This window comes from Salinispora pacifica CNR114 (assembly GCF_000514775.1).
Lineage (GTDB): Bacteria > Actinomycetota > Actinomycetes > Mycobacteriales > Micromonosporaceae > Micromonospora > Micromonospora pacifica.
Map to the genome: position 1 here is coordinate 57,095 of NZ_AZWO01000008.1, position 115,343 is coordinate 172,437.

Sequence of the window (115,343 nt, forward strand, 5' to 3'; positions counted from 1 at the left end):
CGGCTACCCCCAGCAGTACCCGACGCAGGCCGGCTACCCGGCTGCGCCGCCGACCGTCAACACCATGACGGTTGACGACGTGGTGGTGAAGACGGTCAGCCTACTCGGCATCCTCGGCGTGGTCGCCGCTGCCTCGTGGATCATGATCCCGGAGGCGCTGCTCGGCGCCGCGTGGATTGGCGCTGCGATGGTCGGCCTGGTGCTCGGCCTGATCATTTCGTTCTCGCGGATGGCGAACCCGGCGCTGGTTGTCGCGTACGCCGTCGTCGAAGGCGTGCTTGTTGGTGCCGTCAGCAAGTATTTCGAGACGCTCTACGACGGCATCGTGCTCCAAGCGGTCGTGGCCACCTTCGGCGTCTTTTTCCTGATGGCGATGCTCTACCGGGCCAAGGCCATCCGGGCCACCCCGAAGTTCGTCAAGGGCATGGTCGCGGTGATGGCCGGCCTCTTCGCGGTCATCATGATCAACCTGGTGTTGTCGCTCTTCGGCATCAACACCGGGCTGCGCGACGGCAGCCCGCTGGCGATCGGGTTCAGCCTCGTCGTCATCGTCGTGGCGGCGCTCAGCTTCGTGCTGAGCTTCAAGGAGGTCGAGGACGGCGTCCGGATGGGGCTGCCGCAGCGTTACTCCTGGGTCGCCGCCTTCGGCATCCTGGTAAGCCTTATCTGGCTCTACATCGAGATTCTCCGACTGTTGAGCTACTTCCAGGGCGACGACTGATCGTCTCCGTGCAACCGGCGATGCCCGGCCCGCCTCACGGGGGCCGGGCATCGCCGTCTTCACATGCGGTTGGTTGCTCCGCGGCGGTTCGCAGCCCCTCGGCGACGAAGCTGGTCAGCGAGATTGACGAGCAGGCTGCGGAGACGTCCGGCGTAGACTCGGCGAGGTGGAACAGGCCGGGGACTTCAGGCGGACGGTGGAGCTGATCGTGCGGCAGGTGGGGCACTGGCAACAGCCACGGTGGGCCGCCAGCGCTGCCGGCGGAAATGTCTCCCGGGCCGATCTCGTGCACCGGCTCGTGCAGGAACTCGCGAATCTGGTGGCGGACGCCGAGGCGCGGCCGCGCCGGCTCGTGCCCCGACTTGACCACGATGTTGCCCTGCCGGACCAGCTGCGGGTGGTGGCGGCAGATCTGCTTGCCGCGGGGGCATCGGACGCCACGCTGGCGCGGGCTGCCAGCGTGGCCACGGCGACCCGCGCGGCCCTCTGAGGACCATCCGCGCGGCCCACGGCGACCCGCGCGGCCCGCTGCGGGCTACCCGCGGAGCCGGCCCGCGCCGGGCCGGCTCCCGAAACCCTCAGGTCAGACGTTCGATCACCATGGCCATGCCCTGGCCGCCGCCGACGCACATCGTCTCCAGGCCGATCGTCGCGTCGTGCCACTGCAGGGCGTTGAGCAGGGTGCCGGTGATCCGCGCGCCGGTCATACCGAACGGGTGGCCGACGGCGATGGCGCCGCCCATCACGTTCAGCTTCTCCTCCGCTATGCCCAACTGCCGGTAGGAGGGGATCACCTGTGCGGCGAAGGCCTCGTTGATCTCTACCAGGTCCACGTCGTCAATGGTCATCCCCGCCCGCTTCAGGGCCTGCTTCGACGCCTCGACCGGGCCGAGCCCCATGATCTCCGGCGAGAGCGCGGTTACGCCGGTCGAGACGATCCGTGCCAGCGGGGTGACTCCGAGTTCACTCGCCCGCTGTGCGCTCATGATCACTACGGCGGCGGCGCCGTCGTTGAGGGGGCAGCAGTTGCCGGCGGTGATCCGGCCGTCGGGCCGGAAGACCGGATCCAGTTGGGCGACGGCGGAGAGCGTGACACCGGGTCGGGGACCGTCGTCGGCGCTGACCACGGTGCCGTCCGGGGCGGTCACCGGGGTGATCTCCCGAGCCCAGAACCCAGCGGCGATCGCCTGCTCGGCGCGGTTCTGGCTGCGCACACCGAACTCGTCCATCTCGGCCCGGGTGACGCCATGGACCTGGGCCAGGTTCTCCGCGGTCTGCCCCATGGACAGGTAGATGTCGGGTAGGTCGCCGGTGTCCCGCGGATCCGTCCACACCTCGGCCCCGCCCTTGGCGCGTGCCGTCGAACGCTCCCGCGCGGCGTTGAAGCGGGGGTTCTCCCAGCCTCCACCGACCAACGCCTGCGCCTCCGGCGGCAGACTGTCTGAGGTGCCCCGGGCGTACCGGGAGACGGTCTCGACGCCGGCGGAGACGAAGATGTCACCCTCGCCTGCCCGGATCGCATGCATCGCCATCCGAGTGGTCTGCAGGGACGAGGCGCAGTAGCGGGTCAGGGTGGCTCCGGGTAGGTCGTCGTGCCCCATCAGGGTGGCGACCACGCGGGCCAGGTTGAAGCCCTGTTCACCGCCGGGCAGACCACAGCCCAGGTACAGATCGTCGATCTCGCTCCGGTCGAGCTGGGGGATCTTGTCGAGGGCGGCCTGCACGATGGTGGCGGTGAGGTCATCCGGGCGGAACTCGCGCAGGGACCCCTTGCGGGCCCGGCCGATGGGGGAGCGGGCGGTGGCGACGATGACAGCGTCGCGGGACGACTCAATCGGCATGGACCAAACCTAACCGGTCAGTAACATCGGGCGGAAGTCGTGCCAGACCCGGGAAATGTCACCGCGGCGGGCCGTGCCGAGCCGCCATCGTTGCGGCAGCGGCAACCGCCGGAAAGAGAGCGTGCGCCCACACCCGGTACCCGTCGGCAGACGGGTGGAAGCCGTCGTGGCAGAACGTGCCGGCGTCGGCCCGGAAGACCGGACCGGCCTCAGTGGCGAGATCCACCACCGTCCCACCGGCGGTGAGTACCGCGAGGGTCTGGGCACGCGCCGTCCGCCGACCGGACCAGCTGACCAGGTGCCGTAGCGGGGGCGCGATCGCGCGTACCGCCCCGAGGTCGGGGCAGGTCCCGACCACGACCTCCACCCGCGCCTCACGGAGCCGGTGCACCGTGGCCCCGAGGCAGGCCGCGGCGACGGTCGACCGACGCAGGGAGGTGGCGTCGTTTGCGCCGATCAGGATCACCGCCACGTCGGGTCGTTCGCCGAGCAGTGCCCGAGCGACCTGGGTGGCCAGGTCGGTGGAGCGGGAGCCGGAGACGCCCACGCTGGAGAGGTGGACCAGCTGCCCGGCCGGCCCCTCGGCGAGCAGGTGGGCGAGCTGCCCACCGACGGTATCCGCCAGCCGGCTCACGCCGACCCCGAGTGCGGACGAGTCCCCGAGCAGCACGAGCCGCAGCGGGGGAGCGTCGGCCTGGCCGACCGTGGCCCGCAGGGCCAGCCCCAGCTCGGGCTGGGCATAACGCCGATGGCGGGCGGCGAAGGCCTGTCCAGCCAGGAGAGCGGCACCCCCCACTGCCGCGGCGGCGAAGCAGCCGGCCGTGGTCCGCCCGAGCCGGCGGGAGAAGCCGGGGCGGAAGCGGTCAGTCACGGTGCTACCGCCCCCCGCTCAGTATTCCGCTCCTGCATGCCATCCCCTCCATCGTGGGGCGAGTCCACGGCCGGGTCGGATTGGGTCACGGCACCGAAGAAGGCCCGTCGGCGCAGCTGCGCCCACCGACCCGCCGGACCGCGATCGTGGCCCCGAACCTGGGCGCCGCTGACCTCGGTCCCCGCGTGCCGCGCCGCCTCCTGGGCGGCCTCCGGCAGCGACCGTACGCCGCGGACCCGCGATGGCGCAGCCCCCCGCTCCGGCCCTGCCCCGAGAGCGGAGAGGACGGTCGGCAGCAGCGCGGCGGCAGCCATCGCGTAGCCCTCCGCCGACGGGTGGAACCGGTCCCAGGCGAACAACCGGGCCGGCTCGGCCGTGAACCGGGGACCGAGCAGGTCGCCGAGGGAGACCGTCGCGCCGCCGGCCTCGACCACGGCCACCGTCTGGGCGGCGGCGAGCTGGCGACTCCAGCGGCGGGCCAGCCAGCGCAGTGGCGGCTGGATGGGGCGGATCGCCCCCATGTCCGGGCAGGTGCCGACGACCACCGCGCAGCCAGCGGCACGAAGCGTGGTCACCGCCTCGATCAGGTAACGCACGGCCACGGCGGGCGGGGTGCGGTTGGTGACGTCGTTACCGCCGATCAGGATGACGGCGACATCGGGTCGGGCTTCGAGCGCCGCCTCGACCTGGTGGCGCAGTACGGCGGAGTGCGCTCCCACCACGGCGAATCGGTGTAGCCGGACCGGCCGGTGTAGCCGGCGGGAAACCCCGGTGGCGAGCAGCGCCCCCGGGGTTTCGCGGCGGCGGTACACGCCGTAGCCGGCAGCGCAGGAGTCGCCCAGTACGACCATGGTGACCGGTGGTCCGGGCAGCTTCGCCCCGTAGACTCCATCGCAGCGCGGTGGCGGCGCCTCGGCCGGGGGGATGCTTCGTCGCGCCTGCCGAGCCTGGCCGATCAGGACACCACCGGCGGTCGCCGCGGCGGCGGCCGTGGCGACCGCGCCCAGCCCCACCAGCCGGGTGACGCGCCAGGCGACCTGCCAGCGTGGACCGGCCGGGACAACGGAATCAGCGACCCCCATGCACCGACATTACGCGAACCCGCCACCGGACACCGTCGCCCGAGACGGCTCCCGTTGCCGGAACCGGTCCGGCCCGGCTTGTGCCGGGGCGGCACGCTGGCGTAGGGAAGGAGTGAGCAGATGGGGAAGACACTGCACCGGCGGGCGGCGTTCCTCGCGTTGGCCCGGGCGCTCGTGGTCGGCGTACGAGGCGGGCCGGGGCTCGGGGCGCGGGTGGCGGCGCTGCCCCGGATGTTTCTGGCGACCGTCCGGGGACGGTATGACGGGGGCTTCCGGCTGGCGCTGATGACCGCCGCCGCCGCCTACATCGTCTCGCCGGTCGACCTGCTGCCGGAGCTTGGGCTGGCGCTGCTCGGGCTGGCCGACGACGCGGTCATGGTCACCTGGCTAGCCGGTAGCGTACTCGCCGAGACCGAGCGGTTCCTGGAGTGGGAGGCGCGCCAGGCTTCGGCCGTCCCGGGCGAGGTGGCGGGCGGACGGGACGTAGGCTGAGCGCGCGACATCCGTATTCGTCTGCCCGGCCGCCCACCCGGCGGCACCGGAGGAGAAGGGCACAACCAGGTGCAGTACTACGACAACGTCGTCGAGTTGATCGGCAACACCCCGCTGGTACGCCTGCGCAACGTGACTGAGGGCATCCAGGCCACCGTCCTGGTGAAGGTGGAGTACCTGAACCCCGGCGGGTCGGTCAAGGATCGGATCGCCCTGCGCATGGTGGAGGACGCCGAGCAGGCGGGGATTCTCCGACCGGGCGGCACGATCGTCGAACCGACCAGTGGCAACACCGGGGTCGGGTTGGCGCTGGTGGCCCAGCTGAAGGGCTACCGGTGCGTGTTCGTCTGCCCGGACAAGGTCAGCCAGGACAAGCAGGACGTGCTGCGCGCCTACGGCGCTGAGGTGGTCGTCTGCCCGACCGCGGTCGCGCCCGCGGATCCCCGCTCCTACTACAACGTCTCCGATCGCCTCGCCCAGGAGATCCCCGGCGCCTGGAAGCCCAACCAGTACGCCCACCCGGCGAACCCCCGCTCCCACTACGAGACCACCGGTCCGGAGCTGTGGGCGCAGACCGAGGGTCGGATCACCCACTTCGTCGCGGGGGTCGGCACCGGTGGCACGATCTCCGGTATCGGGCGCTACCTGAAGGAGGCGTCGGCGGGGCGGGTCAAGGTGATCGGCGCCGACCCGGAGGGGTCGGTCTACTCCGGTGGCACCGGGCGGCCGTACCTGGTCGAGGGGGTCGGTGAGGACTTCTGGCCGGAGACCTACGACCGGGAGATCGCCGACGAGATCGTTGAGGTCTCCGACAAGGCGTCGTTCGAGATGACCCGCCGGCTGGCCCGGACCGAGGGGCTGCTGGTCGGTGGCTCCTGCGGGATGGCGGTCGTCGCGGGGCTGGAGGTGGCCCGTGCAGCCGGTCCGGACGACGTGGTCGTGGTGCTGCTGCCGGACGGGGGGCGCGGCTACCTGTCCAAGATCTTCAACGACTCGTGGATGGCCCGGTACGGCTTCCTGGACAACTCCGGCAACGAGCCGACCATCGCCGAGACCCTCGCCGGCAAGCCGGGTGGGTTGCCGGAGCTGGTGCACGTGCACCCGACCGAGACGGTTCGGGACGCGATCGACTACCTGCGCGAGTACGGCGTCTCCCAGCTGCCGGTGCTGAAGGCTGAACCGCCGGTGGTGACCGGCGAGGTGGCTGGGTCGATCGCGGAGCGGGACCTGCTCGACGCGCTCTTCACCGGCCAGGCGCAGCTGCACGACACCATCGAGCGGCACATGGCCGCGCCCCTGCCGATGATCGGTGGCGGGCAGCCGGTCAGCGAGGCGGTGACTTTGCTGGAGAAGTCCGACGCCGCTCTGGTGCTGATCGACGGCAAACCGAAGGGGGTTCTCACCCGGCAGGACCTGCTCGCCCACCTCGGTTCCCGCTGACGGACGCTGGATCAACCCCCCGCGGGGCCCTCGCCGACCTGGGCGTGGGCCGGGGCCCTGCCGGGTACCTCGCCCATCGGAGCTACAACTCCCGCCGGTAGCGGAGCAGCACGGCGGGGGTCGAGCCGATCAGTTCTTCCTGGGTGACGCCGGTTGGCCGCCACCCGCCCCGCTCGTAGAAGCGGCGGGCCGGTCCGTTCTGCCGTAACACCCAGAGGGCTGCGACCCGCCAGCCACGGGAGCGCATCTCGGCCAGGGCGTCGGCCATCAGCATCCGGCCCAGCCCGCGGCCCCGCTCTGCCGGCTCCAGGTAGACCGCGTGGAGCAGCCCGGTGGCGGGGTCACCCTGGTCGTCCGGGCCGAGGTAGCTGAAGCCGACCAGGTGGTCACCCCGTTCCGCCACGGTCAACACGTGGTCGGCGCGCTCGTGACTCCAGCGTTCTCGCCAGTACTGTCCGAGCGCCGCCGGGGTCGGCTCGGTCAGCTGCGCGGTGGTCAGGAGGGGGGCGTAGGCGGCGACTCGGGAACGGTGGTGCAGCGCCCCAACCGCGATCAGGTCGTCCACCGTCCCGGGACGGAGCGTGACGGTCACCTGGCCGAGGGTACCCGCCGGGGTGGCACCGGCACGGTCGTCAGGTCCTCGGCGACCACCAGATCACCCGTGAAGTGCTCCCGGGCCTCGGCGGCGAAGCGGTCCAGGTCCGGGTAGCGCTGGGAGAAGTGGGTGAGCACGAGGCGGCGTACCCCGCACTCGGTGGCGACCTGCGCCGCCTGCCCTGCGGTCAGGTGCCCAACCTCGGCGGCGAGCGCGGCCTCCGAGGCCAGGAAGGTGGCCTCGATGACCAGGAGGTCGGCGTTGTCGGCGAGGGCGTACACCGCGTCGCAGAGGCCGGTGTCCATCACGAACGCGAACCGCTGGCCCGGCCGCGGCGTGCTCATCTGCTCCCGGGTGACCCGCCGTCCCGCCACGTCGAGGTGGCCGACGCGGAGCAGCTCGCCGATGGCCGGGCCGGCGATGCCGTGGGCCGCGAGCCGCTCCGGCAGCATCCGGTGCCCGTCCGGCTCGACCAGCCGATACCCGTACGTCTCGACCGGGTGCCGGAGCCGGCGGGCCTCCAGCACGCCGCCGCGGATCGCGATCTGCTGCCCGTCCGTGGCGATCGGTACGACGGCCAGCTCGGCGGTCTCGTAGAAACTCGACGCGTGCCGCAGCCGGGCAAAGTACTCGGCACCGCCGGCCGGAAAGTGCACCGTGACCGGGTGCGGCACCCGGTCCAGGGAGAGCCGCTGAATGGTGCCGGGGAGCCCGAGACAGTGGTCGCCGTGGAAGTGTGTGACACAGATCCGGGTCAGGTCGGTGGCGGTCACCGTGCTGTACAGCAGCTGCCGCTGGCTGCCTTCCCCCGGATCGAAGAGGATCACCTCGTCGTCCCAGCGCAGGACGTACCCGTTGTGGTTTCGGGTGCGGGTCGGCGTCTGGCTGGCAGTCCCGAGTACCACCAGTTCCCGCATCGACATGCCGCCCTCCTGTCGCCCTGGCGCTGCTGGGGAAAGAACGACCCCCGGGGCTTCCGCGTTGACACGCGGGCCGGCTGGACTGGGCCGGCACCCCGGGGGTCGGGTGGCTGTCATGGATTCGCCGCACCGCTGCCACACGGTCTCGACGATCTTTACTGCCCACCCAGCCGGGTGGACGACTGTCGAGGACAGCGGCTAGCGGGCAGCCACCTCACGAGTCCGATTGCTATACAAGTCTGGACCACCTCCTTTCCCGTGTACCGTCACGCTATCCACAGCGCTGTGCCCCCGGCAACGGATTTCGATCACAAGCCCGGGCGGGAGGCGAATCAGCTTCGCGACGGCCGCCCGGGCGCTGGTCGCGGCGTGGGCATCCCTCAGGTGAGGCCGTGCAGGCCGATCGGGCCCTCGCGCGGCCCGTCCTCCTGCGCGGGCTGCACGGCCAGCGACGGGAACTTCGCGAGCTCACCCGCGGGCTCCGCATCCCACTCCGGGAAGACCAGGTCGCTCTGGAGGTAGAGGCAGAGCAGCTGGGTCAGGTGGCGCAGCCCGTCCAGATGGGTGCGCTCGTGGCCGTGAGTGGCGTCCACCCCGAATCCGAGCAGCGCCACCCGGGCGTGCGCACCGGCCTCGACCGCCGCCGCGACATCCGAACGGTAGTTGTCGAAGACGTCCCGGACCAGGTCGACGTCGTTGGCGCGGGCGATCGCCGCCAGGTTGCGGGTCAGGTGGTAGTCGAACGGGCCCACCCCGTCCCCCATCGCCAGGGTGGCCGCGTCCTCCCGGGACTGCTGTCCGGGGGCGACGACGGCCGCGTCCACCGAGACGATCTCAGCCACATCCGGATCCAGCCCGTGGGAGGCGCCGTGGCCGATCTCCTCGGTGACAGTGATCAACAGGTGTGCGCTGACCGCCGGGGTGACCCCGGCGTCAACCAACGCCTTGCACGCGGTCAGCACCGCGGCCACGCCCGCCTTGTCGTCCAGGTGACGGGACTTCACGTACCCGGCGGGGGTGACCTGTGGGTTGGGTAGGAGCGCCACGAAGTCGCCCACGTCGATCCCCAACGCGCGGAGGCCGGCGGTGTCGTACACCGGCTCGTCCACCCGGACCTCGACCAGCTCCCAGCCGATGCCCTGGGAGTCCACCGCGTCGTTGTATCGGTGCCCACTGGCCTTCAACGGCAGCACCTGGCCGGTGACCACCCGATCCAGGTGATCGGTGAAGACCCGTACGTGGGCGCCCTCGGCGAAACGTGCGCTGTGCGTCCCGATCGGCTGGAGCTCCAGCCGCCCGTTCTCCTTGAGCCGCTTCACCATCCCGCCGATGACATCGGTGTGCACCACGATCGCCCGGTCGGCCCCGGTTGTGCGGGGGCCCGGCAGCTCGGCGCTGAGCGCGCCGCGTCGGGTCAGCGTGGACGGGATCCCGAGCGCCGCCAACCGCTCGCCCACGTACTGCTGTACGTGGTCGGTACGGCCGGCCGGGCTCGGGATCTCCAGTAGCTCCACCAGGACGTGGCGTAGGTAGTCGAGGTCGAGTGGGAGGGGTACGGGCTGGCTCGGGGTCATACTCCAGAGCTTGCCGCACCCGCCGGGGACCAGAGGCGTTGCGGTGCCCGGGTCCCGGGGAAGAGTAGATCGACGAAGCGTTCGGCGGTCGGCTGCGGCTCGTGGTTGGCCAGGCCGGGTCGCTCGTTCGCCTCGATGAAGACGTGCTCGGGATGCTCCGCGGCGGGCACCAACAGGTCCAGCCCGGTCACCGGGATGTCAAGTGCCCTACTCGCGGCCACACACGCCTCGGCGATCTCTGGATGCAGCTCCGCGGTGACATCGTGGATCGTGCCACCGGTGTGCAGGTTGGCGGTCCGGCGGACGACCAGCAGTTCGCCCTCCGGCAGGATGTCGGCCAGGGCGTATCCGGCTTCGGCGACCACCTCGCGGGTCATCTCGTCCAGTGGGATGCGGGACTCGCCGCCGGTCGCGGCGGCCCGACGCCGGCTCTGCCGCTTGATCAGCTCCGTGATGTCGTGCGCCCCGTCGCCGATGATCGATGCTGGTCGACGCAGCGCGGCCGCCACCACCTCATGATCGATCATGATGACGCGCAGATCCTCACCGGCGCGCAACTCCTCGAGCAGCACCTCCGGGCAGTATCGGGTGGCCAGCTCGATGGCCGTCTGCAGGGCCTCGGCGGTGCGTACGCCGACGGTGATCCCCTTGCCCTGCTCGCCCCGGGCCGGCTTGACGACCAACTCGCCGACCTCGGCCAGGAACGCGGTGTCGGCCCCGTCACCGGTGGCCGTCCGGCCCCGCGGCACGGAGAGCCCGGCCTGGGCGAGGATCCGCCGGGTGACCCGCTTGTCGTCACAGCGGCTCATCGCCACCGCCGAGGTCAGCTCGGAGAGCGACTCGCGGGTGAGGATCGTCCGGCCGCCGCTGGTCAGCCGCAGCTCACCCCAGGTCGGGTCGGTCACCTCCACCCGGATGCCCCGGCGCATCGCCTCGTCCGCGACGATCTGCGCGTACGGGTTGAGCTCGTCGTACCCCTCCGGCATGGCGGGGAGGAAGAGCCGCTCGTTGATCGGGTTCTTCCGCTTCACGCAGAGTGCGGTGACGCGGTAGAAACCGAGCCGCTCATAGAGCCGGATCGCGCCCTCGTTCTCGGCGAGCACCGAGAGGTCCACGTACGCCCGTCCCCGGTTGACCAACCGGGCCGCCAGCTCGGTGATGAGCGCCTGGCCGGTGCCGGGCGGTGCGGCGTTGAAGTCCACGGTCAGGCACCAGAGGCTGGAACCGCCGTCCGGGTCGTCGAAGACGGCGACGTGGTCCACCCCGGTTATGGTGCCGACGATCTCGCCGGTCGCGTTCTCGGCGACCAGGTGCAGGAAACTGTCGGTGGCGGCGTTGGCGACGAGTACCTCCACCGGCGCGGTCACCATGCTGTTGGCCGCGTAGATCCGATTGACGTCCTCGGCGTCCTGCGCGTCCCGCAGCGGCCGGATCCGCAGGCCGGGGATTTCCGGGGCAGCGAGCCCCTCGCCGTGCAACGGCAGCCGGAAGGTCAGCGACGGGTCGATGAACAGCTCGTCCGGCAGCCGGGAGACGAGTACGTGCGGATCGTCGAGGTAGATGCAGATGTCCCGGGCGCCGGCCGCCTCCGAGCGCAGCACGTCGGCGACGTCGGCCTGGTCGGCGTAGGTCTGGCCGAACACCAACCGGCCCCAGCCGCAGTCGAGCACGACGCCCGCGGCGGGCGCGTCGGCGACGTGTTCCGCCGTGGGTACGACGGCCGGGCTGGCGGAGGTGGCCGCGGCGGCCACCGGGTCGCCGCCGGGGCCGACCCGCTCGAACCGACGGCTCCGGCCCCGTACCTGATCTGCCAGTGCTACCCCGGTCGCGAGGCTCCCCGACATGGTCAACCGATTCCGTGGTTCTGGAGCCACATTTCCAGGAGTCCGAGTTGCCACAGCTTGTTTCCGTTCAACGGGGTCAGTTCGGCGTTCGGGTCGTCGAGCAGCGCGTTGACGTAGTCGGTGCGGTACAGCCCTCGACGACGAGCCTCCGGCGCCGAGAGTGCGTCGCGGACCCGGTCGAGGAGCTTGCCCTCCAGGTGGGTGAGGCCCGGAACCGGGAAGTAGCCCTTCGGCCGGTCGATGACCTCGTGCGGCAGGACCCGTCGGCCGATCTCCTTGAGCACGCCCTTGCCGCCCTGGGCCAGCTTCAGCTCCGGCGGGCAGGTCGCGGCGAGCTCCACGAACTCGTGGTCGAGGAACGGGACCCGGGCCTCCAGCCCGTGTGCCATGGTCATGTTGTCGACCCGCTTCACCGGGTCGTCGGTCAGCATGATCTGCGTGTCGATCCGCAGGCCGGCGTCGACCGCGGTCTGCGCCCCGGCCTGGGCCAGGTGGGCGGCGACGAACTCGCGTGCCGGGTCCCCGTCGGCCAGCCAGGCCGGGTTGAGGACGCGGGCCAGCCCGGCCGCGTCCCGGTCGAAGAACGCACGGGCGTACGTCCCGAGCGCCTCCTCCCGCGCGACCTGCGCCAGCGGCGGGTACCAGTGGTAGCCGCCCAGGATCTCGTCCGCGCCCTGACCGGACTGGACGACCTTGACGTGTCGGGCCACCTCCTGGCTGAGCAGGTAGAACGCGACGCAGTCATGGCTGACCATCGGCTCGCTCATCGCGGCGACGGCCGCCTCCAGCGGCGGCACCAGGTCCTGCGACGGGACGCGGATCTGGTGGTGGTCACTGTCGAAGGTCTTCGCCACCAGGTCCGAGTAGCGGAATTCGTCGCCCTCCCGGCCCCCGACCGAGTCGAAGCCGATGGAGAAGGTGGAGAGGCCGCGCTGGCCCTCCCCGGCGAGCAGGGCCACCACCAGGCTTGAGTCCAGGCCGCCGGAGAGCAGCACGCCGACCGGTACGTCGGCGACCATTCGTCGCCGCACGGCGGTGGTGAGGGAGCCCAGCAGGGCGTCCTGCCAGTCCTCCGCCGACCAGCCGGCGCGTTCGGGGTGCCGGGTGAAGGACGGATTCCAGTAGACCCGCTCGTGGCTGCGGCCGTCCGGCTCGTAGACCCGGATGGTGGCCGGGGGAAGCTTGGCCACTCCGCGCAGGATGGTGCGCGGGGGCGGCACGATGCTGTGGAAGCTCAGGTAGTGCGCGAGCGCGACCGGGTCGATCTCGGTGTTGACGCCGCCACCGGCCAGCAGCGCCGGCAGGGTGCTGGCGAAGCGGACCACGCCCGGCGACTCGGCCAGGTAGAGCGGCTTGATGCCGAGCCGGTCCCGGGCCAGCACGAGTCGGCCGGTGTCCCGCTCGGTGATCGCCACGGCGAACATGCCGACGAGGTGGTCAACGAAGTCGAGGCCCCATTCGGCGTACGCCTTGACCACCACCTCGCTGTCTCCGGAGGAGAAGAAGTGGTGCCCCTTGGCCTGCAGTTCCGTCCGCAATTCCCGGTAGTTGTAGACGCAGCCGTTGAAGACGCCGGTCAGGCCGGCGGCGGCGTCCACGACGGGCTGGCCGCTGGCGGCCGAGAGGTCGATGATCTTTAGGCGGCGGTGCCCCAGGGCGATCGCTCCCTGTGCCCACACCCCGCTGTCGTCCGGCCCTCGGTCACTCATCGTGGCCGCCATGCGCTCCACCGTGGCCACGTCGGCCCGGGAACCATCACGGCGAAACTCTCCCGCAAGTCCGCACATGTCAGCCCATGCTGCCAGAGGATATTGCGATTAGCCTGTTGAGACTATGACGGTCGTGTAAAAGGGTTGCTAGAATTCCTGTCCTCCATTGCGCAGAGTGACGGTTCATGGGGTTGAGGGTGGCGGTTCGTGTCACGCGTGGTCACTCTGCGAGGATCTATCGCCGTCACGCGATGTGATGATTGACCCATTTATGGAATCCGATGTGGCGGGCGGGTCGCCGGCGCGAGTGATCCATCGGCCCCGCCCTCGGCTGGCGGCAGGAATGGGTCAAATCGAATAAATGGGTCATATCGGGGCGAGCCTTGCGCCGTGTCTGTTGGTATCCGGCCGAGGCGACAGCGAGGTTTAGGATCCGCGACGGACATCGGGCTCGGTGGACATCCTTCGCCGCTCGGCAGGGAGCCGCCGCCGTGGCCCGTCGCGATCCGACTGACGGGGCTGTCGATGGGCCATACCGCACATTCCGGGCGAAGGTTGAACATCGACGCGGGAGATTCGCTCGCTGTCCAGCACGTTCCCGGCCGGGTCGGTCTGCCGGTCCTGGAGGTCGAGGAGCTGCGGCACAACAAGGGAAACGCCGCGACCTACGGGATCTGGCGGGTGCGGGGGGCGGCCGGTCAAGCCGTGTTGAAGATCTACCGGCCGGGTGCGCCCGGCTACACCGGCTTCTGGCCAACCTCCACCGAGCCGACGCACTGGAACTACTGGCGGCGGGAGTCGTTGGCCTATGCGGAAGGCCTGACCTCGACTGTCTACGCCGAGGCCGGCGTCAGCGGGCCGGAAATGCTGGAGACCAACGTACGCGCCGACGGCATGGTCGAACTCTGGCTGGACTACGTCCCCGGCATCGGTGGTTTCGAATGGTCGCCCAGCCGTATCGCCCGGTTCGCCTACGAACTCGGCACGGGCCAGGCGCGGTGGACCGGGCGGGTGCCGGACCTGCCCTGGCTCTCGCGCGGTTGGCTGCGGCAGTACCTCGCCGATGGGCCGCCGCTGTCGGTGAACATCGAGGACTCCGATTGGGGTCATCCGGACGTCGCGTTCTGGCCCGACCCGGTGCGGCAGCGCCTGCGTCGGCTGTGGGCCGAGCGCAACCAGACGCTCGCGGTCGCACAGGGCGTCGAGCGTACGTTGTGCCACCTCGATGTCTGGCCCGCCAACCTCATCGATGTGGGCGGCAGGTCGGTGCTGCTCGACTGGGCGTTCGCCGGAGAGGGAGCGGTCGGCGAGGACATCTCCAACCTCATCCTGGACAGCTTCACCGACGGCCTGATGGATCCGGACCTGCTACCGGAGATCGCGGAGGGCTGTGTCGACGGCTACCTCAAGGGCTTACGGGACGGTGGCTGGTCCGGCTCCGAGGACGCGGTCCGCGTCGCGGTCGGCGCGTGTGGCGCCGCGAAGTTCAGCTGGTTTGGTCCCGCCGTGCTCGGCCGGGCGGTCAGCAACGACGTCGGGTCGTCGAACTACAGCCAGGACGAGTCCGCCGAACTGGTGGTCAAGCGGGTAGCGGGCCTGGTCACGCTCATCGCCGACTGGGCACGCGTCTCCGGATCACGCTAGGCCGGTACCACGGGGACCTGGTGGCCGCGGTCGCCGCGCCGGTTCCAGGCTAGGCGGGCTGCTCCGGCTCCAGGAACTCGAGCCGGTTGCCCAGTGGGTCGTGGGCGTAGAACCGACGGTGCCCGGGGAAGTTGTCGTCCCAGTCGACCTCGATCCCATGCTCGCCGAGGCGCTTGGCCAAGGCGTCGATGTCATTCACCAGGATTCCCGGGTGCGCCTTGCGGGCCGGCCGGAAATCCAACTGCACGCCGAGGTGGATCTCGAGCCCGCCGGAGCGGAACCAGCAACCACCGCGGGTGGCGAGGACTGGCGGCTTGGCTAGCTCGGCCATGCCCAGCACACCGCCGTAGAACTCTCGCACGGTCGGCTCCGACTCCGGCGGGATGGCCAACTGCGTGTGGTGTAGCCCGTTCAACCGGTAGCCCTGCTGCCGCTGGTCGCTCACCGACATACCCCCCACTCGTCGTGACAACGCGCCTTAACGTATCCGCCGGCCGCCGTTCGCGCTGCCCGGGTTCGGTCACCACGGCGCTCTCGCCAGACCGTTCATGCCGTTGCCGCGGAGTTGGGCAACCTCAGGAACGCACAGGTGGAACGCAGGCGGGGCCGGGCGTCCGCCGCGGCCCCGCCTGCGTGCTTACCTGGTCAGTCTCGGTTTGCCGGTTGCTCGGAAGGGGCGCAGAAGCTGAGCCCATTGGGGCCGTGGTTGCAGTAGCCGCCGGGATTCTTGGTCGGAGCGAGGTACTGCTGGTGGTATCCCTCGGCTAGGTAGTAGTCGCCGAGGGGGCTGATCTCGGTGGTGATCTCGCCCTTGCCGGCGCGGGCCACGACCGGTGCGAACGCGTCGCGGGACGCCAGCGCGGTGGTCAGCTGCTGGTCGGTGGTCGGGTAGATCGCCGACCGGTACTGGGTGCCCATGTCGTTGCCCTGCCGCATGCCCTGGGTCGGGTCGTGGTTCTCCCAGAAGACCTTCAACAGGTCCTCGTATGTGATCTTCGTCGGGTCGTAGTTGACCTGGACGACCTCGGCGTGCCCGGTCCGGCCGGAGCAGACCTCGTCGTACGACGGGTTCGGCGTGTGGCCGCCCGCGTAGCCCACCGAGGTGGTGAGCACGCCGGGCAGCGTCCAGAACAGCCGCTCGGCGCCCCAGAAACAACCCATCCCGAAGACGGCGACCTCGGTTCCCTCAGGGAACGGGCCGGTCAGCGGGGTGCCCAACACCTCGTGCGGGTCGGTGACCGGCGTTGCGACCGGGCGGCCGGGCAGGGCCTCCTCCGCGGTGATCAGCTGGGCTTTCGTACGGCGCAGGAACACGATGGAACTCCTCTCATACCTTCCCCGGCTGCAACGCCGGCCGGCCCGGTTTCCTTACCCGTGCCGACGGCTGCCTTACCCCGCGACGGTGGCCCTCAGGCGGAATCCGGCAGCGCCGCGCGGATCCGGTCGGCGTGGTCGGCCGCCTCGGCGTCGTCCCGGTAGCGGGTGCGGGGCCAGAAGAAGCCGCGCAGCCCGTCGCCCCTCGTCCGCGGCACCACATGGGTGTGCAGGTGCGGAACCGATTGCGACACCTTGTTGTTCATCGCCACGAACGTGCCGCCCGCGCCCAACCCGGCCTCAACCGCGACGGCGAGTCGGCGGACCAACGCGAAGTAACCCGGCAGCGCCTGAGCCGGCAGGTCCGCCAGCGTGACCAGGTGGGGACGCGGCACCACGAGCAGGTGGCCCGGGAACACCGGCCGGGTGTCCAGGAAGGCCACCCCGCCGGGCTCGTCCACAACCCGGAACGCCGGCACCTCGCCCGCCACGATTCCGCAGAACACGCATCCGCTCATCCCTCGGCAGGGTAGCCCAGACCGGGCCCGACTAACGTTCCGGTCATGAGTAACGGCTTCGAGACGCTCGCCATCCACGCCGGTCAGGCCCCGGAGGCCCGCACCGGTGCGGTGATCCCCCCGATTTACCAGACCAGCACGTACGCGCAGGACGCCGTCGGGGCGCCGCGCCAGGGCTACGAGTACAGCCGCTCCGGCAACCCGACCCGGGACGCGCTGCAGGAGTGCCTGGCCGCGCTGGAAGGCGGCGCCGTCGGTCTCGCCTTCGCCAGTGGCCTCGCCGCCGAGGACACGCTGCTGCGGGCGGTCTGCACCCCCGGCGACCACGTGGTCATCCCGGACGACGCCTACGGCGGCACCTACCGGCTCTTCGCTCGGGTCACCGAGCGCTGGGGCCTGTCCTACACCCCGGCCCGGGTCTCCGACCCCGACGCGGTGCGGGCCGCGATCCGGCCGGGCCAGACGAAGATCGTCTGGGTGGAGACCCCCACCAACCCGTTGCTCGGCATCGCCGACATCGCCGCCCTCGCGGCGATCGCCCACGAGGCGGGGGCGTTGCTCGTGGTGGACAACACCTTCGCCTCCCCGTACCTGCAGCAGCCGATCACGTTCGGTGCCGACGTCGTCGTGCACTCGACCACCAAGTACATCGGTGGACACTCCGACGTGGTCGGTGGGGCACTGGTCGTCGCCGACCCCGAGCTCGGTGCCGAGCTGGGTTATCACCAGAATGCGATGGGTGCGATCAACGGGCCGTTCGACGCCTGGCTCACCCTGCGCGGGATCAAGACCCTCGGCGTACGAATGGATCGCCACTGCGACAACGCCGAGCGGATCGCCACCTTCTTGGACGGGCACCCGTCGGTCGCCTCGGTCAGCTACCCCGGCCTGCCCACCCACCCCGGGTACGAGGTGGCCGTGAAGCAGATGCGACGCTTCGGCGGGATGGTCTCCTTCCGTGCGGTCGGCGGCGAGGAGCAGGCCGTACAGATCTGTAACCGGGCGAAGCTGTTCGTGCTCGCCGAGTCGCTCGGCGGGGTGGAGTCCCTGATCGAGCATCCGGGTCGGATGACCCACGCCGGTGCGGCCGGCTCGCCGCTTGAAGTTCCCGGCGATCTCGTGCGACTGTCTGTCGGCATTGAGACGGTAGACGACCTGCTGGCTGATCTGGAGCAGGCGCTGGGCTGATCACAGGGGCTGGGGGAGGGTGGCCGTGCAGGACATCGTGCCGACCTGGGTGGGGGCGACTGCCAAGCAGATCGCCCGCGGCGTGCGCCGCGGTGACATCTCCGCCACCCAGGTCGTCGCCGACCATCTCGACCACCTCGCCCGGGTCGACCCCGACCTGGCCGCGTTCCGGCAGGTACGGGCCGGTGCGGCGGTCACCGAGGCGGAGAAGGTCGACGAGCTGGAGGACCTGGCTGACCTTCCGCTGGCCGGGGTGCCGGTGGCGGTCAAGGAGAACACCGCCGTGGCCGGCCTGCCCACCTGGAACGGTTCGGCCGCGGCCCGGACCCCGGTGGCGGAGGCCGACCACGAGGTGGTCCGGCGGCTGCGCGGTGCGGGCGCGGTGATTCTCGGCGTCACCCGGATGCCGGAGCTGGGCCTGTGGGGGGTGACCGACGACTTGACCGCGGTGACCCGAAACCCGTGGGACCGTGGCCGAACCCCCGGCGGCTCGTCCGGGGGGTCGGCCGCGGCGGTGGCCGCGGGGCTGGTGCCGATCGCCCACGGCAACGACGGGCTCGGGTCGATCCGGATTCCGGCGGCTTGCTGCGGTCTGGTCGGCCTCAAGCCCGGGCGTGGGGTGGTGCCCTGCCAACTCGGCGCGGACGACTGGTTCGGCCTCACCGAGCACGGGATGCTGACCACCACCGTCGCCGACGCGGCGGTCGGCTTTCAGACGCTCGCCGGCCGGCGGCAGGAGAAGCTTGTCCCGCCGGCCCGGCTCCGGGTCGGCGTATCCCTGCGCTCCCCGGTGCGGGGCATTTCGCCGGATGCGTCGAACCGGGACGCGGTCGCTGCCGCCGGCCGACTGCTCGCCGCCGCCGGGCACGACACCGTGCCGGCCGACCCGAGCTACTCGACGACACTCGGCCTACAGGGCCTCGCCACCTGGTTCGCCGCGGCTGCCGCGGATGTCCAGGCCGCCGGCCTGGACCGGCGGAATCTGCAGAAGCGCAGCCGCCAGCACGTCCGGCTCGGAGAGTGGGTGCAGCGCCGGGGGTACGTACGCCCGGCCGACCGGGCGGACTGGCGGGAGCGCTCGATCGGACTCTTCACCGACCACTCGATCGACCTGCTGCTCACCCCGGCCCTGGCGGGCATCCCCCCGGCGGCGAACAGCTGGTCGGCTCGCTCCTGGCGGGCGAACGTCCTGGCCAACCTTCGTTACGCCCCGTACACCGCACCGTGGAATCTCGCCGGACTACCCGCGCTGGTGGTGCCGGTGGGTCGTCGCCCGGATGGGCTGCCGGTGGCGGTCCAACTGGTCGGTCCGCCCGGGTCCGAGCTCCTGTTGCTCAGTGTGGCCGGCCAGTTCGAGATGCAGGCCCCCTGGGCCCGACACGCCGATGGCTACCCACAAGGCGGGATGCCCTCGCCGGCTTCCGGGTGAGGCGTCCCGGCACCGGACCACGACAGCGGGAAGCGGGGGCGGTGGCCAGGCCCGGCGCTGGTCGGGGCGGGTGGCACGATCAGGGCATGACGAAATTGGTCAGCCTGGACGACGTACGGGCCGCGCGGGAGCTACTTGCCGGTGTCGTTCGTACCACCCCGTTGGAGCCGTCCCGTCCCCTCAGCGCGGCGCTCGGCGGGCCGGTGTGGCTCAAGTGCGAGCACCTCCAGCGAGCTGGTTCGTACAAGGTGCGAGGGGCTTTTGTGCGGATCTCCCGGCTGTCGGCGGCGGAGCGCGCCAACGGTGTGGTCGCGGCCAGCGCCGGCAACCACGCCCAGGGTGTGGCGCTCGCTGCCGGCCTGGTCGGCACGCACGCCACCGTGTTCATGCCGGTGAACGCACCGTTGCCGAAGGTGGAGGCCACCAAGGGGTACGGCGCGCAGGTCGAACTCGTCGGTAACACGGTTGACGAGACGCTGGTGGCCGCGCAGACCTACGCCGAGCGCACCGGGGCAACGCTGATCCACCCGTTCGACCACCGCGATGTGATCGCGGGGCAGGGCACGGTGGCGCTGGAGATCCTCGAACAGTGCCCGGAGGTCCGCACGATCGTCACCGGGGTGGGGGGCGGTGGACTGGTCTCCGGCATCGGCGTCGCGGTTAGGGCGCTGCGTCCGGACGTGCGGGTCGTCGGGGTGCAGGCGGCGAGCGCCGCCGCCTTCCCGCCCTCGCTGGCCGCGGGTGAGCCGGTGCGGCTGCCGTCGTTCGGCACGATCGCGGACGGAATCGCCGTCGGCCGCCCCGGTGAGCTGACCTTCCAGCACGTCCGCGCGTTGGTCGACGAGGTCGTGACCGTGCGCGAGGAGGACATCTCCCGGGCGCTGCTGATGTTGTTGGAGCGGGGCAAGCAGGTGGTCGAGCCGGCCGGTGCGGTGGGGGCGGCGGCGCTGCTGGCCGGCGTGGTTGACGTCGAGGCGCCGGTGGTCACGGTGCTCTCCGGTGGCAACATCGATCCGCTACTGATGCTGCGCGTGATCGAGCATGGGCTCGCGGCGGCCGGGCGCTACCTGCGGGTCACCGTCCGCTGCTCCGATCGGCCGGGCCAGCTCGCCCTGTTGCTCAGTGAGATCGCCGAGCAGCGGGCGAACGTCGTGGACGTCGAGCACCAGCGGGCCAATCCGCACCTGCGGCTCGGCGAGGTCGAGGTGGCGTTGTCGGTGGAGACCCGCGGCACCGAACACTCGGACACGCTGATTAGCGTGCTGCGGGCGAGTGGCTACCAAGTGGTTTTCGCCGGCGAGGCGTGAGGCCGCCCAGCCCGAGCTCCGACGGAGCCCGCAGTCCCGACGTGCCGGTGGCCCCGGGCCACCGGCACGTCGGGACGGGTGGGGTCAGCGCTGCCCTCAGCCGGCGAAGGGCTCGAAGGCGACCACGGTCACCTTGATATCGGCGCCGCTGGGCGCGGTGTAGGTGCAGGTCTGGCCCGGGCGGCAGCCCAGGATCGCCTGCCCGATGGCGGACTCGGGGCTGTAGACCGTCAGGTCGGTGGTCGACGAGATCTCACGGGAACCGAGCAGGAAACGCTCGGTGTCATCCTTGTCGTCATCGAAGTAGATCGTTACTACCATGCCCGGCGCGACCGTGTCGGCAGTCGGTGCCTCACCCACCTGAGCGGTGCGGAGTAGCTCCTTCAGGTAGACGATCCGTCCCTCGGCCTTGCCCTGTTCCTCGCGGGCGGCGTGGTAGCCGCCGTTCTCCCGCAGGTCACCCTCCTCACGCCGGGCGTTGATCTCGGCGGCGATGACCGGCCGATTGGCGATCAACGCGTCGAGCTCCGCCTGGAGGCGGTCGTGCGCCTCCTGGGACAGCCAGGTGGCGGGCGCCTCGTTGCCAGTGGACACAGGCGATCTCCTCAGTCGTGCTGGCGACAGGTGAAATTCCAAGTTACCAGTGCCCGCCGACGTCGTCGGCCCGACGATCAACGTCCAGCCCTTCGCACGCCGCCCCGCCACGGCCGTCGGAGCAGGTCAGGCCGGGCGACGACAGCGAAGTACCTCGCCGATGAAAGGGCGTCCCTCGGTCACCAGACGATGCTGTGCGCGTACCTCCCGCTCGTCGGGCTGGGCGGTCACCGTGACCTGCTCCCGGGCCACCTGGGCGCCGTCCCGGTCCCGGGCCCGCAACACACAGACCGCCGACCCGCCCGGGGGTACGGTGACCCGGAAGTCGATCAGCACCTGGGAGTCGGTGATCTCGGTATAGGTGATCACGGTTGCGTCGTACTCCAGCCCGCCGTACTGCTGGTAGAGCCGAACCACGATCGTGCCGAGGGCCGCCACCAGGGCGAGCCCCACCAGCGCGGTCAGCACTGGACGGCGCCGACGGCGCTCCCGCCGCCGGCCGTACCGGCCGGGTGGGAACACCGGCGCGCCGGTTAAATGTGTGGCGTGCATCTCGCTCACCGGCGGGCATCTCCTGGCATCGTTGTCGGGGCCATCAGCAAGAATGGTTTGGTAAGAGTGGCAGGTTCATTCTCCCAGCCGTCCGGGCACGTCACGCACCGTGGCCACGTCAGGCATCGTGGGAGCTCCAGCAGCGCCGTAAGCATCGTAGGTCAGCGCCGGTGGAGTGCCCAGGGGTGCGGGTGTGCCCGGTGGGCGGCACGACGGCGGGGGATGTGCCGTAGCCGGGCGGCCTGGGTAGGACCGCCGGGGCAGAGATGAGGAGCACCGACCTTGGCAGAGCGACTGCGACTCATGGCCGTCCACGCACACCCGGACGACGAGTCGAGCAAGGGCGCCGCGACCACCGCGAAGTACGTGGCCGAGGGGGTGGACGTCCTGGTCGTGACGTGCACCGGCGGCGAGCGGGGGAGCGTGCTCAATCCCAAGATGGACCGGCCCGACGTCTGGGCCAACATCGCCGACATCCGCCGTGCCGAGATGGACGCCGCGCGGGCCATCCTCGGTATCGAGCAGGCCTGGCTTGGCTTCGTCGACTCGGGGCTGCCGGAGGGGGACCCGCTGCCACCGTTGCCGGAGGGCTGCTTCGCCCTACAGGACGTGGCCGAGGCCGCCGGCCCGCTGGTGCGCCTGATGCGTGAGTTCCGTCCGCACGTCGTCACCACCTACGACGAGGACGGCGGCTACCCCCACCCCGACCACATCATGACTCACAAGATCACCGTTGCGGCCTTCGACGCCGCCGGCGCCGCCGAGCGTTACCCCGATCTCGGCGAGCCCTGGCAGCCGCTCAAGCTCTACTACGACATCGTTTTCTCCAAGGACAGGATCCTGGTGCTCCACGAGGCGCTGCTCGCCGCCGGCTTCGAGTCGCCGTACGAGGAGTGGCTCACGCGTTGGGAGGACCGGACAGACAAGGGCTCCAGAATCACCACCCGGGTGGGATGCGCCGAGTACTTCCCGGTCCGCGACGACGCGTTGCGCGCCCACGCGACCCAGATCGACCCGGACGGATTCTGGTTCCAGGTGCCGATGGAGGTGCAACAGCGCGCCTGGCCCACGGAGGACTTCCAACTCGTCCGGTCCCTGGTCGACAGCCCCCTGCCCGAGTCGGACCTGTTCGCTGGCATTGCTGAGCCCGGCGCACCCCGATGAGGGGGTCCATCGGCCCTGCCCCGGGGGCGGGCTAGGCTGGTCACCACTCGCGCAACGGAGGACGCCATGCTGACCGCCGCTGAGGTGCTCGCCCAAAACAACTTCGGGAACACCCGCACGGGCGGGCTGGCCGGCCCGATGGGCCTGTTCCTGATCCTCGTGCTGGCGACCGCCACCGTTTTGCTGATCCGCAACATGAACGCTCGACTGCGCCGACTGCCCAACCAGTTCCCGCCCGCCTCCGACTCCACCCCGTCCGGTGCTGATCCGGCAGCTGCGACAGTCAGTGCGGTGACCGACGGCGCCCCGGTGCGGGATTCATCACCGAATTCCGGCACCGGGTCCCAGCAGCCCTGAACCGGCCCTGGTCGCATGATTCACGACTATCGGCACCCTAGCCCCCTGTTGCGGTAACCGGTATTGGCCTAGCCTTCCCGCCGGGGACGGAAGTTTCGTCGGCCTGGGCAGGAGGGGGCGCCGATGATCAGCGCAGCTGAGGCTGCCCGTCGTACTGTCGGAGAGCTCGGGGCCGGAGCGGGGTGGTGACCTCCGCGCTGCCCGGCCAGTCCCGGGCAGGTCCCTCCGACCGGTCGCAGCGGGCTCGCGTGCTCACGGCGGCAGTGCTGGTGACGGCCTTGGTGGCAGCCGTGGCGGCGGTCATCGCGCCGAGCGGTCTGCCCAGCGACGACCCGCTCGGCGGCCTCGCACGCTTCGGGCTCGCGGTCACCGTGTTCGCATTCGCGCAGCTCGCCCAACTCCAGTTCCGGGCTGCGGCGGGAGCGGTCAGCCTCACCTGGGGCGAGGCCGCGCTCGTCATCTGTCTCCACCAGGTGCCCGCCGGCTGGATTCCGGCGGCCACCCTGCTCGGCGCCGGTCTGGCCTGGTCGGGGATGTCGTTACTCGGCACCCGCCGGCGGCCGTTGGAGATCGCCCGGGTCGCATCGTCGCTGACCGTGGCGACGGCGTTGGCCGGGTTCGTCACCACCCTGCTGGGGCAGCCGCTGCTGGCGACACCGACCCCACCGCTGGTGCTCGCGATGCTCGCCGGTGCGGTTACCTATCTACTCGTCAGTGTCGGGCTGGGTGCGGTCACCCTCAGCCTGCACCACGGCGTCCCAACGGGTGTCCTGCTGCGGGAGGTGCTCCGCGGCAAACTGCTGATGTTCGTCGGGAACGTGGTGGTGGGCCTGGTCGTGGTCGCCCTCATCGAGGTCGACCCACGTTGGTTGTTGATCCTCCCGCTGCCGCTCTGGCTGCTCCAGCAGGCCTACCGCCACCGGCTCCGCGTCGATCGCGATCGACGTGCCTGGCGGGCCTTCGCCGAGGCGACCGCCGCGCTCGATCACCGCGACGAGCGGGGCGTCGCAACGGCGGTGGTGAGTGACGCGCTGACCGGCCTGACCAACCGGACGGCCATGCTCAGCAGGGGAGACCAGGTGCTGCGGCAACTGGCCCGGGACCGGCCGGTGGCGTTGCTGCTGCTGGACATCAACCGGTTCAAGGAGGTCAACGACACGCTCGGGCACGCGGCCGGTGACCAGCTACTCCGGCTGACCGCCGACCGGCTGGGCGGGCTGGCCCGCGGCGGGGACCTGCTGGGCCGGCTCGGCGGCGACGAGTTCGCCCTCCTGTTGACCTCGGTGCCGGTGCTCGGTGACAGCGCCGCCCCGATGGCGTACACGCTGCGCCAGGCCCGGGAGATCACCGAACGGCTCGCCGCCCCCACCGAGGTGGCGGGGGTCCGAATGTCCGTGGAGGCCGCCGTCGGAGTGGTGGTCGCCAGCGCCGGCACCGCCGACATGGCGGAGCTGCTGCGCCGGGCGGACATCGCGATGTACCAGGCGAAGGAGGGCAGTGGCTGCGTCGCCGCGTACGACTCCGCGCGGGACGCCACCAGCACCGACCGGCTCGCGCTCCTGGCCGAGCTGCGCGAGGCGCTGGCCGCCGACGACCAACTGGTGCTGGTCCTGCAACCGGCGGTGGACCTGGCCACCGGGGCACCGACCGGGGTGGAGGCGCTGATCCGCTGGCGGCACCCCCGACGCGGTTGGCTCAACCCGCACGAGTTCATCCGTCCGGTGGAGAACAGCGAGCAGTTGGGCACCTTCACCCGGTACGTGCTGGACAAGGCGCTCGGCGTGGCGGCGCAGTGGGCCCGGGACGGGTTGGACCTGCCGATCTCGGTGAACCTCTCCGCCCGCAGCCTGCTCGACCGGCGGCTGCCGACCGAGATCGCGGACGCACTGCGCCGCCACCGGGTGCCGGCGCGGCGCCTCGTCCTGGAGATCACCGAGACGGTGGTGATGAGCGAGCTGGAGGTGATCGACGAGGTGCTTGGCGCGCTGCGCACGATGGGCGTGCAGCTGGCCGTAGACGACTTCGGCACCGGGTTCTCGTCGTTGACCTTCCTCACCCGGGTCGCCGTGGACGAGTTGAAGGTGGACCGTTCCTTCGTGCTCCGGATGGCCGACTCGCCGGAGGCGGCGGCGATCGTGCGCACCACGGTGGGGCTTGGCCAGCAGTTGGGGCTACGGGTCGTCGCCGAGGGGGTGGAGACCGCCGAGCAGCGCAGCGCGCTGGCCGAACTCGGCTGCACGGCCGCCCAGGGCTACCACTTCTTCAAGCCCATGCCGGCCGACAAGATCGGTGCGGTCCTCGGTGGTCTGGTCAACGGGGCGCGCTCCCGGGTTGTCCCCCTCCGGGCCGACGGCGCCTCCTGACCGTCCGCGCCGATAGGGTCGTCTCGTGAACCGACTCGCCGACGCCAGCAGCCCGTACCTGCTCCAGCACAAGGACAACCCGGTCGACTGGTGGCCCTGGTGCGCGGAGGCGTTCGCCGAGGCCCGCCGCCGAGACGTCCCGATCATGATTTCGGTCGGTTACGCCGCCTGCCACTGGTGTCACGTCATGGCGCACGAGTCCTTCGCCGACGAGCAGGTGGCCGCGCTGCTGAACGAGGGCTTCGTGGCGATCAAAGTAGACCGCGAGGAGCGTCCGGACGTAGACGCCGTCTACATGACCGCGACCCAGGCCATGACCGGGCAGGGCGGCTGGCCCATGACCGTCTTCGCCGCCCCGGACGGAACCCCGTTCTTCTGCGGCACCTACTTCCCGAAGCCCAACTTCCTCCGACTGCTCCAGTCGGTCACCACCGCCTGGCGGGACCAGCGCAGCGCTGTGCTCCAGCAGGGTGCCGCGGTCGTCGAGGCGATTGGCGGTGCCCAGGCGGTCGGGGGTCCGGCCGCCCCGTTCACCGCCGACCTGCTCGCCGCCGCCGCCGACCGGCTCGGCGCGGAGTACGACGAGACGAACGGTGGGTTCGGCGGGGCGCCGAAGTTTCCGCCGCACCTGAACCTGCTCTTCCTGCTGCGGCAGTACCAGCGCACCGGCGACCAGCGGAGCCTGGAGCTTGTTCGACACACCGCGGAGGCGATGGCCCGGGGCGGCCTGTACGACCAGCTAGCCGGGGGCTTCGCCCGCTACTGCGTGGATGGACAGTGGTTGGTGCCGCACTTCGAGAAGATGCTCTATGACAACGCCCTGCTGCTGCGGGTCTACACCCACCTGTGGCGGCTGACCGGTGACCCGATGGCCCGTCGCGTGGCCCGGGACACGGCCCGTTTCCTCGCCGATGAGCTGCACCGGCCGGGCGAGGGGTTCGCCTCCGCGCTGGACGCCGACGCCGCCGGGGTGGAGGGGCTGACCTACGTCTGGACCCCCGCCCAGCTCGTCGCGGCCCTCGGTGAGGCGGACGGCCGGTGGGCCGCCGACCTGTTCGCGGTCACCGAGCAGGGCTCGTTCAGCCCCCACGCCGCCGCCCCGACCGGGGCGGCAGCCGCCGAGCAGTCGGCCAGCGTGCTCCGGCTGGCCCGGGACGTCGACGATGCGGCGCCGGAGGTGCAGTCCCGCTGGCAGGAGATCGCGCACCGGCTCCTGATGGTCCGCGACACCCGCCCGCAGCCGGCCCGCGACGACAAGGTGGTAGCCGCCTGGAATGGGCTCGCGATCACCGCGATCGCCGAGTTCCAGCAGGTCGTAGCCAGCTTCGCCGAGGACGCTCCGGGGCCGGACGCCAACCTGGTGGAGGGCGTGACGATCGTCGCCGACGGCGCCATGCGGGACGCGGCCGAGCACCTGGCAAAAGTGCACATCGTGGCCGGGCGGCTGCGCCGCACCTCGCGGGACGGCCGGGTCGGCGAGGCCGCCGGAGTCCTGGAGGACTACGGCTGCGTGGCCGAGGCGTTCTGCGCGATGCACCAGCTGACCGGCGAGGGACGGTGGCTGACCCTGGCGGGGCAGCTCCTCGACGTGGCGCTGGAGCGGTTCGCCGCACCGCAGGGCAGCTTCTACGACACCGCTGATGACGCGGAGCGGCTGGTCAGCCGGCCCGCCGACCCCACCGACAACGCCACCCCGTCCGGCCGGTCGGCGATCGTCGCCGCCCTGGTCACGTACGCGGCGTTGACCGGCGAGACCCGCTACCGGGAGGCGGCGGAGGCGGCACTGGCCACCGTGGCGCCGGTCATCGCCGCGCACGCCCGCTTCACCGGGTACGCGGCCACCGCCGGTGCGGCGCTGCTCGCCGGCCCGTACGAGATCGCGGTGGTGACCCCCGATCCGGCCGGTGAGCCGTTGGTGCGTGCGGCGCACCGGTACGCCCCGCCGGGTGCTGTGGTGGTGGCGGGGCGGCCAGATCAGCCCGGGGTGCCGCTGCTCGCCGGTCGGCAGCTGGTTGACGGGCAGGCCACCGCGTACGTCTGTCGGGGCTTCGTCTGCGACCGGCCGGTAACCGGAGTTGACGACCTGGTGGCGCAGCTGACGGGCCGGTAGCCGGCCGGTCGGCCCGGCTGGTGGGCCGGTGGCGACTGGGCGGGCCGGCCGGCGGCGCCGGGCTGTGGCGTGGCGGGTGGCGGGTGGCGGGCCCGGGTGGCGGGCTGGCTCTGCTGGCCGGATACGCTGACCTGGCTATGGACTCCCACACCGGTCTGCCTGTTGTCGGCATGGTGGGTGGCGGCCAATTGGCCCGGATGACCCATCAGGCCGCGATCGCCCTTGGCCAGTCGTTGCGCCTGCTCGCGCTCGCTCCCGACGACGGCGCCGCCCTGGTGGCCGCCGACGTGCAGTACGGCGAGCACACTGATCTCGCGGCGCTGCGTACCTTCGCCAAGGGCTGCGACGTGGTCACCTTCGACCACGAGCATGTGCCCACCGAGCACATCGAGGCCCTCGCCGGCGAGGGCGTCAAGCTCTTCCCGCCGGCCGAGGCGTTGGTGCACGCCCAGGACAAACGGGTCATGCGGGAACGTCTGGCGGCGCTGGGCCTGCCGAACCCGGCCTGGCGGCCGGTCGAGACCCCGGCCGAGCTTGAATCCTTCGGCGACGCCGTGGGCTGGCCGGTGGTGCTCAAGGCGGCCCGGGGCGGCTATGACGGCCGGGGCGTGTGGCTGGTTGAGGACGCCGCCGAGGCGGCCGAACTGTCGGCCACGCTGTTGGCCACCGGGATGCGCCTGATCGCCGAGGAGCGGGTGGCGCTGCGCCGGGAGTTGGCCGTGCAGGTGGCCCGATCCCCGTTCGGGCAGGTCGCCGCGTACCCGGTGGTCGAGACCGTGCAGCGGGACGGGATCTGCGTCGAGGTCCTGGCCCCCGCACCGGATCTGCCGGCGGAGCTGGCGGTCGGTGCGCAGCAGCTCGCCATCGACCTCGCCACCGAGCTCGGCGTGGTGGGTCTGCTGGCCGTCGAGTTGTTCGAGGTGACCGACCCGGCCGAGACGACGGGCAGTCGTCTCGTGGTCAACGAGCTGGCGATGCGGCCGCACAACTCCGGGCACTGGACCATCGAGGGCGCCCGGACCTCACAGTTCGAGCAGCACCTACGGGCGGTGCTCGACTACCCGATGGGGGACACCTCGTTGGCCGCGCCGGTGGTGGTGATGGCGAACGTGTTGGGCGGTGAGCCGGGCGGCATCTCCATCGACGAGCGCCTGCACCATCTCTTCGCCGCTGAGCCGGGCGCGAAGGTGCACCTGTACGGCAAGCAGGTGCGCCCAGGTCGCAAGATCGGCCACGTTACCGTACTCGGCGAGAACCTGGACGAGGTACGCAGCCGGGCGGCGCGGGCGGCCCGTTGGCTGCGGGAGGGGCACGGATGAGCACGGTCGGGCTGATCATGGGCAGCGATTCGGACTGGCCGACGATGCGGGCCGCCGCCGAGACGCTGGAAGAGTTCGGGGTCGGGTACGAGGTCGAGGTGGTCTCCGCGCACCGGACGCCGGTTCGCATGATCGAGTACGGCCGCGACGCCGCTGACCGTGGCGTAAAGGTGATCATCGCGGGGGCGGGGGGTGCGGCACACCTGCCGGGCATGGTCGCCTCGGTCACCCCACTGCCGGTGATCGGGGTGCCGGTGCCCCTGAAGTATCTGGACGGGATGGATTCGCTGCTCTCCATCGTGCAGATGCCCGCTGGCGTGCCGGTGGCTACCGTCTCGATCGGTAACGCCCGCAACGCCGGTCTGCTCGCGGTCCGGATCCTCGGTGTCGAGGACCGGGCGCTGCTCGATCGGATGGCGGCGTACCAATCCGATCTGGAGCAGGTGGTCGCGGAGAAGAACGCGGCCCTGCACGCCTCGCTGAGCTGAGCCGTGCCCGGATCTGGGTGTTCCGGCTGAGCGGTGCCCGGATCCCGGTGTTCCGCGAGCCGCGCCGCGCCGGATCCGGTTGGTCCGCTGTCGCCGGCCCCGCCGTTGGCCCGAAGGTGGGCCCCGGCTGGCCAGTCGTCGGCTAGCGCATACCGCGCAGGGCGGCCTGGAGGCGTTCCTGGGCCCGACGGCGACGCTCGTTGCTGGCCCCGAGGACCAGCAGGAGGAGACCGACGGGGATCAGCAGCAGCCACGGCCCGAGGCTGAACAGCGCGTGGATCGCCGTGATCGCGGTGGCCGTGGCCCCGACGATCACTGGCGCCTGTTGCTGCCGCAGCGAGCCGAAGACCAGCACCGCCGCTGCCCCGAGTAGCAGCAGCACCTGGCGCAGCATGCTGCTCTCGGTGACCAGCACGATCGCCAGGGTCGGAGCGAAGGCGGTCACCAGCGCCGGTCCGTACGCCACCCAGCTGCTGATCTCGGCTCGTTGGCGCAGCTCCAGTACGCCGACGAGCAGGGCCAGCACCGCGAACGGCAGGGTGTAGGCCTCGGGCAGGGCCACGTTCGCCACCCACATCAGAATCCACCACGCGGTGATCTCGCAGCTCACCACCGCCCAGAAGAGGATCCGCCGCTCGGAGTCGCGGCGGCCCGGCCGGGCCGCCGCCACTCCGAGGATGGCGCCCCCGGCGGCGAGCAGGGCCGCGATGTGCCGGGGCGAGTCGTAGGCCAGCGCCAGGGCGATCAGCGCGGCGGCGAAACCGCTCCACTCCACCGTGGCCGCCTCCCGCCCCGCCTCCGGGCGACGCAGGCGCGGCAGGGTGGCCGCGAAGACCTGGAGGGCCGCCCCGACGGCCAGGACGCCGAACGCCGACCAGCGCGCGCTCAGACCGGCGACCAGGCCGGTGGTGAGTACGAAGAGTTGCGCCATCAGGGCGGCGAACAGCCAGCCGAGGATGCGGGCGTGCCCGGTGGCGCCGAAGAGCGCCGCCACCGTACCGACGCCCACCGCGCCGCCGAGCGTGACCAGGGTCAGGTTCTCCGTGGCCAGGCTGCCGGCCAGCCCCGCGCCGCCGGCGGTGAGACCGATGCCGAAGACGAGTATCCGGGCCAGCCGGAGCGAGCGGGCCCGCTCCACCAGGGCGGGCGGTGGCGTGAGCGCAAGCCCGAGCATGGCCAGGGTGAACACGGTGAGCCCGGCGAGCGTACTCGCCGGCCAGGCGAGATCCAGCGCCACGGGCGTGATTAGCAGGGTCACCGCCGCACCCGGCAGGATGACCGGCACCGCCCGACTGCGCCGGCCGCCACTGAAAGCGACCGCAGCCAGCGCGGCGGCGGCGGTCAGCAGCAGCGCGGTGAGCACGTGCGTCGGGTCCGCCGCCGCGGGTGCGGGCAGAAGTAGCTCCGGCGGCGGGCCCTGCCAGGTGTGACTGAGGGTTCGGTGCGGCTCGACCAGCGCCACGTGCAGCGCCGGTGCGAGCGAGACCAGGGCCAGCACCGTGGGCAGCGTCGCCGCGGCGAGCGCCCCGGTGGCCGGGTTCACTCGCCACCGTCGGGCACCGGGCCCGGTGGAGCGGCCCAGGGCACCCCCGAGCACTCGCCATCGGCGAGTCGGTGCCGCGAGCCCGGCCGGCGGCTCGGTGGTGCCACGGCTCAGCTCGGCGAGGACACCGATCAGGGCAGCCGCGGCGGCGTACACCCCGACCTGCAGGCCGGCGGGGATGGCGGCGAGGGCACTTACCGTGGCGCCGGCGACCAGCGCGGCGCTGGCCCAGGGCAGGTACTGCGGAACCCGGTGTCGGGCAGCAAACACGGTGGTCAGGCTGAGGCCGGAGGTGGCCAGGGCGGCGATCAGCACCACCCGCGACGAGTGCCCGAACTCGGCGGTCAGGGCGGCCACCGCACCGGGTAGCGCGAAGAGCATGGCCCCGGTCGCGGCACCACCGATCAGCGTCGGGTGGGGTGGCGGTCCCGCGACGTCCACATCGGTGCCCAGCGGCGGGGAAAGGGCGCGAGCGAGGGCCGCCACGGCGACACCGATCAGCGCGATGCTGCCGAGGGCCAGTGCGGTCGTCGACGGCCGGACCAGCCCAGCGCCGGCGACATGCAGCGCCAGTACGCCGGCCACGACGGCCCGGGAGAACGCGGCCCGAGCCTCCACCGACGCCACCGACGCCAGGCCGTACCCGGTTGCGACCAGCGAACCCACCAGCACCGGCGACCACCACGGCAGCGCGAACGCGGCCGGTGCGCCGATGGTGGCCAGGACCACGGCCGCGCCGGAGACGTCGTGCTGCCAGGGCGGCGGTAACAGGACCGCGGCGGCTATCGCCAGCAGCGCCAGCGCGACTGGCGCCTGCCAGGTCGAGCCGCCGATCGGGGCGGCCGGCCACGTGTTCAGGTCGCCGGCCCAGATCGGGCCGGCGGTGAGCAGGACGCCGATGCCCCCGCGGAGCGCCATCCCGGCGGCCAGCAGCCCGACCAGCCCGCCCCCCAGGGCCAAACCGAGAACTGGACCCCGCCGCCACTGCTGTGGAAGTGCGCGGGCAGCCACGGCCACGACCAGCAGCAGCCCGGCCGCGACCGCCAGCTGCGCGCCCGGCGCAAGGACAGCGGCGATCCGAACCAGGGTGGCGACCAGCGCGGCGGTTACCGCGGCGCTGGCCAGGTCGGAGCCGTCCAGGCGGAGGTCGGAGCGGCGACGGGCGTCGACGGAAGGCGCGAAGAACAGGAGCACTGCGGCGATCACCAGCAGCGCGCCGACCCAGGCGTCGGCGGCGGTGGTGGCGGGCGCCACGAACGAGGCCGCGGCGACGGCCAGGGCGCCCAGTACCGCCCCCGTCGCCAGTGGCATCGGGAGATGCCGGTGGGAAACCTGCACGAGCGCGGCGTAACCGAGCGTGACGCAGACCGCGAGGAAGCTCGCCGCCAGCAGCGCGACGGTCACCTCCCGCAGCGCGGTTGTGGACGCTGCCGGCACGGCGACGACCGCCGCCACCGTGCCGGGCAGGGCGAAGGCCGCCCCGCCCGCGGCCCAGCCGGAGAGGAGTTCCGCTCCGACGGAGGTGGCCCGGAGCCGGGGTGCCACCGCCACCAGCACGCCCGCCACACAGAGGGTGAGCAGGACGGCGGCGGTCAACGACGGCCGGGTCAGGCCGGCTCCGGCACCGAACAGCCCCACCCCGGCGGCGGTTACGGCGTGTGCTCGCGCCGCGCGTGTGCTCCGCGCCGACAACCCGGCCACCCCGATCCCGACCGCCGCCACCACCATCGGCCACGGCGCGGCAGTCCAGCCGAGTCCGAACGAGGCGGGCACGGCGAGCGCGGTCAGCGCGGCGCCCACCACCGCGAACTCCCGGCGGATCTTCGGCGGCAGGGCGACCGTGGCGGCCACGGTCAGCAGCAGTGCGCTGGCGGCGAGCTGGCTGGCGACGGGGGCGCCCACTGCGGCCAGCTGGGCTGGGTAGCGGTCGAGGTCGGCGGTCCACGCCGGGAGGGCTGCGCGGACCGGGGTCACTCCGGCGCGCAGGGCACCGGCGGCGACGACGACACCACTGATGGTCAACGCGATGGCGGAGGCGGACTGCGGGCCGCGTCGCAGGACAGTCGGTACCGCCCGGACGACCAGCCCGGTGAGCGCGATACCGGCGGTGATCAGAAGTAGTGCCTGGTCGGGTGCGGCCACCCAGGCGAGCCGGCTCGACGCGCTGATCACGGCGAGGGTGAGCAGGCCGGTGCCGATGTCGGGGAACGGGGCGCGGCGAGTCGCCAGCATCCCCGCGCCGGCCACGGTGGCGGCGAGCAGGAGCGCGGCTCCCGCTCCGACCGTCGCCGGCACGGTGGTCACCCGCAGCAGCGCGGTGCTGGCGTAGCCGAGGGCCGCCAGAGCGGCGACGCTGTAGAGGATGAAGATCAACTCGCGGAGCCCGGGCACTGGGCGGACGGCGGCGCCGTCCCCACCGAGCACCTGGTCGGCCCCGCCATCGGTTCGTCGGCCCGCCCCCGATCGTTGACGCGGGGCGACAGGGGTGTCCGGGGGCCGCTCCGGGCCGGTCTGGCCCCCAGCTGTGGTCAATGGGGTCGGGGGTGCCTCGGGTAGGTCCTGGCGGACCGGTCGGGCCCGGGTGACGGCGGAGCCGGCCAGCGAGAAGTTCAGGACGGCCACGAGGGCCAGCACCGCGGCCCAGCCCGCCGGAGCGCTGGTTCGGTCGTAGGCAAGCAGTGGCAGGATCGGCTGGAGGGCCAGCACCGTGGCGAACCGTGGTGCGCGGAGTCCGGTCCAGCCGCCGTAGGCCAGGGCAACCCCGGCGGTGACCGCGCAGACGGCCCCGGCGAACACCGCCCGGGATGCGTCGTCGACGCTGGTTACGGACCAGAGCGCGTACCCGGCCAACGGCACCAGGAGCAGGCCGACGGCGGAGATGGTCTCGGCGGTGGAGGTGAGCCCCCGTCGGGCCAGCACCGGCGGGGCGAGCAGCATCAGGACCGTCGCCAGGCAGAGCACGCCCAGCCGGGCGAGGGCGTCCAGGGAACTGGTGGCGACGGCGGCGAAGACCACCGCGGCGACGCCGAGCAGCAACGCGCCGAGCCCGAGGGGAATGTTCTGCACCTCGCGGCTGGACGCCTCCGGCGGATGCTCGGGGTTGTCGGCGTCAAGCCAACCGGCGGTCGGGGGCGGCGGCTCCGCCGTCCCGGACGAGGTGCCCTGCCGGGGTACCCGGGGCGGTGTGCCGGGGGGAGCGGTCGGTGGCCGCCGGTCTGGCCGGCGACGGAGTACGCGCCGGGGACGGGTGGCCTGTTTGACGTTCTCCTCACCGGCATGCGCGAGGATGTCCCGCTGGAAGAGCGCAGCCTGCATCTTGGCGGCGATCTTCCGCTGTTCCCCGGCGATTTCGGCGTCCCGCGCCTTCATCTCCGCGATCGACCGTTCGATCTCCGCCAGGTGTTCGAGCCGCTGCGGCTGTTGCGCGCCGCAGTGTGGGCAGCGGGCGGCGGGCTTCAACTCCCGGCCGCACGAGGAGCACTGATAGCTCACCACGACACCCTCCAGCCGCACGGCGGACCTTACTGTCGCAGCATGCCCAATGCTGGCGCGGATTTCGACAGTTGCCGGCGGCGGGTCCAGGGGCGTGGCGCCCTACTCCGCGGAGCGCGGCCGGCGACGGGTCAGGGGCGGCCCATGCCGCGGTACTCCCAGCCAGCCTGTGTCCACAACGTTGGGTCGAGGCAGTTGCGACCGTCAACCACCCGGCGCCCGGCGACCAGGGCGCCGAGCGTGACCGGGTCGGCGTTGCGGAAGTCAGCCCATTCGGTCAGGACGCAGATCAGGTCGGCACCGGTCACCGCCTCGTTGATGCCCGGCTCGTAGCTGAGCTCGGGCGCCACGGCACGGGCACGCTCCATCCCCTCTGGGTCGTAGACGTGCACGTCAGCGCCGGCCTTGTGGAGCAGCGATGCCACGGCGAGGGCCGGGGCGTCGCGGACGTCGTCGGTGTTGGGTTTGAAGGTCGCACCGAGCACGCCGATTCGGGTACCGGAGAGGTCGGGGCCGGCCGGGCCGGTGCGCCGGCCGAGTAGGTCGGCGGCGAGTTGGACCACTCGGGTCCGGCGGCGCAGGTTGATCAGGTCGACTTCGTGCAGGAAACGCAGCGCCTCGCCAGCGCCCAGTTCCTGCGCCCGGGCCTGGAAGGCGCGGATGTCCTTGGGTAGGCAGGCCCCACCGAAGCCCAGACCGGCCTGGAGGAACCGGTTGCCGATTCGGGGGTCGAAGCCGACCGCCCGGGCCAGGTGGGTCACGTCGCCGCCAGCGGCCTCGCAGACCTCCGCCATCGCGTTGATAAACGAAATCTTGGTTGCCAGGAAGGCGTTCGCGGCTACCTTCACCAGCTCCGCGGTGGCGAAGTCGGTGACCACCATCGGCACCTCGCGGTCCTCGGTGGCGGCTAGGTCGAAGACGCCCTTGTGCGCGGCGTAGAGCATGCCGTTGGCCCACTCGCTCTTGACGCCGACCACGATCCGGTTCGGGCGGAGCACGTCGTCGACGGCGAAGCCCTCCTGGAGGAACTCGGGGCTCCAGGCGACCTCAATGCCCAGGTCGGCCGGCGTGTGCTTGCTCACCAGCTGCTCGACCCACTCCGCGGTGCCGACCGGCACGGTGGACTTGCCGACGATCAGTGCCGGGCGGGTGAGCTGCTGCGCCAGGCTGGTGACGGCTGCCTCGACGTACGACAGGTCCGCACCCAGCGCATCGGCCCGCTGCGGGGTGCCGACGCAGATGAAGTGCACGTCCCCGAATTCGGCGACCTCGGCCATGTCGGTGCTGAAACGCAGCCGCCCGGCGGCGAGGTTGCGCTTGAGCAGTTCGTCCAGGCCGGGCTCGTGGATCGGCACCTCGCCCGCGTTGAGCATGGCGATCTTGTCGGCGTCCACGTCGAAGCCGAGTACCTCGTAGCCCAGTTCGGCGTAGCAGATGGCGTATGTCGCGCCGAGGTAGCCGGTGCCGAGGAAGGTCACTCGGGGGCGAGGGGCGCCGGATGGGGGGGTTACCGCCCCGATCGGAGGTACTGGCTGGGTGTTCGGGTACGGGATCGTCACGCCTGTCTTCTCCGCTCGCACTGGCGCCGCTCGTGGCGTCGCTGTCGACCGCGGCGCCTGCCAGGGGCACCGAAGGTGGGGTTGTTCGTTTGTGTGACCATGCTCCCGCGCGGGCCGGTCGGTGCGACACTTCGTGGCCTACGCGGCGGTAACATCGCCCGACTCCGGGGTCGCTATCCTTCAGTCTGCGCGGTCCGCGGTCAGGTGACGCTACAGACTGCGCATGATAGCGGTGAAGAGGAGGGGCCGACATGGCCGCAGAGCAGGCATTCGACGGCTATCGATTGACCGATGAGCTGCAGGCGATCCGGGAAGCGGTCCGGGAGGTCTGCGCGGCGAAGGTGGCACCGCACGCCGCTGAGGCGGACGAGACCGGTGAGTTCCCGAAGGCGTCCTTCGACGCGTTGCGGGCGGCTGACTTTCACGCCCCGCACATCCCCGTCGAGTACGGCGGCGCCGGCGCGGATGCCCTCGCCACCGCCATCGTGATCGAGGAGGTGGCGCGGGCCTGTGCCTCCTCGTCGCTGATTCCGGCGGTCAACAAGCTGGGTACGATGCCGCTGATTCTGGCCGGGTCCGCGGCGCTGCGGCGGAAGTACCTGACCCCGGTGGCGGCCGGCGACGCGATGTTCTCGTACTGCCTGTCCGAGCCGGAGGCGGGCAGCGACGCCGCCGCGATGACCACCCGGGCGGTCCGGGACGGCGACGACTGGGTACTCAACGGCGTCAAGCGGTGGATCACCAACGCCGGGGTGTCCGAGTTCTACACGGTATTCGCGGTTACCGACCCGACCGCCCGGAGCCGGGGTATCTCGGCCTTCGTGGTCGAGAAGTCCGACCCGGGGGTGAGTTTCGGCGCACCGGAGAAGAAGTTGGGGATCAAGGGCTCGCCGACCCGTGAGGTTTACCTGGACGGCGTCCGTGTCCCCGCCGACCGCATGATCGGCGCGGAGGGCACCGGCTTCGCCACCGCTATGCAGACCCTGGACCACACTCGGGTCACCATCGCCGCGCAGGCGGTGGGCATCGCGCAGGGCGCGCTCGACCACGCCAAGGGGTACGTGCAGGAGCGTCGGCAGTTCGGCAAGCCGATCGCCGACTTCCAGGGCATTCAGTTCATGCTCGCGGACATGGGCATGAAGCTGGAGGCGGCCCGGCAGCTGACCTACGCCGCAGCGGGCCGGTCCGAGCGAGGGGACGCCGACCTGACCTACTTCGGCGCGGCGGCCAAGTGCTTCGCCTCCGACGCCGCCATGGAGATCACCACCGATGCCGTGCAGCTGCTCGGCGGTTACGGCTACACCCGGGACTACCCGGTCGAGCGGATGATGCGCGACGCGAAGATCACCCAGATCTACGAGGGCACCAATCAGGTGCAGCGAATCGTCATGGCGCGGCAGCTTCTGAAGGGTTGATCGGAAGCTGCTTTTGGTAGCTCGGTCGGGTTCCCCGAGCACGGGTGGCGTGCCTGCTCGCCGTAACTGAACGATCACCCTTAGGGGCGAACTGCGGCACGCGACCACCCTGCCGGCGATCTTCGTCGCCACGCTCGGGCTGATCTTCCTCGGTCTACCTACCTAGCCGACCACGACGACCTCCCTCGACCTCCGACGACCTGCACTGGTTGTGCTACTCCGACGGCGTGCTGGTGTCGAGGGAACCCCTCATGGACGACCGGGGACAGGCGGAGCCGCACCGGCGGGCGCTGCCATGGCGACAACGATTTGTCGTTCCCCCGAGTGGGCGCCAGTGTCAACAACTTTGTCGGCAGTGGTCAGTCAAACGGGCAAGGCAGGGGCTCCGACGTGCTCTTCGCCTTGTGCCGTCCACTGTCCCCTTGCATAGTCGCTATACGGTTTAGCTCGGGTTCCCAAGGGGGAAGGCCGGCCCCTCGTCGGTACCTACCAGGTGACCCGTCCATGGTCCCCTCCGGGCGGTCTGTCCCGCACCCTCGAATTCGTCGAGGGCCGTAACGTCCGCTCCAATCCCTCCTGGCGGGAGATCCGCGCTACCGGTCTGGCGCCGGCGACCGTACGGGCCAGTGCCAGCCTGCCCGGGCTGGCCGTCGCCCCGATGCTGCGGTCGTTACAGCTTTAACTGGTAGGAGGTCGGAACTGATGGGGCAGGTGCCCATTCGGGAGGTGGCCGCCGGTGCCGCCCCGCCGCCGGCGGCGATACAGCGGATCACCTCCGCGACTGAGGCCAGCGAACTCGCCCACCGGTTGCTGACGCCGGGGCGGCGGTGGCCGGTCGCGGTACTCACCCTGCCCACCGGGTATGACGAGCCGTTCGGTGATCCCGATGAGCTCAAAGCGGCAGTGGGGGATCTGGCTGAGGTGGTACTCATGCCCACGAGCGATGTCTCCTGGGCCTTCTCGCGGGTGATGCCGCCGATGACCCAGGTCTACGGCGGGGCGGGGCGGGTGTACTCGGTCGATCACAGTTGGGTGGGTGACCCGACCCGCAGTAGGTTGCGGTTCGCCTACTCCCGCCAGGACCGTCGTCGCATCACCGAACAGTTGATCAGCGATGCGCTGCAGGCGGCGCTGTCGGCCGGACTGGTCGAACCCCGCGCTCGTCCCGAGGCCCAGCGTCGGTCGGGACGGGTACAGGGTCTGATCGGGTCCCGAGCGCTCGTGACGTTGGACGATCAGGCGGTGGCGACAGTGTGGGAGGAGTTGACACTCCCCGGCGTTGCCCTGGATCAACTGCTCACCAGGGGACAGGCGGTCACGGGCAGCTATGACCAGGTCTCGCGCTGTCTAGACCTGCGGGCGGCGCTGCGTTTCGTTGACGTCCCCAGCGCCCTGGTGGCTGTCAACGAGGCGTACCAGGTCGGTGATGTGGTGCTGGCCGAGGTGGTGGCGGTGGCCGACGAAGCTGTCACCGTACGACTTCTGCCCGGGCTCACCGTCGAGGTCGGCCTGGATGCGGTCACCTCCAACCGGAGAGACCGGCTGAGCGGACTGTTCAGCGTTGGGGAGATCGTCGCCGGCCGTCTCGTCACGCTCACACCACTGGCGTTGCGGTTCGACGACGTTGACGACACGGAGCAGGTGAAGCCCGCGCTGAGTCTGCTCCCCGGCGGGCCTGCCTGGCTACGTCCGCCCGACCCGCGGCCCGCGCCGACATCGACGCCTCGACCACCGGCGCCCCCGCTGCCGCCCGCCACGCCACCGCAGCCTGTCGTACGGACGGTGCCGGCGCGGCAGCCGACGCCGTTGGATGTGGCCCGACGCCTTCCCTCGGCCCTGCATCCGGTGCTGGCGCGTCCTGCCAGCACGGCGCCAGCAGGGGAGCAAGCCCAGGTCGTACAGCTGCGTAATGAGTTGGCAGCCGAGCAGGCGACTCGCAAGGCCCTCGCCGACGAGCTGGCGGATCTGCGATTCCGGGCGGCTGAGCTGGAAGCCGAGCTCGCGCGGGCCGTTGGCGCCATCGAGCAGCTACAGACCCGCTACCGCGGCGCCGATCTGGCTCGGCAGCGGCTGGTCAAGCAGCTCCGGAGCGCCCAGGACCGCGCTGGTCAGCCAGCGACCGGGGAGGCGACCCTCTTTCTCGATCCGGAGGAACAGTTCCGCTATGAGGTCACCTGCGAGTGGGCACAGCGCGTTCCCGCTGCCGAGAAGGCCGGCAGGCCGCTCGCCTCGTACGTTCTGGGTCCCGGCTTCCTGGACTCCCTGGAACAGCTGGAGGGCATCAGCCGGGCGAAGGTCGTGACGGTCGTGGTCGAGGTGCTCACCGGTCAGGTCCAGCACCTCGCCGGGCGGTACCCGCATCAGATCCGCACCGGCCGGGCCGGCAGTGGCTATCTGCGTCGTGCTGACGGTGCGACCTGTTGGCGGGTGGCCCTGCAGCGGGAGTCGGCCGCCGCTCGGCGGTTGCACTACTGGCGCACCCAAGGTGGCTATGAGTTTTCCCGCGTCGTTCTCCACGACGACTACCGGCCCTGACGAGGCACCCCCGGATGCCCCACCTCCGGCCGGCCGGGAACGGGCCGGACGTGGGGCTCGGGTCGGCAGGTCAGCGCGGCCCGGTGGTGGTCGTCTGCCGGGGGCTGCCCGGCGCGGGAGCGGGCCAGGGGTTCTCGGCGTCGGTCTGTTGGGGTAGCGCTTCGGTCGGGTCGGACTTCGGGCTGCCCGGAACCGGCTGGGTGGTGCCCCGAACCGGTGTGGGCGGCCAGTCGTCGAGCGGGGTGTCCGATGGGGTTGGGCTCTCCGCCGTCTTCGGTTCCGCCTTGGTCGTCGGCCACTGCCGCCAACGTTGACCGCTGAAGCCGGCGACCAGCAGCAGCAGGCCGATCAGGAAGAGCGTCCCGTTCTCCAGCGGCAGCAGTAGCGGCAGCGGGTCGCCGAGGACCTCCCAGTCTGTCGGGATGCGGTCGCGGACAGCGAAGGGACGGAGAGCCAACCCCAGGTACGGGGTGGCGAGCAGCAGCCCGGCGACGATCGGGCCGATCGGCGAGACGCGCAGCGTGCCGAGGAGTCCGAGCAGGACACCGCCGACGACCAGCCAGACCGCGGGCTCGATGAGGTTGGCCGAGTTGAACTGACCGATGTCTATCCAGCGGTTGACGGTACGCGCCGATCCATCTTGACCGAGAGTAACCAGGATCCACGTGACGGGTGCCACCACGAGACCCGCTAGGAAGCTCCATAGATGTCGCATCCGCGCACCGTACCGTCTCCGATATGAGCGAGTACCCCGCCACCACCGCACCGGGTCGGCCGACCGCCTACTCCCGGGTCACGCTGAGTCGAATCATGACTGCTGTCGATGTGAACCTCTACGGCACCGTGCACGGCGGGGTGTTGATGAAGTTCGTGGACGACGTCGCCGGGGCCGCCGCCGCCCGGCACAGTGGTGGAACGGCGGTGACCGCGGCGATCGACGAGATCGTCTTCTCCGAGGCGGTGCGGGTCGGAGACCTGGTGCACGCCTATGCCCAGGTCAACTGGGCCGGGCAGACCTCGATGGAGGTCGGGGTGCGAGTCACCGCCGAACGGTGGGACTCAGCCGAGGGGGAGCCGGTGCGGGTCGCCACCGCGTACCTCGTCTTCGTCGGCGTCGACGCCGACGGCAGTCCGCGTCCGGTCCCACCGTTGGCTCCGGAGACCGTCGCGGACCAGCGGCGCTTCCGGGAGGCGGAGATCCGGCGGGCGCACCGACTCGCCCGCCGGCGGGCGATCCAGGCACACCGGCGCGGCTGAGTCGTCGCCGGTCCAGATCGGTGGAAAGCCGGCGGTGCGGCGCGGCGCTGGATCGCCCGCGTCCGCGATCGTCCGGACCAGGTGCGGGCTACGGCGCCCCGAGGTAGGGCAAGATGGCGCCACGGCCGGACAGCGTCGTGCCGGGCCGAGGGAGGGTGGAGCGATGGGTGAGGTGCTGTGGACGCCGCCGGCGGACGTGCGTGAGCGAACCCGGATCGGGACCTACCTGCGTTGGCTGCGCACGCACCGGGGGCTGGACTTCGCCGACTACGACGAGCTGTGGCGCTGGTCGGTCACCGACCTGCCCGCCTTCTGGCAGTCGATCTGGGACCACTTCGAGGTCGTGTCGCACGCCCCGGCCACGACCCCGCTCGCCGAGCGGAGCATGCCCGGTGCCCGCTGGTTCCCCGGCGCCACCCTGAACTACGCGGAGAACGTGCTGCGGATGCCGGGCCGCGCCGACGCCGACCCGGTGGTGATCGCCCACGGGCAGACCCGGCCACCGGTCACCCTCTCCGCCGCCGAGCTGCGGGAGCAGGTGCGCCGGGTCGCCGCCGGGCTACGCCGGCTCGGTGTCGGCGCGGGCGATCGGGTGGCCGCGTACGCCCCGAACATTCCCGAGACGTACGTACTGTTGCTGGCCACCGCCAGCCTCGGCGCGATCTTCTCCTCCTGCGCGCCGGAGTTCGGCACCCGGAGCGTGACCGACCGCTGGCAGCAGATCGAGCCGAAGGTTCTGGTCGCCGTTGATGGCTACCGCTACGGCCAGAAGCCGATTGACCGGCGAGCCGAGGTGGCCGCCATCCGCGCCGCCCTGCCGTCGCTGTCACACACCGTCGGCATCGCCTACCTCGATCCGGCCGGTCCTCCGCCGGCGGACGCGATCGCCTGGGCCGACGTCGCCGCGGCCACCGACGAGCCACTCACCTTCGCACCGGTGCCCTTCGACCACCCGCTCTACGTGCTCTACTCCTCCGGCACGACGGGCCTGCCCAAGCCGATCGTGCACGGCCACGGCGGCATCCTGCTCGAGCACCTGAAGATGCTCGCCCTGCACCACGACCTGGGTCCGGCGGACCGGTTCTTCTGGTTCACCACGACCGGCTGGATGATGTGGAACTTCCTCGTCTCCGGGCCGGCCGTGGGGGCGGCGATCGTGCTCTTCGACGGCGACCCGGGCAACCCCGACCTGGGCACGCTGTGGCGGCTGGCGGAGCGCACCGGCACCACCTACCTCGGTACGTCGGCGCCGTTCCTGCTGGCCTGCCGCAAGGCCGGGCTGGTCCCCACCGAGTTCGCCGACCTGTCCGGCCTGCGCGGGGTCGGCTCCACCGGAGCGCCCCTGCCCCCCGAGGGCTTTCACTGGGTCTACCGGAACGTCGGCGACGCCCTCCAACTCCAGTCGCTCTCCGGTGGAACCGATGTCTGCACCGGCTTCGTCGGCGGAACTCCGCTGCTGCCCGTACACGCGGGCGAGATCACCTGCCGGGCGCTCGGGGCGAAGGTGGAGGCGCGCTCCGGCGACGGCACCCCGGTCATCGGTGCGCTGGGCGAGCTGGTGATCACTGAACCCATGCCGAGCATGCCGGTCGGGTTCTGGGGCGACGCCGACGGCAGCCGCTACCGGGATGCGTACTTCGACCGCTACCCCGGCGTCTGGCGACACGGCGACTGGATCACGATCAACCCGCGGGGCGGCTGCGTCATCACCGGCCGCTCCGACGCGACATTGAACCGGGGTGGGGTTCGCCTCGGCACCGCCGAGTTCTATTCGGTCGTGGAAGGGCTGGACGAGGTCGTCGACTCTCTCGTCGTGCACCTGGAGGACGCCGAGGGCGGCGCTGGTGAGCTGCTTCTGTTCGTGGTGCTCGCCGGGGGCGTGGAGTGGGATGATGCGCTGCGGAAGCGGATCTGCCGGGAACTGCGTACCGCCCTGTCGCCCCGGCACGTGCCCGACGAGATCCATCCGGTCGGAGCCGTACCGCGGACCCTGTCGGCGAAGAAGCTGGAGGTACCGGTCAAGAAGATCCTGACCGGTACCCCCGTCGACTCGGCGGCGGCCCGGGGTGCGCTGGCCAACCCGGAGTCGCTGACCGCCTTCGCCGGTCTGGCCCAGCGCCGAGCCGCCCACGACGACCCCGCCGACCGGGGAGCCCGGTGACGGCGGTGCCCGGACGACCAGGGCCCGGGTGACACCGACCGCGGGATCAGGGCAGGGTGAGGGTGGTCCGCTCGGCGACGGCGCGGGCGCCGAGACGACTGGGGTCGCCGTGTGCGACCAGGACCGTGGAGGCGCTCGCGGTCAGCGGGGCCAGGAGCCAGTCGACCGGGTCCGGGTAGCGGTCAACGTCGATCAGGACCCGGGTGCCGGGAGTGAGCCCGAGGTCCGCGGCGCGCGCCGTGGCCCGGGCGGCCAGGTCAGCCTGGTCCGACCCACCGGGCGGGGGCGCCCCGAAGTGGTCGCCGTGTGTCCGTACCTCGGACGCGAAGTCGGCGTACCCCGGTGGCACCTCCCGCAGTGGCCGGGCGAACGGGTCCAGCGCGAGCAGGTAGCGGTCCCCGGCGCTGGCGGCCTCCGCCTCGGCCAGCCGGCCGGTGGCGACGAAGAGAACGTCCACATCGTCCGGCGGTTCGGCCACCGTGAGGCCGGCCGACCAGCATCCGAGCAGCACGGCGGCGGTCTGCCAGTGCGGGGGCAGGAGCACCCCGGCGGTATCGCCGGGTGCGAGTCCCACCCCGTCGACCAGCAGGTTGGCGGTCTTGGCCACCCAGTTCGCGCAGGTCGCGCCGGAGAGTTCGGTGCGTTCGCCGGTGGCGTCGTCGTACCAGGTGAGCAGCGGTCTGGTCGGGTCGGGTGCGATCGCGTCGGCGAGGACCCGGGCAAGGTTGTCGGCCATCAGCGCGAACGATACGCTCCGCCGCCCGGCGCCGAGGCGACGACGACTTGGTTCGCCGTCGGGTCGCAGTCACCGCCTGAGCGCCGGCGCGGCGTAGGCTTACGGCGAAAGTGTCGTACCCCACACCCCCGAGTGCAAGGAGTCGCCCCTTGACCGCCGGCAGCCCGCCCCGTGTGCTCATTGACGCCACGAGTGTTCCCGCCGATCGTGGCGGCGTCGGTAGATATGTTGATGGCCTGCTCGGTGCGCTCGGGAAGGTCTGCGGCACCAGCGTCGACCTGGTCGTGGTCAGCCTTCGAACGGACCTTGAGCGCTACTCCCGGATGCTGCCCGGGGCGGAGGTCATCCCCGCCCCGGCCGCGGTGGCGCACCGGCCCGCCCGGCTCGCCTGGGAGCAGACCGGCCTGCCGCTGCTCGCCCAGCAGGTCGGCGCCCAGGTGCTGCATTCGCCCTTCTACACCTGCCCGCTGCGGGCGGGCTGTCCGGTCACGGTGACCGTGCACGACGCCACCTTCTTCACCGAGCCGGAGCACTACGACAAGTCACGTCGCACCTTCTTCCGGAGCGCGATCCGGACGTCGCTGCGCCGTGCCGACCGGGTGATCGTGCCCAGCAAAGCCACCCGGGACGAGCTGATTCGGCTGTTGGACGCCGACCCGACCCGGATCGACGTCGCGTACCACGGCGTTGATCACGCCGCGTTCCACGCCCCGAGCGCCGAGGAGAAGGCCCGGGTCCGGGCTCGGCTGGGGCTCGGCAGCCAGAGCTACATCGCGTTCCTCGGCGCCAAGGAGCCCCGCAAGAACGTCCCCAACCTGATTCGGGGCTGGTCGCGGGCCGTGGCGGACCGGCACCAGCCGCCGGCCCTGGTGGTCGCCGGGGGGCAGGGACACGACGACGAGATCGATCGCGCGGTCGCCGAGGTGCCGTCACACCTGCGGCTGCTCCGCCCCGGCTACCTGCGCTACGCCGACCTGCCAGGTTTCCTCGGTGGGGCGTTGGTCTCCGCCTACCCGTCGTACGGCGAGGGGTTCGGCCTGCCGATCCTGGAGGCGATGGCCTGTGCCGCCCCGGTGCTGACGACACCCCGGCTGTCCCTGCCCGAGGTGGGCGGCGAGGCGGTCGCCTACACCAGCGAGGCGCCGGATCAGATCGCCGCCGACCTCGTCGCGTTGCTGGACGACGAGCACCGCCGGCTGGCACTGGCCCAGGCCGGTTTCGACCGGGCCAAGGAGTTCACCTGGCAGTCCAGCGCCGAGGTGCACCTCGCCGCCTGGTCGCGGGCCCGTGCGTGAACGGGGTGCCGGTTCGGCTGACCCTGCGGCCTGAGTCGATCAGTTCAGGGAGAATGTGCGGGTGATTTACGCCGTCATCCCGGCGGGTGGCAGCGGCACCAGGCTGTGGCCGTTGTCCCGCGCCGGGCATCCAAAGTTCCTTCACCCGCTCACCGGGTCCGCCGCATCGCTGTTGCAGGCGACTGTGGAGCGACTCGGTTCGCTGGCGACGCCGGAACACACCTTCGTGGTCACCGGCCTGGCACACGCCACCGCGGTGGCCCGCCAGTTGGCCGGGATGCCGGAGCAGAACATCCTGGTCGAGCCGTCGCCGCGGGACTCGTGCGCGGCGATCGCACTGGCCGCCGCCGTGATCGCCCGGCAGGAGCCGACCGCGGTGATGGGCTCGTTCGCGGCGGACCATCTGATTGGTGACCCGGCCGGGTGGCGGGAGACTGTTCGCCAGGCCGCCCAGGGCGCCGAGCAGGGGCTGCTGATGACCGTCGGCATCACCCCGGCCTGGGCGGAGACCGGCTACGGCTACCTGGAAACCGGGGAGCCGACCGGGGCCGGGTCGCTGCGGCCGGTGGTCGAGTTCAAGGAGAAGCCGGACGCCGCGGTGGCGGAGGCGTACCTCCGGTCTGGCCGGCACCTCTGGAACGCCAGCATGTTCGTGTGGCGGGTGGATGTCTTCCTCGCCGAGTTGGCCCGCCAGCAGCCGGCACTGCACGCGGGCGTTCTCGAGATCGCCGCCGCCTGGGGCACCGAGAAGCAGGACGAGGTGCTTGGCACGGTCTGGCCGACGCTGCCGAAGATCTCGGTTGACTACGCGGTCATGGAGGGGGCGGCGACCGCGGGCCGGGTGGCGACCGTCCCCGGCGACTTCGGCTGGAACGACGTCGGTGACTTCCACACCCTCGGCGAGGTCCTGCCGGCGGATGCGGCCGGCAACATGGTCCTGGGCGGGGAGGCGAAGCCCAGTGTCCTGTTGCGGGACAGCACGAACCTGGTGGTTGTCCCGCACTCGGGCCGGCTCGTCGCGACAGTCGGGGTGCACGATCTGATCGTGGTTGACACCCCGGACGCGTTGCTGGTCTGCCCGCGTGACCGCGCCCAGAACGTGAAACAACTCGTTGACGAGCTCAAGGAGCGGGGTGAAGTGGGGCTCGTCTGAGCGTCGCCAGGGCCGGCGTGATCAGTTGGGCGGTTCCGCCGGCCAACGGGGTCGGAAGCTGGTGTGGTGGGAACCAGCCCAGCTCCTCGGACTCCTCGCTGACCTGGGTCTGCGCGCCCGGTGGGGCGAGGACGGCGAAGCGTACGTCGTAGTGGAATGAGCCGCCCTGGCAGGTGACCGGGTGAATGTCCACGTCGATCGGTACCGGATCGATCCGCAGGCCGGTCACGCCGGACTCCTCGGTTGCCTCCCGCAGCGCCGCGGCGGCCAGCGTCGGGTCGGCGGGCTCGCAGTGCCCGCCGAGCTGCACCCACTGGTGGAACTTGCCGTGCAGGCAGAGCAGCACCCGGGAACCGGTGGCGTCGAGCACCAGCGCGCTGGCGGTGACGTGGCCGGCCCGGTGCGTCCGACTCATCGCCTCCGGCCCGGCGGCGAGGAGGTCCAGCGTTCGGTCTCGGGCTTCGGCGGCGGCCACCGAGGTGGGCGTCCAGCCACGCAGCACGGTGAGAGCGTCGGCGTGCAGGGCGGGATTGGGCGGCGGGTCGGCGTGGAGATCCGGCGTTGACAAGGGCCCTCCTTGGTGTTCGGGTGCGCCCGCAACCCTACGGGTGCGGTGTTCGTACGCTTGGCCGGTGACTTTGCGACTCCTGGAATTCGTGGTGGGCGACAACGAGGCCAGTGATCTACTCCCGGTGCGTTCGCCGGTGCTGCTGCGCGCCCACGGTGCTCGGCGTGGCTTCTGGACAGTGCTGGACGAGGGCCCGGTGGAGCAGTGCCTCGCGCTGCTCCTGGAGCTTGCCGACGGCACCTGGACGGCCCAGCACGTGACCGCCGACGCCGGAGCCGAGAACGGCCGTACCGAGGACGGTGAGGCGTTGGCCCACCACGACGGCTGGGTGTATGTCTTCGGGTCGCACTTCGGGTCGAAGGCCGGCCCGCTGCGTCCGCGGCGGGCGTTCGTGGCCCGGTTCCGCGAGCAGGACGCAGCCCACGGCCCGCTGCCGGTGCAGGTGGTACGCAATCGCTTCCGGCTGCACCGAGCGGTGAACGACGCCCTGCTCAAGGCCCCGTTCGTGCCGCTGCCGCCAGGAGACCAGGTTCGCTCCCGGTTCATCGGCGCCACCGTGGCGCGGGGGACCGCCCGGTCCAAGGGCTGGGTCGAGCGGCTGGCCGCCGACGACCTGCCGCTGAATGTGGAGGCGGTCGCCTTCACCCCGGCCGGCACGGCGCTGCTCGGGCTTCGGTTCCCGGTCACCGCCGACGGCGACCCGATCCTGGTCGAGTTGGCCGGCGTGCCCCAGCTCTTCGCGCCCCGCCCGACCTGGCCGGAGGCGCTGGGCGGATACGTGCTGACGGGGGTGACCCCGCCCGGCGCGCTGGCCGGCTTCCGGGCGATGGCGCCCACCGCGGACGGTGGCTACGCGGCGGTGATCGGTTCGATCGACGCGCTCGGGAAGGGCTCGGTGCTGTTGGCCGACCACCCGGCGGGTGGGGAGGTGACCTCTCGGCACGTCCGCTTCCGGCTTCCGGGTCAGGGGCACCGGATCACCGGTGAGTTGGTCGCCGACCTCGCGCCGTTTCACCACGTCGAAGGGCTTGCCGAGCTCGACGGGAGCCGATATTACGTCACGGACGAGGACCATCGGGTCGCGCTCTGGGTGGGCTGATCCCGGCCGGGTCGCGGGGCGGCAGCCCCGCGACCCGGTGCCATCGACCCTAGAGCGCCAGGGCCGCGGTGGCGGAGGTGCCGGGTGGGGGCGGCAGCAGGGTCGACGGCAGGCCCTCGGCGGCCAGGGCGGCGCGCAGGCGGTGTACGTCCGCGCCGAACCGGACCAGCCCGAACGGGTCCACCGGGGTCGGCGGGGCGGCGAGTAGCAGGGTGCTCGCCGCGACCGGCCAGCCCGGGACCGTCCCGGCCAGTTGGTCGTGGGTCGCCGGGTCGGTGACGTGGGTGAAGACCGTGCCCGGGGCTGCCGTCGCGCCGACGACGGCGATCGCCCGGTCGATCGCGGCCGGGTCGGGTGATGTCGCGCCGGTGCGGTTCGGCAGGGTTGCCGCCTCGGTCAGCCCGGTGGCCCGCGCCTCGGCGGTGCCGAGCGAGAACAGGTCCAACGACGAGTCCCGGATCAGGGCTCTGGCCCCGGGGCCGTCGTCGGCCTGCGGGGTGGCGGGGTAGCCGCGTACGACCGCGACCGGCACCTGGTCGCACTTGCCCTTGACCAGTTCGCCGGCGCCAGCCAGTTCGTCAATCACCGCCATCTGGGTGAGTTCCAACTCGTTGCCGTACGGGTCGACCTCACCCCGGTGGTCGTGGACGGCGTCGAGGCCGGCGACGCCGAGCGCGACATCGGTGAGCCCGTTGCGCCACGGTCGGCCCATGGTGTCACTGATGATGACCGGCACATCGAGGCCGTACCGCTGGCGGAGCGCGGCGCGTAGTGCCCGGGCGGAGGCGTCCGGGTCAACCGGGAGTAGCACCAGCCGGGTCTTGTCGACGTTGGAGGCGTCGATACCCGCGGCGGCCATCACGAAGCCGTGATGGGTTTGGACGATCCGGGTCGCGCCGCGGGCGGCGACCACCCGCGCGGTCTCCGCCGCCAGGACCTCCGCGCGGGCCGCGAGCCGCTCCGGCCCGTCGGCTGGGACGTCCACCAGTCGTCCCTCGGCCTTCGAGACGACCTTGCTCGTCACCACCAGGATGTCGCCGTCACGCAACCACGGCGCCGCCGTGACGATCATGGCGGCCAGGTCGTCGCCTTCGGACACGTGGCCGATGCCGCGCACCGGCATGATCTCCAGGTTCACATCAACCCCACCGCGGCCTGGACCATCGTCGTGGTCGCCGCCTCGTCCGTCATTCGCAACGGCGCCGCGTGGACCGTCACCCCCGGCACCACCGTCGCCGCGTCCTCCTCGGCCACCAGCCAGCCGTCGAGCAGACCACCGCTGTTCCGTCCACCATAGAGACTGCCCACCCCGGCGGCGCTGCACTCGATGCCGAGCACGGCCAGGCATCGGTCGGCCATCCCGCGGACCGGTGCGGCGCCGATGATCGGGGAGACTCCGACCACCGGGGCCGGGCCCACCGCGATCGCGTCCCGCACCCCGGGCACGGCCAGGATCGGGGCGATGCTCACCACCGGGTTACTCGGTGCGATGAGCACCAGGTCCGCCGCGGCGATCGCCTCGGTCACTCCCGGCGCCGGCTTCGCGTCCTCCGCGCCGACGAAGACGAACCGGTGCGTGGGCAGTTCGGCCCGGTGCCGTACCCACCACTCCTGGAAGTGGATCGCCCGCTGGCCGCCGTCGAGGTCGACCACCGCGTGGGTCTCCAGGCGGTCGTCGGTCGCCGGCAGCAGGTGCACGCCGGGCTTCCAGCGGGTGGCCAGCGCGGCGGTGACCTGGTGCAGGGGGTAGCCGGCAGTGATCTTGGTGGTGCGGACCAGGTGGGTGGCGAGATCTCGGTCGCCCAACCCAAACCAGGCCGGCTCCGCCCCGTACGCGCCCAGTTCCTCCCGCACCGTCCAACTCTCCGCGACGCGTCCCCAGCCACGCTCCGGGTCGGCACTCCCACCCAACGTGTACATGACACTGTCCAGGTCCGGGCAGACCTTCAGACCGTGTAGATACAGGTCGTCGCCGACGTTGACCACGGCGGTCACCTCGGCGCCGATCGCCCGGGCGTAAGCCCGCACCCCGAGGAGGAAACGGGCGCCGCCGATTCCTCCGGTCAGAACCACGATGCGCATGCCGTCCATCCTCGCCTACCTGCTGCCTTCGGGCGTTGGGCCACCCAAGAGACTAGGCTCACGTCGGCAGTTGTCCGCTTCCGCTCGTAGGGGGATACCGTGACCAGCCCTGTCGAACCGGCGTCCACCGAGCCGACGCCGGCCAGTCAACTGACCCAGCCGTTGCGTGAGCCGGTGGCGCTCGTGCTCCTCGGCGCGAATGGCCTCCTCCTCTTTGTCGGCCTGCTTCGGCTCATGACCTCGGCCACCTCCGCCGCCGTCACGTTCACGGGCATCGAGGTGGTCGTCCTACCGTTGCTGGCGGTCCTGCTCGCCACACACCTGCACCCGGTGCTTCCCCGGGCGAAGCTGATCACGCAGGTGGCGTTGGGCCAGTACGCCTTCAGCGCGTTCTTCGGCACCCTTACCTTCCTGATCTGGTCCGTTGACCGGCTGGTGTCGGCGGTGTTGCTCGAGGCCTTCCTTGGGTTCCTGAGCCAGCTGGCCGGGCTGGGGCTGCTGCTGGCGGCCGGGTTCATGGTGTATCGGATCTGGCGGCGGCTCTACTACGTGCCCAAGCCCAAGCCCCAGCCCGGGGTTTACGGCGCTCCCCAGCCCGGGGTTTACGGTGCTCCCCAGCCCGGCTGGCCGGCTCCGCCCCCGGGTGGGCAGCCGGGCGGCCAGCCCGGTTGGCCCGGCCAGGGGGCTGGTTGGTCCGGCCCGAGTCAGGGAGCCGGCTGGCCGGCTTCGCCCCAGCCGGCTCCGCCCCAGCCCGGTGTGGTCTACGGCCAGCCGGCCGCGCCGCACGCCGGGACGTCCCCGCCGTTCGGACAGCCGCCGTCGGCGGAGCCGAACCAGGCCATTCCCCGTCAGTCGGTCGAGCCCCCGGCGCCGTCTCACGACGAGGACCGCACCCGGCGGATCAATCCGTCCGACAGCCCCGACTGACCACGTCGGCGCCGGCCCACGGCGTTCTGGCCGACCCAGTGATCAAACCGGCCGGGCGGGATGGCGGGTGGAGCGCCTACGCTGAGCGGATGGTTGATCGCACGGAGCCGGCCCCCACCGAGGCGAGTGTGCGGCGGGCCCTACGTCGAGCGGCGTCTGGGCGGGCGCTGGACGCCGACGAGGCGACGGCACTGCTGAGCGCCCGGGGTACCGCGCTGGACGAGTTGCTGCGGGTCGCCGGAGCGATCCGGGACGCGGGGCTGCGCGCGGCCGGGCGGCCGGGGGTGGTGACGTACTCGAAGAAGGTCTTCATTCCGCTCACCCGACTCTGCCGGGATCGGTGTCACTACTGCACTTTCGCCACGGTGCCGCACCGGCTGCCGGCGGCGTTCCTCGACCGCGACGAGGTGCTGGCGATCGCCCGGCAGGGCGCGGAGCTCGGCTGCAAGGAGGCGCTATTCACTCTCGGTGACCGGCCGGAGGATCGCTGGCCGGCGGCGCGTCAGTGGTTAGACGAGCGCGGCTACGACTCGACCCTGGACTACCTGCGCTCCTGCGCGGTGGCCGTGCTGGAGGAGACGGGCCTGCTGCCACACCTCAACCCGGGGGTGCTCAGCTGGTCTGAACTACAGCGGCTCAAACCGGTCGCGCCGAGCATGGGCATGATGTTGGAGACCACCGCCACCCGGCTGTGGTCCTCCCCGGGGGGCCCGCACCACGGCTCGCCGGACAAGGAGCCGGCCGTTCGGCTGCGGGTGCTGGCGGACGCGGGTCGGGTGAATGTTCCCTTCACCACCGGTGTTCTCATCGGGATCGGGGAGACCCCGGCCGAGCGGGTCGATGCACTCTTCGCGATTCGTCGGTCACACCGGGAGTACGGCCACCTCCAGGAGGTGATCGTGCAGAACTTTCGGGCCAAGCCGGATACGGCGATGCGCGGGATGCCCGACGTGGAGCTGCACGATCTCGCCGCCACCGTGGCGGTGGCCCGGGTGCTGCTCGGTCCCCAGGCCCGCCTCCAGGCGCCACCGAACCTCATCGCGGGCGAGTACGACCTGCTGCTGCGTGCCGGCATCGACGACTGGGGCGGCGTCTCGCCGTTGACCCCGGACCACGTCAACCCGGAGCGGCCCTGGCCGCAGCTCGACGAGCTGTCCCGCCGCACCGAGCAGGCCGGATTCGCGCTGCAGGAGCGGTTGACGATCTACCCGGAGTACATCCGTGCCGGTGACCCGTGGCTCGACCCGCGCCTGCTGCCACACGTTGCGGCCCTGGCGGACCCGGAGACCGGGCTGGCGGTGCCCACCGCCCGCCTGACGGGACGGCCGTGGCAGGAGCCGGACGAGGCCTACGGCGGGCGGGTCGACCTGCACAGCACCATCGACACCACTGGCCGTACCGCCGATCGGCGGGGCGACTTCGACCAGGTCTACGGCGACTGGTCGATGGTGGCCGACCGGGTGGGCGCAGGAGCGACCACCGGGGTCGGCGACCACGACCTGCGGGCCGGTCTACGCCTCGCCGCCGACGATCCGGCGGCGCTGCTGGAGCCCGAGCGGACCGCTGCGGCGCTGGCGCTCTTCGCGGCGGATGGCCCGGCGTTGGACCAGCTGTGCCGAATCGCCGACGAGGTACGCCACGACGCGGTCGGCGACGAGGTCACCTATGTGGTCAACCGCAACATCAACTTCACCAATGTCTGCTACGTGGGCTGCCGCTTCTGCGCCTTCGCGCAGCGCGAGCGGGACGCCGACGCGTACCGGCTCTCGGTTGACCAGATCGCGGACCGGGCTGAGCAGGCGTGGCAGGCCGGAGCCAGCGAGGTGTGCCTCCAGGGGGGCATCGACCCGAAACTGCCGGTGACGGCCTACGCCGACCTGGTGCGGGCGATCAAGACCCGGGTGCCGGGGCTGCATGTGCACGCCTTCTCCCCGATGGAGGTCGTTACCGCGGCCGGTAAGGCGGGTGTCTCCATCCGGGAGTGGCTGACCGAGTTGCGGGAGGCCGGGCTGGACACCATCCCGGGTACCGCCGCCGAGATCCTCGACGATGAGGTGCGCTGGGTTCTCACCAAGGGCAAGTTACCGACGGCCGCCTGGGTCGAGGTGGTCACCACCGCCCACGAGCTGGGAATTCGGTCCAGCTCCACGATGATGTACGGGCACGTTGACCATCCCGCGCAGTGGCTTACCCACTTCCGCGTGTTGGCCGAAACGCAGGACCGGACGGGTGGCTTCACCGAGTTTGTCGCGCTGCCGTTCGTGCACACCAACGCCCCGATCTACCTGGCGGGGATCGCCCGTCCAGGGCCTACCTGGCGGGAGAATCGAGCGGTACACGCGATGTCCCGGCTGCTGCTGCACGGTCGGATCCACAACATCCAGTGCTCGTGGGTGAAGTTGGGGGACGAGGGGAGCGCCGAGTTGCTCCGCGGTGGCTGCAACGATCTGGGCGGCACCCTGATGGAGGAGACGATTTCCCGGATGGCGGGCTCCGGCAACGGGTCGGCCCGGACCGAGGAGCAGTTGATCGCGATTGCGGCAGCGGCCGGGCGGCCAGCGAGTAAGCGAACAACCGCGTACGGCCACCGGGCCGGATAGCGCCGGACCTTCCCACCGCCGGCCGTGGAACCGGGGCCGGCGGTGGCCCGCCTGGGTTCTCCGTAGGTCCTCCTTCCACGTAGTGGGAGGCCATATCGGACGTACTCGACCTTTGTCCATCATGGATAAATCTCTGTTTTTCCTTGCCTGGACGATGTTTCGGTGGCCTGACTGTTGGTCATGCCTAATCCCCGGTCTCATCGAGCGTCCACCATGTGGGCGGTGGTTGCACCCCTCGGTCACCCTGGGCGACGGGCGTGGTGGTAGCGGGATAGCCTTGGCGACATCAAGATCAACGAGTCGGTTCGGTGGGCTGGCTGGACGGCTGTTCGGTGCCGCGCCACGGAGAAAACTCCGGCAACTCGCCGGGGCGGGCGTTACCCGGCGGGGGTCTGAATCGGTAGGGCAGGTTGCGAGGCCGGGAGGCCGGATGGGCCGGACCGGGTGAGGTTTGGAGGGCAACCCCAATATCAAGTTTGGCTTGACGGCGCACGAATGACACACGTGTAATTTGACTGGGGTTGTTCGCGAAGCACTGCATTTCGGTACCGGACGGACAGCACGCCTTTCGCGTGGGGGGTTGCAGCGGCGATGACGCCGGTGCGCGACAAGGAGGCATTGAATGGACGGCCAGCTCGAGGCGGCCGACCTGCTCGGAAACGAGCCGGAGTGGCAGGAGCGGGCACTCTGCTCGCAGACCGATCCGGAGGCGTTCTTCCCCGAGAAGGGCGGCTCGACCCGTGAGGCAAAGCGGATCTGCTCGCGCTGCGAGGTCAAGACCGAGTGCCTCGAATACGCGCTCGGTCACGACGAACGGTTCGGTATCTGGGGCGGTCTCTCGGAGCGGGAGCGCCGCCGGCTCAAGCGGCGTGCCGCCTGACAACAGGTTGGATCCGGGGTAGTGGGGGCTGCCCCGGACCGCCGCCGTGGCCCCGCTCGGTCCAGCTTCTGCCGCCGGGCTCAGGCCAACTCATCCGGGTCGGCTCCGAGTAGGTTCGCCACCTGTTCGATGATCACGTCGTGGACGAGGTCGGCCAGGTCCTCACGGTCCATCGCCCGAAACTCGAGCGGCCGGCGGTAGAGGACGATCCGTGGCGGCATCTCCTGCCGGCCCGGTCGCCCCAGCAGCAGGCGGGCGAGGGGCACCGCGCCGTCCTCGAGCACGTCCGAGTCGTAGACATTCAGCTCCGGCGGCACATCCTCCACCGCGAACTCGACGCCGGCCAGTTCCTTGGCGAATCGCCGTTCGAGGGTCTCCACCGTGTCCAGCACCAGTTCATCGAAGACCTCGGCCTTTGTTCGGGCCAGCGGCACCGTCGCCGGCACCAGACGGCCGCGCAGGCCACGTCCATGACGGTCGCGGCGGGTGCGTCGGCCGGTACCGGGGCGGCGGTGTTCCGGGCTTCCCATGCGCCCAGGGTAGTCTCCGGTCGGTGCTGTCCCACGGCAGCCGGGGCGCACTGGCGCGCCGGATCCGAACGGCTGAAATGTGATCACCAAGACGGGCGTGTCGGGTCGCGAACCGGTGCGCGGGAGCCGGTAATGGAGATACCCTGCCGCGGTGAGGTCACCACGGCGCTGCACCCGAAACGGCTGCCCCCGGCAAGCAGTCGCCACATTGACCTATGTCTACCACGAGTCCACCGCCGTGGTGGGGCCGTTGGCTGCTTTCGCCGAGCCGCACACGTACGACCTCTGTGAGCCGCATGCGCGCAGTCTGACCGCGCCACGGGGCTGGGATGTCGTCCGGCACGAGGGGGAGTTCGAGCCGCCGCCGCCCACCACCGACGACCTGGTCGCTCTCGCCGAGGCGGTCCGCGAGGCAGCCCGCCCGGTAGCCCCTCGACCCCCGGAGGGCGGCTCCGACCCGGGGGCCGCGGCGCCATCCACCGGGCGTCGCGGTCACCTCCGCGTGATTCCTCCCAGTCACTGACCGCGGCCACCGGCGGTCGGCGGATGCGATCCAGACCATCCCCGGGGATGGAGAGTGTCGTCTTTCGGCGTCCCGCTGATCCGGTCGTACCGGTGGGGCAGCCCGACAGCAGCGTCACCCGGTCTGTCGTGGGCGACCTGGCCCGCCCGGCAGGTCGTTGTCGCGGCGGGCAAGGGTGGAGCGAAGGAGGAAACGCAGGCCCTCCGGGGCCTCCAGGGAGAATCCGCTGCCCCGGCCGGGGACGACGTCGATCGTGAGCTTCGTGTGCTGCCAGAGGTCCCACTGGGCGCGCGAGATCCAGAACTCGACTGGCTCTGGCACGCCGTCCACCACCAGCGCGGCCAGTCGAATGTCCGACGAGCCGGTGCGGAACTCGCCGGCGGGGTAGCACATGGGTGCGCTGCCGTCACAGCAGCCACCGGACTGGTGGAACATCAGCGGTCCGTGCTGCCCCCGCAGCGACCGGATCAGCTCGGCCGCTGCGGGGGTCACGGCTACCAGGTCGCGCATCAGAAGAAGCCCAACTTCTTCGGGGCGTAGCTGACCAGCAGGTTCTTGGTTTGCTGGTAGTGGTCCAGCATCATTTTGTGGTTCTCCCGGCCGATTCCGGACTGCTTGTACCCGCCGAACGCGGCGTGTGCGGGGTACGCGTGGTAGCAGTTGGTCCAGACGCGGCCTGCCTGGATAGCCCGTCCTGCCCGGTACGCCGTGTTGATGTCCCGAGTCCAGACGCCGGCACCGAGTCCGTACAGGGTGTCGTTGGCGATCTTTACCGCGTCGTCGAGGTCGGCGAAGGAGGTCACCGACACCACCGGGCCGAAGATCTCCTCCTGGAAGATTCGCATCGAGTTGCTGCCCTCGAAAATCGTTGGCTCGACGTAGTACCCACCGGCGAGCTCGCCGTCCAGCTGCGCCCGTGCCCCACCGGTCAGCACCCGGGCGCCTTCCTGCCGGCCGATGTCCAGATAGGAAAGAATCTTCTCGAGTTGGTCGTTGGACGCCTGCGCGCCGACCATGGTCGTGCTGTCCAACGGGTGCCCCGGCCTGATCTCCCGGGTTCGCGCGACGGCCGCCGCCAGGAAGTCGGCGTAGTGGCCCTGCTGGATCAGCGCCCGCGACGGGCAGGTGCAGACCTCGCCCTGGTTCAGGGCGAACATGGTGAAACCCTCGAGCGCCTTGTCGCGGAAGTCGTCCGACGCGGCGCTGACGTCGTCGAAGAAGATGTTCGGACTCTTGCCACCCAGCTCCAGGGTGACCGGCTTGATGTTCTCACTGGCGTACTGCATGATCAGCCGCCCGGTCGTGGTCTCGCCGGTGAATGCCACCTTGGCCACCCGCGGCGAGGAGGCCAGCGGCCGGCCCGCCTCGACCCCGAAACCGTTGACGACGTTGACCACACCCGGCGGCAGCAGGTCAGCCACCAGGGACAGCAGATAGTGGATCGACGCGGGCGTCTGCTCGGCGGGCTTGAGTACCACCGCGTTACCGGCGGCGAGTGCCGGGGCGAGCTTCCAGGTCGCCATCAGCAGCGGGAAGTTCCACGGGATGATCTGCCCGACCACACCGAGCGGCTCGTGGAAGTGGTACGCGACGGTGTCATCGTCGATTTCGGCGAGGGAGCCCTCCTGCGCCCGGATCACGCCGGCGAAGTAGCGGAAGTGGTCGATCGCGAGCGGGATGTCGGCGGCGAGTGTCTCGCGGATCGGCTTGCCGTTCTCCCAGGTCTCCGCGATCGCCAGGGCCTGCAGGTGCTCCTGCATCCGATCGGCGACCTGGTTGAGCACCAGGGCGCGGTCGGCGGCCGGGGTACGGCCCCAGGCCCCGGCGGCGCCGTGCGCGGCGTCGAGGGCCCGCTCCACGTCCTCGGCGGTGCCCCGGGCCACCTCGCAGAAGGGCTGCCCGGTCACGGGGCTCGGGTTCTCGAAGTATCGCCCGCCATGCGGCTTGACGTACTCCCCACCGATGAAGTGGTCGTAGCGGGACTGCCAGTGGGTGGGCGTGTCGTAACGCGTCATGAGTACCTCCGCCGTCAACGAGGAGTGGGACGGCATCGAACCTAGGTAGCTCGACGTTGCAGCGACGTTGCACGCGGGACGCCGTACTCCCGGGCGAGCTGGCGGGCCCGCGCCAGGGCGAGCGGCCGACGCGGGGCGCCCGGCGGCAGTGCCTGCGCCAAGGCCTCCCAGGCGGTCAGGTCGTCGGTGCCGGCGGGGGTCGCGGTCCAGGAGACGAGCAGTGCCGGATCCGCGGCCGCCAACACGGCCGCACGAAGTTGCCCGTCGACCAGCCGGCGCAGTCGGGCCACTCCCGGCGCATCCGAGCCGGGCAACAGGCTCCCGGAGTACGCGGCGATCCCACCCGCCGGGTCGCCCCGTTCCAGCCGGTCGGTGACGGTACGGAAGTCGGCGCGTACCCGGCAGCGCAGTCGGTACGGACGGGAGTCGAGCAACTCTGGGCCGAGTACCCGGCGCAGCCGGGACAGCTCGGCCCGGAGGGTGACGGGGTGCAGCCGGTCCTCGCCATACAGATCGAGGGCGAGCTGTTCCCCGGTGCGCCCCTCCGGGTGCTCCACCAGCAACACCAGCAGTTCGCTGTGCCGCCGGCCCAGCCGAATCCGGCGGCCACCAACCCGTAGCTGGGCCTCGTCCCGGCCGAGCGCGGTCACCTGCACCACGTCCGGCTCGACCTGGGTCATCCCGGCCAGGAACGCCTCGGCGGCCCGGGCGGTGGCCCGGACCAGGGCCAGGCTCTGCGGAGTGGCGAGGTGATCACCGCCGGTGATGTCGACCGCCCCGAGCATTCGACCGGTGGCCGGATCATGGATCGGCGCGGCGGCACAGGTCCAGCGCTGGGCGCGGCGGTTGAAGTGCTCGGTGGCGAAGATCTGCACGCTGTGGTCCAAGGCGAGAGCGGTGCCGGGTGCGTTGGTGCCCGCGTGCGTCTCATCCCAGCGGGCCCCGGGCACGAAGTTCATCTGTTCGGCTCGGCGCAGCACCCCCGGGTGCCCCTCCACCCAGAGCAGCCGGCCGTGGGTGTCGCAGACCGCCATCAGGTGTGCGCCGTCCTGGGCGATCCCACCGAGCAGGTCTCGGAAGATCGGCAGCACCGGGGCCAGCGGGTGCCCGGCCCGGTAGCTCTCCAGCATGTCGTCAACGAGGTCAACGGGCGGGGTGCCCTCCGGGTCCAGTGGCATCGACCGTTCCCACGACCGGCGTACCACCTCCCGCACCCGCTGCGGCGTCGCCCCGGTGAGAAAGGCCGTGTGGGCGGCACCCACCTGCGCGATCCGCTCCGCCGGATCGACGCCGATTTCCAGGGCGAGCCACGGGTCAGCCATCGGCGACCTCCTGGCGCCCATCGTGACCCAGCTCATCCCGGATCGCCAAGTGGTGTGTCGTCTACGCTGCAAGATGTGGAGTCCGTAGCCTTCTATGTCGCCTCTCGCCCCGCCCACGGTGAGCAGGAGCTGACCGTGCGCCATCCGTACGACGGCCATGTTGTCGGGCGGACCACCTTCGCCACCGGTGACCAGGTCGAGGCCGCCGTCGCGGCGGCAGCCGCGGTGGCCCCGACGGCCGCGACCCTCCCCGCCCACCGGCGCGCGGCGGCTCTGGAGCATGTCTCCCGGCGGCTCGCCGAGCGGGCCGACGAGGTGGCGGCACTGATCACCGCCGAGAACGGCAAGCCGGTGCGGTGGGCACGCGCCGAAGTGGGGCGGTCGGTCGAGACGTTCCGGTGGGCCGCCGAGGAGGCCCGGCGCTACTCCGGTGAGCTGCAGCGCCTGGATACCGACCCGGCCGCCGGCGGCCGGTTGGCTCTGGTCCGGCGGGCGCCACGGGGCCCCGTGCTGGGGATCTCCCCGTTCAATTTTCCGTTGAACCTGGTGGCGCATAAGGTTGCGCCGGCGATCGCGGTCGGCGCACCGATCGTCGTCAAACCGGCCCCGGCCACTCCGCTGTCCGCGCTGCTCCTCGGGGAGCTGCTGGCCGAGACCGACCTGCCGGAGGGCATGTTCTCGGTGCTGCCGCTCCCCAACGAGCAGGCCGCCGGCCTCGTCGCCGACCCGCGGCTGCCGGTGGTGTCGTTCACCGGCTCCGGCCCGGTCGGCGCGGCTATCCGCCGTTCGGTACCGGAGAAACACGTCACCCTGGAGCTGGGCGGCAACGCGGCCGTGGTGATCTGCGAGGACTGGAGCACGGAGGAGGATCTGACCCACGCCGCGCAGCGGATCGCGACGTTCTCGAACTACCAGGCCGGCCAGTCCTGCATCGCGGTGCAGCGGGTCTACGTGCACGAGTGGCTCTACGACGGATTCCTGCCCCGGCTGGTCGCGGCGGTGCGGGCGTTGCGCACGGGTGATCCCTCGTCCGAGCTGACCGAGGTCGGTCCGCTGGTCTCGGAGGCAGCCGCCCGCCGGGTCGAGGAGTGGGTGGACGAGGCGGTCGCGGCGGGCGCCACCGTCGAGGTCGGCGGGCGCCGGGTCGGGGCCGCGTTCCCGCCCACGGTGCTGTCCGGGGTGCCGAGGGACGCCAAGGTCAGTGTTGAGGAGGTGTTCGGACCAGTGCTGGTGATCGCCCGGGCGAGCACCGACGACGCCGCGTTCGCCGCGGTCAACGACTCGGCGTACGGCTTGCAGGCGGGCGTTTTCACCCACCGGCTGGACACCGCGTTCCGGGCCGGGCAGGTGCTGGAGGTGGGTGGGGTGATCGTCGGGGACGTGCCGTCGTACCGGGCCGACCAGATGCCGTACGGCGGGGTGAAGGCCTCCGGCGTCGGGCGGGAGGGGGTCCGTAGTGCGATGGACGACTACACCGAACCCCGGGTTTTGGTCCTCACCGATACCGCCGGCTAGGTCTGCGCCGGCTTGGTCGGGCCGCCGCCGGTCGGGCGTGGCCGCGTCGGGCCGTCAGCCCCCGGGACGCGGGACGCCGGCGGGCCAAGCGTCAGTTGTTCGCGGTAGTAGCCTGGCCGGCGAACCCGGCAGCTCACCCTCTACCTCGACGGCCTCCGGGCGGATCAGGTGCGGGTGCGGGTCAACGCCGGGGCAGGTGGCTTCCGGTGGGGCTCTCCGCCGGCCGGGGCGGGGTGGCCACCGCCGCGACGTCACCAGAGAACCCACAGCTCTGCAAGGGCAGGCGCGTCACGCTGCGGTACGAGGTGGCGTTCGCGGTGGACACGGTGGACGGGCAGCTCACCGTGGTCGGTGAGGCCGTCAGCACGGACGGCCGGGTAGTCGGTCGGGATTCCGACGCCGCCAAGGTGACCGGCGGTAGCCTCGCCGTGGCCCCGACGTCCAGCGCCGCGCCGGCGCCGACCGTCGCGGCGACGGAGGCCGCAACTGCGGCGGCGTCAACGGCCGTTGCCGCGGTAGCCGATCCGGGGGTGACGCGGACAGCGCGGCACCCGGCTCGGTCGTCCGGCGGTTCGGGCTTCCGCTACGCCGGCCTGGCCATGGTCGCGGTCGCCCGGGGCGCTACGGCGCCCACCCCGACAGCGCGTCGCCGGTGTCGGGTGGGACGGCCTATCCGGGCCCTCCGTCGGTGTCGGGTGGACCGGGCACCCCGCCGGTGTCGGGTGGGGCCACCACCCCGCCGGTGCCCCCGGTTCCCGGCCAGCGCGGGCCGGCCGCGCCGGCGTCGGACGACCGTACCCGGTTCATCCCGGGCTGCCGGACTGAGCTGGGTCCTGCCAGCTCTTCGGCTGGGCCGGAGCGATCGTCCGCGCTCCGATACGCTCAGGCCGTTGACGACCGCCAGCGCGAGGAGCGGAGCACGGTGACTGACCTGTCCCAGATCGTGAAGGCCTACGACGTGCGTGGGGTGGTGCCGCACCAGTGGGACGAGCAGGTCGCGGAGGCACTTGGCGCCGCCTTCGCCCAGGTTCTCAACACCGGCGGGGAGCCCGGCGACGCGGTGCTGATCGCGCACGACATGCGGGACAGCGGCCCCAGGCTCGCGGCGGCCTTCGCCACCGGCGTCCGGGGCGCCGGCCGGGGGGTCATTGAGCTGGGCCTGGCCTCGACCGACATGCTGTACTACGCCTCCGGGTCGCTTGACCTGCCGGGGGCGATGTTCACGGCGAGCCACAATCCGGCCGAGTACAACGGCATCAAGATGTGCCGCTCGGGAGCGCGTCCGATCGGGCAGGACAGCGGCCTGGCCGAGATCCGGGCGCGGGCCCAGGCGCTGCTGGACGAGGGTGCGGCCCAGCCGGTGGGTGCGGCGAGCGCGCCGGTCCAGCAGCGCGATCTACTCGCGGACTACGCGGCGTACCTGCGCAAGCTGGTTGACCTGACCCGGATTCGACCGCTGAAGGTCGTGGTGGATGCCGGTAACGGCATGGGCGGCTACACGGTCCCGACGGTGCTCGGCGATGCCGCGCTGGCCGCGTTGCCGCTCGAGATTGTGCCGCTCTACTTCGAGCTGGACGGCACCTTCCCCAACCACGAGGCGAACCCGCTGGACCCGAAGAACCTGGTCGACCTGCAACGGGCAGTGCGGGCCGGGGGGGCGGACATCGGTCTGGCCTTCGACGGCGACGCGGACCGCTGCTTTGTGGTCGACGAGCGTGGGGAGCCGGTGTCACCGTCGGCGATCACCGCGCTGGTCGCCGCGCGGGAGCTGGCCAAGCACCCCGGCTCGACGGTTATCCACAATCTGATCACGTCGGCTGCCGTGCCGGAGATCATCCGGGAGAACGGTGGGCAACCGGTCCGGTCCCGGGTCGGGCACTCGTTCATCAAGGCCGAGATGGCCCGGACCAACGCCATCTTCGGCGGCGAGCACTCCGCGCACTACTACTTTCGGGACTTCTGGTTCGCCGACACCGGGATGCTCGCCGCGATGCACACCCTGGCGGCGCTGGGTGAGCAGTCGTTGCCGTTGTCGGTGCTGGCCGGAGAGTACGAGCGGTACGTCGCCTCCGGTGAGATCAACTCGACCGTCGAAGACCAGGCGGCGCGGGTGGCTGAGGTGCGGGCCGCGTACCCGGACGCGGAGGTTGACGAGACCGACGGCCTCACTCTGCGTTTCGCCGACCGCGCCTGGTTCAACCTACGGGCCTCCAACACCGAACCGTTGCTGCGACTCAACGTCGAAGCCCCGACCCGGGAACGCATGGCCTCGCTCCGCGATGCGGTGCTCGACCGGGTTCGCCGATAAGATCCCGTGCGCCCGGTCGGCGCCACCGACCGGTAACCCAGAGGTGGAAGGAGCCGCGCCGTGGCCCTGGATCCGCAGTTGCTGGATATTCTCGCCTGCCCGGACACACATCACGCCCCACTCGACTATGACGCCGGGGCGCAGACGCTCACCTGTACCGAGTGCGGCCGGATCTTCGAGGTCCGCGACGATGTGCCGGTGCTCCTACTGGATGAGGCGCGCGGCGGCCCGGCGGAGCGGTCGTGATCGACGGTACGGCTGGCGTCAGTGGCCACCGGGACGTCGACGAGGCCCGGCTGGACGATCGGAACGCGCTCGCCGAGCGGGACCCCGGTGGGATGCTGCGGCATATCGCATCCGGTGGGGCACAGGTCCGCGAGTCGGCCGCCCTCGCCGCCGAGGCCAACCTGTCGGTGCTGGCCGACGAGGGCCGTCCGCGCGCGGTGGTGATCGCGGGCATCGGCACGGCCGGGCGGACCGGTGACGTGCTGGCGACGGTCGCCGGGCCACGTTGCCCGGTGCCGGTGATCCCACATCGCAGTGCCGGCGTGCCCGGCTGGGTGGGCGCCGCCGATGTGGTGATCGCGGTCAGCGCCTCCGGCCGTAGCCCGGAGGCGCTCGGTGCGGCCGAGGCGGCTCACCGGCGGGGTGCCCGCCTGGTCGCGGTCGGTGCCCCGGATTCCCGGCTACAGTCGGTCGCGGAGCGGGCCCGAGCGCCGTTCATCCCGGTACCCCGACGGGCCCCGGCACGAGCGAGTCTCTGGGCGCTGACCGTGCCGGTGCTGCTGGCTGCCCGGATGCTCGGTCTGGTCAAGGTCAACGAGGCGGATCTGGCGGAGACCGCCGCCCGCCTGGACGCCGAGGCTGACCGGTGTCGGCCGTCCGCAGAGTCTTTCGTCAATCCGGCCAAGTCCCTCGCGCTGGGTCTGGCCGGCTCGATTCCGATCGTCTGGGGGTCGTCGCCCCTGGCCACCGTCGCGGCCCGCCGCTTCGGCGACACGCTTTCGGCGAATGCCCGGTACCCGGTTGTCTCCGGGGCGCTCGGCGAGGCCGGGCGCGGCCGGGTCGGCCTACTCGACGGGGTCTTCGGCGGGTTGGTTGAGGGAGAACGGGACATCTTCGCCGATCCTGACCTGACGGCGGCGGTGGGGACTCGGCTGCGGCTGGTGCTGCTGCGCGACGGCGGTCTCAACCCGGAAGACGACGCCGACGAGCCGCTCGCGGTGGAGGAGCGGCGTGCCGACGCGGTCCAGACCCTCGCCGAGCGGCGGGGGGTGCGCGTTGACGTGATCACCGCCGAAGGCGGATCGGCGCTGGAACGGCTCGCCTCGCTGGTCGCGGTGCCAGACTTCGCCTCGATCTATCTCGCCCTGGCGCACGGACTGGATCCGATGGCCGTTCCCGCGGTCACCGAAATGAAGGAATTGGCCAATCAGTGAGCGTAGGTAGGGTCGCCACGGCCCAGCGAAGCGGGGCCGGGACGTGAGCGCCGGTGGCGGGACCCGGGCAATCATCGCCGCGCTGTTGGCCAACACGGGTATCGCGGTAACAAAGTTCGTCGCATTCCTGCTGACCGGCTCGTCGTCGATGTTGGCCGAATCGATCCACTCGGTCGCGGACGCCGGCAATCAGGGCCTGCTGCTGCTCGGCGGGCGGCGGGCAAAGCGTGCCGCCACCCCACAGCACCCGTTCGGGTACGGCCGGGAACGCTACATCTATGCGTTCATCGTGGCCATCGTGCTGTTCAGCGTTGGTGGTCTTTTCGCTCTGTACGAGGCGTACCACAAGTGGTCGCACCCGGAGGGTATCGAAAGCTGGCAGTGGGTTCCGGTCGTTGTCCTGGTGAGCGCTATCGTCATGGAGACGTTCTCCTTTCGGACCGCGATCCAGGAATCGAACCGGGTCCGGGGAAAGCAGTCCTGGGTGCGGTTCGTCCGGCGGGCGAAGGCGCCCGAGCTGCCGGTGGTGCTCCTGGAGGACCTGGGTGCGCTGGTCGGTCTGATCTTCGCGCTCTTCGGGGTCGGCATGACCCTGGTCACCAACGATGGCCGGTGGGACGCCGCCGGTACCGCGATGATCGGTGTCCTGCTGGTGGTGATCGCGGTCATCCTCGCCATCGAGACCAAGAGCCTGCTCCTCGGCGAGGGCGCCGAGGAGCATGAGGTCCAGGCAATCGAGCAGGCGATGACCGCCGGTCGCGAGGTGGAGCGAATCATCCACATGAAGACGCTCTATCTCGGCCCCGAGGAGCTCATGGTGGCGGCGAAGATCGCCGTTACCGCGGTCGGCAGTGCCGAGGAGCTGGCTCGGGATATCAACGCGGTGGAGGCAAGGGTCCGCGCCGCCGTGCCGATCGCTCGCGTGATCTATCTGGAGCCGGACGTCTTTGTCGCGTCTGGTGTTGAGCGGACCGTAAGTGAACCCGGCGAGAACGTCGGGCTGTCTGGGGGTTGACCCATGGAATTGTTGTACGGGCCGATCCGAAACTATGCCTGGGGCTCTCGCTCGGCGATCGCCACCCTTCAGGGGCGGCCCACGCCGAGTCCGGAGCCGGAGGCGGAGCTGTGGTTGGGTGCGCATCCCGGCGCACCGGCCAGCGTGGACCGGGACGGGGCCCGGGTCAGTCTGGTCGAGTTGTTGTCGGCCGAACCGGGGCACTGGCTGGGCCAGCAGGTCGTTGATCGGTTCGGCGTTCGGCTGCCGTTCCTGCTCAAGGTCCTCGCCGCCGACGCGCCGCTCAGTCTTCAGGCTCATCCCGATCCGGAGCAGGCCCACGCCGGCCACGCCGCTGATGCCGCCCGGGAGGCGGGGCAGCGCAACTACGTTGACCCGTTCCACAAGCCGGAGCTGCTGGTGGCGCTGACCCCGATGGAGGCGCTCTGCGGGTTCCGCGCTCCGGCGGAGTCCGCGGAGGTGCTCGCCGCCTTCGGCGTACCGTCGCTGGATCCGGTGGTGGCCGCCCTGCGGACGGGCGCGGCGGGTCTCGCCGACGCGGTGCGTCTCCTGCTGACCTTCCCCACCGAGCAGCGTGCTGGGCTGGTGGCGGCGGTGGCGTCGGCGGCGTTGGACACTCCGGACGCGCGGCTGGCCCGGTCGCTCGCCGACAGCTACCCGGGTGATCCCGGTGTGCTGGTGGCGCTGCTGCTCAACTGGGTGCGGATCGCGCCGGGGGAGGCGATCTGGATGCCGGCCGGGAACCTGCACGCGTACCTGCGCGGCACCGGCGTGGAGATCATGGCGGCGAGCGACAACGTGCTGCGCGGGGGGCTGACGCCGAAGCGGATCGACGTCGATGAACTGTTGCGGGTACTGCGGTTCGAGGTGTTGGACGATCCGGTGGTGCGGGCGGTGCCGGTCGCGCCGGGTGTGGTCTGCTGGCCGGTACCGGTGGACGACTTCGCGTTGCACCAGGTCCAGGTGGGCTCGGATCGGGCGGAGGTTACGGTGCCGCTGGTCGGGCCGCGGGTGGTGCTCTGCAGTGCCGGCGCCCTCATCGTGGACGACGGTGCCGGGTCGGTGGAGCTGGGGCCGGGGCAGGCCGCGGTGAGCCCGGCTGCCGCCGGTGACCTGCGGATCGCGGGTACGGGTGAGGCGTACGTGGCGAGCTCTGGGTTGCGCTGAGCTTTACCCCCAACAACTCACAAGTCCGATTTTTCCGGAATAGCTTGACTTGTCGGGGATGGCGGTGCGACTCTTTGAGCGCAGCGTTCTCGCGACGACGGTCGCGGGGCGTGTGGGGAACCAAACCGGGGGGATGTGCGGGGCGGTCGGACCAGGGGCGGAGCGTTCGTCCCGGGGCCGGCCGCCTCGTGCGCTGTCCGGGGAGGGGCGCGGTCGGCCGGTACGCGCGCGTAAGGTGTTTATCGCGCTGCACATCGTCGACAGGAGTACTTCATGACCAGCACCCTTCCGGCGTCCGCCAGCGGGACGTCCCAGCCCACCACCGTCTCCGACGGTGACTACAAGGTTGCGGACCTGTCGCTTGCTGAGTTTGGGCGCAAGGAGATTCGGCTCGCCGAGCATGAGATGCCGGGGCTGATGGCGCTTCGGCAGGAGTTTGGGCAGTCGCGGCCGTTGGCTGGTGCGCGGATTTCGGGTTCACTGCACATGACGGTGCAGACGGCCGTGTTGATCGAGACGTTGGTCGTGTTGGGAGCACGGGTCCGATGGGCGTCGTGCAACATCTTCTCCACCCAGGATCATGCCGCTGCCGCGGTGGTGGTGGGTCCGGAGGGCTCCGTGGAGGCGCCGGCGGGTGTGCCGGTCTTCGCCTGGAAGGGCGAGTCGCTGGAGGAGTACTGGTGGTGCACCGAGCAGGCGTTGACCTGGCCGGGTGACGAGGGTCCGAACATGATCCTCGACGACGGTGGCGACGCCACGCTGCTGGTGCACAAGGGCGTGGAGTTCGAGCGGGCCGGTGCGGTGCCGGCGGCGGGCGCCAATGACAGTGAAGAATTCACCATGGTCCTGGACCTGCTGCGTCGGTCGCTGGAGCGCGACAGCGGAAAGTGGACCCGGTTGGCGAGCGGCATCCGTGGCGTGACGGAGGAGACGACCACGGGTGTGCATCGCCTGTATGAGATGCACCGGGCGGGCTCACTGCTGTTCCCGGCGATCAATGTCAATGACGCGGTGACGAAGAGCAAGTTCGACAACCGGTACGGGTGTCGGCATTCGTTGGTCGACGGGATCAACCGGGCCACCGATGTGTTGATCGGTGGCAAGGTCGCGGTGGTCATCGGCTACGGCGACGTGGGTAAGGGGTGCGCGGAATCGCTGCGCGGCCAGGGAGCCCGCGTGGTGGTGGCTGAGATCGACCCGATCTGTGCGCTCCAGGCGGCGATGGATGGTTACCAGGTCGCCACGGTGGAAGACGTGGTGGAGACCGCCGATATCTTCATCACGGCGACCGGTTGCTTCGATGTGATTACCAACGAGCACATGGCGCGGATGAAGCACCAGGCGATCGTCGGTAACATCGGGCACTTCGACAATGAGATCGACATGGCGGGGCTGGCGCGTCGGACGGATGTGACGCGAGAGAACATCAAGCCGCAGGTGGATGTGTGGCGGTTCGATGACGGGCACGCGGTGATCGTGCTCTCGGAGGGGCGGCTGCTGAACCTGGGCAATGCGACCGGCCACCCGTCGTTCGTGATGTCCAACAGCTTCGCCGACCAGACGATCGCTCAGATCGAGCTGTTCACGAAGACCGACGAGTACCCGACGGGCGTGTACGTGCTGCCGAAGCACCTGGACGAGAAGGTCGCGCGGCTGCACCTGGACGCGCTGGGTGCGCGGCTGTCAACGTTGACGAAGGAGCAGGCGGCGTACCTCGGGGTGCAGCAGGAGGGTCCGTTCAAGCCGGACCACTACCGCTACTGAGGCGCGACGCCCGGCACGGTTAATTATCTCGTGTGTTGGCCGGCCCCCGCCCGACCGGGCGGGGGCCGGCCAGCCCGGGGCGGCCGCTGCTCTCGCCGCCTCCCGGGCGGGCTCGGCTACCCGCCGCCAGCCGGGTGAGCACCGGGATTACACGTTCGGTACTGGCGTCGGTGGGCGCATCCAGGGATCATGGTGGCAGGCTGGTCCGATCAGCCGACCGCGCGGCCGACGGTGACGTCCGGGCCGCAGGGTGCTGGGTAACGGCGGCCGACGGCATCGGTGCCAGCGGACGTGGATCCCGCCACGGAGGCGGACGTGGATCCCATGACGGAGATGGGGATGGAAGATTAATCCCATGAGAGCTCGGGTACTGGTGGTTGACGACGACCCCGCCCTCGCCGAGATGCTGGGCATTGTCCTGCGCAGCGAGGGCTTCCTGCCTTCGTTCGTTGCCGACGGCGAACGTGCCCTGGCTGCGTTCCGGGAGAACCGGCCGGACATCGTGCTGCTCGACCTCATGCTGCCGGGCATGAGTGGCATTGACGTGGCCCGGTCGATCCGGGGTGAGTCGGGTGTACCGATCGTCATGCTGACTGCCAAGAGCGACACGGTTGATGTCGTCCTGGGGTTGGAGTCCGGGGCGGACGACTACGTGGTGAAGCCCTTCAAGCCGAAGGAACTGGTGGCCCGGATGCGGGCCCGGCTACGCCGGGGCGAGGATGCCGCCCCCGAACTGCTCACCATTGGTCCCCCGGGCAACCAGATCACCATTGACGTGCCGGCGCATACCGTAAGCCGGAACGGCGAGGAGGTGAAGCTGACGCCGTTGGAGTTCGACCTACTGGTCGCGCTCGCCCGCAAGCCACGGCAGGTCTTCACCCGGGAGGTCTTGTTGGAGCAGGTCTGGGGATACCGGCACGCTGCCGACACCCGCCTGGTCAACGTGCATGTCCAGCGGCTCCGGGCCAAGATCGAGCCAGATCCGGAGCGCCCGGAAATCATCCTCACCGTGCGCGGCGTGGGCTACAAGGCGGGTACCGGATAACCTGGCCACACTGTGGCCAACTCCCTGGTTTCCGACCCCACCACGAACGGCTCCCCGCGCCGCCTCGGCGCCGGGGAGCTGTGGCGTGCCGTGGGCGGGTGGGGTGCCCGGCTGGCCAGCGGGCTGCACCAGGGCTGGCGGCGCTCGTTGCAGGTGCGGGTGGTAACCATCACGCTCCTCGCCTCCAGCCTGCTGGTTGGTGGCTTCGCCTACCTCATCGCAGACAAGATCACTAACATCCTGCTGGAGAACGCCGAAGCCGATGTGCAGGACCGGCTGAACAGCGGTGCGGCGTACGCGGCCAAACAGCTCGGGCTCTACCACAAGCCAGAAGAGGCGCAGTTCCAGGAGACCGTTGACGGGACGGTGAACTACCTGGCCGGCGGCGGCCCCCAGCAGGCGACCGGGGTGGTGGTCGCCCTGATCGCGGACAACGCCGAGGGAGTGATCCAACCCCGAACCGCCCCGGCGGTGAACAACTTCGGTTCGTTGATCAGCCCGGAGCTGCGCGCCACCGTCGCCGCGGGTGAGGTCGCCAGTCAGATCAGCACCGGCCGACTCGGTGAGACCGATACGAAGTATCTGGCCTACGGCTCGCCGGTGCCGACCCAGTTCGGTCAGGTCGAGCTCTACTACCTCGTTCCGTTGACCCGGCAGGACGAGACCGCCGCCGACGCCCGGGCGACCGTGGTCGGGACCGGTGTCGCCCTGGTAGTGCTGCTTGGGCTGCTCGCCGCCCTGGTGACCCGGCTGGTGGTGACGCCGGTCCGGGTGGCCGCCCGGACCGCGCAACGCCTCTCCGCCGGCCTGCTCGACCAGCGGATGGCGGTAAACGGCGAGGACGATCTGGCGCTGCTCGCCGAGTCCTTCAACCAGATGGCGACCAACCTGCAACGGCAGATCCTCCGGTTGGAGGAGATGTCGCGGCTGCAACGCCGCTTCACCTCGGATGTCTCGCACGAGCTGCGGACTCCGTTGACCACGGTCCGGATGGCCGCAGACCTGATCTTCGCTGAGCGGGATGAGTTCGACCCGGCCGTGGCCCGGAGCGCCGAGTTGCTCCAGACGGAGCTGGACCGGTTCGAGGAACTGCTGACCGACCTGCTGGAGATCAGTCGATTCGACGCCGGCTTCGCCGCGCTGGACGCCGAACCCACCGACCTGGTGCCGGTCGTACACCGGGTGGTGGGTCGGCTGGCCGGCCTCGCCGAGCGGGTCGGGGTCACTGTCGAGCTGGATCTGCCGGGTAACCCGGTCATCGCCGAGGTCGACCCGCGTCGCGTCGAGCGGGTGCTGCGGAACCTGGTCGGCAACGCCGTCGAGCACGGCGAGGGTAAACCGGTGCGCATCACCCTGGGAGTGGACGACACCGCGGTGGCGGTCACTGTGCGCGACCGTGGGTTGGGGCTCAAACCCGGGGAGGAGAAGTTGATTTTCAACCGGTTCTGGCGGGCCGACCCGTCGCGGGCCCGACAGACCGGGGGCACCGGGTTGGGCCTGTCGATCAGCCTGGAGGACGCTCGGCTGCACCGCGGGTGGCTGGAGGCGTGGGGCGCGCCAGGGCAGGGGGCCCAGTTCCGGCTCACCCTGCCGGCGCGGGCCGGCGACCGGCTGACCTCCTCGCCGCTGCGACTGGTTCCCGCCGACGTGCGGCTGCCGTGTGGTGGCCCACGCGAGGGCGGCCTGCTCGCCATTGGTCCGGGCAGCGCGGGGGCGCTGGCGGTCGGTCCCGCACCGACCGATGGCGCGGAGGCCCGGCCGTGAGCCGCCAGGTGCTCGCCGGCCTACTCGGTGGCGTTCTCCTCGTCACCGCGGCCGGTTGCGGGATCCCGGGGGAGACCGAGGTGCGCATCGAGGGCCCCGGTCCGGCGGCCGAGACGGGCGCGAGCAGCGGGGGCAGGCACGAGCCGCCGTCTCGTACCGCGGCCGACCGCCGGGAAGAGTTCGTCGACAACTTCCTCGCCGCCGCAGCCGGGGAGCCGGGTGGGGCGTACGACCGGGTTAGTGAGTTCGTCGTTCCCGAGGATCGAGCCCGGTTGCCGCGGAAAGAGGGGAGCGAGGTCGCGCTGACCGTGGTGCGGCTGCTGGAGGAGCCGGTGATCGTCCCCGGGCCGGAGGAGATCCAGGTCACCCTCACGGTGCAGCAGGTCGGGCAGCTGACCGCCGACGGGGTGCTGGCGCCACCGGAGGCCACCCCGGCGACGTACGAATTCGGCCTGCGCCCGTTCGCGCCGGAGGGTGGGGACGACGTTGAGTGGTATGTGACGAATCCACCGAACGTGCTCCTGCTCAGCATCGAGGCGCTGCAGCAGTACTACACGCCCTGGACGATCTACTTCTGGAGTTCGGACCGGCTGCGCCTGGTGCCGGACCAGCGCTATCTGGCGCGCGCCGTGCCCGAGGACCGGCTGGTCAGCGAGGTCGTTCGGTGGCTGGTCGGTGGCCACTCCACCTGGCTGAAGCGGGCGATCAGCGGGTTGCCAGACGGTACCAATTTGATCAACAACGCCACCCGGACGGACGACCGCTGGGAGGTCAACCTCGACATGGCCGGTACGGACAGAACCTGGCTGAATCTGCTCGCCACCCAGCTTGTGTGGTCGCTGCCGGAGCTGACCGGGCAGCTCGAGCTGAAGATCCGCAACCAGTCGCAGGTGATCATCAAGGATGTGGGGGAGCACCGGAGGCTGAATCCGGTGTATCAGGTCAACCCCATCGCGGAGCCCTTCTGCGTCTACGAGGGGGCGATCCGATCCCTCGGCCCGACAGCTGAGCCGGTGACGACGGACGCGAACGACAAGGTGCTCTCGGCCGGTATCAGCTACTCCGGGCAACGCATCCTCGCGGCACTCGCGGTTGATGCCGGGGACGGGCGGCAGCGACTCGCGGTCGAGGTCGGATCCGCCCCCCTCACCTCGTTCACCGTGAGTCAGGAGACGTTCCAGACGGTGGCTCGTCCGGTCTGGCTGCGTTCGGCGCAACCGCAGCGGCCGGTTGGCCTGGTCGTCGCCGATGGCCAGCTGTACCGCTTTGACGAGGCGGCCAAGCTGGAGCCGGTGCAGCTGAGCCTCGGGGGCGTGACAGCGGTGGCCGGTGCCCTGGAGGGACATCGACTCGCGATCGTCAGCGAAGGTGAGCTCTACCTGGCCGCGGTGAGCCACGATGGGGACACCCTCGCCGTCGGGCCGCCCCGCCGGACCCACACCTCCCTCAGCGGGCTCACCGCAGTCGACTGGTACGGCGAGAACAGTCTGGTGGTGGCCGGTTCGAAGGGCGGCAAACGAGTGCTCTACGAGGTCGGAGTGGATGGGTCCCGGGAGACCAAGCTGCATGTCACCGGCGCCATCGTGACGCATCTGGCGGCGTACCCGGCGCATCCGGAGGCCCCGTACGGCATGGTGATGTATGAGGCCAACGATGTGGCGTACCAGGGCTTTCCGTTCAAGCGGATCACCCCGGACCAGGTACGGGACCTCACGCCGAACGACGCGCAGACCAGCGACCCGTCCGCGCCCCTCCTGCTCTTCTGATCAGTGATGCGGGGCCTCGGTCAAGTCGTCCAGGACCTCGGCGCACTGGTGCTGCCGGTGGAGTGCGCCGGATGTCGGGACCGGCGACCCGGGCTGCGGCACGGTGTCTGCCCGGAGTGCGTCGCGGCGCTGGGCGACCTGCGTCCGCGGCCGGTACGCCCGACACCGGCTCCGGAGGGGCTGCCGCCCTGCGTGGCACTCGGCCCCTACACGGGCCCGCTGCGCGAGGTGCTGCTCGCCTACAAGGACCATGGCCGGCACGGGCTGGCTCGGCCGTTGGGCGCGCTGCTCGCCGAGGTGGTGGCGGTCGCGGTCGGCCCGGTGCGCCCGGTGTTGTTGGTGCCGGTGCCCGACACCCCGGCTGCGGCGCGGGCCCGGTACGGCGATCACCTCAGCCGGTTGGCCCGGCACTGCGCGGACCGGTTGCGGCGGGCCGGCTGGCCGGTCGAGGTCCGTTCCGCGGTGCGGGCGCTGCCCCGGCCGGACTCGGTGACGTTGGACAGCGCGGGCCGGGCGGCGTCGGCCGCCGCGGCGTTTCGGACCCGGCGCCGGTGGCGGCCGATGTCGGCGGGTGCGGCGCTGGTTGTCGTGGACGACATCGTCACCACCGGCTCGACGCTCGCCGCGGTGAGCCGGGTGCTGACCGCGACTGGCCGGGTGCCCTCGGTTGCGGCGGTGCTTGCGGCGACCGAGCGGAGGCGCCGGTAACCGGCCGTAATTTTCTTCTCCCCTGGTGAACGATTCACGAAAAATCCTGGACTGTCCTGAAAACCAGGGGTGACGGTCGGCCGAACAGGAGTTAGCGTTCTGCTGTCGGGGGAAGTAGGAGTTCTCCCACCTCCCGGCGGTGAAGGGAGGCGTAGCCGCACTGACCGGTCGACGCTGAGAGTGGGACCGTCCCGAGGGCGCGACCGGGGTACCGCAGTAACGACCATCCGAACGAGGGAGGTCACGTGGACATCGTGGTCAAGGGCCGGAACGTCGAAGTTCCAGATCATTTCCGGGTGCACGTAGCGGAGAAGCTCGCCAAGATCGAACGCTACGATCACAAGATCATCCGGGTCGATGTCGAGCTGTTCCATGAGCGCAATCCGCGTCAGGCGGACCACTGCCAGCGGGTGGAGATCACCTGCGTTTCGCGGGGCCCGGTGATGCGGGCCGAGGCGGGCACGAGCGACTTCTACAGCGCGCTCGACGCGGCCATTGCCCGACTGGACGCCCGGATGCGCCGGGCGGCCGACCGCCGTCGGGTCCACCACGGCCGGCACGCCCCCATCTCCGTCGCCGCCGCCACCGCCGGCCTTCCGGTGACCGACCTCGTCGCCGGGCCCCTGTCCGCCGACGCCGCCACGTCGACGGCGGTTGCCGAGCGGGCCGAGGAGGAGCGCGACGACCAGCCGTGGCACATCGCCCGGGAGAAGGTCCACCCTGCCGAGCCGATGACCATTGACGATGCCCTGTTCCAGATGGAGCTGGTCGGGCACGACTTCTACCTGTTCCAGGACAAAGAGTCCGGGCGGCCCAGCGTCGTCTATCGGCGGCATGCCTACGACTACGGGATCATCTCCCTGGCCGTCTGACGCCCCAGGTCCGGGCCGAGCGCACCGGTGACCGGCCCGGGCCCGGGCCGGTCACCGGCTCAGCGTGCTCCGGTTGCCCTGGGTCAGGTCACCCGGGAGCAGGCCGAAGAGCGTGCTGTCCCGCCGCGGCCCGTCGCCGGCGGGGAAGCGCCCGCGTACCCGGCCCTCCCGGTGGAACCCGGCCCGTTCCAACACCCGCTCCGAGGCGATATTGCCGGCGTGGGTGTCCGCCCAGATCCGGCCGAGTTGGACCTCGGTGAATCCCCACTCGGCGAGCAGCCGGACCGCACGGCTGGCGTACCCGAGTCCGCGCCAGGCCGGCAGCAGGCCGTAGCCGACCATGCCCTGTCGGAACTGCGGATGGTCCAGGACCAGTTGGCAGATGCCGGCGGTGGCCCCGCTGCTCGCGTCGATGATGACCAGGTTCGCGACCTGGTCCCGCAGCCATTGGGACTGCACCTCCCGGCAGTTCCGTTCGATGTCCGCCCGCCGCGGCGGCTCCGGCGGCACCAGGACGGCGACCGTCTCGGGCTGGGTGTGCAGGTGGTACATGGCCTTCGCGTGCTGCGGGCCGCGCGGCCGGAGCTCCACCACGCCGTCGGTGAGCCGGCCGTCGGGTAGGTCCGGCAGCAACCGCGGAGTCGGCCCCGGGGGGTCGTCGGCGAGCCGCGCCCAGGTGAGGAGATCAGCCCGCTCGCCGTCCCGGCCGCGGCTCGCCAACCGGCGTACGCCCTCGGGGCGGAAGCCGGCGGCCAGCGCCACCCGCTGGCTGGCGATGTTCTCCGGGACGGTGAGGAGCTCCAGCCGACGGATCCCGCTGGCGAACGCCCGGTCGGCGAGGGTCTGGGTCGCCGCAGTGGCGACGCCGCGTCCCCGCGCCCACGGGGCGACCCAGTAACCGATCGCCGCCTCCTGGCGGCTGGGGGCCGGGTCGTTCAACCCGACCGTGCCGAGGAGCCGATCCGTTTCGCGATCCGTGATGGCGTACGCGGCCCCACCGCCGGCCCAGGCCGCGGGCGCCCCTTGGGTGATCCACCACCGGGCGTCCGCCTCGGTGTACGGCGACGGCAGCGCTGGCAGGAACTGCTGGACCAGCGGGTCGGAGCAGGCGGCCACGGTGTCGGGGATGTCCCCGAGGTGGGGCAGACGCAGCCTGATCCCGGGCCCGTCGATGGTCTCCGGGGTCATGCCGCCTCCGGCCCGGGCGCGGTGTCGATCGGTCCGGACCCGGTCTCGATCCGCCCCGGCCCGGTCTCGGTTCCGGCCGGCCGCGCCGCGGGGAGGTCTCCCTCCAGGTCATTGATCTCGATTCGTCTCACCCGAGTCATCGTGCCGGACCGTTCGCCCACGGCGTAACCGGATTAGTCCGCCCGCTCGAACCGAGTGCGTTATGTCCGCTTCGGCGGAGTGGACCCCGCCACCAGTGACCATCGCCGCGATGGAGCGCCTACGATGGGTCGAGACTGTCTAGGGGAGCGTTGATCCGTGTCGATTCTGGAAAAGGTCCTCCGTGCGGGCGAGGGGCGCCTGGTGCGCCGGCTCAAGGCGATCGCCGCCGCCGTCAACTCCATCGAGGACGACTACGTCAACCTCACCGACGACGAGCTGCGGGAGATGACCGCGCAGTTCCGGGAGCGGCTGGCGGACGGCGAGACCCTCGATGACCTGTTGCCCGAGGCCTTCGCGGTCTGTCGCGAGGGCGCAGCCCGCGTGCTTGGTCAGCGCCCGTACGACGTCCAGGTGATGGGTGGCGCGGCGCTGCACTTCGGCAACATCGCCGAGATGAAGACCGGTGAGGGGAAGACCCTCACCTCGGTCATGCCGGTCTACCTCAACGCGCTCTCCGGCGAGGGCGTGCACGTGATCACGGTCAACGACTACCTGGCCGAGCGGGACGCCGCTTGGATGGGCCGGGTACACGAGTTCCTCGGGCTCACCGTCGGCGTCGTGTTGCCCAACCGGCCCGCCGCGGAGCACCGCGCCGCCTACGAGTGCGACATCACCTACGGCACCAACAATGAGTTCGGCTTCGACTACCTGCGCGACAACATGGCGTGGTCGAAGGAGGACCTGGTCCAGCGGGGCCACAACTTCGCCGTCGTGGACGAGGTCGACTCGATCCTGATCGACGAGGCCCGCACCCCGCTGATCATTTCCGGCCCGGCCGAACACTCCGCCCGCTGGTACGGCGAGTTCGCCGCGGTGGTCGCCCGCCTCCAGGCGGGCAAGGAGGGTGAGGGCGACTACGAGGTCGACCGGGCCAAGCGCACGGTCGCGGTGACGGAGCGGGGAGTCGGCAAGGTCGAGGACCGGCTCGGCATCGACAACCTCTACGAGTCGGTCAACACGCCGCTGGTCGGTTACCTGAACAACGCGATCAAGGCGAAGGAGCTCTTCAAGCGGGACAAGGACTACATCGTCAGCGAGGGCGAGGTCCTGATCGTTGACGAGTTCACCGGCCGCATCCTGCACGGGCGCCGCTACAACGAGGGCATGCACCAGGCGATCGAGGCCAAGGAGGGGGTGGAGATCAAGCAGGAGAACCAGACCCTGGCCACCATCACCCTCCAGAACTACTTCCGTCTCTACGCGAAGCTCGCCGGGATGACCGGTACCGCCCAGACCGAGGCGGGCGAGTTCAACAAGGTCTACAAGGTCGGGGTGGTGACCATCCCCACACACCGGCCGATGGTCCGGGAGGACCGCTCCGACGTCATCTACAAGACCGAGAAGGCCAAGTTCAACGCGGTCGTCGAAGACATCGTCGAACGGCACCAGGCCGGTCAGCCGGTGCTTGTCGGCACGGTCTCGGTGGAGAATTCCGAAATTCTCTCCCAGCTCCTACGCCATCGGGGCATTCCACATTCGGTGCTGAACGCGAAGTTCCACGCGCGCGAGGCGGAGATCGTGGCCCAGGCGGGGCGTAAGGGTGCGGTCACCGTCGCCACCAACATGGCCGGCCGCGGCACCGACATCCTGCTCGGCGGTAACCCAGAGTTCCTCGCCGCCAACGAGCTGCGCCAGCGTGGGCTCGACCCGGCCGAGCACGAGGAGGAGTACGCCAAGGCGATGGAGGAGGTCCTGCCCACCTGGAAGCAGGCCTGCGACGCCGAGGCGGAAGAGGTCTCCGCCGCCGGCGGCCTCTACGTACTGGGCACTGAGCGGCACGAGTCCCGGCGCATCGACAACCAGCTGCGCGGTCGGTCGGGTCGCCAGGGCGACCCGGGTGAGTCCCGTTTCTACCTGTCGCTGCAGGACGAGTTGATGAAGCGCTTCCGTTCCGGCGCCGTCGAGGCGGTCATGGAGCGCTTCAACATCCCGGAGGACGTGCCCATCGAGTCCAAGATGGTCACCCGCCAGATCAAGACCGCGCAGGCGCAGATCGAGTCCCAGAACGCCGAGATCCGCAAGAACGTCCTCAAGTACGACGAGGTCATGAACAAGCAGCGGCAGGTCATCTACGCTGAGCGGCTTCGGGTGCTCAACGGCGAGGACCTGTCGGACCAGGTCCGGAACATGATCGACGATGTCGTCGAGGCGTACGTCCGGGGCGCCACCGCCGAGGGCTACGCCGAGGACTGGGATTTCGAGCAGCTCTGGTCCAGCCTCAAGCAGCTCTACCCGGTGGGCATCACCATCGAGGAGCTGGAGGAGGAGGCCGGCGGAAGCCGGGCGAGCATCGATGTCGACTTCCTGCTCAGCCGGCTCAAGGAGGACGCGCACGCCGCGTACGGCCGGCGCGAGGAGCAGCTCGGCACGGAGGGTGTCCGCCAGCTGGAGCGGATGGTCCTGCTTCAGGTGATCGACCGCAAGTGGCGTGAGCACCTCTACGAGATGGACTACCTCCAGGAGGGCATCAGTCTTCGGGCCTACGCTCAGCGGGACCCGGTGGTGGAGTACCAGCGCGAGGGCTTCGACATGTTCGCCACCATGATGGATGGCATCAAGGAGGAGACGGTCGGCTTCCTCTACAACCTGGAGGTGCAGGTCCAGGAGCCGGAGCCGGCGGCAGACGAGGTCAAGCTCCTGGAGAAGCCGGTCGAGGTTCGGGCCAAGGGTCTCGGTCGTGCGCCACAGCAGCAGGGCCTGCAATACTCCGCGCCGACCATCGACGGGGAAGCCGGGCGCGGCTCGGTCGCCGTCGAGCAGGCCGACGAGCCGGCGCCGCGGAAGGGCCGGCCCGCCAGGACGGCTCCGGCCGCCCCCGGGCAGAGCGCACCCACCGCCCCACAACGGCCGGGCAGCGGTACGCCTGGCCACGCGGTCGCCGCTGGCACTGCCCGCCGGGCGGCACCTGGGCAGGCCGAGGGCGGCAACGGTCCGTCGCGAAACGCGCCGTGTCCGTGTGGCTCGGGCCGTAAGTACAAGCGCTGTCACGGCTCGCCCAACGGCGGCGCCTGACCGACCTGTGAAAAGGTGCGCACGCAACGCGTGCGCACCTTTTCACAGCACGTTGAGCGCGGTGCAGAGCCAGCTGCCGCGGCGCTGTTCGAGGCGGATCGCCATCGCCCAGGTCCTGCCGGCTGGCCCGGCCAGCACGGCGGCCGCCTCGACGGCCGCGGCTCGTGGCTCGCATACCCGCAGCCGGCGGAGGCGCGTGCCGGGCCGGGTGGAGCGGCGTCGCACCGGCCCCGCGCGGGCGGTGGCGCGGGTCAACTCGGCCGCCAGCTCGGCAGCCCGGCTTGGATCGAGTAGTCGGCGCAGTTGGCTGTGGGGTCGATAGCCGTTGATCACCTCCAGGCAGGTGGTGACGAACCGATGCGCGACCCGGGTCGCCTCCGGGGTGGCGGTGGCCAGCGCTGTGGCGGGCATTCGGGTCGGTGCGCGTCGGGGCCGGGCTGGGCCCGGACCGGCCCCGGGACCTGGGTTGGGCGAGCGGGGCAGCGGGCCTGGGCCTAGCCGAAACAGGTCGAGCGCGAGTTGGCCGTCGATCGGCCAGTGGGCGGGGTCGTCCTCAACGCAGGGCGGGTCGATGGACGGGGCCGGGCGAAGTCGGACGGGGGGACGAGTCGGCTCGGGGCGGCGGACAGCAGACATCCCAGCCCTCCAAATCCTTGTGTTTGCCTTCGTTTGCCTACGGCAGCCACGATTCTGGAGGACGAAAGAGGGGATGGTCAATGCCTGTGGATGAGGGGCGACGGCGGGCTACTCAGGCTCACGTTCGGCGAGCGGGTTGTCGCGAACCCACTCGGCGGTCTCCGTGTACTTGTGGTTGATGTACTCCTCCAGCCGGGTACGCTCCACCCGCCACTGACCACGTCCGCCGATCTTGATCGCGGGCAGCTCACCGCTGCGTACCATGTGGTAGACCTGCGAGTCCGACACATTCAGCTCGGCGGCGACCTCGGACAGCAGCAGGAACCTCGGCTCCGCCACGCACACTCCCGGAGTTGGCTACGTTTGCCTTAGTTTGCCACCAGCAGTCTCCCGAAGGCAGTGGGGTCCACCGCCCCACCGAGAGTGCGTCCGGAAACACACCGGGAACCCGACTTTCGTCGAGTCGGTCCGGGGTGTATGACGGTCACGGCGTACGGCATGACCGGCGCCCCAGACCGGCATCCGCCGGTGGAGCTGAACCCAGGGAGAACCGGTGACCAATGAGCATGTCCGGGTGTACGTCCCGGCGACCGTGCCGATGCTGACCCTGCTGCGGACCGCGGGGCTCCCCGCGGCCTCCGCGCACGCGGTCACCCCGGCGCTGCGCGAGTGGTACGCCGAGGGGGACGAGGAGGAGCTGGAGTACGTCGCGTTCACCCGGGCTGCCCAGGACGCGCTCCAACTCCTGCTGGCCGACGAGGAGGCGCCACGCCGCCGGGTCGTCGTCTCGGCTGATCTGCCCGCGGCGACGGTCGGACCGGGTGACGCGGACTCGGGAGCCAGCACGGTCGAGCTGGCCGGCCCGGTGCCCGTGGGGGCGGTGGCCGCCATTCACGTGGACGGGGTGGACGCGGTCAAGGATGTTGCCGCTGCGGCCCGGGTGGTGACCGATGCGCTCGGTGGTGATCCAGACGCGCAGTTCACCGTTGACGGCGCCGAAGACCATGAACTGGAGTGGTACGACCGCACGGAGCTGGACCAGCTTCTCGAACTGAGCTAGCCCAGCCGCTCGACCTGGTTGGCCGCACCCGATCCGACCCGGCTGACGCCGAACGCCTTCCGGTTGGAGCGGGGCTATGCCCCATCCGGTTCCTCCTCGTCCAGCGGGGCCGGTCCGAGGGTGCGGCCGAAGGCAATCATCGCGGTCAGCGCGCCGACGAAGAGCACCCAGATCCCGTTGTCCACCCGTGAGGTGCCGAGAGCGGTCTGTGCCACGGCGTCCGCCTCGCTGAGCGCGCCAGCCAGGTCGAGCAGGCGCCGCCCGCCGACGCGCAGGATCACCTCGGCGACGAGTAGCAGCAGGCCGGGCCCGGCTCCGGCGATCAGGTAGGCCGGCCAGCGCAGAGTGTGCGGATCATTGCGGTGCGTCGCCGCTCGGCGTCGGGACCAGGTCAGGTAGCCGAAGGCCAACAGCCCCGCCACCAGACCGGCGAGCAGGGATTCGGTGCGGGAGACCCACTTCGCGGCGTTGAGCAGCGACTCCTGGGTCTCGCCGGCGCCGAAGAGGTCGAAGAGCGGGTCCCGGGCCCAGCTGAACGCCACGACGAAGACGAGCGTGCCGAGACCGGCGGCCACCACCGCGCCGATCACCGGGGCCGTCCGCGTCGCGGCGATGCCCCCGCCGATGATGGCGGCGGCGGCGGTGGTGCCGGCGATCACGTTGGTGGTGGCCGTGTCGGCGTAGGTCAGGTTGATGGCGAAGGCGGCGGCGAGCCCGATCAGCAGCCCGCTGGCGACCGCCATGACAAAGCGCAGGGTGGCCCGGTCCCGACCCCGATGGGCGAGCAACTCCGCTCCGAACAGCGCGAAGGCGGTGCCGGCGACGAGCGCGGCAGAGATCACTCCGGGTAGGGCGAAGGCGGAGAGGCTGATCGCGGTGACTCCGGCCGCCGCCGAGTCGATCACCGCGCGGGTCGACCAGAGCATGGCGGTCAGCCAGCCGAGCGCCAGCGGGCCGAGCATCGGCGCGCCGGGGGCGAGGAGGCCGGCCCTTGCCGGCGCCGTTGGCGTGCCGGTCGCGAGCGGGCTCGCTGCGGTCGGGTGCTCCGGGCTCGCTTCGTCCTGGTACTCCGAGCCTGCTCCGTCCGCGTCCGAGCTTGTCTCGTCCGGGTCCGGGCTCGCCTGCGTCGGCTCCGTGGTGGCGGAGTCGCCGGGCTGCTTCGTCATCGTTGTCCCTTCGACCGGCATTCGGCCTGCGGCGCGGCCGGTGGTTCACCGGCCCACCAGGGTACGCGTCCGTCGTCGTCGGCCCGGGATCCGTGTCGGTCGGTGCGCGGAGAGTTGGGTGGTGGGGAAAGGGGCCCAAACGTGGGAGTATCAGTCGAGGTCCCGCCGCCGTGTCTGGCCCCTGCGGCCCCGGTGTCTGGCGTCCGGCCACCCGGCCGACGCTCTGCGGGTCCGCTACCCCCGCTGCCCCGAACGCCCAGGAGTTTTGTGATGGACGCCGTCTTCTCCGTGCCCGAGCCCCGCAACGAGCCGGTACGCCCCTACGAGCCGGGGGACACCGACCGGGATCGGCTGCAACGGCGGCTGGTCGAGCTGGCCAGCGACCGGATCGACCTGCCGATGACCATCGCGGGCGAGCAACGGATGGCCGGCGGTGCCTCGATCGACGTGGTGCAGCCCCACCGACACGCGCACGTGCTGGGTGTCACCGGCCATGCCACCCACGACGACGCGCGGGCCGCGGTGCAGGCCGCCAAGGACGCGGCGCCTGACTGGCGGGCGTTGCCGTTCGCAGAGCGGGCGGCGATCTTCCTGCGCGCCGCTGAGCTGCTCGCCGGGCCCTGGCGGGACACGCTGAACGCCGCCACAATGCTCGGCCAGTCGAAGACCGCGTTCCAGGCGGAGATCGACGCGGCCTGTGAATTCATCGACTTCCTTCGGTTCAACGTCCACTTCGCGCGCCGGCTCCTCGCCGAACAGCCCCTCTCCTCGTCCGGCACCTGGAACCGGTTCGACCACCGTCCGCTCGAGGGCTTCGTCTACGCGATCACCCCGTTCAACTTCACCGCGATCGCCGGCAACCTACCCACGGCGCCGGCCCTGCTCGGCAACACGGTGGTCTGGAAGCCGGCCCCCACCCAGCAGTTCGCCGCGCACTTCACGATGCGGCTCTTCGAGGCGGCGGGCCTGCCTCCCGGCGTGATCAACATGGTCACCGGGCGCGGCGAGGAGGTTTCCGACGTGGTGCTGACCGATCCCGACCTGGCCGGCATCCATTTCACCGGCTCCACCAAGGTCTTCCAGCAGCTCTGGCGAACCGTCGGCGAGGAGATCGCCAACTACCGGACCTACCCGCGCCTGGTCGGCGAGACCGGCGGCAAGGACTTCGTGGTCGCCCACCCCAGCGCTGATCCGGACGCGCTGCACACCGCCCTGATCCGCGGCGCGTACGAGTACCAGGGTCAGAAGTGCTCCGCGGCCTCCCGCGCGTACATCCCGCGGTCGTTGTGGGCAGGTGGGCTGCGGGACCGGCTCGCTGCCACCGCGGAGGCGCTCACCTACGGCGACGTCACCGACTTCAGTAACTTCGGTGGCGCCGTCATCGACGCCAAGGCGTACGCGCGGCACACCGCCGCCCTGAAGTTGATCTCAGGGGATGACTCGTGCCAGGTCGTCGCCGGCGGCACCGCCGACGACTCGGTCGGCTACTTCGTCCGGCCGACGCTCTTCGAGTGCACCGACGCCGCGCACGAAACCTTCACCACCGAGTACTTTGGGCCGATCCTCGGCGTGCACGTCTTCGACGACGCTCGCTTCGACGAGGTGGTCACCCAGGCCGAGTCGATCGCGCCGTACGCGTTGACCGGCGCCATTTTCGCAACCGACCGGCAGGTGGTCGACCGGGTCGCCGAGCGGATGCGGTATGCGGCCGGCAACTTCTACATCAACGACAAGCCCACCGGTGCGGTGGTCGGTCAGCAGCCGTTCGGCGGCGCTCGCGCCAGTGGCACCAACGATAAGGCCGGCTCCTGGCAGAACCTGGTCCGATGGATGTCCCCTCGTACGATCAAAGAAACCTTCGTCCCGCCGACCGACCACACCTATCCCCACATGCGCTAACCAGAAGGACCCCTTCGCTACGTCGACCGCCCGGCTTGGGGGAGGGGTCCTTTCATCCACTCCATATCGATAGACAGTGCACATAGGAAGCCCTTACGGGTGGCGAAAAGGTGAAATCCTGGACGCCGCGACTGCAAAGTGGCAGCGTGGGAGTCATGGCGGATTCCGGAGTCAATCCCACGGCGGCGGCCCTGCTCGGGCTGCTTCACGAGGGCCCGATGACAGGTGGTCAACTGATGGCCGCCGCCGAGCGCCGATTGGCGCCGTACTGGTCAATGACCCGCAGCCAGGTCTACCGAGAGCTGCCCGTGCTGGCCGAAAAGGGGCTGGTGCGGCTCGGTAAACCAGGGCCGCGGATGAGTCAGCCGTATGCGATCACCGCTGCGGGTAAACGGACCTTCTCCCGATGGCTGACGGAGGAGCCCGGTCGGGACACCATTCGAAACCCGATCGCGCTGCGGTTCGCCTTCGGGAACCTGCACTCGGCCAGCCAGCTCAAGAACCTTCAGACAGCTGCGAACGAGTACCACACCGAGGCCTTGGCCCGGGTTCGGGAGCAGGTAAAGAATGCGAAGAAGGAAGGCGAGACGTACGACGCCAGCGCCTTGGAGTTCGCCGTCGCCTACCACAAGGCCGCCCTGTCCTGGCTCAAGTCCGCCCAGGTCGGCTGACCCGGCGGTTGCCCCCGGGCCTGGGCGCAGGTGGCCCCAGGTCCGGAAGACTCTGCCCCGGATCTGGCCGGCCCGGAGAAAGACCCGCCTCGGCCGCGGGGTGGCTGTGGCGTGGGCTGCGGGGCCGCCGGCTCGCGCCTGCACGCGGGGCTCGTTTCCGCTGCGCCTGCGCCCGCAAGCTTGCCCCTGCTCCCGCAAGCTCGCTCCTCGCCCGCGCTGGGTTTGTTCGGCGCAGGCTGCGGGGCTCGCAAGCTCGCTCCTCGCCCGCGCTGGGTTTGTTCGGCGCAGGCTGCGGGGCTCGCAAGCTCGCTCCTCGCCCGCGCTGGGTTTGTTCGGCGCAGGCTGCGGGGCTCGCAAGCTCGCTCCTCGCCCGCGCAGTAGTCTTGTCTGTCGTGACCGATGCCGACTACGCCGAACAGCTCAAGGACCTCGACGCCACTCTTCGCAACATCGAGTCGGTGCTCGACATCGACCGGCTGCGGGCGGACAAGGCCCGTCTGGAGGAGGCCGCCTCCGCCCCCGACCTCTGGGACGACCAGGCCCGGGCGCAACAGGTCACCTCACAGCTGTCGTACGTGAATGGGGAGATCAACAAGCTCGCGGAGCTTCGTTCTCGCCTCGAAGACGCCAAGGTGCTGCTGGAACTGGCCGAGGCGGAGTCCGACCCGGGTGCCTTCGCCGAGGTCGAGACGGAGGTTGCCGGGCTGGCCAAGGCCATCGACGAGATGGAGGTCCGCACCCTGCTCTCCGGTGAGTACGACTCCCGGGAGGCGCTGGTGGCGATCCGCGCCGGTGCCGGCGGCGTGGACGCGGCGGACTTCGCCGAGATGCTGCTGCGGATGTACCTGCGCTGGGCCGAGCGGCACGGCTACCCCACCGAGGTCTACGAGACCTCCTACGCCGAGGAGGCCGGGCTCAAGTCGGCCACCTTCACGGTCAAGGTGCCGTACGCGTACGGCACGCTCAGCGTCGAGTCGGGTACCCACCGGCTGGTCCGGATCAGCCCCTTCGACAATCAGGGCCGGCGGCAGACCAGCTTCGCCGGGGTCGAGGTGCTCCCGGTGGTGGAACAGACCGATCACATCGACATTCCCGAGAACGAGATGCGCTTTGATGTCTACCGGTCGTCCGGCCCCGGCGGGCAGAGCGTGAACACGACCGACTCGGCGGTGCGGATCACCCACATACCGACCGGCATCGTGGTCACCTGTCAGAACGAGAAGTCCCAGCTGCAGAACAAGGCGTCCGCGCTGCGCGTCCTCCAGGCCCGACTCTTGGAGCGGAAGCGCCAAGAGGAGCAGGCCAAGCTCCAGGGCCTGAAGACCGACGCCGCCGGCTCCTGGGGTGACCAGATGCGTTCGTACGTCCTGCATCCGTACCAGATGGTGAAGGACCTTCGAACGGAGCAGGAGACCGGGACACCCTCCGCGGTCTTCGATGGCGAGTTGGACGCCTTCATTGAGGCCGGTATCCGGTGGCGAAAGCAACAGCAGCTTGCTGATGACAAAGCGTGACCGATCATGGGCGCAGCGCACCATCGAAAATCGTGAGTGCTGGCAGATCGACGACGTGCCCGGAATTTGAGGGGCGCGGGATTTGGCACATCTGTTACACCGCGTAGACTCACGACCCGTGATTCAGCTTGAGCAAGTGACGAAGACGTACCCGAAGGCGTCCCGGCCTTCGCTCGACAACGTGTCCGTCGCGATCGAGAAGGGCGAGTTCGTCTTCTTCATCGGCCCATCCGGCTCCGGCAAGTCCACCATCATCAAGATGCTGCTACACGAGGTTGCGCCCAATAAGGGACGGATCGTCGTGAACGGCAAGGATGTCACGTCGATGCGCTCCTGGAAGCGGCCCGCCTTCCGGCGCTCGATCGGCTGCGTGTTCCAGGACTTCCGGCTGCTACCGAACCGCACCGCCTACGAGAACGTGGCGTTCGCGCTCGAGGTGATCGGCAAAACCAAGGCGGTTGCCCGCCGGGTGGTACCGGAGGTGCTGGAGCTGGTCGGGCTGGGTGGCAAGGAGCACCGCTACCCGCAGGAGCTCTCCGGTGGTGAGCAGCAGCGGGTGGCGGTCGCGCGAGCGTTCGTGAACCGTCCGCTGATCCTGCTCGCGGACGAGCCGACCGGAAACCTCGACCCGGACACCTCCATCGAGATCATGCGTTTGTTGGACCGGATCAACCGCACCGGTACGACCGTCGTGATGGTCACCCACGACTCGAACATCGTGAACCAGATGCGCCGCCGGGTCATCGAGATTGAGAGCGGCCGGATCGTCCGCGACCAGGCTCGCGGCGTCTACGGGTGAGCCGGCGCTCCACCTCGACTGACGACCACCACCTGCCGGAGACGCGGAGGAATCTTCGATGCGCTTGAAATACGTCCTGTCCGAGGTCCTGGTCGGACTGTGGCGCAACGTGACCATGACCATCGCAATGATCATTACGATGGCGGTCTCGCTGACCATGCTCGGCGCGAGCGGTCTGATCTACGTCAAGGTCGCCGAGATGAAGGAGCTGTACTTCGAGAACATCGAGGTCTCGATCTTCCTGGAGACCGAGGTCACCGAGGAACAGAAGACAGCGATCCAGGCCAAGCTGGATGCCGACCCGCTGATCGAGAGCGTCACGTACGTCAACAAAGAAGAGGCGTACGAGATTGTCGAGGAGATCTTTCGGGACTCCCCGGACCTGCTCAGTGCGATCGGTCCGGAGGTGCTGCCGGAGTCGTACCGGCTGAAGCTGGTGAACCCGCAGGAGTACCAGGCGATCGGGGAGCAGTACGCCGAGATTGAGGGCGTCGACCAGGTGATCGACAAGTCCAGCGTACTCGACAAGATCTTCAAACTCTTCTCCGCCGGTCAGAATATCGCCCTCGTCGCGGCGATCGCGATGGCTGTCGCCGCCCTGCTCCTGGTCGCCAACACGATCCAGGTCGCCGCCTACAGCAAGCGGCGCGAGGTCGCGGTGATGAAGCTCGTCGGCGCGTCGAACTGGTTCATCCAGGCGCCCTTCGTCCTGGAAGCCGTGGTCGCCGGCCTGATCGGATCCCTACTCGGCCTCGGCGCCCTCGCCGGGCTGAAGGTCTTCCTCTTCGACGGCGCACTGCGCGCCCTCCAGGGGCTCTTCGCACCGGTCAGCTGGGGTGAGGTGCTGCTGGCCTTCCCCCTGATGGCCGCCGTCGGAGCTCTGATCAGCGCGATCACCGCCTGGGTCACGCTCCGCTTCTACCTGCGGGTCTAGTGCCCGCCGGGCGGCCGCTGGGGCCGCCCGCGCACCCTGTCGGCCAAGGGCTCCCCCGCACCGGAAATAATCGGCGCGGGGGAGCCCTTGTCCTCCGGTAGGATGATCGCCGCTGTCGACCCAAGGGGCGCAGCGACCAGGCTGTTCGACCCAGGGACGCAGCGATCAGGAAGGGAGGTGGCGCCGATGCCACGGGAGAAGGGGCGGAAGGTCGTCGCCTCCAACCGGAAGGCCCGCCACGACTACGCGATCCTCGACACCTACGAGGCGGGGATGGCGTTGACCGGCACCGAGGTCAAGTCGCTGCGGGCGGGGCGGGCGTCGCTGGTGGACGCCTTCGCCCAGGAACGCAACGGCGAGCTCTATCTGCACGGGATGCACATCCCGGAGTACGTGCAGGGCACTTGGACCAACCACGAGCCCCGACGCACCCGCAAACTACTGCTCAACCGCATCGAGATCGACCGGCTGATCGGCAAGACCCGGGAGAGTGGGCTCACGATCGTCCCGCTGCAGGTCTACTTCTCCGACGGCTGGGCCAAGGTCGAGATCGGCGTCGCCAAGGGCAAGAAGTCGTACGACAAGCGGCAGGACCTCGCCAAGCGGGACGCGCAACGGGAGATCGCCCGGGCCGCCGGTCGGCGGGGCAAGGGGATGGAAGACTGAGCTGACGCCCGGCTGGGGCGGGATGAAACCCGTTGCGTCAGGCGTTAGGCTTATCGGTGCCGCCAACAGGGGCGGCCCGTCGAGGGGGTGACTGGTTTCGACTTCGTACGTTGCGGCAGGGGAAGCGAGCCGAGGAAGCCAACGTCGTCTCGGAAATCGTTCGTTGGAAAACAATAAGCGCCAAGCAGAATCGCGCTGACTTCGCTCTCGCCGCCTGAGGCGAGTAGCAAGTCTGTCGGCCTGGGAGTGCCTTCGACCCAGTTAGCCGGCATCAGCTAGGAGGCTGGCCAATCGGCCCCGGTCGCGGGGGCCGTGCGGCGAGATTAATCAGCGACTGGGCCCGTCACACCGACTCGCTCGCGTGATCGGAGGGGCCGAGTAGAGGCACAGCGAGCTGCGCTCGGAGAAGCCCTGGCAAGGCGGCGAAGGACCCGGGTTCGATTCCCGGCACCTCCACCACCTGGCCGACGCGCCCCGGTCCACCCGGACCGGGGCGCGTCGGCGTTTCTGGCCTCGAACCTCCGTGCCGCCGGGTACCACCAGGCCCGGCGACGAGTGCCACCGATGGATGGGAACGAGTGCCACCGGTGGACGGGAACCAGTGCGCGGTGGCGGGCGTCGGAAGAGTATGCGTCGAGTATTCGTCACCCTGTGCGTGCCCCTGCTGCTGGTCGCCGGTTGCGCGCCGGCCGACTCGGAGCCGGCCGACGCCCCCCCGCCGGACGGCCGGCAGGCGGCGTTCGAAGAGCGGGCCACCCAGATCGCCGCGGCCTGGCAGCCCGGCCCATCCTGGAGTGACGGGTACATCCCACTCCAGGAGCCCGCCATGACCGTCGGAGACCCCGGCTTCACCCCGGACACTCAGGCCGCCTTCCAGGCCGGCTGGTACCGGGACCAGATTCCGCTGCCGACGGACCAGCCCGAAGACGGCACCATCCAGTTCCCCTCCGGCACCCTCACCGTGCCGCTGGTCAGCGCTGCCGAGGCGTACCGGGAACTCGACCGGGGCGACCCACCGGCCTGCGACGGGCGGCCGACGAACCCGGCCACCCCACCAGCCCCGGCGGATGGGCCGGACACCGGGGTGAGCACCTCGCCGCAGACCGCCTGCATCCCGCTCACCGTCACCGCCGTCGAGCTCGACAGCGTGCCGGTGCGGACCAGTCGCGGCGAGGCAGCGGTGCCGGCCTGGCTGTTCACCATTGACGAGCTGACCGCCCCGGTGGCCCGGCTCGCGGTCGCCCCGACCGCCGTCGGAGAGCCGCCGGAGCCGACCGCACCCACCGCGCCACTGCACCAGGAACTGGTCGGGGCGCTGGACCTGCGCGCCGTGGACGACGCCACGCTGACCGTGCGGGTCGGCATCGGTGCGTGTGACACCAGCGTCACCCCACTGGTATACGAACAGGATGACGTGGTGGTGGTCGGCGGCGCGGTGACCCGCAGCACCGGTGTCTGCACCGAGCAGCTTCTGCTCGAACCGGTGACCGTGCAGCTAGCCGCCCCGCTGGGGGAGCGGACCGTCCTCGACGTGCTCGGCGGTGGGCCGCTGCGGCTCACCACCGGCTGACCGGCGACGGCCCGGCCGCCGGGCTCAGGGCAGCGCGAAGGGAAGCTTGATGCCCTCCAGGGCTGACCCGCAGGCGCAGTCCCGATCGGCCGGCAGCTGGGCCACCGCGGTGAAGAGCAGCTCCCGCAGGCGGGCGGTGTTCTCGCCGAAGACCCGGAACACCTCCTCCTGGGTCACCGATCCGCCGCCCGGCACGCCCGCATCGTGGTCGGTGACCAGCGCGATCGACGAGTAGCAGAGGGCCAACTCCCGGGCGAGCACCGCCTCCGGGTGGCCGGTCATGTTGACCACCGTCCCGCCGATGGCCGTGAACCAACGCGACTCGGCACGGGTGGAGAAGCGGGGACCCTCGACGACCACCACCGTCCCCCCGTCCACCGCCGGCAGGCCCCGCTCGGCGCCGGCGGCGAGCAGCGTACGCCGGCCGACCGGGCAGTACGGGTCGGCGAAGGAGACGTGCACCGCGCCCCGGTCGTAGTAGGTCTGTGCCCGACCACTGGTGCGGTCGATCAGCTGGTCCGGCACGACGAACGTGCCGGGGCCCAACTCCGGGCGCAGCCCGCCGACCGCGCAGGGGGCGAGCACCTGGCGGACCCCGAGCGAGCGCAGCGCCCACAGATTGGCCCGGTAGGGGATCTGGTGCGGCGGATGCCGGTGATCCCGGCCGTGCCGGGGCAGGAACGCCAACCGGCGGCCCGCGACCTCGGCGATCGTGACCACGTCGGACGGCGACCCGTACGGGGTGTCTACTACGTGCTCGGTGGCGCCGTCGAGCAGGGCGTACAGCCCCGACCCGCCGATCACCGCGAGTTCTGCCGTGGGACTCACCGAACCTCCCTCGTCTCTGTCGCGTCAGACCTTAGCCAGCGACCCAGCAGCAGGCTATGGTGCCAGGCATGACGTTGACGGGGTGGCTGGCACCGGTGTCCCCGGTTGTCCGGGCACGGTCGGACTGACGGGATGTCCGACATGCAGGAAGAGGGGCGGGCGATCGGCGGGCAGGCGACGGAGTCGATGGCCGGGCGGTTGCTGGTCGCGGCACCGACGTTGAAGGATCCGAACTTCGACCGGACCGTGGTGCTGCTGGTCGCCCACGAACCGGGCGGGGCGCTGGGCGTCGTGCTCAACCGGGCCACCGAGATTCCGGTGGCGGAGGTACTCGGCGACTGGGGCGAGTTGGCCCGTGACCCGGCCGTGGTCTTCGAAGGGGGCCCGGTGCAGCCGGATTCGGCGATCTGCCTCGCCCGCATGCGCCACCCGCTGCGGCCGATGAAGAGCTTCCAGCAGATCTCCGGTGCGGTCGGCACGCTCGACCTGACGGTGGACCCGGAGCAGCTGCGGGAGAGCATCGTGGGCATCCGGGTCTTCGCCGGCTACTCCGGGTGGGAGTCGGGCCAGCTGGAGCAGGAGATCGCGGAGGGCTCCTGGTTCGTCCTGGACGCGTTGCCCGGCGACGCCTTCGTCGATCGTCCGGACGACCTGTGGCCGATGGTGCTGCGCCGGCAGGGCGGCATGATGGCGGCGGTGGCGCACTTCCCGGCGGACGTGGCGCTCAACTGACCCGGTGCGGTGGCGGGCACCCCGCGCGATGACCGCGCCGGCCGCCGTGTGTATAGTTCTCCCGTGCCCGGGCGACCGGGTAGTGCACAGGGGGCCGTGGCGCAGCTGGTAGCGCACCACACTGGCAGTGTGGGGGTCAGGGGTTCGAGTCCCCTCGGCTCCACCATCTTCCACCGCAGGTGGAAGGGTGGAATTCATCGGCAGAGGCCGATCTACCGTGATCTTGTGCTCACAGTTGTGCTCACAATGATCCGTTACGCTGACTCCCATGGCGCTCGGCTGTGAGCACGGGAGGAAAGATGGCGGTCCGCGATTCAGGTGTGGGGCTAGTTCCTGACGCCCTGCCGTACCCAAGGCGTAGCACCTCGACGGTCCGACGCTCGTCAACGATGAGTGGGGCCGCAGCGAGGTCAGACTTCCGTCTGTCTCTCCGGAACGCCTCTGCACGCCGCTTCTTCTGCGGTGCCTGCGTGGGACAGCCTTCTCAGCCGTAGCGCTCCCGATAACCCTGGCCGCTCACGATGAGCGCGGTGAGATCACCGTGCTCCGGATCGTCGCGCCCAGGTATGGATGGCGGTCCCGGCCACGTGCTCCACCACTTGACCGGGACCTTGATTGGACGCAGGAGGTCCAACCCATGAACCACCCTAAGACCCGACGATCGCAGCCTGCCCGGCCGGTGGCGCTAGCGATCGTCCCAGCGAGCCGTCTCGCCAGAGGCGAGGCCACGAGCCCTGTGCGCCGATCGCATGCGAAGGGCCGGTTGTTGCCTGCCGGGCAAGCGCGGATGCGCATTTCTGCGCCCCGAATCCCGCTGAACGGCGTCCGGCGATGAGCGTCCGACAAGACCCGAAACGGAACACCTGGTACTACGTCATCGATCTGCCGCGTGGAGATGACGGCAAGCGTAAGCAGAAGTTCGTTCGCGGGTTCGAGACGGAGAAGGAGGCCCTAAAGGCCGAGGAACTGGCTCGCAAGCAGTTCGGCCAAAGCGAGTTGGCGGCAGACGGCACGATGGCCGCTGAACTGGTGAAGTGGCTGGAAGAGCGCGAACTGGATGTTGCGGTGACAACGCTGAGCAACTACCGCAACGCGATCATTAAGTACATCATTCCGCGGCTGGGTGCTCGGCGACTGTATGACCTGGACAGGCAAACGATCAACGACTTCTACCGTCATCTGTTGAGGAAGGGCGGCCGGAGGGGTACGGGGCTGTCGGCGGAGACGGTCAGGCACGTCCACCGGACACTGATGAAGGCGCTCAAGGACCTTGGCGTCGTCATCGATGGCGTCCGGCAGCCACGCCCCGACGAACGTGAGGAACATGGCCGAAAGGGGATTTGGACGGCGAAGCAGTGTGCTCAATTCTTGGCGCACATCGCCGATGACCGCCTCTACGCGGCCTGGGTGCTCGTCGTCGTGTGCGGCTTGCGTCGCGGCGAGGTGGCCGGGTTGAAGTGGTCGAAGATCGATCTGGATCGCAAGATCCTCCACGTCCACTGGCAGCGCGCTGTTGCATCCGGCGAAGTCGAGGGCGGCGTCGTCGAGAAGGCGCCGAAGGGCAAGAGCAAGAGGTCCATCCTCTTCGGCTCCGCTTTGGGCGCGGTGTTGTCGGAGCACCAGCGCCGACAGCAGAAGGAAATGGCCGAAGCTGGTCTGCTGTACAAGGAGCTCGGCTACGTCTTCTGTAAGGAGGACGGTACGCCGTACCATCCGAAATACTTCACGGACCGGTTCCGGGCTCTCTGTATCGCGGCGGGCGTACCGGTGATCGTGCTGCATGACGGGCGCCACACGTCCGCGACCGTTGGTGCTGACCATGGAGTGCCGCGACACGCGATGCAGAAGCGTCTGGGGCACGCGCGGGCGCGGATGACGGACGAGATCTACACCCATGTCCTGCCGGAGTCGGAGCGGCGATCTGCTGAGATCATGGAAGAGACGATCTTGGGGCCGCTCGGCCACGACGAGTAGGCGACGACAAGGCGGCTGGGCGAGGTCGAATGGGACCTCGCCCTTGCCGTTTCCGTTCTCGTGTCTCGACTCGCGATTGATCAAGCATTCCGTCGTGATGCCCGCTCACCTGTTGAACGTACGGTCGCTGCAGAGACGGGGACCGCTGGGGCGGGAGCATGAGAAAGTGAGGCGGTAGCAATCGTCTGTAGTCGGTCAGCGGCGAGTCGCGCCGCGCTGGCCTGGTGGAGTCTGTCTTGTGCCTCGCGGATGATCGCGAGGTTGTTCGCGATCATCGATACACGCAGTACCAGTTGCAGTGCTGCGGCGGTGTCGTCATCGTTGCTGAGTCGGCCTGCAGCCGAGATCAGTCGGGACATGGATAGAAGTTGACCCGCGACCGGGTGCCACTGGCTCAGGCGTCGACCATGTGGTTCCCGGACTGCTCTGTCGAAGGTTTCCGAGATGTCGGTGAGGGGTCCGCCTCTGCGGCCCTCGAAGGCCCGCGCCGTCGACGCGAGGACGTCAGCAGCGGCGTAGGCGAGGGACGCGATGTGGTCTTCGCCGCCGGTTGGGTCCTCCGCGAGAAGACGGGCCCCGCGATCCGCCGCTGCCGTGGCCCGGCGGAAGGTGTCCGTCCGGTGTCGAGCTTCTGGGCGCCTCATCCCGCCGCGTGAGGTGGTGCCGGGAAGCATGCCCCAGAGTTGTCGTAGCTGCGGGAGGGTGAGGTCTGGAGCAAGCCTGCCACCGCCGTACCAGACGGTGTCGCCGGAACTGGTGTGGTGGTCGGGGAGTCCGACGGCATAGCCCGTGACCTCGTCTGGGTTGATCGTGCTGTGCCGCAGCCGCACGAGGACACCGGCGGATTGAAGCCGGCTGAGGAAGTCGTCCTCGTCAACGGCCGCCACAGCGGCCGTACGTACCTCGCGGCGGAGCTTGTTCCGGGGTATCTCAGGCCGGCCCTGTCGGTGGCTTTTGTTCTGCTCCGCTGCGGTTGGCCGCCGGTGGCTGGTGTGGTCAACCGGGCCTACCTGGTACAGGCCGTAGCGTTGTTCGAGGTCTCGGGCGGCGGCTTGCGCCTTGACGCGTTCGTTCCAGGCCCAGACGGTCTCGCCGTCTTGCCGGACGAGCGTGGCCACGATGTGAATGTGGTCGTCGGCGTGGCGAACGGCCACCCATCGCACAGCGTCCGGGTCGCCATGCGGGGCGATGCCGACGGCGGCGACGATCTCGGCGGCGATGTGCGCCCATTGGCTGTCGGTGAGGATGCGGTCGGTGATGTGGTTGCGGACGGAGGTGTGCCAGACGAACTTTTGTGGCGGGTTCCTGCCGGCCCGGACGGGCTGTTCGAGCAGGCGGGCCAGGGCCCGGATGTCGTGGCGTCCGGAGGCGTGGGTTGGGGGTTCCAGCGAAGGTAGCTGGCTGGGGCCGGACCACGCGGCAACGAGGTGGGGGTTGACGTGTTCCTCAGCCTTCCCTGGCCCGAACAGGTAGCGGAGCAGTCCGCCTAAGTTCGTACCGCGGGGATGGATCGCGGGGATCAGCGCAGCCGCCGGTCGATGTCGGCCACAAGAGCGTCGAGTCTGTCGAGTGCCTGCACGCACCGCCTGACGGCGTGCTCGAGCCAGACCGGCGCTTCGCCAGTGGCGTTGAGTGCTGCGGTGGCCTGGTTGAGGTTGGTGCCGGTACGCGTGATGGCGGTCCGGGCAGCGAAGAGTTCCCGCTGCATGGCGGCGAGTTCTGCTCGGGTGACGCCGGTTCCGGCAATCAGAGCGCCGGGGACGGTGGTGCTCCTGGCGGCGGCCAACGCGGCGTCGGCGCAGAAGCCGGTCGGGGTCAGCCCGGCACGGTGCGCGGCGGTCACGACATCGCCGTGCTCGGCGTCGTCGAGCCGGAGGTTGATCCGTTGCCGCCGGCCCGGAAACTGGTGACGCCGGTCGGCGCCACGTGGGCTTGGCGTGTCGCCGGTCGCTGTTCGCGTACGGGTGTCCACCGTCGTCGCCTCCGCTTCGCACGTTCCTGCGTCCGAACGTGCGGCGGCGGGGTTATTGGCGACGCTACGGGTAGCGGCTCGGCATGACTCTGCTTCCGGTTCCGCTCGGGCTGTTACGGTGGAAGCAGGAGCCCGCGACCGGAAGCGAACGTGCTGGACCTGCTGGCTGCGGAAGCGGAACCAGTCGGATCCGCTTCGGCGCGAGGTATGGCAACTCGCCCTCGAAGGCGGAAGCCTGCCGGAGCGTCGGCGTGGCTGCTGTCGGCGCGCGGCGTGGTCGCGTTACCTTCTCCACTGACCCCGCTGGGTCAGTGCTTTTACCGGTCACCGGATGTGCCGACCGTGCACGGTCGGCACATCCGGTGACCGGTACTACAACTTGCTTGTCTGTCTTTCCACGCACACCGGTTCCGGAACGGGGCGAGGCAGCGTTGACTTGAATCACCGATAGGGCGGTGAGCGTTCGCCATATTGATCTTGGGCCGCGCTCATGAGCAGTTCGGTTGTCGACCCCGAATGCAGTGGCTGACGGCAGTCTCTCGCCCCCCTCTTTGCAGGTCAAGTAGGTCTAGGGCTGCCATTCCTGAGACTGATGCGGTATCATTACAAGTGAAGGGAATCGAACCCCTTCCTGATGGAACCCAGACCCTCCTGGAGGTTCACGTGCCCCCTAGCTCTTTGACTCCCGAGGAGCGCTTCAACGCCATCCGTGCGGTCCTGGTCGACGCTCGGCACAAGATCACGATCGCCATCGAAACCGTGCACCCGGCTGCCGCTGAGTGCCTTCCGATGCCGCAACTGGTCGTGCCGGACGTCGACGGCTTCGCGGCCGCCTCCCGCGCGCTGAATGCCAACCTCTTCACCGCCAACGGCGGAAGGGCTGCGGCCTGGGTCACTGCGCGGTCCGCATGCACGCACGGCCCGAAGGCTGCTATGGCGGTCTACGAACTCTGCTACTCCTGGTGCCAGCTCATCAACGCCGGTCGCTCGCGCATCGAGTCGATGCCCGGCTGGACCAATCACATCGAAGGGCTGTTGGAGATTCTTCCGGGGCGTATCGCTCAGTTGTCCGGCGTGTCGGCCGGTGTCGAGCATGGGGAAACTCCGCCTGCCTCCGATCGAGGAAAGGAAAAGCGCATGTCTGATCAACTGGAAGTTGTCGACGCTGGTGCCGACAACGGAGCCGCCGGGTTGCCGGCCGTGGGCGATCGCGTGATCTCATGGTACGACGATGACCCGGTGGAGTACGGCGGCGGTGACGGCGGTCCTTGGACGACCCTGAGCTTCGCGTTGCTCTCTGGCGGTCTACCGGTTCGCAAGTGCGAGCCGGAGCGCGTCGCCCCCGCTGACACTCCGATTCCGGGTAAGGACGCGCGGGCTTCGGTCGTCAAGCGCACCCGAGCGGAGATGCCCTATGGGGAGCCCGGGGTCTGGCAGCTCACGCTGCCGGGCGGCGGTGTTCCCACCTGGCATCGCACCAAACGGGATGCCGCGATGGCCGGCCTGCGCCGGCTGGCGATCCTCGACTGGCACCGTGCGCGAGCTGAGGCCGCAACCGCCTCCGACGAGGCCGTCGCGGACCAGTCCCGAGAACTTGATGCGGCATCATTACAAGTAGCAAGGTGGGTTGGCGACGACCAGCGTTGCTTGCGGCGCGAAGAGGAGAGGCCACGGGTGCCCGGCCGCTCGGACCCGTGGCTCTCCTGCCGGCGAATCGCCTCGCCGGACTCGCACCGACCCTGACTCTTCGACGTGTGGCCCTCGGGTGTCGCTACCACCCGGCGCACGTCGTCATCGACAACCGCCAGATTGATCGAAGGAAGCTCCGTGACTGCCCAAGGCAAGAAGACCACAACCCGCTTGACGCGGGGCGATCGAATTCTCATCACCGACGACGCGACCAAGGCATCGACCCGTAACCCGGGCACCTGGCATCCGAGCCGGGTCAAGACCGGCGCGACCGTTGCGACCGTCCTCGACAAGCAGGCCCTGCCCGGCCGGCGCACCCGGTACAACGTCGTCACCGACACGGGCACGGTCCTGGACCTGTCCGGCGGACAGACGTTCCTGTTCGCCCCGCCAGCCCACTCACCTAAGCCGGCTGAGGCGGCAGCGGAGGCCATGACCGATGGCGAACAGCCCGGCGGTGCGTAGTGACCGACCAGCAGCCAGGCGACGCCGTGAACCCGGGCCTCGTGCCGGACGAGAACCCCACGCCCACCCGGCAGTCCGTGACCTACATCATCCTGACCACGCTGCGCCCCGACTCCGGCCTCCTCATCGGAAGCGTCCGGGCGGTCGCCCACGCGGAGATCTCTCGACGGCTGGGCGGCACCGGCAGCCGTGACGCCCTGGTCGCTGCCTACGTCAGACTGGCCGACGAACTGGTGCCAGTCGACGTGGAGACCATCGAGCAACCCGCTGTCGACGGGCTGGCCCGGTACCAGATTCGTACGTGGCTGGGACAGCAACTGATCAGTCAGTGCGAGCTGGAGACTCCGTTGCGCCGGAGGTGACAGCGCCGGCCCGCGCGGTCTTGTGACACGCGGGCCGGCCACCGGGGCTCCAGGCCGCTACAACCCGAGCCCGACGTACCGCCAGACGGTCCGCACCGGCCAGCGTAGCCGCTGCGGCTACCCGTAGCGCCGCTCGTCGCCATACCACCCCTTTCACCAACCGCCGCCGACGCGGTGGGCCAGCCATGCCCGCTGCCGTCGCGGCTGCCCGCACATCCTCTGGAAGGACCTTCACCGTGACGCTCTCTGCTCCCACGACGGCCACGGCCACCGCACCTCATGCCCTCGATGACGAGGACTTCGAGGAGGAGCTACTCCGCGTCGATCCCGCGACCCTGGTCGTGGGCGCCAACGTGCGCCTGGACCCCCGGCTGCGCAAGACCTACGTCGACAACGTCCGCCAGCGTGGCGTGCTGGAGCCGGTCATCGCCTACCGCGACGACAACGGCCGCCTTGTGGTGCTGCGCGGGCAACGCCGGACCCTGGCGGCCGTGCAAGCCCAGCGCCCCTGGGTGCGGGTAATGGTCGTTCCGAAGCCGGACGAGGCCGACCGGCTGACCGACCAGGTGAACGAGAACGATCACCGGGAACCCCTCACCGTCGCAGAGCGTGTAGCCGCGTACGACCAGCTCGCCCTGTGCGGTGTCCCGGCCGGGGAGATCGCCAAGCGGATGTCCACGAGCCGGCCGGTGGTCGACAAGGCGCTGTCGGTGGCTCGCAGCAAGCTCGCTCGGGGGGCGACGCAACGGTGGGAGTTCCTCACCATCGACCAGGCCGCGGTGGTCGCGGAGTTCGAGGACGACGCCGAGGCAGTCAAGCGGCTCGTGGTCGCCGCCCAGCGCGGCGGGTTCGACCACGAGGCGCAGAAGTTGCGTGACGCCCGCGCGGAGGAGGCGGCAAAGGCCGAGACCGCCGCTACCCTCGCTGCCGCCGGGATCAGCATGGTCGACCGGCCGGCGTGGAACGACGAGAAGGCCAAGCGGCTGTCGGAGCTGAAGCACGGCGAGGAACAGCTCACCGAAGAGAACCACGCATCCTGCCCCGGGCACGCTGCCTTTCTCGACGACGAATGGGTCCACCCGGACGAGGACGACGCCGACGAAGAGGAGGACCCGTGGGGCGATGACACGTCGACCGAGGCAGACGAGGACGCACAGGAGCCGGAGCCTGCCCGCCCGTACCGGATCTGGGTGCCTGAGTACGTGTGCACCGACTTCGCCGCCCACGGACACGCGCTGCGCTGGCGGGGGCACGTTTCCGGCAGCGGACGCAAGACCGTCGCGGAGATGACCGACGCCGAACGGGAGGAAGCCCGCGCCCAGCGCCGTGACGTGATCCAGTCCAACAAGGCGTGGGACAGCGCCGAGACGGTACGCCGGAACTGGCTACGCACGTTCCTCGCCCGCAAGACCGCGCCGAAGGCGGCCGCAGGCTTCATCGCCGGCAGCCTCGCCCGCACCGACCACGCCGTCACGTCGGCGCTGACCGGCGGCAACCGGCTGGCCCATGACCTGCTCGGGCTGCCGGACCAGGCTCCCACGCTCGGCCGGCGAGCCCCGGCGATGGTCGAACTCGTCGGCAAGGCCAGCGACGAGCGCGCCCAGATGATCGCGCTGGGCCTGCTGCTCGCCGCGTACGAGGAAGCGACGAGCCGCAACTCGTGGCGCAGCGTTAGCGACAGCACCACCCGCTACCTGCGCTACCTCGAAGCCAACGGGTACGAGTTGTCCACGGTCGAGCTGCGGGCATGCGGTGAGTCACCGCTGCCGGCCACCGACACCAACCCCGCAATCCTCGCTGCCGACGAGGCATAGCCGACGCGACCCTTCGGCCGCCGCCGTCCGACGGCGACCGAAGGACCCAGCGACGCGCCAATGGCGCCTAGGTTGACCTGCCCAGGGCGGCGACCCGCCCGCTCACACCCCTCGAACAGATCCACGGGGACACGCCATGCTTAAACAACTCTCCCTGTTCGACCCTGCCTTCTGCCAGCGGTGGCGGGGCGGGAACCACACCTGGCGGCCGGTGCATGAGGGTGGCTTCGAACAGCGTCGCTACCGGCTGGAACCGGTACCGGAGGCGGCGGCCCGCCGGTTCGTCGCCGAGCACCACTACAGCAAGAGTTTTCCCGCCGCCCGGATGTCCTTCGGGCTACTCGAAGGCGACCATCTGGTCGGGGCGGTCGTGCTCGGCGTGCCGATGCACCCCGCCGTGCTGACCAAGCCGTTTCCCACCCTCGGCCCCGGCCGGGCTGCCGAGATCAGCCGCCTCGTCCTGCTCGATGAGGTGCCGTCCAACGCCGAAAGCTGGCTGCTGGGCCGGCTGTTCCGGCTCGCCGCCGATCAGGGCATTCGGGGGCTCGTCGCCTTCTCCGACCCGATGCCCCGGATCCTAGCCGGGGAACTCCTCATGCCCGGCCACGTCGGGCACGTGTACCGTGTGACTCGCGGAAGGTACCTGGGCGGGGGACCGCCAGGACCATCACGATGCTGCCGGGTGGCACCGTACTGACGGCCAGGGCCATGCAGAAGGTGCGTGCCGGGGAGCGCGGGGCTGCCGGCGTCCGGGCTCGGCTCGTGGCGCTGCGCGCCCGACCTCTGCCGGAGATGGTGGCCGAGTACGCGCGGGCCGGTATGGACCTGACCCCTGGCGAGTGGCTGGAACTCGCGCTCGCCCAGGTCGGCGCTCGACGGGTCCGTCATCGCGGCTACCACCGCTTCGCCTGGCCGGTGGGGGACAGGGGCTGGCGCAGGCGCTGCCCGATCGGCCTGGTCGAACTGCCCTACCCGCTCGCCACCGACCCGGCGGTGACTCTGTGAACCCGCTGCGCACCGAAGCCGACCTGCTGCGCACCCTGGAACGTGGCTGCTACACCCTGCCCGAGCTGTACCGGCTGGCCGAGCAGGCGGGCCTGGCCGACCGGGCGGACGGCCGCCGGATCACCCAGGACGGGCAGGCCCAGTACAAGCGGCGGCTGCGCTCGGCGCTGCTCGCCTTCAAGCGACAGGGCCGCGCCCGCCCGGCGGGTACCGGAAAAGCCGCCTGGCTGATCGAAGGCTCGACCACCCGGCCGCAGCGGGCGCTGCTGATCTGGCTGCCCGCCGACCCGTCGCACGTCGAGCTGGTGCTCGGCGCGGCTGCCACCGTGTTGCGCGAGGCGGACGAGCCGATCGACCTCATCGTCGCTGACCCGCCGTGGGCGCTGGGCCGAGGTGACCACCGCTCTGCCTACCGGCGCACGTACGGCCGGAACCATGACCAGGTGATGCCGGGATACGTGGACGTTGACCCGGCCGAGTACGCTGCGTTCACCTCGGGGTGGATCGGGGCGGCCAGCGCGGCGCTTCGTCCTGGCGGCTACCTCGCGGTGGTCACCGGCGCTCAGCAGGCAGCGCGGGTCCAGGTGACGGCCGAAGACGCCGGGCTCACCTACGTCAACTCGATCGCCGTCGCGCGCCGATTCGGTCTCTACTCCCGGCGCCGCTTTGTCCACCAACACCATCGGGTGACGCTGCTGTGCAAGGGATCGCTCACCGAACCCGCCCGGGTGTTCCACCTTCCGCCGGAGATGCCCCGAGGCCGTACCGGGCAGATCTACGCCACGGACCTGTGGACCGACATCCCCGAGCAGCGCCGCCGGAACCTCCTGCGCTATGACAACTCGCTACACCCGGCGCTGGCGTCCCGGGTGATCCGGGCCACCACCGACCTCGACCATCTGGTCGCGGACCCGTTCCTCGGCTCGGGCACCACCGCCATCGCAGCCCTCCAGGACGGGCGACGCTTCTACGGCGGGGACCTGAACGCGGAGAGCTTGCGCTTCACCATGGGACGCATCCTTGCCGAGGTCGTGCCCGTCATCCGGCCCGAGACCGAGCAGCTCACGCTCTTCGACGCGCCGGCCGGAGCGCCGGCATGACCGTCGACACGATCCGCCGCACCACCGTCACAGCCTCCGGCGTCTCCCCGCGACGAGCTGACGAACTGCTGGCGTTCCTGCGGAAGCAGAACCTGACGCAGTGGCCCCCACCGCCACCAACGATGCAGGAGCGTCGTGCCCGCTGGGATGCGCACGTGGCCCGGTTCGGCCTCGGCCCCGAACGCGTGGAAACGCCCTGGGGGCCGGTCACTTCCTGGACCGTCAGCGAGTTCCATTCCGACGCCGCGCGCCGGGCCACCTTCTACCTCGGGGTGGGGCATCCCCATTGGCTGAACGAATCACCCGTGCCGCTGTTCCTCTCGGCGACAACCCTGTCCCGCTACCGACGGCGCGGCGATGACTTTCCGGTACGAATGAACGGGGCACCCTGGGCCGGCGACTCCGGCACCTACGCCGCGCTGATCCTGCGCGCCGACCCGGAGGGACATCCCTGGTTCGCGCACCCGGACGAGTACGGGGCCATGTGGACCCGCTTTCAGGAGGACGTGGGGCCGCCGGATGTTGTCGGCATCCAGGACTGGCCCTGCGAGCCGCAGTGCCTGCGCCGCACCGGAGCCACCGTCCGGGAGCACCAGGAAGCGACTCTGGCCAACTACCTTTACCTGGCCGAGCAGTTTCCCCACGTCCCGTGGCTGCCGACGTTGCAGGGGTGGCATCCGTGGGAGTACGTCGAGCACCACCGCATGTACCAGGCCGCGGGGGTGGACCTGGCCGGCATGCGCGTTGGTGTCGGCAGCCTGTGCCGGCGCGGCTCCCAGCGCGAGGTTGCCCGCGTCCTGGGCACCCTCGCGCCGCTCGGCATGCGGATGCACGGATTCGGCGTGAGCATCAACGCGCTACGGCTCGTCGGCCCGCTGCTGGCCAGCTCCGACAGCCAAGCCTGGTCCGCCACTGCCCGACGGGAACGCATCCGCCTCCCAGGCTGCACGCACCTGAGCCGTCCGGACCCGCTGACCGGCTGCCGAGTCCCCACCGACTGCCGCAACTGCTTTCGCTACGCCCTGGTCTACCGGGAGGAGGTGATGGACGCCCTTCGGTACGCCGCACGCGCGCCGTCCGCTCCGTCGACACCGCTGGTCGACCTGCCGTCGATCCCGCCCGTGGCGCCGGCGAGCAACCGGCGTAGCGCTCTGGCCTGGCGCTCCCGGCCTCGGGCTCCGCACCCCGACCAGCTCACGCTTTTCGATGATCCGGGCGGCAACACCGACTAAGTGCGGTATCATTACAGGTCATGTCGGGGCGGTGCTGCCGGTGCCCGACGTCAAGTCCTCGGGAGAGAACTCATGACAACGCGCGTAACAAGCCACCTCGACCGTGCCGGCCGCCTCGGCGGTTGGCCCGGTGACCCGCTCGCTGCCGCCGACCTCGGTGAGGTGTGGCTGCACCTGCCGACCGGGGCCGCCGGCCTGATCGGCATCCGTCCCCACCACGACAACGGCCCGGTCCCGGCCCGCGGGTTCAGGTTGCTGGAGGCGACCACGCCGGTACCGCTACCGGCCGGGCATCCCTTCGCCCGGCGGACGACGGCCGAGGTGGAGGCCGTGTTGTACGCGGAGGGCTGGCGCGTCATCAGCCGCGCCGACGCCGCCGCCCGGCTTCGCGCCGCCGGGTACCGGCTCGGCACCCGCCGGGCCGCCGGGCACCTGCTCTACGCCGATGACGCCGACGACACCACCTGGAGGCAGCACTGCTCCGGCTACTGCGTCAAGGCGTTCACCGCGCCGATCCACCCCCCGCCCGGCCAGCCGCCGGCGCGCTGAGCGGCGTCAACCGCTGCGTGCGGTCAGGGCGACCCGCCAGCCCCTGCCGGAAGGGAAATCCGAGCACCGTACACCGGGCGCGTTACCCGTAGCGCTGCCGATAACCCGTAGCTCTCACGATGAGCCGGATGATTACCCACCGTTGGTGCCCAATCCGGCCCGTAAACGCAGGCGGTCCCGGCCGGTGGAGGCAACCCACCGGCCGGGACCTTGATCGGACAACGGAGGTCCGACTGATGACAGACCTTACGGCCCCGATACCGCCGCGCCCTCGGCCCCGGATTCACCACCTGCCGCCAGGGCCGCTGCCGACGCGCGCGGTGCTGGAAGGCCCGGTGGCGCGATGAGCACCGACCTGACCGACCTGGCCAGGGCCGACCGGCGGGTCGCCCGTGAGCTGGCGACCGCTGAGCGGGAACGGCTGGCCAGCGCGCAGCGGATCGCCGACGAGGACGCGGCGGTGCAGCGACGCCTGCGCGAGCAGGAAGGGCGGCTGCGCCTGGACGACCAGCGCGATCGGCAGAAAGCTGACCGCGCCGAGCGTCGCCGCAAGGAACGCGAGAACAAGCGTGAGGCGAGGCGCAAGCGGCGGCAGGCCCGCCGGCAGGACACGGCGGCGTGGTACGCGCGTCGCGTCGAGTACGTACGGGCCAACGCCGCCTCGGTCTACTCTGGCGTGATCTACGGCCTCGCCGTAGCCGGCGCCGTGTATGGGCAGGTCGACGCTGCCAGGATCAACGGTCTGCCCACGCCGATCGGCGTCGTGGCGGCGGTCGCCATCGAGGGCACGGGCCTGGCGATGGCCCTGACCGCACAGCAGCAGCGACTCGCCGGGGAGCGGGCGCTCGCAGCGCGGGCGCTGATCTGGATCTGCACGGCGGCGGCGGTCGCGATCAACGCCATCGGCCACCACACCGACCCGGTCAAGGCGGTCGGGCTGTCGTTCCTCTCGGCGCTCGGCATCATCGTCTACGAGGTCCGCAGCGGAGCCAAGCACAGGCCGACGCTGCGCGACCGGGGCATGCTGCCGCCACCGCCGGAGCGGTTCGGATGGCGGCGGTGGCTGGTGGCCCCCCACTCGACCCTCACGGCTTGGCGGCTGGACGTGCTGGACCGGCTGAGCCCCAGCGCCGCGGCCCTGGTCGCTCGTGCCGAAGCCGCCCGCCGTGAGCGCCGCCGGCTCGCCGCCGTCGAGCGCGACCGGGAACGGCGGGAGGCACTCGCGGCAGACGTGCGGAAGCAGGCGCGCACCGCCGCCCGCAACGCTGCCCGTGCCGGGGAAACCGGCAAGGCCCTGACACTGCTGCTGCACCTCGCCCAGACCGGCACCTCGGTACCGTCACTGGCGCTACCCGGGCCGGCGCGTAAGGAGATGGAAGCGGCGCAGGAGGCTGCCCGCCTGGCCCGAGCGCCGCTGGCGGAAGCGGAAGCGCGGCTGGCCGCAGAAGCGACCCGGCGCGCTCAGGCGGAAGCGGAAACCCGGGCGGCCCGCCAGGCAGCGGAAGCGGAAGCAGCGCGGCGAGCGGAAGCAACCGAGGAGGCGCAACGAGCGACGCGGCGGGCGGAACACGAAGCCGTCCTGCGGGCGGCGGCCGAGGAAGCAGCAGCGACTGCCCGAGCGGAAGCGGAGCAGGCGGCGCGAGGTCGGGGGCAGGCGGAAGCGGAAGCTCAGCAGTGGCACCGGCGCGGCGAGCTGGCGGAAACGGAGGTCGCCAACGTCCGGCTCAAGGGCAGGGAGCAGGCGCGGGTACAGAAGGACCTGGAGGTGCGGGCGGCAACCGCTGAGCGTGCCCTCGCTGACGAACAGCAGCGCCGCGAGGCCGCGGAGGAGCAGATCCGCGGGCTCATGGAGCGGATGTCGCCACGCCGTCGCCGCACGATGTCGAACGCGCCAGCGGGCGAGCCGCTGATGTTCGACGGGCGGCCGGTACCGCAGGTCGACCGGGTCAGCCCGGCCACCGTCCTGGCGGTGCTCGAAGCGCATCGGGATCACCCGGACGCGAAGCAGCAGGAGTTGGCGACCTTGGTGGGCGTCAGCGACCGGACGGTCCGGAGCGTGCTTTCTGCGGCATCGCGGAAAGACCTCGTCACCGCCGGCACCTGATCTGCAAGTCCCCGCAATTTGGCAACACCTCCCGGTGCCAGTCCGGGAGGCGTTGCCCGTACTTACACCGAGCGCGGATGCCATCTCCTGCCCGCACAGCCCCGTCGCCCCCACTGGATCAGCCGCCCGGCCACGCCAGAGCCGAACCTCGCCGGGCTCCTGCGGATGCTTATTGCACCTGCCCACGTTTGCAGAGGACGGTTCATGATGCGTACTGACGTGGTGCTTCCGGAAGCAGCGGAAGCAACCGGCGACGTTGCTGCCGGTACAGTGACCCTTACCCGCGACCGGAGCCGCCCGGCTGCGGCGAGCGGAAGCGGAAACGGCTGCCTGGCGGGCGACGCCGGGGCACATCGGGACGTGAGCGCAGGGGGTTGCGTGGAGCTACGGGTGGTCAACGACCGCCTCTGCACGAACCGTCGCGGGGCCGCGGAGTACCTCAACCGGAGCCTGGAGACCATCAACCGGGTCGCCTCACCGAAGCATCGTCCTACCACCGGCTGGCGCGAGCCGGTCGACGTGGTAGACGGCCAGGAGTGGTACGCGCTTGAGGACCTCGACGTGTTCAACGCCTCATACTTCCAAGTCAAGTGGACCGCTCGCATGGCGAGGGTGCACCAGGTCAGCCTGGAGGGCGACCCGGACGAGCTGATCAACGCCAAGGAATTCCGCACCCTGATCCGAGTCACCCATGGAGCCTGGTCCAAGTACGTGGAGAAGAGCGTCCCGGCCTGGGAGGAGGACCGGGACGGCTACCTGATCAAGCCAGATCTGGAAGAGCCCGGCCGTCGCGGGATCATCCGCTCCTGGAAACGTCACCGGGTCGAAAGCTGGATCAACAACCGCACTGGTTCGGCGTCGAGCACCGGCCGACCGAAACAGGACGCGCAACCGGACGCCGGAGGATGAGCCCCAGCTGCCCCTAACACCGCGGCTGGCTGGGGTGCCGGGCCTCCTGGCCCAGCTGCGCTAGGCCTAGCGCAGGACACCGCAGGGGTAGCCCTGGCGCCACCCCGTCATCGGCACCGTCGCTGTTGTCGCAGACCCACAGGTCGGCACCAGACAGCAGCGGGAGGACTCACCGATGACGACCAGCGCCGCGACCACACCGCAGTCCCAGGTCTGGACCGAACAGGCCGTGCGTGCCCTCGGCATGACCACCGACGTCGAGACCGCCGGGGAGATTCTCGGCATCGGCCGAACGAAGGCGTACGAGCTGGCCAAGACCAACGAGTTCCCGGCGAAGATCCTCCGCATCGGTCGCCGCTACCTCGTCAGCGTCCCAGCCCTGCTCAAGCTTCTCGGCGTCGACTAGCCGCGACCCGGATCACTCGATGATCATCCGAGTGCACGCCCGTGGCACCCTCGTGGTCGCCGCGATCCGCCGCGCGTACGCCGCCCGCGCTGTGACCGACCCGGCACCCCAGTTGGTCGCCGCGTGGGCCGGTAGCGGCGAGCTGGCCGATCTGGAGCCAGCGCCCCGACCAGGTGGGTACGACACCACTCGCCTGGCCGTACTGCTCGCCGAACCGATGAGGGCAGGCGCCACCACGCCGACCCGGCCCGTCTGGCGGTGCACCCTCGAACTCGACCCCACCGAACGGCGGCTCACTCACCAGGAGTGGGCCGCCGCCGTCCGGGATCTCCTCGACGAAGCCGGCCTGGCGCCCCACGGCGACCGCAACGCCGTGCGGTGGATCGCCATAGCGCACGGACACGCACGGGTCGACGTCGTCGCCACTCTCGTGCGTCAGGACGGCCGGACCGAACCGGCCAGCGACGACCGGCACCGGTGCGCGCACGCCACCCGCAACCTGGAACACCGACTCGGACTCGCAACACCTCCGCCGGGACCAGATACCACCACGCCCGGCACTCCGCGCGCCGCTGCGACTCGCCGGGCCGCGCCCCCCTCGGCCCGTGAGCGGCTGCGCCGCCAGGTCCGCTCAGCCGCAGTCGTCGCTACCGACGAAGACGACTTCGTCCACCGGCTACGGGCCGCCGGGCTGCGGGTGCGGCTACGGCGCAGCCGCGCCGACAACAGCGTCACCGGCTACGCCGTCAGCCGTCCCGCCCTGCCCGGCATGGACCATCCGCCCTGGTTCGGCGGCGGTCAACTCGCCCCCGACCTGACCCTGACGCACCTGCGTGCCCGCTGGGCCCAGACACCCCGACCGTCCGAGACCTCCACACCCACCACGGCGGAGCAGTGGCAACACCTGTGGCAGGAAACGGCCGACGCGATCACCAACGCCGCCGACGACCTGGCCCGGCCAGCGCAACCGTTGTCCGCACAGGCGGCCCATGCCTTAGCCGACATCCTGACCGCCACCGCGATTACCGTCCCGCAACCGCAGGCACACCGCCTGGCCCACGCCGCAGAACTGCTCCACCGCGCCATCGGTGAGAGGCGGGAAACCCCGCTCCCGGCTGCGGATGCCCGTGCGGTGCACCTTCGTTCCCTCGCCCGGCTGGTCGGGCTGATGGGACAACTCAGCAGCGACCGCACCGGTGCCGCCGCGCTGCAACTCGTCTACCTGCTGGCCGGCTTCGCCGACAACCTCGCCGCTCTCCGGCAATCCCAGCAGCGGCGTAGCCAAGCTGCGGCGGCCTCCACCGCCGCCGCGCGCCTGCACGCCTCGGCTGGCAGGCACGGTCGTCCGCCCGCGACACCGGCACCCGACCAGCCGCTACCCGTAGCCCCGCTACGGTCGGCCCGGCCGGCCGCCCGTAGCCGCTCCCGGTAGCGCCGCCGAAAACCCGTGCCCCGCAGCGTCGCCGATATGGAACCCGAGCATCACGATCCCTGGAGCGAGGGCAACCAGCGCGCGATGGAACGGCTCATGGCCCTCGGCGTACTCGTCGAGGCCGGGTCGCGGCTGGCCGCTGAGAACGCCCGAGCCAAAGCCAACCGAGCCGAACAGGAACTACGCGACCAGACACGCCGGGAGCAGGACGAGCAGAAGGCGAACCGGAAAGCCGAGCGGCTCGCCGCAGCGGACGCCTCCCGACGCAAACGGGAATGGGCCCGTCTCGCCGGGGACGAGGACCGGCTACGCGGCTACCTTGCGGACCTGCCCGTCGTCGAGGTGGCGCGGCACTGGGGACAGGCGGCCCAGAACGCCGACCGCAATCCCACCGACGCCACCGTGCTGACCGCCGCCGAAGAGGAACTGCGCCGCCGCGCCCCGAGCCTGATCGACTTCTACCACCGGGGCCGCGACGCCGGCCTGTCACGCCAGGACGCGATGGCGGACGCGGCCCGCTACGTCTGGTCCGGATCCGGCCCCGCCCGGCCACATGGCGGCCGGGCGCCCACCGCCGGCGCGCTCACCCAAGTTGGTGAAGAACTCGACCAGGAAATCACCCGGCTCGCCGGCACGCTGGACCCGGTTGGCCGGGCCCGACTGCTGCGCAACCTCGAAGACAGCGGCTGGTCCGCGCAGTCACTCGCCCACATTGAGACCCTCCTCGACCGGGCCGAGGCCGAGCAGCGTACCGCGGTCACCACCGCAGCCACCCCTGACGACCCCGCCACCGCCGTCAACGAACACCAGACGGCTCGCGCCGCCGCCGTAGCGGCAACCGGCCGCGCCGGTGACCTCGCCGCCGATGCCAGCGCCCACGACGCAACCACGCCAGCGGCGGCACGGCTGGCAGCCGAGTCCTTCGCCCTGCCCGCGCAGCGGGCACTCACCGCCCACCCGAGCGCCATGCCAGCCCGTACCCCGACCGCGCATCCCGCCCAGAGGAGGACCCGGTGACCAGCCGCCGTGACGAGGACCTGGCCGGAATGGTCGCCGCCTTGCAGACCCAGGTCGCGGAACTCACTCAGCGGCTCGACGACCAGGCACCCGGTGCCACCGAGGCGCCGGCCGCCTTGAGGTTCCCGACCGTCGAAGCCTGGGTCACCGGCTTGTTCCTCCCGATGTTCGCGTGGCGCGTCGACGGGCAACGCTGGCACTGGTGCCCGCAGTGGTGGCGCCACGCAGAGGCCATCTGGCGCCTCGAACTGCTCTGGCGCTCCTGGGAAGTCAGCCGCCTCGCCCCGACCGGCATGTCCGGCTGGTCGGTCGAGGTCGACCGGCACATCCACGAACTACTCGGCGACGACGGACCTTTCAAACAGTGCCGGGCCGTCGACGAAGACCGCACAGCCCGTCACACCGAGCTGCCGTCGGCGACCGCCGACTCCGCCCCCGACGGGTGGTGGGACTGATGACCGCCCCGATCCGAGCGGTCGCGTTCGGCGGAGGCGTCCAGTCGACGGCGCTGCTGGTCCTCGCCGCCACCGGAAAGATCAACTTTCCCACATTCCTCTTCGCCAACACCGGCACCGACTCCGAAGACCCGGCAACGCTAAAGTACCTCCAGCGGTACGCCAAGCCGTACGCGGCGGCGCACGGCATCGAGCTTCACGAGCTGCACCGCACACGCCGCGACGGCACCGTCGAGACCCTGTGGGGCCGACTCACCCGCGAGGGATCCCGAAGCCTGCCCATCCCGGTTCGCATGTCGAACGGCGCACCCGGCACAAGATCATGTACTGTGGACTTCAAGATCAAGGTCATCGGAAAGTGGTTGAAGCAGCACGGCGCGAGCCGTGACAGGCCGGCGACGGTGGGCATCGGCATCAGCCTGGACGAGATCGAACGGGTCAACAGACGCCAGGCGATGCCGTACGAGATCCCGGTGTACCCCCTGCTTGACCACGATCCTCCACTACGCCGCCACGACTGCGCGGGTATCATCGCCAGGGCGAAACTCCCGGTTCCGCCCAAGTCCGCGTGCTGGTTCTGCCCTCTCAAGACGCCCCGAGGCTGGGGCGAGATGCGGCGCGATCGGCCGAACCTCTTCCACTCGGCCTGCGACCTGGAAACTCTCCTGAACGCGCGGCGGAGCACGCTCGGCAGAGATCCGGTCTGGCTGACGCGGTACGGCCGTCCCCTCGCCGATTCGATCCCCGAAGCGCAGCAAACCCTGCCATGGCTCGACCTTGAACCTGGCGACGGCCTCTGCGACAACAGCTCTTGCTTCACCTGACCAGCGCCGACAACTGCTCGGTGCGAGCACCCGAGGGCGGGGCGCGACATGCCTCGTCGGTTATCCACAGGGCTTCGCTGCCGTTGTGGACAGAGTTCTGGGCCGTGGGAAGGATCCGGGAATGGACTACATCACCGTGCTGCAGCAGGCCATCACTCGTGTGGAGGAACGGGGAATCGTCGACGAGACGGAGGCGCAAGCCGGCCTGCGACTGGCCTGTCTGGCCTTCGACTCTCCGGATGTGCCCTCCCAGCAGTGGGCACTGCTCGGGTTCGAGTTGCTCACCGCGCTCGCCGAGCTGTACCCCGAACCGGCACCGATCGCCGTCACCGTCACCACGGCGCGGTCCTCGATCACGTCCACCACAACGCAACGGACCCTCATCCGCCTCGTCTCCGTGCTGGGGGACGGCTACGACCAGGCGAGTCAGCAGCCGGAGGTGTCGGCCCAGCGCCGCTTCGCCTACGCCGCGACAGCCGAGCGATTGAACGCTGCGGTGCGAGGTCTGGTGTGACGTACGGAAACTGGCTGTCGCGGGCGCACGACGAGCTCACCCGCGCGCAAGCACGCCTACCGTCCGATCCGGCGGTCACTCTCGATGACGTCGGAGCGACCGTCGTGGCCCGGCAGCGGGTCTATGCCCGGCTGGCCAAACTCGTGGAGCTGGTCGTCGGCGGCCAACCGGCTCGTGCCGACATCGACCGCGGAACCGTCGATGTCGCTCTGCGGATGCAGGCGGGGGATCACACGACACGGCTCTACCTGGGACTCACCGCTGCGGCTCGCAGCGACCGGCAGGCTGCCCCCGCCACGCCCCCGATCTGCCGGGTCGGGCGCCATCTGGAGTCGGCGGCGGAGGCGATCGCGGTGGCCGGGGAGATCCTGGCCGGTCACACGCCGCCGGCCCGGGAGCCGCTGACGCCGGAGGGCGTGGCGATTCGTGCCGGTGCCGGGCGAAAAGCCGGCTTGGCCGACATCGCCGTACTGACCACCGATATGCTGGCCATCGACGCAGGGCTACCTGAGTGGCTGTCCGGCAGCCATCGACTCGCGTACGGCGCTTTCGAGACGGTGGCGGAAGAGGCCCGCTGGACCAGCAACGGCTACCTGACCGAGGTCGTGCACCAGATGATCTCGGCCGCCGGCGACGCTCCATCACTGCTGCACCTGCTGGAACCGCCGCCACCGGTCCCGGTAGGTCGCCGGGCGATCAGCGATGGCGCGTCGGCGCTGCGCTCGCTGGTCGCGACGCGAGACTGGATGCACCGCAACCCCGGCGAGGTGCGCGTCATGCACCTGGCCAAGGCGACCCAAGCGGCACTCGCGGTCAGCGCACTCGCCTCACCCGGCGCTGTTGGAGCGGACTGGCGATCATGGAGCGCAGCGGCCCACGCAGCCGGTCAGCTACACGGCACGCCCCCACACGGCCCGGCGGCAGCGCAGACAGCCCGTGAGCTTGATCTGGTAACAAGATGGGTCCGTCCCGGGCCACCGCGACCAGGCCATGTCACCAGCCGTGGGTCCCGACTCGAAGCGATCGACAAGCTGGCGGCGGTGCTCCCGTCACTGTCGGAGGTTCTGCGTGTGGCAACCCAGACGGCCGCTCGAAACCGCCACTTCTTCGTTCTCGGCCGCCGGCAACTCGAACGCGTGCCCAGGTCGCTCGTGTACCACGCTGTCGCACGATGGTGCGTTGCGCAGCCAGACGACGAGCAGGTCTACCGGTTGAGGTCAGCGCTCGCGGCTGTGGGGGCCTCCGCACTCGCATCGACGCCGTCGCACCTACCCCGCGCCGCACCACGCCTGGCCAAGCTCGCCTTCGCGGCGCCGGTCGACGCCGAGCCGAGCCAGCAGGCGAAAGGCGCGATAGACCGGGCTGCACGGGAGGTCCTGCTACGTCCGAGCCGCCACGATCATTCGCGCCGGTGAGTCAATGTCGCCGGACAGGTTGGTGTGAGGTTCCGCTCGCCTCAGTGGTCCGAGTCTCCGGGAAATCGGGTAGCAAATCGTGGGCAGGGCGCTCTAGGCTGTTCTTCGTAAGCTTCCGGAGTAAGGGCCCTACCGGGTGCGCAACCGGTGGATCGCCCAGTTCCTCTGGCCCGTCTCCTCTGCGGGGCGGCTACGACGCCGGAAGCAAGGCTTTCAATCGGTCCCCGGGTCTTTCCCGGGGACCGATTGCGTTTTCCGATCGGACGCACAGGGCCGCAGTCGGTCAGCGTCGCCGGCCGGCGGCCGGCTGACCGAACCCTCGCACCGACTCGACCTGCGGCGTCGTGACCGCCGCAGGACCGGTTCCTGCTTCCGTGAAGGAGGTCTTGGCCAGGGCCGCCGGGGATCCTGACGCCGTCACCGTCGCGTGGGCGTTGGTTCTGGTCGTCGTGGTGACCAGAGCCGGTGGTGCGGATCGGGCGTGGATGAGTAGGACCGTCGCATCTCGCGCGTTGTGCTGCCCGACCCCGCGGGCGAGCCGGTCGGCGCTGGCTTGGGCATCGCTCATGCCCGCCAGCTCTGCCGCGAGCTGGCGCTCGGGGATCGCGCGGTGCACGCCGTTGTTGCACAGCAGCAGCGGCCCTTCGTCAAGAGGGCACACGCTGATGTCGCCGGCGCGGATGCTGGAGGTGAGCAGCACGTCCACGATACCGGGCGATGGGTGCTCTCCCTGATCGCGGCGTTGCCGGGCGGCGGTGTGATCGGCGGTGACCTGGGCAAGTTGGCCGGCTCGGATGGTGTAGGCGCGGCAGTCGCCGGCCCAGGCAAGCTCCCACCGTACGCCGTGACGGTGTGTCGGGGATGGGTACGCAGAGACGACGAGCAGGGAGGCGTCGCCCGCCTGGCTGGGGTGGACCCCGCTGTAGAAGGCATTGATCGCTGCCCGCGCGGCGTGCAGCCCGGCCGCTGGCGTGGAGCGCAGGCTGACCGTCGCCGCGATGTCGGCCGCCATCTGCGCGGCGGTCGCGGCCTGCGCGTGGCGGCCGATGCCGTCGGCAAGTGCCCAGACGGTGATTCCGCTGCTCGGGTCGTGGCGTGTGATCGCAGCAGTGGTGCCGGCGCGGCGACTCCCCGTGTTGTGAGCTGTGGCCGAGACGGTGATGTCCGTCTCGGCTACGCCATGAGAAGGGCTGGAGGGCGTCGGGACCTCGGCTGGTGGGCCTGCCGCCGGTTCATCAGCGGAGGGCGGGGCGGCCGTGTCCGGAGGAGGGTCGGTTCCGCCGGGGGTGTCGGTGCGGGCACTCCAAGCCTCGATGACCCCACGCGCGACGTCGGTCGAGGCCAGGCCGAGCCGCTCGGCGGCGGCTTCGGCCATGTCACGGGTGGCGTGCGGCGCGTCGACGAACAACTCGGCGATAGCCCGGTAGGCGGTGATCCGATCTTCGACGAATCGGACCGGATCGGTGATCCGCTTGGTGGCGAACAGCCGGTCGATCGTGTTGGTCATCTGGACCTGAGCGAGAGGCTGGACGGCACCGATGATTTCGCTGATCGCCCAGACGGGATCCATGGCGCCGAGCGTGTCGGCAGGGTCCTGTCCCTCCGGCAGGCGTACTCCGGAGACCTGGCCGGGCCATCGAGAGGCGACCGGGTACACCCGGTCGACGGCTCGACGTCCGGCGTCGTCGCCGTCGAAGGCCAGGATCAGGTGGGCACCTGGCAGGGTTTGTTGGATCAGGTCGAGCTGATCTCGGGTGAGGTTGGTGCCACACGGTGCGACCGCGTACAGCGGCTGCGTCTCGGGGATCGCAGCGTGCGCGGCGGCCATGCGGTGCATCGCGAGGACATCGGCGGCGCCCTCGACGACGAACACGATCGGGTCGCCGATACCGGCGGGCCGGTTCGCGAGCTGCTGGCCGAGACCGTACAGCAGCAGGCGTTTGCGGTAGATAGCCGTCTCTGGCGTGTTCAGCCACTTGGCCTCGGCGCGTCCGCCCAGGTCGCGGGCGGTGAATCCGACGACGCGGTTGTGCACGTCGGTGACGGGGAACATGAGCCGGTCGCGGAAGCGGTCCAGTAGGTGTCCGCTCCTGTTTTGGATGAAACCGAGACCGGCGCCGGTCACCTCCTCGTCGGTGAATCCCGCTGCCCGCAGGTGGGTTGCCAGTTCGGTCCACCGTCCCGGTGCGTAGCCGACCTGCCAGGGGCCGGTGGGGTCCGCTGCGGTGTTGATGCCGTGGCTGTGCAGGTAGCGGGCCGCCTTGCGCGAGACAGGCAGCCGGCTGGCGTAGAACTGGGCGGCGGCGGCGTTGACCGCGTAGAGGCGTTCCGGCGGCGGGGCGGGCCGCTCACCGGGCATCGTCGGCCTCCGTGGGCGTGGCCGACGCAACCGTGCTGTCCGTGTCCGCCCGCAGCGTTGCGAGGGTGTGCACATGCACGAGGTGGGACAGCGCCCGCAGCTCACCGGCGAGCTCGTCGATCTGCCGCTGTAGGTCGGTGAGCATCGCCTCGACCCAGCGCAGGTCGGCCGACAGCCGGGCGGAGTGGTCGCTCATGACAGGTCTCCGCGGTCGGTGGACGTTGTTGTGTCCGAACTCGACGGACCGAGGTGGTCGGCACCCAGGTCCGCGCGGGCGGTGCGGGTGATGGCCTCGACATTGGCGGTGGTGTCGGCACCGATGATGTCGGCGTGGTCGCCGCGATACCACGGCATCAGGTCGATCATGGCGGCTCGGGCG

At 70.6% G+C, this 115,343-nt stretch carries 102 protein-coding genes, 1 tRNA gene, 1 other RNA gene and 1 pseudogene (2 of these 105 running past the window's edge); 70 read left to right on the forward strand and 35 right to left on the reverse strand.

What is annotated here, in order from left to right:
• Together B118_RS0106925 and B118_RS0106930 are read left to right on the forward strand one after the other, a co-directional pair.
• Positions 1-721, forward strand: partial view of a Bax inhibitor-1/YccA family protein gene (locus B118_RS0106925; RefSeq protein ID WP_018221087.1) — the 3' portion only. Its footprint begins 95 nt before the window's first position; 721 of the gene's 816 nt are visible here — the last part of the coding sequence; its start codon lies beyond the left edge, outside the window; the stop codon is at positions 719-721.
• A gap of 166 nt (positions 722-887) precedes the next feature.
• Positions 888-1,211, forward strand: a complete 324-nt coding sequence (locus B118_RS0106930) for a hypothetical protein (RefSeq protein WP_018221086.1) — start codon at positions 888-890, stop codon at positions 1,209-1,211.
• Between the two features lie 88 nt (positions 1,212-1,299).
• Here the strand turns inward: B118_RS0106930 and B118_RS0106935 are convergent, their stop codons facing one another.
• Genes B118_RS0106935 through B118_RS0106945 form a run of 3 tightly spaced genes read right to left on the reverse strand, consistent with a single transcriptional unit; the run spans position 1,300 to position 4,515 of the window.
• Positions 1,300-2,562, reverse strand: a complete 1,263-nt coding sequence (locus B118_RS0106935) for an acetyl-CoA C-acetyltransferase (protein WP_018221085.1) — start codon at positions 2,560-2,562, stop codon at positions 1,300-1,302.
• 58 nt (positions 2,563-2,620) lie between these two features.
• Positions 2,621-3,433 carry an SGNH/GDSL hydrolase family protein gene (locus tag B118_RS0106940; protein ID WP_018221084.1) on the reverse strand — a complete coding sequence of 271 codons (813 nt, stop codon included), beginning with the start codon at positions 3,431-3,433 and terminating at the stop codon, positions 2,621-2,623.
• Positions 3,430-4,515 (reverse strand): SGNH/GDSL hydrolase family protein, encoded by a 1,086-nt coding sequence (locus tag B118_RS0106945; RefSeq protein ID WP_018221083.1) that lies wholly within the window; start codon positions 4,513-4,515, stop codon positions 3,430-3,432. The genes B118_RS0106940 and B118_RS0106945 overlap by 4 nt, the downstream gene beginning before the upstream one ends.
• Positions 4,516-4,635: 120 nt before the next feature.
• Between B118_RS0106945 and B118_RS0106950 the strand changes: the two genes are divergently transcribed.
• Positions 4,636-5,007 (forward strand): DUF1232 domain-containing protein, encoded by a 372-nt coding sequence (locus tag B118_RS0106950; RefSeq protein ID WP_018221082.1) that lies wholly within the window; start codon positions 4,636-4,638, stop codon positions 5,005-5,007.
• 69 nt (positions 5,008-5,076) lie between these two features.
• Entirely contained in the window at positions 5,077-6,447 is a 1,371-nt protein-coding gene (locus B118_RS0106955; RefSeq protein WP_018221081.1) for a cystathionine beta-synthase, read from the forward strand.
• Positions 6,448-6,529: 82 nt separating this feature from the next.
• Here B118_RS0106955 and B118_RS0106960 read toward each other — a convergent pair whose 3' ends face one another.
• The 5 genes from B118_RS0106960 to B118_RS0106980 all read right to left on the reverse strand — a co-directional run bounded on the left by B118_RS0106960 (position 6,530) and on the right by B118_RS0106980 (position 13,167).
• Positions 6,530-7,039: a GNAT family N-acetyltransferase gene (locus B118_RS0106960; protein ID WP_028192551.1), complete on the reverse strand. Its 510-nt coding sequence runs from the start codon at positions 7,037-7,039 to the stop codon at positions 6,530-6,532.
• Positions 7,036-7,965, reverse strand: coding sequence for a ribonuclease Z (locus B118_RS0106965; RefSeq protein ID WP_028192552.1), 930 nt, complete (start codon positions 7,963-7,965; stop codon positions 7,036-7,038). The genes B118_RS0106960 and B118_RS0106965 overlap by 4 nt, the downstream gene beginning before the upstream one ends.
• A gap of 377 nt (positions 7,966-8,342) precedes the next feature.
• A complete protein-coding gene (locus tag B118_RS0106970; protein ID WP_018221078.1) occupies positions 8,343-9,536 on the reverse strand; it encodes an osmoprotectant NAGGN system M42 family peptidase in 1,194 nt (397 codons plus the stop codon).
• On the reverse strand, positions 9,533-11,380 hold the full coding sequence (gene ngg, locus B118_RS0106975; protein ID WP_027647782.1) for an N-acetylglutaminylglutamine synthetase: 1,848 nt from the start codon (positions 11,378-11,380) through the stop codon (positions 9,533-9,535). The genes B118_RS0106970 and ngg overlap by 4 nt, the downstream gene beginning before the upstream one ends.
• Positions 11,381-11,382: 2 nt before the next feature.
• Positions 11,383-13,167, reverse strand: coding sequence for an N-acetylglutaminylglutamine amidotransferase (locus B118_RS0106980; RefSeq protein WP_028192553.1), 1,785 nt, complete (start codon positions 13,165-13,167; stop codon positions 11,383-11,385).
• Between the two features lie 447 nt (positions 13,168-13,614).
• Between B118_RS0106980 and B118_RS0106985 the strand changes: the two genes are divergently transcribed.
• Positions 13,615-14,733, forward strand: a complete 1,119-nt coding sequence (locus tag B118_RS0106985) for an aminoglycoside phosphotransferase family protein (protein ID WP_238323871.1) — start codon at positions 13,615-13,617, stop codon at positions 14,731-14,733.
• Between the two features lie 49 nt (positions 14,734-14,782).
• Here the strand turns inward: B118_RS0106985 and B118_RS0106990 are convergent, their stop codons facing one another.
• From B118_RS0106990 to B118_RS0107000, 3 genes are all read right to left on the reverse strand, one after another.
• Complete coding sequence (locus tag B118_RS0106990) at positions 14,783-15,184, reverse strand: VOC family protein (protein ID WP_027645517.1); 402 nt, start codon at positions 15,182-15,184, stop codon at positions 14,783-14,785.
• A gap of 194 nt (positions 15,185-15,378) precedes the next feature.
• A complete protein-coding gene (gene msrA, locus B118_RS0106995) occupies positions 15,379-16,047 on the reverse strand; it encodes a peptide-methionine (S)-S-oxide reductase MsrA (protein ID WP_018221072.1) in 669 nt (222 codons plus the stop codon).
• A gap of 95 nt (positions 16,048-16,142) precedes the next feature.
• Positions 16,143-16,553 carry an HIT family protein gene (locus tag B118_RS0107000; RefSeq protein WP_018810763.1) on the reverse strand — a complete coding sequence of 137 codons (411 nt, stop codon included), beginning with the start codon at positions 16,551-16,553 and terminating at the stop codon, positions 16,143-16,145.
• 57 nt (positions 16,554-16,610) lie between these two features.
• On the opposite strand from B118_RS0107000, the gene B118_RS0107005 reads away from it, so the two are divergent.
• The 3 genes from B118_RS0107005 (at position 16,611) to ilvA (ending at position 20,489) form a co-directional block, all read left to right on the forward strand.
• Positions 16,611-17,753, forward strand: coding sequence for a cystathionine gamma-synthase (locus tag B118_RS0107005; protein WP_018810764.1), 1,143 nt, complete (start codon positions 16,611-16,613; stop codon positions 17,751-17,753).
• Positions 17,754-17,772: 19 nt separating this feature from the next.
• The gene (locus B118_RS0107010; RefSeq protein WP_028188212.1) at positions 17,773-19,182 is read left to right on the forward strand and encodes an amidase; all 1,410 of its coding nucleotides are present in this window, start codon (positions 17,773-17,775) and stop codon (positions 19,180-19,182) included.
• Positions 19,183-19,268: 86 nt separating this feature from the next.
• Positions 19,269-20,489, forward strand: coding sequence for a threonine ammonia-lyase (gene ilvA, locus B118_RS0107015; RefSeq protein ID WP_018810766.1), 1,221 nt, complete (start codon positions 19,269-19,271; stop codon positions 20,487-20,489).
• Between the two features lie 96 nt (positions 20,490-20,585).
• Here ilvA and greA read toward each other — a convergent pair whose 3' ends face one another.
• Together greA and B118_RS28005 are read right to left on the reverse strand one after the other, a co-directional pair.
• Positions 20,586-21,083, reverse strand: coding sequence for a transcription elongation factor GreA (gene greA / locus B118_RS0107020; protein ID WP_018221067.1), 498 nt, complete (start codon positions 21,081-21,083; stop codon positions 20,586-20,588).
• A 126-nt stretch (positions 21,084-21,209) separates the two neighbouring features.
• Positions 21,210-21,644, reverse strand: coding sequence for a DUF4307 domain-containing protein (locus tag B118_RS28005; RefSeq protein WP_033660504.1), 435 nt, complete (start codon positions 21,642-21,644; stop codon positions 21,210-21,212).
• A gap of 294 nt (positions 21,645-21,938) precedes the next feature.
• Here B118_RS28005 and mca point away from each other — a divergent pair, with 294 nt between their 5' ends.
• The 6 genes from mca to purE all read left to right on the forward strand — a co-directional run bounded on the left by mca (position 21,939) and on the right by purE (position 29,436).
• Positions 21,939-22,799 (forward strand): mycothiol conjugate amidase Mca, encoded by an 861-nt coding sequence (gene mca, locus B118_RS0107030; protein ID WP_018221065.1) that lies wholly within the window; start codon positions 21,939-21,941, stop codon positions 22,797-22,799.
• Between the two features lie 66 nt (positions 22,800-22,865).
• A complete protein-coding gene (locus B118_RS0107035) occupies positions 22,866-23,156 on the forward strand; it encodes a hypothetical protein (protein ID WP_018810768.1) in 291 nt (96 codons plus the stop codon).
• A 185-nt stretch (positions 23,157-23,341) separates the two neighbouring features.
• Positions 23,342-25,519 (forward strand): putative bifunctional diguanylate cyclase/phosphodiesterase, encoded by a 2,178-nt coding sequence (locus B118_RS0107040; RefSeq protein ID WP_027645519.1) that lies wholly within the window; start codon positions 23,342-23,344, stop codon positions 25,517-25,519.
• A 25-nt stretch (positions 25,520-25,544) separates the two neighbouring features.
• Positions 25,545-27,629, forward strand: coding sequence for a thioredoxin domain-containing protein (locus B118_RS0107045; protein WP_018810770.1), 2,085 nt, complete (start codon positions 25,545-25,547; stop codon positions 27,627-27,629).
• A 137-nt stretch (positions 27,630-27,766) separates the two neighbouring features.
• Positions 27,767-28,948, forward strand: a complete 1,182-nt coding sequence (locus tag B118_RS0107050; RefSeq protein WP_018221061.1) for a 5-(carboxyamino)imidazole ribonucleotide synthase — start codon at positions 27,767-27,769, stop codon at positions 28,946-28,948.
• The gene (gene purE / locus B118_RS0107055) at positions 28,945-29,436 is read left to right on the forward strand and encodes a 5-(carboxyamino)imidazole ribonucleotide mutase (RefSeq protein ID WP_018221060.1); all 492 of its coding nucleotides are present in this window, start codon (positions 28,945-28,947) and stop codon (positions 29,434-29,436) included. The genes B118_RS0107050 and purE overlap by 4 nt, the downstream gene beginning before the upstream one ends.
• A 142-nt stretch (positions 29,437-29,578) precedes the next feature.
• Here the strand turns inward: purE and B118_RS0107060 are convergent, their stop codons facing one another.
• Positions 29,579-34,474, reverse strand: coding sequence for an SCO7613 C-terminal domain-containing membrane protein (locus B118_RS0107060; protein ID WP_028192554.1), 4,896 nt, complete (start codon positions 34,472-34,474; stop codon positions 29,579-29,581).
• A gap of 128 nt (positions 34,475-34,602) precedes the next feature.
• Positions 34,603-36,030 (reverse strand): UDP-glucose dehydrogenase family protein, encoded by a 1,428-nt coding sequence (locus B118_RS0107065; protein ID WP_026185404.1) that lies wholly within the window; start codon positions 36,028-36,030, stop codon positions 34,603-34,605.
• Between the two features lie 251 nt (positions 36,031-36,281).
• On the opposite strand from B118_RS0107065, the gene B118_RS0107070 reads away from it, so the two are divergent.
• The 3 genes from B118_RS0107070 to B118_RS0107075 all read left to right on the forward strand — a co-directional run bounded on the left by B118_RS0107070 (position 36,282) and on the right by B118_RS0107075 (position 39,980).
• Positions 36,282-37,445, forward strand: coding sequence for an acyl-CoA dehydrogenase family protein (locus B118_RS0107070; protein ID WP_018221056.1), 1,164 nt, complete (start codon positions 36,282-36,284; stop codon positions 37,443-37,445).
• Positions 37,446-37,938: 493 nt separating this feature from the next.
• Positions 37,939-38,127, forward strand: a complete 189-nt coding sequence (locus B118_RS29965; protein WP_018221055.1) for a hypothetical protein — start codon at positions 37,939-37,941, stop codon at positions 38,125-38,127.
• Between the two features lie 20 nt (positions 38,128-38,147).
• Entirely contained in the window at positions 38,148-39,980 is a 1,833-nt protein-coding gene (locus tag B118_RS0107075) for a hypothetical protein (protein ID WP_028192555.1), read from the forward strand.
• 70 nt (positions 39,981-40,050) lie between these two features.
• Here B118_RS0107075 and B118_RS0107080 read toward each other — a convergent pair whose 3' ends face one another.
• Positions 40,051-40,662: a hypothetical protein gene (locus B118_RS0107080; protein WP_028192556.1), complete on the reverse strand. Its 612-nt coding sequence runs from the start codon at positions 40,660-40,662 to the stop codon at positions 40,051-40,053.
• A 56-nt stretch (positions 40,663-40,718) separates the two neighbouring features.
• Here B118_RS0107080 and B118_RS0107085 point away from each other — a divergent pair, with 56 nt between their 5' ends.
• Positions 40,719-41,237 (forward strand): acyl-CoA thioesterase, encoded by a 519-nt coding sequence (locus tag B118_RS0107085; protein ID WP_018221053.1) that lies wholly within the window; start codon positions 40,719-40,721, stop codon positions 41,235-41,237.
• A gap of 163 nt (positions 41,238-41,400) precedes the next feature.
• A complete protein-coding gene (locus tag B118_RS0107090) occupies positions 41,401-43,398 on the forward strand; it encodes an acetoacetate--CoA ligase (RefSeq protein ID WP_018810774.1) in 1,998 nt (665 codons plus the stop codon).
• 46 nt (positions 43,399-43,444) lie between these two features.
• Here B118_RS0107090 and B118_RS0107095 read toward each other — a convergent pair whose 3' ends face one another.
• Entirely contained in the window at positions 43,445-44,134 is a 690-nt protein-coding gene (locus B118_RS0107095) for a TIGR03089 family protein (RefSeq protein ID WP_028184715.1), read from the reverse strand.
• A 149-nt stretch (positions 44,135-44,283) separates the two neighbouring features.
• Between B118_RS0107095 and B118_RS0107100 the strand changes: the two genes are divergently transcribed.
• Positions 44,284-45,429, forward strand: coding sequence for a glycosyltransferase family 4 protein (locus B118_RS0107100; RefSeq protein WP_026185402.1), 1,146 nt, complete (start codon positions 44,284-44,286; stop codon positions 45,427-45,429).
• 55 nt (positions 45,430-45,484) lie between these two features.
• Positions 45,485-46,582 (forward strand): mannose-1-phosphate guanylyltransferase, encoded by a 1,098-nt coding sequence (locus tag B118_RS0107105; RefSeq protein ID WP_018810776.1) that lies wholly within the window; start codon positions 45,485-45,487, stop codon positions 46,580-46,582.
• Here the strand turns inward: B118_RS0107105 and B118_RS0107110 are convergent.
• Positions 46,551-47,150, reverse strand: coding sequence for an NUDIX hydrolase (locus B118_RS0107110; protein ID WP_018221048.1), 600 nt, complete (start codon positions 47,148-47,150; stop codon positions 46,551-46,553). The genes B118_RS0107105 and B118_RS0107110 overlap by 32 nt on opposite strands.
• A 64-nt stretch (positions 47,151-47,214) precedes the next feature.
• Between B118_RS0107110 and B118_RS0107115 the strand changes: the two genes are divergently transcribed.
• The gene (locus B118_RS0107115; protein WP_018827108.1) at positions 47,215-48,249 is read left to right on the forward strand and encodes a hypothetical protein; all 1,035 of its coding nucleotides are present in this window, start codon (positions 47,215-47,217) and stop codon (positions 48,247-48,249) included.
• Between the two features lie 49 nt (positions 48,250-48,298).
• On the opposite strand, the gene B118_RS0107120 is transcribed toward B118_RS0107115, so the two are convergent.
• Positions 48,299-49,387: a coenzyme F420-0:L-glutamate ligase gene (locus tag B118_RS0107120; RefSeq protein WP_027657926.1), complete on the reverse strand. Its 1,089-nt coding sequence runs from the start codon at positions 49,385-49,387 to the stop codon at positions 48,299-48,301.
• Entirely contained in the window at positions 49,384-50,331 is a 948-nt protein-coding gene (cofD, locus tag B118_RS0107125) for a 2-phospho-L-lactate transferase (RefSeq protein WP_028192557.1), read from the reverse strand. The genes B118_RS0107120 and cofD overlap by 4 nt, the downstream gene beginning before the upstream one ends.
• Positions 50,332-50,430: 99 nt before the next feature.
• On the opposite strand from cofD, the gene B118_RS0107130 reads away from it, so the two are divergent.
• From B118_RS0107130 to B118_RS0107140, 3 genes are all read left to right on the forward strand, one after another.
• A complete protein-coding gene (locus tag B118_RS0107130) occupies positions 50,431-51,258 on the forward strand; it encodes a hypothetical protein (protein WP_028192558.1) in 828 nt (275 codons plus the stop codon).
• 89 nt (positions 51,259-51,347) lie between these two features.
• Complete coding sequence (locus tag B118_RS0107135; RefSeq protein ID WP_026185400.1) at positions 51,348-53,858, forward strand: bifunctional FO biosynthesis protein CofGH; 2,511 nt, start codon at positions 51,348-51,350, stop codon at positions 53,856-53,858.
• Between the two features lie 622 nt (positions 53,859-54,480).
• On the forward strand, positions 54,481-54,738 hold the full coding sequence (locus B118_RS0107140) for a WhiB family transcriptional regulator (protein WP_018218664.1): 258 nt from the start codon (positions 54,481-54,483) through the stop codon (positions 54,736-54,738).
• Between the two features lie 80 nt (positions 54,739-54,818).
• On the opposite strand, the gene B118_RS0107145 is transcribed toward B118_RS0107140, so the two are convergent.
• On the reverse strand, positions 54,819-55,268 hold the full coding sequence (locus B118_RS0107145) for a metallopeptidase family protein (protein WP_018810780.1): 450 nt from the start codon (positions 55,266-55,268) through the stop codon (positions 54,819-54,821).
• A gap of 151 nt (positions 55,269-55,419) precedes the next feature.
• Here B118_RS0107145 and B118_RS0107150 point away from each other — a divergent pair, with 151 nt between their 5' ends.
• Entirely contained in the window at positions 55,420-55,791 is a 372-nt protein-coding gene (locus B118_RS0107150; protein WP_026185399.1) for a DUF3499 domain-containing protein, read from the forward strand.
• A gap of 114 nt (positions 55,792-55,905) precedes the next feature.
• Here B118_RS0107150 and B118_RS0107155 read toward each other — a convergent pair whose 3' ends face one another.
• From B118_RS0107155 to B118_RS0107165, 3 genes are read right to left on the reverse strand one after another with little or no spacing between them, the layout of a single operon-like run.
• Positions 55,906-56,301 (reverse strand): DUF779 domain-containing protein, encoded by a 396-nt coding sequence (locus tag B118_RS0107155; RefSeq protein WP_018810781.1) that lies wholly within the window; start codon positions 56,299-56,301, stop codon positions 55,906-55,908.
• Positions 56,301-57,806, reverse strand: a complete 1,506-nt coding sequence (exaC, locus tag B118_RS0107160; RefSeq protein ID WP_018221039.1) for an acetaldehyde dehydrogenase ExaC — start codon at positions 57,804-57,806, stop codon at positions 56,301-56,303. The genes B118_RS0107155 and exaC overlap by 1 nt, the downstream gene beginning before the upstream one ends.
• Positions 57,807-57,847: 41 nt before the next feature.
• The gene (locus B118_RS0107165) at positions 57,848-59,128 is read right to left on the reverse strand and encodes a GAF domain-containing protein (RefSeq protein WP_018810782.1); all 1,281 of its coding nucleotides are present in this window, start codon (positions 59,126-59,128) and stop codon (positions 57,848-57,850) included.
• Positions 59,129-59,203: 75 nt separating this feature from the next.
• Between B118_RS0107165 and B118_RS0107170 the strand changes: the two genes are divergently transcribed.
• From B118_RS0107170 to hpf, 13 genes and pseudogenes are all read left to right on the forward strand, one after another.
• A complete protein-coding gene (locus tag B118_RS0107170) occupies positions 59,204-60,643 on the forward strand; it encodes an aldehyde dehydrogenase family protein (RefSeq protein WP_028192559.1) in 1,440 nt (479 codons plus the stop codon).
• Positions 60,644-60,775: 132 nt separating this feature from the next.
• Positions 60,776-61,454, forward strand: a pseudogene (locus B118_RS29970) (hypothetical protein); the annotation flags it as partial.
• 111 nt (positions 61,455-61,565) lie between these two features.
• Complete coding sequence (locus B118_RS0107180) at positions 61,566-62,951, forward strand: phosphomannomutase/phosphoglucomutase (protein ID WP_018221036.1); 1,386 nt, start codon at positions 61,566-61,568, stop codon at positions 62,949-62,951.
• A gap of 60 nt (positions 62,952-63,011) precedes the next feature.
• Positions 63,012-63,197 (forward strand): Trm112 family protein, encoded by a 186-nt coding sequence (locus B118_RS0107185; RefSeq protein WP_018221035.1) that lies wholly within the window; start codon positions 63,012-63,014, stop codon positions 63,195-63,197.
• Positions 63,194-64,390 carry an SIS domain-containing protein gene (locus tag B118_RS0107190; protein WP_018810785.1) on the forward strand — a complete coding sequence of 399 codons (1,197 nt, stop codon included), beginning with the start codon at positions 63,194-63,196 and terminating at the stop codon, positions 64,388-64,390. The genes B118_RS0107185 and B118_RS0107190 overlap by 4 nt, the downstream gene beginning before the upstream one ends.
• A gap of 43 nt (positions 64,391-64,433) precedes the next feature.
• The gene (locus tag B118_RS0107195; protein ID WP_018221033.1) at positions 64,434-65,405 is read left to right on the forward strand and encodes a cation diffusion facilitator family transporter; all 972 of its coding nucleotides are present in this window, start codon (positions 64,434-64,436) and stop codon (positions 65,403-65,405) included.
• Between the two features lie 3 nt (positions 65,406-65,408).
• The gene (manA, locus tag B118_RS0107200; RefSeq protein ID WP_028192561.1) at positions 65,409-66,572 is read left to right on the forward strand and encodes a mannose-6-phosphate isomerase, class I; all 1,164 of its coding nucleotides are present in this window, start codon (positions 65,409-65,411) and stop codon (positions 66,570-66,572) included.
• 273 nt (positions 66,573-66,845) lie between these two features.
• A complete protein-coding gene (ahcY, locus tag B118_RS0107205) occupies positions 66,846-68,336 on the forward strand; it encodes an adenosylhomocysteinase (RefSeq protein ID WP_018810787.1) in 1,491 nt (496 codons plus the stop codon).
• A gap of 355 nt (positions 68,337-68,691) precedes the next feature.
• A complete protein-coding gene (gene mtrA / locus B118_RS0107210) occupies positions 68,692-69,381 on the forward strand; it encodes an MtrAB system response regulator MtrA (protein ID WP_011904877.1) in 690 nt (229 codons plus the stop codon).
• A gap of 12 nt (positions 69,382-69,393) precedes the next feature.
• Positions 69,394-71,145, forward strand: a complete 1,752-nt coding sequence (mtrB, locus tag B118_RS0107215) for an MtrAB system histidine kinase MtrB (protein ID WP_018221030.1) — start codon at positions 69,394-69,396, stop codon at positions 71,143-71,145.
• Complete coding sequence (locus tag B118_RS0107220; RefSeq protein ID WP_018221029.1) at positions 71,142-72,911, forward strand: LpqB family beta-propeller domain-containing protein; 1,770 nt, start codon at positions 71,142-71,144, stop codon at positions 72,909-72,911. The genes mtrB and B118_RS0107220 overlap by 4 nt, the downstream gene beginning before the upstream one ends.
• A 6-nt stretch (positions 72,912-72,917) precedes the next feature.
• The gene (locus B118_RS0107225; RefSeq protein WP_018221028.1) at positions 72,918-73,619 is read left to right on the forward strand and encodes a ComF family protein; all 702 of its coding nucleotides are present in this window, start codon (positions 72,918-72,920) and stop codon (positions 73,617-73,619) included.
• A 245-nt stretch (positions 73,620-73,864) separates the two neighbouring features.
• On the forward strand, positions 73,865-74,491 hold the full coding sequence (hpf, locus tag B118_RS0107230; RefSeq protein ID WP_018221027.1) for a ribosome hibernation-promoting factor, HPF/YfiA family: 627 nt from the start codon (positions 73,865-73,867) through the stop codon (positions 74,489-74,491).
• Between the two features lie 51 nt (positions 74,492-74,542).
• Here hpf and B118_RS0107235 read toward each other — a convergent pair whose 3' ends face one another.
• Both B118_RS0107235 and B118_RS33405 read right to left on the reverse strand, forming a co-directional pair.
• Entirely contained in the window at positions 74,543-75,679 is a 1,137-nt protein-coding gene (locus B118_RS0107235) for a GNAT family N-acetyltransferase (RefSeq protein ID WP_028192562.1), read from the reverse strand.
• The gene (locus B118_RS33405; RefSeq protein WP_272945074.1) at positions 75,676-75,810 is read right to left on the reverse strand and encodes a hypothetical protein; all 135 of its coding nucleotides are present in this window, start codon (positions 75,808-75,810) and stop codon (positions 75,676-75,678) included. Before B118_RS33405 ends, B118_RS0107235 begins: the two co-directional genes overlap by 4 nt.
• A gap of 166 nt (positions 75,811-75,976) precedes the next feature.
• Here B118_RS33405 and secA point away from each other — a divergent pair, with 166 nt between their 5' ends.
• Positions 75,977-78,892, forward strand: a complete 2,916-nt coding sequence (gene secA, locus B118_RS0107245; RefSeq protein WP_018221024.1) for a preprotein translocase subunit SecA — start codon at positions 75,977-75,979, stop codon at positions 78,890-78,892.
• A gap of 42 nt (positions 78,893-78,934) precedes the next feature.
• Here the strand turns inward: secA and B118_RS0107250 are convergent, their stop codons facing one another.
• Both B118_RS0107250 and B118_RS0107255 read right to left on the reverse strand, forming a co-directional pair.
• On the reverse strand, positions 78,935-79,528 hold the full coding sequence (locus B118_RS0107250) for an Rv3235 family protein (RefSeq protein ID WP_026270583.1): 594 nt from the start codon (positions 79,526-79,528) through the stop codon (positions 78,935-78,937).
• Between the two features lie 108 nt (positions 79,529-79,636).
• A complete protein-coding gene (locus B118_RS0107255; RefSeq protein ID WP_018810795.1) occupies positions 79,637-79,867 on the reverse strand; it encodes a helix-turn-helix domain-containing protein in 231 nt (76 codons plus the stop codon).
• A gap of 214 nt (positions 79,868-80,081) precedes the next feature.
• Here B118_RS0107255 and B118_RS0107260 point away from each other — a divergent pair, with 214 nt between their 5' ends.
• Positions 80,082-80,588, forward strand: coding sequence for a DUF6912 family protein (locus B118_RS0107260; RefSeq protein WP_028192563.1), 507 nt, complete (start codon positions 80,082-80,084; stop codon positions 80,586-80,588).
• A 74-nt stretch (positions 80,589-80,662) separates the two neighbouring features.
• On the opposite strand, the gene B118_RS0107265 is transcribed toward B118_RS0107260, so the two are convergent.
• Entirely contained in the window at positions 80,663-81,754 is a 1,092-nt protein-coding gene (locus B118_RS0107265) for a hypothetical protein (RefSeq protein ID WP_028192564.1), read from the reverse strand.
• A gap of 270 nt (positions 81,755-82,024) precedes the next feature.
• On the opposite strand from B118_RS0107265, the gene pruA reads away from it, so the two are divergent.
• The 8 genes from pruA (at position 82,025) to B118_RS0107300 (ending at position 89,807) form a co-directional block, all read left to right on the forward strand.
• Positions 82,025-83,653, forward strand: a complete 1,629-nt coding sequence (pruA, locus tag B118_RS0107270; protein WP_018221019.1) for an L-glutamate gamma-semialdehyde dehydrogenase — start codon at positions 82,025-82,027, stop codon at positions 83,651-83,653.
• A 155-nt stretch (positions 83,654-83,808) separates the two neighbouring features.
• Positions 83,809-84,324, forward strand: a complete 516-nt coding sequence (locus tag B118_RS0107275) for a PadR family transcriptional regulator (protein ID WP_018221018.1) — start codon at positions 83,809-83,811, stop codon at positions 84,322-84,324.
• Positions 84,325-84,716: 392 nt separating this feature from the next.
• Positions 84,717-85,838, forward strand: a complete 1,122-nt coding sequence (gene prfB, locus B118_RS0107280) for a peptide chain release factor 2 (protein ID WP_018221017.1) — start codon at positions 84,717-84,719, stop codon at positions 85,836-85,838.
• Between the two features lie 118 nt (positions 85,839-85,956).
• Positions 85,957-86,637 (forward strand): cell division ATP-binding protein FtsE, encoded by a 681-nt coding sequence (gene ftsE, locus B118_RS0107285; protein WP_018721072.1) that lies wholly within the window; start codon positions 85,957-85,959, stop codon positions 86,635-86,637.
• A gap of 58 nt (positions 86,638-86,695) precedes the next feature.
• Positions 86,696-87,571: a permease-like cell division protein FtsX gene (gene ftsX / locus B118_RS0107290; protein ID WP_018221015.1), complete on the forward strand. Its 876-nt coding sequence runs from the start codon at positions 86,696-86,698 to the stop codon at positions 87,569-87,571.
• 186 nt (positions 87,572-87,757) lie between these two features.
• Positions 87,758-88,237 carry an SsrA-binding protein SmpB gene (gene smpB, locus B118_RS0107295; RefSeq protein ID WP_028188222.1) on the forward strand — a complete coding sequence of 160 codons (480 nt, stop codon included), beginning with the start codon at positions 87,758-87,760 and terminating at the stop codon, positions 88,235-88,237.
• An 83-nt stretch (positions 88,238-88,320) separates the two neighbouring features.
• Positions 88,321-88,696, forward strand: a transfer-messenger RNA (tmRNA) gene (ssrA, locus tag B118_RS29975).
• A gap of 169 nt (positions 88,697-88,865) precedes the next feature.
• The gene (locus B118_RS0107300) at positions 88,866-89,807 is read left to right on the forward strand and encodes a hypothetical protein (protein WP_026270584.1); all 942 of its coding nucleotides are present in this window, start codon (positions 88,866-88,868) and stop codon (positions 89,805-89,807) included.
• Between the two features lie 24 nt (positions 89,808-89,831).
• Here the strand turns inward: B118_RS0107300 and B118_RS0107305 are convergent, their stop codons facing one another.
• Positions 89,832-90,635, reverse strand: coding sequence for an S-methyl-5'-thioadenosine phosphorylase (locus tag B118_RS0107305; RefSeq protein ID WP_026185393.1), 804 nt, complete (start codon positions 90,633-90,635; stop codon positions 89,832-89,834).
• Between the two features lie 132 nt (positions 90,636-90,767).
• Between B118_RS0107305 and B118_RS0107310 the strand changes: the two genes are divergently transcribed.
• The 3 genes from B118_RS0107310 (at position 90,768) to B118_RS0107320 (ending at position 93,341) form a co-directional block, all read left to right on the forward strand.
• A complete protein-coding gene (locus B118_RS0107310) occupies positions 90,768-91,367 on the forward strand; it encodes a YqgE/AlgH family protein (RefSeq protein ID WP_018221011.1) in 600 nt (199 codons plus the stop codon).
• A 90-nt stretch (positions 91,368-91,457) separates the two neighbouring features.
• A tRNA-Ala gene (locus tag B118_RS0107315) sits at positions 91,458-91,533 on the forward strand.
• 665 nt (positions 91,534-92,198) lie between these two features.
• The gene (locus tag B118_RS0107320; RefSeq protein ID WP_028192565.1) at positions 92,199-93,341 is read left to right on the forward strand and encodes a site-specific integrase; all 1,143 of its coding nucleotides are present in this window, start codon (positions 92,199-92,201) and stop codon (positions 93,339-93,341) included.
• An 80-nt stretch (positions 93,342-93,421) separates the two neighbouring features.
• Here B118_RS0107320 and B118_RS0107325 read toward each other — a convergent pair whose 3' ends face one another.
• Entirely contained in the window at positions 93,422-94,924 is a 1,503-nt protein-coding gene (locus B118_RS0107325) for a relaxase/mobilization nuclease domain-containing protein (protein ID WP_238323873.1), read from the reverse strand.
• A complete protein-coding gene (locus B118_RS0107330; RefSeq protein WP_028192567.1) occupies positions 94,861-95,313 on the reverse strand; it encodes a hypothetical protein in 453 nt (150 codons plus the stop codon). Before B118_RS0107330 ends, B118_RS0107325 begins: the two co-directional genes overlap by 64 nt.
• Before the next feature lie 609 nt (positions 95,314-95,922).
• On the opposite strand from B118_RS0107330, the gene B118_RS28010 reads away from it, so the two are divergent.
• The 18 genes from B118_RS28010 to B118_RS0107415 all read left to right on the forward strand — a co-directional run bounded on the left by B118_RS28010 (position 95,923) and on the right by B118_RS0107415 (position 112,605).
• A complete protein-coding gene (locus B118_RS28010) occupies positions 95,923-97,056 on the forward strand; it encodes a hypothetical protein (RefSeq protein WP_238323874.1) in 1,134 nt (377 codons plus the stop codon).
• An 84-nt stretch (positions 97,057-97,140) separates the two neighbouring features.
• Positions 97,141-97,467, forward strand: a complete 327-nt coding sequence (locus tag B118_RS0107340; protein ID WP_028192568.1) for a hypothetical protein — start codon at positions 97,141-97,143, stop codon at positions 97,465-97,467.
• Positions 97,467-97,829, forward strand: a complete 363-nt coding sequence (locus tag B118_RS0107345) for a hypothetical protein (RefSeq protein ID WP_028192569.1) — start codon at positions 97,467-97,469, stop codon at positions 97,827-97,829. The genes B118_RS0107340 and B118_RS0107345 overlap by 1 nt, the downstream gene beginning before the upstream one ends.
• A gap of 236 nt (positions 97,830-98,065) precedes the next feature.
• On the forward strand, positions 98,066-99,643 hold the full coding sequence (locus B118_RS0107350) for a ParB/RepB/Spo0J family partition protein (protein ID WP_028192570.1): 1,578 nt from the start codon (positions 98,066-98,068) through the stop codon (positions 99,641-99,643).
• Positions 99,644-99,779: 136 nt separating this feature from the next.
• Complete coding sequence (locus tag B118_RS29515) at positions 99,780-100,340, forward strand: Mom family adenine methylcarbamoylation protein (RefSeq protein WP_050592785.1); 561 nt, start codon at positions 99,780-99,782, stop codon at positions 100,338-100,340.
• Positions 100,341-100,351: 11 nt separating this feature from the next.
• The gene (locus tag B118_RS31585) at positions 100,352-100,648 is read left to right on the forward strand and encodes a hypothetical protein (RefSeq protein ID WP_050592786.1); all 297 of its coding nucleotides are present in this window, start codon (positions 100,352-100,354) and stop codon (positions 100,646-100,648) included.
• Positions 100,645-101,748 (forward strand): DNA-methyltransferase, encoded by a 1,104-nt coding sequence (locus B118_RS0107360; protein ID WP_028192571.1) that lies wholly within the window; start codon positions 100,645-100,647, stop codon positions 101,746-101,748. The genes B118_RS31585 and B118_RS0107360 overlap by 4 nt, the downstream gene beginning before the upstream one ends.
• The gene (locus B118_RS29525; protein WP_050592787.1) at positions 101,745-102,980 is read left to right on the forward strand and encodes a deazapurine DNA modification protein DpdA family protein; all 1,236 of its coding nucleotides are present in this window, start codon (positions 101,745-101,747) and stop codon (positions 102,978-102,980) included. Before B118_RS0107360 ends, B118_RS29525 begins: the two co-directional genes overlap by 4 nt.
• A 72-nt stretch (positions 102,981-103,052) precedes the next feature.
• A complete protein-coding gene (locus B118_RS0107370) occupies positions 103,053-103,529 on the forward strand; it encodes a hypothetical protein (protein WP_028192572.1) in 477 nt (158 codons plus the stop codon).
• 343 nt (positions 103,530-103,872) lie between these two features.
• Positions 103,873-105,633 (forward strand): DUF2637 domain-containing protein, encoded by a 1,761-nt coding sequence (locus tag B118_RS33410; RefSeq protein WP_028192573.1) that lies wholly within the window; start codon positions 103,873-103,875, stop codon positions 105,631-105,633.
• A gap of 360 nt (positions 105,634-105,993) precedes the next feature.
• Entirely contained in the window at positions 105,994-106,542 is a 549-nt protein-coding gene (locus tag B118_RS0107380; protein WP_238323875.1) for a hypothetical protein, read from the forward strand.
• A gap of 175 nt (positions 106,543-106,717) precedes the next feature.
• A complete protein-coding gene (locus B118_RS0107385) occupies positions 106,718-106,948 on the forward strand; it encodes a helix-turn-helix domain-containing protein (protein WP_028192575.1) in 231 nt (76 codons plus the stop codon).
• Positions 106,949-106,967: 19 nt separating this feature from the next.
• Entirely contained in the window at positions 106,968-108,380 is a 1,413-nt protein-coding gene (locus B118_RS28025) for a hypothetical protein (RefSeq protein ID WP_050592788.1), read from the forward strand.
• Between the two features lie 36 nt (positions 108,381-108,416).
• Positions 108,417-109,397 carry a hypothetical protein gene (locus tag B118_RS0107395; RefSeq protein WP_028192576.1) on the forward strand — a complete coding sequence of 327 codons (981 nt, stop codon included), beginning with the start codon at positions 108,417-108,419 and terminating at the stop codon, positions 109,395-109,397.
• Positions 109,394-109,852, forward strand: a complete 459-nt coding sequence (locus tag B118_RS0107400; RefSeq protein WP_028192577.1) for a DUF4913 domain-containing protein — start codon at positions 109,394-109,396, stop codon at positions 109,850-109,852. The genes B118_RS0107395 and B118_RS0107400 overlap by 4 nt, the downstream gene beginning before the upstream one ends.
• Positions 109,852-110,676 carry an adenine nucleotide alpha hydrolase family protein gene (locus tag B118_RS0107405; RefSeq protein WP_202902324.1) on the forward strand — a complete coding sequence of 275 codons (825 nt, stop codon included), beginning with the start codon at positions 109,852-109,854 and terminating at the stop codon, positions 110,674-110,676. Before B118_RS0107400 ends, B118_RS0107405 begins: the two co-directional genes overlap by 1 nt.
• A 121-nt stretch (positions 110,677-110,797) precedes the next feature.
• Positions 110,798-111,190, forward strand: coding sequence for a hypothetical protein (locus tag B118_RS0107410; RefSeq protein ID WP_028192579.1), 393 nt, complete (start codon positions 110,798-110,800; stop codon positions 111,188-111,190).
• Complete coding sequence (locus tag B118_RS0107415) at positions 111,187-112,605, forward strand: hypothetical protein (protein ID WP_028192580.1); 1,419 nt, start codon at positions 111,187-111,189, stop codon at positions 112,603-112,605. The genes B118_RS0107410 and B118_RS0107415 overlap by 4 nt, the downstream gene beginning before the upstream one ends.
• 283 nt (positions 112,606-112,888) lie before the next feature.
• On the opposite strand, the gene B118_RS0107420 is transcribed toward B118_RS0107415, so the two are convergent.
• The 3 genes in view from B118_RS0107420 to B118_RS0107430 are tightly spaced (each overlapping or abutting the next) and all read right to left on the reverse strand, a layout consistent with a single transcriptional unit that may run on beyond the window.
• The gene (locus B118_RS0107420) at positions 112,889-114,964 is read right to left on the reverse strand and encodes a toprim domain-containing protein (protein ID WP_028192581.1); all 2,076 of its coding nucleotides are present in this window, start codon (positions 114,962-114,964) and stop codon (positions 112,889-112,891) included.
• Positions 114,954-115,160: a hypothetical protein gene (locus B118_RS0107425; protein WP_028192582.1), complete on the reverse strand. Its 207-nt coding sequence runs from the start codon at positions 115,158-115,160 to the stop codon at positions 114,954-114,956. Before B118_RS0107425 ends, B118_RS0107420 begins: the two co-directional genes overlap by 11 nt.
• Positions 115,157-115,343, reverse strand: partial view of a type IV secretory system conjugative DNA transfer family protein gene (locus B118_RS0107430; protein WP_028192583.1) — the end only. The gene runs 1,685 nt beyond the window's last position; 187 of the gene's 1,872 nt are visible here — the last part of the coding sequence; the start codon falls outside the window, past its right edge — the gene reads right to left on this strand; the stop codon is at positions 115,157-115,159. Before B118_RS0107430 ends, B118_RS0107425 begins: the two co-directional genes overlap by 4 nt.

Excerpts from the sequence above, each read along its gene's own strand:
- ilvA (WP_018810766.1), top strand. The coding sequence starts at position 19,269 with ATGACGAAATTGGTCAGCCTGGACGACGTACGGGCCGCGCGGGAGCTA.
- B118_RS0106945 (WP_018221083.1), bottom strand. The coding sequence starts at position 4,515 with ATGGGGGTCGCTGATTCCGTTGTCCCGGCCGGTCCACGCTGGCAGGTC.
- B118_RS0107095 (WP_028184715.1), bottom strand. The coding sequence starts at position 44,134 with ATGGCCGACAACCTTGCCCGGGTCCTCGCCGACGCGATCGCACCCGAC.
- B118_RS0107385 (WP_028192575.1), top strand. The coding sequence starts at position 106,718 with ATGACGACCAGCGCCGCGACCACACCGCAGTCCCAGGTCTGGACCGAA.
- manA (WP_028192561.1), top strand. The coding sequence starts at position 65,409 with ATGGAATTGTTGTACGGGCCGATCCGAAACTATGCCTGGGGCTCTCGC.
- B118_RS0106990 (WP_027645517.1), bottom strand. The coding sequence starts at position 15,184 with ATGTCGGTGAGCGACCAGCGGCAGCAGGGCTACCGGTTGAACGGGCTA.
- B118_RS0106935 (WP_018221085.1), bottom strand. The coding sequence starts at position 2,562 with ATGCCGATTGAGTCGTCCCGCGACGCTGTCATCGTCGCCACCGCCCGC.
- B118_RS0107225 (WP_018221028.1), top strand. The coding sequence starts at position 72,918 with ATGCGGGGCCTCGGTCAAGTCGTCCAGGACCTCGGCGCACTGGTGCTG.
- B118_RS0107070 (WP_018221056.1), top strand. The coding sequence starts at position 36,282 with ATGGCCGCAGAGCAGGCATTCGACGGCTATCGATTGACCGATGAGCTG.
- B118_RS0106950 (WP_018221082.1), top strand. The coding sequence starts at position 4,636 with ATGGGGAAGACACTGCACCGGCGGGCGGCGTTCCTCGCGTTGGCCCGG.
- B118_RS0107085 (WP_018221053.1), top strand. The coding sequence starts at position 40,719 with ATGAGCGAGTACCCCGCCACCACCGCACCGGGTCGGCCGACCGCCTAC.
- B118_RS0107050 (WP_018221061.1), top strand. The coding sequence starts at position 27,767 with ATGGACTCCCACACCGGTCTGCCTGTTGTCGGCATGGTGGGTGGCGGC.
- B118_RS0107395 (WP_028192576.1), top strand. The coding sequence starts at position 108,417 with ATGGAACCCGAGCATCACGATCCCTGGAGCGAGGGCAACCAGCGCGCG.
- B118_RS0107410 (WP_028192579.1), top strand. The coding sequence starts at position 110,798 with ATGGACTACATCACCGTGCTGCAGCAGGCCATCACTCGTGTGGAGGAA.
- B118_RS0107420 (WP_028192581.1), bottom strand. The coding sequence starts at position 114,964 with ATGCCCGGTGAGCGGCCCGCCCCGCCGCCGGAACGCCTCTACGCGGTC.
- ahcY (WP_018810787.1), top strand. The coding sequence starts at position 66,846 with ATGACCAGCACCCTTCCGGCGTCCGCCAGCGGGACGTCCCAGCCCACC.
- B118_RS0106965 (WP_028192552.1), bottom strand. The coding sequence starts at position 7,965 with ATGTCGATGCGGGAACTGGTGGTACTCGGGACTGCCAGCCAGACGCCG.
- B118_RS31585 (WP_050592786.1), top strand. The coding sequence starts at position 100,352 with ATGCAGAAGGTGCGTGCCGGGGAGCGCGGGGCTGCCGGCGTCCGGGCT.
- purE (WP_018221060.1), top strand. The coding sequence starts at position 28,945 with ATGAGCACGGTCGGGCTGATCATGGGCAGCGATTCGGACTGGCCGACG.
- B118_RS0107165 (WP_018810782.1), bottom strand. The coding sequence starts at position 59,128 with ATGGCTGACCCGTGGCTCGCCCTGGAAATCGGCGTCGATCCGGCGGAG.
- B118_RS0107075 (WP_028192555.1), top strand. The coding sequence starts at position 38,148 with ATGGGGCAGGTGCCCATTCGGGAGGTGGCCGCCGGTGCCGCCCCGCCG.
- B118_RS0107155 (WP_018810781.1), bottom strand. The coding sequence starts at position 56,301 with ATGCGCGACCTGGTAGCCGTGACCCCCGCAGCGGCCGAGCTGATCCGG.
- B118_RS0107425 (WP_028192582.1), bottom strand. The coding sequence starts at position 115,160 with ATGAGCGACCACTCCGCCCGGCTGTCGGCCGACCTGCGCTGGGTCGAG.
- B118_RS0107005 (WP_018810764.1), top strand. The coding sequence starts at position 16,611 with ATGAGTAACGGCTTCGAGACGCTCGCCATCCACGCCGGTCAGGCCCCG.
- B118_RS0107140 (WP_018218664.1), top strand. The coding sequence starts at position 54,481 with ATGGACGGCCAGCTCGAGGCGGCCGACCTGCTCGGAAACGAGCCGGAG.
- B118_RS0107090 (WP_018810774.1), top strand. The coding sequence starts at position 41,401 with ATGGGTGAGGTGCTGTGGACGCCGCCGGCGGACGTGCGTGAGCGAACC.
- B118_RS0106970 (WP_018221078.1), bottom strand. The coding sequence starts at position 9,536 with ATGACCCCGAGCCAGCCCGTACCCCTCCCACTCGACCTCGACTACCTA.
- B118_RS28025 (WP_050592788.1), top strand. The coding sequence starts at position 106,968 with ATGATCATCCGAGTGCACGCCCGTGGCACCCTCGTGGTCGCCGCGATC.
- B118_RS0107145 (WP_018810780.1), bottom strand. The coding sequence starts at position 55,268 with ATGGGAAGCCCGGAACACCGCCGCCCCGGTACCGGCCGACGCACCCGC.
- B118_RS0107275 (WP_018221018.1), top strand. The coding sequence starts at position 83,809 with ATGGCGGATTCCGGAGTCAATCCCACGGCGGCGGCCCTGCTCGGGCTG.
- B118_RS0106985 (WP_238323871.1), top strand. The coding sequence starts at position 13,615 with ATGGGCCATACCGCACATTCCGGGCGAAGGTTGAACATCGACGCGGGA.
- B118_RS0107405 (WP_202902324.1), top strand. The coding sequence starts at position 109,852 with ATGACCGCCCCGATCCGAGCGGTCGCGTTCGGCGGAGGCGTCCAGTCG.
- B118_RS29515 (WP_050592785.1), top strand. The coding sequence starts at position 99,780 with ATGCTTAAACAACTCTCCCTGTTCGACCCTGCCTTCTGCCAGCGGTGG.
- cofD (WP_028192557.1), bottom strand. The coding sequence starts at position 50,331 with ATGCGCATCGTGGTTCTGACCGGAGGAATCGGCGGCGCCCGTTTCCTC.
- pruA (WP_018221019.1), top strand. The coding sequence starts at position 82,025 with ATGGACGCCGTCTTCTCCGTGCCCGAGCCCCGCAACGAGCCGGTACGC.
- B118_RS33410 (WP_028192573.1), top strand. The coding sequence starts at position 103,873 with ATGAGCACCGACCTGACCGACCTGGCCAGGGCCGACCGGCGGGTCGCC.
- ngg (WP_027647782.1), bottom strand. The coding sequence starts at position 11,380 with ATGTCGGGGAGCCTCGCGACCGGGGTAGCACTGGCAGATCAGGTACGG.
- B118_RS0107310 (WP_018221011.1), top strand. The coding sequence starts at position 90,768 with ATGTCCGACATGCAGGAAGAGGGGCGGGCGATCGGCGGGCAGGCGACG.
- smpB (WP_028188222.1), top strand. The coding sequence starts at position 87,758 with ATGCCACGGGAGAAGGGGCGGAAGGTCGTCGCCTCCAACCGGAAGGCC.
- B118_RS0107370 (WP_028192572.1), top strand. The coding sequence starts at position 103,053 with ATGACAACGCGCGTAACAAGCCACCTCGACCGTGCCGGCCGCCTCGGC.
- mtrA (WP_011904877.1), top strand. The coding sequence starts at position 68,692 with ATGAGAGCTCGGGTACTGGTGGTTGACGACGACCCCGCCCTCGCCGAG.
- B118_RS0107250 (WP_026270583.1), bottom strand. The coding sequence starts at position 79,528 with ATGTCTGCTGTCCGCCGCCCCGAGCCGACTCGTCCCCCCGTCCGACTT.
- B118_RS0106980 (WP_028192553.1), bottom strand. The coding sequence starts at position 13,167 with ATGTGCGGACTTGCGGGAGAGTTTCGCCGTGATGGTTCCCGGGCCGAC.
- B118_RS0107235 (WP_028192562.1), bottom strand. The coding sequence starts at position 75,679 with ATGACCCCGGAGACCATCGACGGGCCCGGGATCAGGCTGCGTCTGCCC.
- B118_RS0107035 (WP_018810768.1), top strand. The coding sequence starts at position 22,866 with ATGCTGACCGCCGCTGAGGTGCTCGCCCAAAACAACTTCGGGAACACC.
- mca (WP_018221065.1), top strand. The coding sequence starts at position 21,939 with ATGGCCGTCCACGCACACCCGGACGACGAGTCGAGCAAGGGCGCCGCG.
- B118_RS0107320 (WP_028192565.1), top strand. The coding sequence starts at position 92,199 with ATGAGCGTCCGACAAGACCCGAAACGGAACACCTGGTACTACGTCATC.
- B118_RS0107265 (WP_028192564.1), bottom strand. The coding sequence starts at position 81,754 with ATGACGAAGCAGCCCGGCGACTCCGCCACCACGGAGCCGACGCAGGCG.
- B118_RS29525 (WP_050592787.1), top strand. The coding sequence starts at position 101,745 with ATGACCGTCGACACGATCCGCCGCACCACCGTCACAGCCTCCGGCGTC.
- ftsX (WP_018221015.1), top strand. The coding sequence starts at position 86,696 with ATGCGCTTGAAATACGTCCTGTCCGAGGTCCTGGTCGGACTGTGGCGC.
- B118_RS0107300 (WP_026270584.1), top strand. The coding sequence starts at position 88,866 with ATGCGTCGAGTATTCGTCACCCTGTGCGTGCCCCTGCTGCTGGTCGCC.
- B118_RS0107135 (WP_026185400.1), top strand. The coding sequence starts at position 51,348 with ATGGTTGATCGCACGGAGCCGGCCCCCACCGAGGCGAGTGTGCGGCGG.
- exaC (WP_018221039.1), bottom strand. The coding sequence starts at position 57,806 with ATGACGCGTTACGACACGCCCACCCACTGGCAGTCCCGCTACGACCAC.